Annotated in this window: 104 protein-coding genes, 2 tRNA genes and 1 riboswitch (1 of these 107 cut by a window edge); of the genes, 57 read left to right on the forward strand and 49 right to left on the reverse strand. The window is 71.5% G+C overall.

Annotated features, from left to right (window positions below):
- From K7957_RS18835 to K7957_RS18845, 3 genes are all read right to left on the reverse strand, one after another.
- Positions 1 to 1510, reverse strand: a 1510-nt coding sequence (locus tag K7957_RS18835) for a peptide chain release factor 3 (RefSeq protein WP_223014234.1), incomplete at its 3' end; no start/stop codon positions are given.
- 501 nt (positions 1511 to 2011) lie between these two features.
- Entirely contained in the window at positions 2012 to 2683 is a 672-nt protein-coding gene (locus K7957_RS18840; protein WP_223014236.1) for an RlmE family RNA methyltransferase, read from the reverse strand.
- 25 nt (positions 2684 to 2708) lie between these two features.
- Positions 2709 to 3746, reverse strand: a complete 1038-nt coding sequence (locus K7957_RS18845; RefSeq protein ID WP_183930621.1) for a Ppx/GppA phosphatase family protein — start codon at positions 3744 to 3746, stop codon at positions 2709 to 2711.
- Between the two features lie 150 nt (positions 3747 to 3896).
- Between K7957_RS18845 and K7957_RS18850 the strand changes: the two genes are divergently transcribed.
- Together K7957_RS18850 and K7957_RS18855 are read left to right on the forward strand one after the other, a co-directional pair.
- Positions 3897 to 3970: transfer RNA gene (locus K7957_RS18850), tRNA-Gln, on the forward strand.
- Positions 3971 to 4137: 167 nt separating this feature from the next.
- Complete coding sequence (locus K7957_RS18855; protein ID WP_223014238.1) at positions 4138 to 4428, forward strand: hypothetical protein; 291 nt, start codon at positions 4138 to 4140, stop codon at positions 4426 to 4428.
- Positions 4429 to 4650: 222 nt separating this feature from the next.
- Here K7957_RS18855 and K7957_RS18860 read toward each other — a convergent pair whose 3' ends face one another.
- On the reverse strand, positions 4651 to 5364 hold the full coding sequence (locus K7957_RS18860) for a hypothetical protein (RefSeq protein WP_343228471.1): 714 nt from the start codon (positions 5362 to 5364) through the stop codon (positions 4651 to 4653).
- 205 nt (positions 5365 to 5569) lie between these two features.
- On the opposite strand from K7957_RS18860, the gene K7957_RS18865 reads away from it, so the two are divergent.
- The 4 genes from K7957_RS18865 to holA are packed head-to-tail and all read left to right on the forward strand — an operon-like array spanning position 5570 to position 10066.
- Positions 5570 to 6004: a DUF3576 domain-containing protein gene (locus K7957_RS18865; protein WP_183922552.1), complete on the forward strand. Its 435-nt coding sequence runs from the start codon at positions 5570 to 5572 to the stop codon at positions 6002 to 6004.
- A 14-nt stretch (positions 6005 to 6018) separates the two neighbouring features.
- Positions 6019 to 8523, forward strand: a complete 2505-nt coding sequence (leuS, locus tag K7957_RS18870; protein ID WP_223014240.1) for a leucine--tRNA ligase — start codon at positions 6019 to 6021, stop codon at positions 8521 to 8523.
- Positions 8520 to 9056, forward strand: a complete 537-nt coding sequence (gene lptE, locus K7957_RS18875) for an LPS assembly lipoprotein LptE (RefSeq protein WP_223014243.1) — start codon at positions 8520 to 8522, stop codon at positions 9054 to 9056. Before leuS ends, lptE begins: the two co-directional genes overlap by 4 nt.
- The gene (gene holA, locus K7957_RS18880) at positions 9053 to 10066 is read left to right on the forward strand and encodes a DNA polymerase III subunit delta (RefSeq protein ID WP_223014245.1); all 1014 of its coding nucleotides are present in this window, start codon (positions 9053 to 9055) and stop codon (positions 10064 to 10066) included. The genes lptE and holA overlap by 4 nt, the downstream gene beginning before the upstream one ends.
- A 383-nt stretch (positions 10067 to 10449) precedes the next feature.
- Here holA and K7957_RS18885 read toward each other — a convergent pair whose 3' ends face one another.
- The 6 genes from K7957_RS18885 to K7957_RS18910 are packed head-to-tail and all read right to left on the reverse strand — an operon-like array spanning position 10450 to position 15982.
- A complete protein-coding gene (locus tag K7957_RS18885; protein WP_223014247.1) occupies positions 10450 to 11370 on the reverse strand; it encodes a ParB/RepB/Spo0J family partition protein in 921 nt (306 codons plus the stop codon).
- On the reverse strand, positions 11367 to 12149 hold the full coding sequence (locus tag K7957_RS18890; protein WP_223014249.1) for a ParA family protein: 783 nt from the start codon (positions 12147 to 12149) through the stop codon (positions 11367 to 11369). The genes K7957_RS18885 and K7957_RS18890 overlap by 4 nt, the downstream gene beginning before the upstream one ends.
- The gene (gene rsmG, locus K7957_RS18895; protein WP_223014251.1) at positions 12149 to 12757 is read right to left on the reverse strand and encodes a 16S rRNA (guanine(527)-N(7))-methyltransferase RsmG; all 609 of its coding nucleotides are present in this window, start codon (positions 12755 to 12757) and stop codon (positions 12149 to 12151) included. Before rsmG ends, K7957_RS18890 begins: the two co-directional genes overlap by 1 nt.
- The gene (gene mnmG, locus K7957_RS18900; RefSeq protein WP_223014253.1) at positions 12754 to 14508 is read right to left on the reverse strand and encodes a tRNA uridine-5-carboxymethylaminomethyl(34) synthesis enzyme MnmG; all 1755 of its coding nucleotides are present in this window, start codon (positions 14506 to 14508) and stop codon (positions 12754 to 12756) included. The genes rsmG and mnmG overlap by 4 nt, the downstream gene beginning before the upstream one ends.
- The gene (mnmE, locus tag K7957_RS18905) at positions 14474 to 15748 is read right to left on the reverse strand and encodes a tRNA uridine-5-carboxymethylaminomethyl(34) synthesis GTPase MnmE (protein WP_223014255.1); all 1275 of its coding nucleotides are present in this window, start codon (positions 15746 to 15748) and stop codon (positions 14474 to 14476) included. Before mnmE ends, mnmG begins: the two co-directional genes overlap by 35 nt.
- A complete protein-coding gene (locus K7957_RS18910; protein WP_223014257.1) occupies positions 15749 to 15982 on the reverse strand; it encodes a DUF6489 family protein in 234 nt (77 codons plus the stop codon). It abuts the gene before it with no gap.
- A gap of 122 nt (positions 15983 to 16104) precedes the next feature.
- Between K7957_RS18910 and K7957_RS18915 the strand changes: the two genes are divergently transcribed.
- Positions 16105 to 16797 (forward strand): dienelactone hydrolase family protein, encoded by a 693-nt coding sequence (locus tag K7957_RS18915; protein ID WP_223014259.1) that lies wholly within the window; start codon positions 16105 to 16107, stop codon positions 16795 to 16797.
- 7 nt (positions 16798 to 16804) lie between these two features.
- Here the strand turns inward: K7957_RS18915 and K7957_RS18920 are convergent, their stop codons facing one another.
- Complete coding sequence (locus K7957_RS18920; protein ID WP_223014261.1) at positions 16805 to 17329, reverse strand: thiamine phosphate synthase; 525 nt, start codon at positions 17327 to 17329, stop codon at positions 16805 to 16807.
- A gap of 22 nt (positions 17330 to 17351) precedes the next feature.
- On the opposite strand from K7957_RS18920, the gene K7957_RS18925 reads away from it, so the two are divergent.
- Together K7957_RS18925 and K7957_RS18930 are read left to right on the forward strand one after the other, a co-directional pair.
- Positions 17352 to 18032 (forward strand): YggS family pyridoxal phosphate-dependent enzyme, encoded by a 681-nt coding sequence (locus K7957_RS18925; RefSeq protein ID WP_223014263.1) that lies wholly within the window; start codon positions 17352 to 17354, stop codon positions 18030 to 18032.
- The gene (locus K7957_RS18930; RefSeq protein ID WP_223014265.1) at positions 18029 to 18748 is read left to right on the forward strand and encodes an HAD family hydrolase; all 720 of its coding nucleotides are present in this window, start codon (positions 18029 to 18031) and stop codon (positions 18746 to 18748) included. Before K7957_RS18925 ends, K7957_RS18930 begins: the two co-directional genes overlap by 4 nt.
- On the opposite strand, the gene pdeM is transcribed toward K7957_RS18930, so the two are convergent.
- Positions 18710 to 19387: a ligase-associated DNA damage response endonuclease PdeM gene (gene pdeM / locus K7957_RS18935; RefSeq protein ID WP_223014267.1), complete on the reverse strand. Its 678-nt coding sequence runs from the start codon at positions 19385 to 19387 to the stop codon at positions 18710 to 18712. The two genes, K7957_RS18930 and pdeM, sit on opposite strands and share 39 nt — an antisense overlap.
- Before the next feature lie 104 nt (positions 19388 to 19491).
- On the opposite strand from pdeM, the gene K7957_RS18940 reads away from it, so the two are divergent.
- A complete protein-coding gene (locus tag K7957_RS18940; RefSeq protein ID WP_223014269.1) occupies positions 19492 to 19980 on the forward strand; it encodes an MmcB family DNA repair protein in 489 nt (162 codons plus the stop codon).
- A 29-nt stretch (positions 19981 to 20009) separates the two neighbouring features.
- Here K7957_RS18940 and K7957_RS18945 read toward each other — a convergent pair whose 3' ends face one another.
- Positions 20010 to 20615, reverse strand: a complete 606-nt coding sequence (locus K7957_RS18945; RefSeq protein ID WP_223014271.1) for an ankyrin repeat domain-containing protein — start codon at positions 20613 to 20615, stop codon at positions 20010 to 20012.
- 82 nt (positions 20616 to 20697) lie between these two features.
- On the opposite strand from K7957_RS18945, the gene K7957_RS18950 reads away from it, so the two are divergent.
- The 3 genes from K7957_RS18950 to K7957_RS18960 are packed head-to-tail and all read left to right on the forward strand — an operon-like array spanning position 20698 to position 22443.
- The gene (locus K7957_RS18950; RefSeq protein WP_425517220.1) at positions 20698 to 21282 is read left to right on the forward strand and encodes an SCO family protein; all 585 of its coding nucleotides are present in this window, start codon (positions 20698 to 20700) and stop codon (positions 21280 to 21282) included.
- Entirely contained in the window at positions 21270 to 21713 is a 444-nt protein-coding gene (locus K7957_RS18955) for a YcgN family cysteine cluster protein (protein ID WP_223014275.1), read from the forward strand. The genes K7957_RS18950 and K7957_RS18955 overlap by 13 nt, the downstream gene beginning before the upstream one ends.
- Positions 21714 to 21720: 7 nt before the next feature.
- Positions 21721 to 22443, forward strand: a complete 723-nt coding sequence (locus K7957_RS18960; protein ID WP_343228472.1) for a M48 family metallopeptidase — start codon at positions 21721 to 21723, stop codon at positions 22441 to 22443.
- Here K7957_RS18960 and K7957_RS18965 read toward each other — a convergent pair.
- The 6 genes from K7957_RS18965 to K7957_RS18990 form a co-directional block, all read right to left on the reverse strand.
- Positions 22389 to 24590, reverse strand: coding sequence for a transglycosylase domain-containing protein (locus K7957_RS18965; protein WP_223014277.1), 2202 nt, complete (start codon positions 24588 to 24590; stop codon positions 22389 to 22391). The genes K7957_RS18960 and K7957_RS18965 overlap by 55 nt on opposite strands.
- 217 nt (positions 24591 to 24807) lie before the next feature.
- A complete protein-coding gene (locus K7957_RS18970) occupies positions 24808 to 25890 on the reverse strand; it encodes an NAD(P)/FAD-dependent oxidoreductase (protein WP_343228473.1) in 1083 nt (360 codons plus the stop codon).
- Positions 25872 to 26522 carry a methyltransferase domain-containing protein gene (locus K7957_RS18975; protein ID WP_223014281.1) on the reverse strand — a complete coding sequence of 217 codons (651 nt, stop codon included), beginning with the start codon at positions 26520 to 26522 and terminating at the stop codon, positions 25872 to 25874. Before K7957_RS18975 ends, K7957_RS18970 begins: the two co-directional genes overlap by 19 nt.
- A gap of 41 nt (positions 26523 to 26563) precedes the next feature.
- A complete protein-coding gene (locus K7957_RS18980) occupies positions 26564 to 27619 on the reverse strand; it encodes a type III polyketide synthase (protein WP_223014283.1) in 1056 nt (351 codons plus the stop codon).
- 112 nt (positions 27620 to 27731) lie between these two features.
- A tRNA-Leu gene (locus K7957_RS18985) sits at positions 27732 to 27818 on the reverse strand.
- Positions 27819 to 27910: 92 nt separating this feature from the next.
- A complete protein-coding gene (locus K7957_RS18990; RefSeq protein WP_223014285.1) occupies positions 27911 to 28714 on the reverse strand; it encodes a zinc-ribbon domain-containing protein in 804 nt (267 codons plus the stop codon).
- Between the two features lie 143 nt (positions 28715 to 28857).
- Here K7957_RS18990 and ftsE point away from each other — a divergent pair, with 143 nt between their 5' ends.
- Genes ftsE through K7957_RS19010 form a run of 4 tightly spaced genes read left to right on the forward strand, consistent with a single transcriptional unit; the run spans position 28858 to position 31656 of the window.
- Positions 28858 to 29568: a cell division ATP-binding protein FtsE gene (ftsE, locus tag K7957_RS18995; protein WP_223014476.1), complete on the forward strand. Its 711-nt coding sequence runs from the start codon at positions 28858 to 28860 to the stop codon at positions 29566 to 29568.
- The gene (locus K7957_RS19000) at positions 29565 to 30437 is read left to right on the forward strand and encodes a cell division FtsX domain-containing protein (RefSeq protein ID WP_223014287.1); all 873 of its coding nucleotides are present in this window, start codon (positions 29565 to 29567) and stop codon (positions 30435 to 30437) included. Before ftsE ends, K7957_RS19000 begins: the two co-directional genes overlap by 4 nt.
- Complete coding sequence (locus K7957_RS19005) at positions 30434 to 30973, forward strand: YdcF family protein (protein WP_223014289.1); 540 nt, start codon at positions 30434 to 30436, stop codon at positions 30971 to 30973. Before K7957_RS19000 ends, K7957_RS19005 begins: the two co-directional genes overlap by 4 nt.
- Positions 30970 to 31656 (forward strand): lysophospholipid acyltransferase family protein, encoded by a 687-nt coding sequence (locus K7957_RS19010; protein ID WP_223014290.1) that lies wholly within the window; start codon positions 30970 to 30972, stop codon positions 31654 to 31656. Before K7957_RS19005 ends, K7957_RS19010 begins: the two co-directional genes overlap by 4 nt.
- 222 nt (positions 31657 to 31878) lie before the next feature.
- Here the strand turns inward: K7957_RS19010 and K7957_RS19015 are convergent, their stop codons facing one another.
- A complete protein-coding gene (locus K7957_RS19015; RefSeq protein ID WP_223014291.1) occupies positions 31879 to 32787 on the reverse strand; it encodes a prephenate/arogenate dehydrogenase family protein in 909 nt (302 codons plus the stop codon).
- Entirely contained in the window at positions 32787 to 33935 is a 1149-nt protein-coding gene (gene hisC / locus K7957_RS19020) for a histidinol-phosphate transaminase (RefSeq protein WP_246617296.1), read from the reverse strand. The genes K7957_RS19015 and hisC overlap by 1 nt, the downstream gene beginning before the upstream one ends.
- Positions 33936 to 34613: 678 nt before the next feature.
- On the opposite strand from hisC, the gene K7957_RS19025 reads away from it, so the two are divergent.
- Positions 34614 to 35042, forward strand: a complete 429-nt coding sequence (locus tag K7957_RS19025; RefSeq protein ID WP_223014292.1) for a DUF1810 domain-containing protein — start codon at positions 34614 to 34616, stop codon at positions 35040 to 35042.
- A gap of 7 nt (positions 35043 to 35049) precedes the next feature.
- Here the strand turns inward: K7957_RS19025 and K7957_RS19030 are convergent, their stop codons facing one another.
- The 4 genes from K7957_RS19030 to K7957_RS19045 all read right to left on the reverse strand — a co-directional run bounded on the left by K7957_RS19030 (position 35050) and on the right by K7957_RS19045 (position 42238).
- Positions 35050 to 36447, reverse strand: coding sequence for an efflux transporter outer membrane subunit (locus K7957_RS19030; protein ID WP_223014293.1), 1398 nt, complete (start codon positions 36445 to 36447; stop codon positions 35050 to 35052).
- Positions 36448 to 36472: 25 nt separating this feature from the next.
- Complete coding sequence (locus K7957_RS19035; RefSeq protein WP_223014294.1) at positions 36473 to 39655, reverse strand: efflux RND transporter permease subunit; 3183 nt, start codon at positions 39653 to 39655, stop codon at positions 36473 to 36475.
- Between the two features lie 178 nt (positions 39656 to 39833).
- Complete coding sequence (locus K7957_RS19040; protein WP_223014295.1) at positions 39834 to 41090, reverse strand: efflux RND transporter periplasmic adaptor subunit; 1257 nt, start codon at positions 41088 to 41090, stop codon at positions 39834 to 39836.
- 620 nt (positions 41091 to 41710) lie between these two features.
- Complete coding sequence (locus tag K7957_RS19045; RefSeq protein ID WP_223014296.1) at positions 41711 to 42238, reverse strand: sterol desaturase family protein; 528 nt, start codon at positions 42236 to 42238, stop codon at positions 41711 to 41713.
- Between the two features lie 50 nt (positions 42239 to 42288).
- Here K7957_RS19045 and K7957_RS19050 point away from each other — a divergent pair, with 50 nt between their 5' ends.
- Positions 42289 to 43896: a lysine--tRNA ligase gene (locus K7957_RS19050; protein ID WP_223014298.1), complete on the forward strand. Its 1608-nt coding sequence runs from the start codon at positions 42289 to 42291 to the stop codon at positions 43894 to 43896.
- 194 nt (positions 43897 to 44090) lie between these two features.
- Here K7957_RS19050 and K7957_RS19055 read toward each other — a convergent pair whose 3' ends face one another.
- The 3 genes from K7957_RS19055 to hemC are packed head-to-tail and all read right to left on the reverse strand — an operon-like array spanning position 44091 to position 46533.
- On the reverse strand, positions 44091 to 44921 hold the full coding sequence (locus K7957_RS19055; RefSeq protein WP_223014300.1) for a hypothetical protein: 831 nt from the start codon (positions 44919 to 44921) through the stop codon (positions 44091 to 44093).
- A 43-nt stretch (positions 44922 to 44964) separates the two neighbouring features.
- On the reverse strand, positions 44965 to 45624 hold the full coding sequence (locus tag K7957_RS19060; RefSeq protein WP_223014302.1) for a uroporphyrinogen-III synthase: 660 nt from the start codon (positions 45622 to 45624) through the stop codon (positions 44965 to 44967).
- 6 nt (positions 45625 to 45630) lie between these two features.
- On the reverse strand, positions 45631 to 46533 hold the full coding sequence (hemC, locus tag K7957_RS19065; RefSeq protein WP_223014304.1) for a hydroxymethylbilane synthase: 903 nt from the start codon (positions 46531 to 46533) through the stop codon (positions 45631 to 45633).
- A 149-nt stretch (positions 46534 to 46682) separates the two neighbouring features.
- Here hemC and tsaD point away from each other — a divergent pair, with 149 nt between their 5' ends.
- Together tsaD and K7957_RS19075 are read left to right on the forward strand one after the other, a co-directional pair.
- Positions 46683 to 47708 carry a tRNA (adenosine(37)-N6)-threonylcarbamoyltransferase complex transferase subunit TsaD gene (tsaD, locus tag K7957_RS19070; protein ID WP_223014306.1) on the forward strand — a complete coding sequence of 342 codons (1026 nt, stop codon included), beginning with the start codon at positions 46683 to 46685 and terminating at the stop codon, positions 47706 to 47708.
- The gene (locus K7957_RS19075; RefSeq protein WP_277979672.1) at positions 47705 to 48682 is read left to right on the forward strand and encodes an NAD(P)H-dependent glycerol-3-phosphate dehydrogenase; all 978 of its coding nucleotides are present in this window, start codon (positions 47705 to 47707) and stop codon (positions 48680 to 48682) included. Before tsaD ends, K7957_RS19075 begins: the two co-directional genes overlap by 4 nt.
- 289 nt (positions 48683 to 48971) lie before the next feature.
- On the opposite strand, the gene K7957_RS19080 is transcribed toward K7957_RS19075, so the two are convergent.
- Complete coding sequence (locus tag K7957_RS19080; RefSeq protein ID WP_223014309.1) at positions 48972 to 49799, reverse strand: inositol monophosphatase family protein; 828 nt, start codon at positions 49797 to 49799, stop codon at positions 48972 to 48974.
- Positions 49800 to 49845: 46 nt separating this feature from the next.
- On the opposite strand from K7957_RS19080, the gene K7957_RS19085 reads away from it, so the two are divergent.
- The 3 genes from K7957_RS19085 (at position 49846) to K7957_RS19095 (ending at position 51965) form a co-directional block, all read left to right on the forward strand.
- Positions 49846 to 50712 carry a sterol desaturase family protein gene (locus tag K7957_RS19085; RefSeq protein ID WP_223014311.1) on the forward strand — a complete coding sequence of 289 codons (867 nt, stop codon included), beginning with the start codon at positions 49846 to 49848 and terminating at the stop codon, positions 50710 to 50712.
- Positions 50654 to 51007, forward strand: a complete 354-nt coding sequence (locus tag K7957_RS19090; protein ID WP_425517221.1) for a DUF2141 domain-containing protein — start codon at positions 50654 to 50656, stop codon at positions 51005 to 51007. Before K7957_RS19085 ends, K7957_RS19090 begins: the two co-directional genes overlap by 59 nt.
- A gap of 73 nt (positions 51008 to 51080) precedes the next feature.
- Entirely contained in the window at positions 51081 to 51965 is an 885-nt protein-coding gene (locus K7957_RS19095; RefSeq protein WP_343228474.1) for a MipA/OmpV family protein, read from the forward strand.
- Positions 51966 to 52071: 106 nt separating this feature from the next.
- Here the strand turns inward: K7957_RS19095 and K7957_RS19100 are convergent, their stop codons facing one another.
- From K7957_RS19100 to K7957_RS19110, 3 genes are all read right to left on the reverse strand, one after another.
- Complete coding sequence (locus K7957_RS19100; protein ID WP_223014313.1) at positions 52072 to 53508, reverse strand: NAD-dependent succinate-semialdehyde dehydrogenase; 1437 nt, start codon at positions 53506 to 53508, stop codon at positions 52072 to 52074.
- A 102-nt stretch (positions 53509 to 53610) separates the two neighbouring features.
- Positions 53611 to 54315 carry an anti-sigma factor gene (locus K7957_RS19105; RefSeq protein ID WP_223014315.1) on the reverse strand — a complete coding sequence of 235 codons (705 nt, stop codon included), beginning with the start codon at positions 54313 to 54315 and terminating at the stop codon, positions 53611 to 53613.
- The gene (locus tag K7957_RS19110) at positions 54305 to 54883 is read right to left on the reverse strand and encodes a sigma-70 family RNA polymerase sigma factor (RefSeq protein ID WP_425517222.1); all 579 of its coding nucleotides are present in this window, start codon (positions 54881 to 54883) and stop codon (positions 54305 to 54307) included. The genes K7957_RS19105 and K7957_RS19110 overlap by 11 nt, the downstream gene beginning before the upstream one ends.
- A gap of 132 nt (positions 54884 to 55015) precedes the next feature.
- On the opposite strand from K7957_RS19110, the gene K7957_RS19115 reads away from it, so the two are divergent.
- The 3 genes from K7957_RS19115 (at position 55016) to thiC (ending at position 59242) form a co-directional block, all read left to right on the forward strand.
- Entirely contained in the window at positions 55016 to 56038 is a 1023-nt protein-coding gene (locus K7957_RS19115; protein WP_223014317.1) for a ferritin-like domain-containing protein, read from the forward strand.
- Positions 56039 to 56096: 58 nt separating this feature from the next.
- Positions 56097 to 57113 carry a ferritin-like domain-containing protein gene (locus tag K7957_RS19120; RefSeq protein WP_223014319.1) on the forward strand — a complete coding sequence of 339 codons (1017 nt, stop codon included), beginning with the start codon at positions 56097 to 56099 and terminating at the stop codon, positions 57111 to 57113.
- A 102-nt stretch (positions 57114 to 57215) separates the two neighbouring features.
- Positions 57216 to 57326, forward strand: a riboswitch (TPP riboswitch).
- Between the two features lie 38 nt (positions 57327 to 57364).
- On the forward strand, positions 57365 to 59242 hold the full coding sequence (thiC, locus tag K7957_RS19125; protein WP_281422898.1) for a phosphomethylpyrimidine synthase ThiC: 1878 nt from the start codon (positions 57365 to 57367) through the stop codon (positions 59240 to 59242).
- A gap of 54 nt (positions 59243 to 59296) precedes the next feature.
- On the opposite strand, the gene K7957_RS19130 is transcribed toward thiC, so the two are convergent.
- The 6 genes from K7957_RS19130 to K7957_RS19155 form a co-directional block, all read right to left on the reverse strand.
- A complete protein-coding gene (locus tag K7957_RS19130; RefSeq protein WP_246617297.1) occupies positions 59297 to 59509 on the reverse strand; it encodes a type II toxin-antitoxin system RelE family toxin in 213 nt (70 codons plus the stop codon).
- A gap of 35 nt (positions 59510 to 59544) precedes the next feature.
- Entirely contained in the window at positions 59545 to 59763 is a 219-nt protein-coding gene (gene relB / locus K7957_RS19135; protein ID WP_223014322.1) for a type II toxin-antitoxin system RelB family antitoxin, read from the reverse strand.
- 56 nt (positions 59764 to 59819) lie between these two features.
- Positions 59820 to 60509 carry a uracil-DNA glycosylase gene (gene ung, locus K7957_RS19140; RefSeq protein ID WP_223014323.1) on the reverse strand — a complete coding sequence of 230 codons (690 nt, stop codon included), beginning with the start codon at positions 60507 to 60509 and terminating at the stop codon, positions 59820 to 59822.
- 1 nt (position 60510) lies between these two features.
- Entirely contained in the window at positions 60511 to 60813 is a 303-nt protein-coding gene (locus K7957_RS19145) for an alkylphosphonate utilization protein (protein ID WP_223014325.1), read from the reverse strand.
- A gap of 126 nt (positions 60814 to 60939) precedes the next feature.
- Positions 60940 to 62511 carry a bifunctional phosphoribosylaminoimidazolecarboxamide formyltransferase/IMP cyclohydrolase gene (gene purH, locus K7957_RS19150; protein ID WP_223014327.1) on the reverse strand — a complete coding sequence of 524 codons (1572 nt, stop codon included), beginning with the start codon at positions 62509 to 62511 and terminating at the stop codon, positions 60940 to 60942.
- 167 nt (positions 62512 to 62678) lie between these two features.
- Positions 62679 to 63620, reverse strand: a complete 942-nt coding sequence (locus K7957_RS19155; protein ID WP_223014329.1) for an ABC transporter ATP-binding protein — start codon at positions 63618 to 63620, stop codon at positions 62679 to 62681.
- Positions 63621 to 63719: 99 nt separating this feature from the next.
- Here K7957_RS19155 and K7957_RS19160 point away from each other — a divergent pair, with 99 nt between their 5' ends.
- Positions 63720 to 63956 carry a zinc-finger domain-containing protein gene (locus K7957_RS19160; protein ID WP_223014486.1) on the forward strand — a complete coding sequence of 79 codons (237 nt, stop codon included), beginning with the start codon at positions 63720 to 63722 and terminating at the stop codon, positions 63954 to 63956.
- A gap of 264 nt (positions 63957 to 64220) precedes the next feature.
- Complete coding sequence (tldD, locus tag K7957_RS19165; protein ID WP_223014331.1) at positions 64221 to 65636, forward strand: metalloprotease TldD; 1416 nt, start codon at positions 64221 to 64223, stop codon at positions 65634 to 65636.
- A gap of 16 nt (positions 65637 to 65652) precedes the next feature.
- Here the strand turns inward: tldD and K7957_RS19170 are convergent, their stop codons facing one another.
- Positions 65653 to 65961 carry a CcdB family protein gene (locus tag K7957_RS19170; protein WP_223014333.1) on the reverse strand — a complete coding sequence of 103 codons (309 nt, stop codon included), beginning with the start codon at positions 65959 to 65961 and terminating at the stop codon, positions 65653 to 65655.
- A complete protein-coding gene (locus K7957_RS19175; RefSeq protein WP_223014335.1) occupies positions 65961 to 66206 on the reverse strand; it encodes a type II toxin-antitoxin system CcdA family antitoxin in 246 nt (81 codons plus the stop codon). The genes K7957_RS19170 and K7957_RS19175 overlap by 1 nt, the downstream gene beginning before the upstream one ends.
- Before the next feature lie 52 nt (positions 66207 to 66258).
- Between K7957_RS19175 and K7957_RS19180 the strand changes: the two genes are divergently transcribed.
- From K7957_RS19180 to K7957_RS19220, 10 genes are all read left to right on the forward strand, one after another.
- Complete coding sequence (locus tag K7957_RS19180) at positions 66259 to 66810, forward strand: pyridoxamine 5'-phosphate oxidase family protein (protein WP_223014336.1); 552 nt, start codon at positions 66259 to 66261, stop codon at positions 66808 to 66810.
- Positions 66810 to 67010 carry a putative signal transducing protein gene (locus K7957_RS19185; protein ID WP_223014337.1) on the forward strand — a complete coding sequence of 67 codons (201 nt, stop codon included), beginning with the start codon at positions 66810 to 66812 and terminating at the stop codon, positions 67008 to 67010. Before K7957_RS19180 ends, K7957_RS19185 begins: the two co-directional genes overlap by 1 nt.
- 348 nt (positions 67011 to 67358) lie before the next feature.
- Positions 67359 to 67697: a P-II family nitrogen regulator gene (locus K7957_RS19190; protein WP_132908565.1), complete on the forward strand. Its 339-nt coding sequence runs from the start codon at positions 67359 to 67361 to the stop codon at positions 67695 to 67697.
- 11 nt (positions 67698 to 67708) lie between these two features.
- Positions 67709 to 69130 carry an ammonium transporter gene (locus tag K7957_RS19195; RefSeq protein WP_223014338.1) on the forward strand — a complete coding sequence of 474 codons (1422 nt, stop codon included), beginning with the start codon at positions 67709 to 67711 and terminating at the stop codon, positions 69128 to 69130.
- A 269-nt stretch (positions 69131 to 69399) separates the two neighbouring features.
- The gene (locus K7957_RS20630; RefSeq protein ID WP_258046665.1) at positions 69400 to 69534 is read left to right on the forward strand and encodes a hypothetical protein; all 135 of its coding nucleotides are present in this window, start codon (positions 69400 to 69402) and stop codon (positions 69532 to 69534) included.
- 357 nt (positions 69535 to 69891) lie between these two features.
- Entirely contained in the window at positions 69892 to 70845 is a 954-nt protein-coding gene (locus tag K7957_RS19200; protein ID WP_343228475.1) for a 3-keto-disaccharide hydrolase, read from the forward strand.
- Between the two features lie 203 nt (positions 70846 to 71048).
- Entirely contained in the window at positions 71049 to 72632 is a 1584-nt protein-coding gene (gene nadB / locus K7957_RS19205; RefSeq protein WP_223014340.1) for an L-aspartate oxidase, read from the forward strand.
- 132 nt (positions 72633 to 72764) lie between these two features.
- On the forward strand, positions 72765 to 73892 hold the full coding sequence (locus tag K7957_RS19210) for a serine hydrolase (RefSeq protein WP_223014342.1): 1128 nt from the start codon (positions 72765 to 72767) through the stop codon (positions 73890 to 73892).
- Between the two features lie 168 nt (positions 73893 to 74060).
- Positions 74061 to 76841, forward strand: coding sequence for a DNA polymerase I (gene polA, locus K7957_RS19215; RefSeq protein WP_223014344.1), 2781 nt, complete (start codon positions 74061 to 74063; stop codon positions 76839 to 76841).
- Positions 76842 to 77109: 268 nt separating this feature from the next.
- Positions 77110 to 78633 carry a lipopolysaccharide biosynthesis protein gene (locus K7957_RS19220; RefSeq protein ID WP_223014346.1) on the forward strand — a complete coding sequence of 508 codons (1524 nt, stop codon included), beginning with the start codon at positions 77110 to 77112 and terminating at the stop codon, positions 78631 to 78633.
- 6 nt (positions 78634 to 78639) lie between these two features.
- Here the strand turns inward: K7957_RS19220 and K7957_RS19225 are convergent, their stop codons facing one another.
- A complete protein-coding gene (locus tag K7957_RS19225; RefSeq protein ID WP_223014490.1) occupies positions 78640 to 79023 on the reverse strand; it encodes a winged helix-turn-helix transcriptional regulator in 384 nt (127 codons plus the stop codon).
- A gap of 197 nt (positions 79024 to 79220) precedes the next feature.
- Here K7957_RS19225 and K7957_RS19230 point away from each other — a divergent pair, with 197 nt between their 5' ends.
- From K7957_RS19230 to K7957_RS19245, 4 genes are all read left to right on the forward strand, one after another.
- The gene (locus tag K7957_RS19230; RefSeq protein WP_223014349.1) at positions 79221 to 81341 is read left to right on the forward strand and encodes a RelA/SpoT family protein; all 2121 of its coding nucleotides are present in this window, start codon (positions 79221 to 79223) and stop codon (positions 81339 to 81341) included.
- Between the two features lie 307 nt (positions 81342 to 81648).
- A complete protein-coding gene (locus K7957_RS19235; RefSeq protein WP_223014352.1) occupies positions 81649 to 82638 on the forward strand; it encodes a M48 family metalloprotease in 990 nt (329 codons plus the stop codon).
- 22 nt (positions 82639 to 82660) lie between these two features.
- Positions 82661 to 83737, forward strand: coding sequence for a glycosyltransferase family 2 protein (locus tag K7957_RS19240; RefSeq protein ID WP_223014354.1), 1077 nt, complete (start codon positions 82661 to 82663; stop codon positions 83735 to 83737).
- 374 nt (positions 83738 to 84111) lie between these two features.
- The gene (locus K7957_RS19245) at positions 84112 to 85278 is read left to right on the forward strand and encodes an acyltransferase family protein (protein ID WP_223014356.1); all 1167 of its coding nucleotides are present in this window, start codon (positions 84112 to 84114) and stop codon (positions 85276 to 85278) included.
- 177 nt (positions 85279 to 85455) lie between these two features.
- Here the strand turns inward: K7957_RS19245 and K7957_RS19250 are convergent, their stop codons facing one another.
- The gene (locus K7957_RS19250; protein WP_223014358.1) at positions 85456 to 87804 is read right to left on the reverse strand and encodes a penicillin acylase family protein; all 2349 of its coding nucleotides are present in this window, start codon (positions 87802 to 87804) and stop codon (positions 85456 to 85458) included.
- A 360-nt stretch (positions 87805 to 88164) separates the two neighbouring features.
- Between K7957_RS19250 and K7957_RS19255 the strand changes: the two genes are divergently transcribed.
- Together K7957_RS19255 and K7957_RS19260 are read left to right on the forward strand one after the other, a co-directional pair.
- Positions 88165 to 89055: a dienelactone hydrolase family protein gene (locus K7957_RS19255; protein WP_223014360.1), complete on the forward strand. Its 891-nt coding sequence runs from the start codon at positions 88165 to 88167 to the stop codon at positions 89053 to 89055.
- Between the two features lie 3 nt (positions 89056 to 89058).
- Positions 89059 to 89664, forward strand: a complete 606-nt coding sequence (locus tag K7957_RS19260) for a glutathione S-transferase family protein (RefSeq protein ID WP_223014362.1) — start codon at positions 89059 to 89061, stop codon at positions 89662 to 89664.
- A gap of 21 nt (positions 89665 to 89685) precedes the next feature.
- Here the strand turns inward: K7957_RS19260 and map are convergent, their stop codons facing one another.
- A complete protein-coding gene (gene map, locus K7957_RS19265; RefSeq protein WP_223014364.1) occupies positions 89686 to 90456 on the reverse strand; it encodes a type I methionyl aminopeptidase in 771 nt (256 codons plus the stop codon).
- 1 nt (position 90457) lies between these two features.
- Entirely contained in the window at positions 90458 to 90655 is a 198-nt protein-coding gene (locus tag K7957_RS19270; protein WP_223014366.1) for a ParD-like family protein, read from the reverse strand.
- A 341-nt stretch (positions 90656 to 90996) separates the two neighbouring features.
- On the opposite strand from K7957_RS19270, the gene K7957_RS19275 reads away from it, so the two are divergent.
- Positions 90997 to 91740 (forward strand): dienelactone hydrolase family protein, encoded by a 744-nt coding sequence (locus K7957_RS19275; RefSeq protein ID WP_223014369.1) that lies wholly within the window; start codon positions 90997 to 90999, stop codon positions 91738 to 91740.
- Between the two features lie 18 nt (positions 91741 to 91758).
- Here K7957_RS19275 and K7957_RS19280 read toward each other — a convergent pair whose 3' ends face one another.
- Together K7957_RS19280 and K7957_RS19285 are read right to left on the reverse strand one after the other, a co-directional pair.
- Positions 91759 to 94053 carry a putative bifunctional diguanylate cyclase/phosphodiesterase gene (locus tag K7957_RS19280; protein WP_223014371.1) on the reverse strand — a complete coding sequence of 765 codons (2295 nt, stop codon included), beginning with the start codon at positions 94051 to 94053 and terminating at the stop codon, positions 91759 to 91761.
- Positions 94054 to 94321: 268 nt separating this feature from the next.
- Positions 94322 to 95980, reverse strand: coding sequence for a ShlB/FhaC/HecB family hemolysin secretion/activation protein (locus tag K7957_RS19285; protein WP_223014373.1), 1659 nt, complete (start codon positions 95978 to 95980; stop codon positions 94322 to 94324).
- Between the two features lie 159 nt (positions 95981 to 96139).
- On the opposite strand from K7957_RS19285, the gene K7957_RS19290 reads away from it, so the two are divergent.
- From K7957_RS19290 to K7957_RS19320, 7 genes are all read left to right on the forward strand, one after another.
- The gene (locus tag K7957_RS19290; protein ID WP_223014375.1) at positions 96140 to 98104 is read left to right on the forward strand and encodes a FecR domain-containing protein; all 1965 of its coding nucleotides are present in this window, start codon (positions 96140 to 96142) and stop codon (positions 98102 to 98104) included.
- Between the two features lie 64 nt (positions 98105 to 98168).
- Complete coding sequence (locus tag K7957_RS19295; protein WP_223014377.1) at positions 98169 to 99995, forward strand: DUF885 domain-containing protein; 1827 nt, start codon at positions 98169 to 98171, stop codon at positions 99993 to 99995.
- Between the two features lie 99 nt (positions 99996 to 100094).
- Positions 100095 to 100529: a ribose 5-phosphate isomerase B gene (gene rpiB / locus K7957_RS19300; RefSeq protein WP_223014379.1), complete on the forward strand. Its 435-nt coding sequence runs from the start codon at positions 100095 to 100097 to the stop codon at positions 100527 to 100529.
- Positions 100526 to 101833 carry a serine hydroxymethyltransferase gene (gene glyA / locus K7957_RS19305; protein ID WP_223014381.1) on the forward strand — a complete coding sequence of 436 codons (1308 nt, stop codon included), beginning with the start codon at positions 100526 to 100528 and terminating at the stop codon, positions 101831 to 101833. The genes rpiB and glyA overlap by 4 nt, the downstream gene beginning before the upstream one ends.
- Positions 101834 to 101844: 11 nt before the next feature.
- The gene (locus K7957_RS19310) at positions 101845 to 102042 is read left to right on the forward strand and encodes a hypothetical protein (RefSeq protein WP_223014383.1); all 198 of its coding nucleotides are present in this window, start codon (positions 101845 to 101847) and stop codon (positions 102040 to 102042) included.
- A gap of 32 nt (positions 102043 to 102074) precedes the next feature.
- Positions 102075 to 102539, forward strand: a complete 465-nt coding sequence (gene nrdR, locus K7957_RS19315; protein ID WP_223014385.1) for a transcriptional regulator NrdR — start codon at positions 102075 to 102077, stop codon at positions 102537 to 102539.
- Between the two features lie 271 nt (positions 102540 to 102810).
- Entirely contained in the window at positions 102811 to 103875 is a 1065-nt protein-coding gene (locus K7957_RS19320) for a TrmH family RNA methyltransferase (protein ID WP_223014387.1), read from the forward strand.
- Positions 103876 to 103884: 9 nt separating this feature from the next.
- Here K7957_RS19320 and K7957_RS19325 read toward each other — a convergent pair whose 3' ends face one another.
- Together K7957_RS19325 and K7957_RS19330 are read right to left on the reverse strand one after the other, a co-directional pair.
- Positions 103885 to 104748, reverse strand: a complete 864-nt coding sequence (locus tag K7957_RS19325; RefSeq protein WP_223014389.1) for a hypothetical protein — start codon at positions 104746 to 104748, stop codon at positions 103885 to 103887.
- Between the two features lie 451 nt (positions 104749 to 105199).
- The gene (locus K7957_RS19330; protein ID WP_223014391.1) at positions 105200 to 106522 is read right to left on the reverse strand and encodes a dicarboxylate/amino acid:cation symporter; all 1323 of its coding nucleotides are present in this window, start codon (positions 106520 to 106522) and stop codon (positions 105200 to 105202) included.
- Between the two features lie 261 nt (positions 106523 to 106783).
- Between K7957_RS19330 and fumC the strand changes: the two genes are divergently transcribed.
- Positions 106784 to 108199 carry a class II fumarate hydratase gene (gene fumC / locus K7957_RS19335; RefSeq protein WP_223014393.1) on the forward strand — a complete coding sequence of 472 codons (1416 nt, stop codon included), beginning with the start codon at positions 106784 to 106786 and terminating at the stop codon, positions 108197 to 108199.
- A 60-nt stretch (positions 108200 to 108259) separates the two neighbouring features.
- Here the strand turns inward: fumC and K7957_RS19340 are convergent, their stop codons facing one another.
- Positions 108260 to 108541, reverse strand: coding sequence for an ETC complex I subunit (locus K7957_RS19340; protein WP_223014395.1), 282 nt, complete (start codon positions 108539 to 108541; stop codon positions 108260 to 108262).
- Between the two features lie 198 nt (positions 108542 to 108739).
- Here K7957_RS19340 and dnaK point away from each other — a divergent pair, with 198 nt between their 5' ends.
- The 3 genes from dnaK to era form a co-directional block, all read left to right on the forward strand.
- Positions 108740 to 110647 carry a molecular chaperone DnaK gene (gene dnaK / locus K7957_RS19345; protein WP_223014397.1) on the forward strand — a complete coding sequence of 636 codons (1908 nt, stop codon included), beginning with the start codon at positions 108740 to 108742 and terminating at the stop codon, positions 110645 to 110647.
- 137 nt (positions 110648 to 110784) lie between these two features.
- The gene (dnaJ, locus tag K7957_RS19350; protein WP_223014399.1) at positions 110785 to 111906 is read left to right on the forward strand and encodes a molecular chaperone DnaJ; all 1122 of its coding nucleotides are present in this window, start codon (positions 110785 to 110787) and stop codon (positions 111904 to 111906) included.
- Positions 111907 to 111929: 23 nt separating this feature from the next.
- A protein-coding gene (era, locus tag K7957_RS19355) for a GTPase Era (protein WP_343228477.1) crosses the window boundary here: on the forward strand, positions 111930 to 112240 show its start. It continues 607 nt past the right edge of the window; only the first 311 of its 918 coding nucleotides appear in the window; its start codon is at positions 111930 to 111932; its stop codon lies off the right edge, out of view.

Below are 112240 nucleotides of genomic sequence, written 5' to 3' on the forward strand. Positions count from 1 at the left end.
CGGCGAAGCGGACCTTGGCGTAGCGATCGGCGATATAGCCGACCTCCCACGCGCTCTTCGCCAGGAACACCGGGTTGCCGTCGCGGTCCTTCGCCATCGCGCCGCGGTTGAGGTCCATGAAGTCCTTGAGCGCGGCGGGATCTTCCGCCGAGACCCAGCGCGCGGTGTCGTAGGGCGCGGGCTCCAGCGCCGCCGCCACCTTATACTCGGCCTCGAGCCGCGACAGCAGCACCTCGAGCTGGAGCTGGCCGACCACGCCGATGATCCAGTTCGACCCGATCTCGGGATAGAAGACCTGGGTCACTCCCTCCTCGGCCATGTCGTCGAGCGCCTTGCGCAGCTGCTTGGTCTTGGTCGGGTCCTTGAGCTGGACGCGGCGCAGGATCTCGGGCGCGAAATTGGGCAGGCCGGTGAAGCGGACGTCGGCGCGCTCGCTCAGCGTGTCGCCCACGCGCAAGGTGCCGTGATTGGGGATGCCGATGATGTCGCCGGGAAAAGCCTCGTCCGCCAGTTCGCGATTCTGCGCGAAGAACAGGATCGGCGAGTGGACCGCGATCGGCTTGCCGTGCCCGGTCGGGGTCAGCTTCATGCCGCGCTTGAACGTGCCCGAGCACAGCCGCATGAAGGCGATGCGGTCGCGGTGGTTCGGGTCCATGTTGGCCTGCACCTTGAACACGAAGCCGGTGACCTCGTCATTGTCGGGCGCGACCGGCGCGGGGTCGGCCGGCTGCGCGCGCGGCGGCGGGGCGTGCTCGGCCAGCGCCGCGATCAGCTGCGCGACGCCGAAATCCTTGAGCGCCGAGCCGAAATAGACCGGGGTGAGGTCGCCGTGGCGATACGCCTCGGCGTCGAAGGCGGGATAACCGATCTGCGCCAGCTCGATCTCCTCCTGCCAGCGCTCGGACAGAGCGGGCGAGTCCTCGACCGTGCCGAGGAAGGCGCGGCTGTCGCCCTCGGGGCGGCTGATCCGGTTCGACGCGAGGTCGAGCACGCCCTCGAACTCGCCGCCCATGCCGATCGGCCAGCTCATCGGTGACACGTCGAGCGCGAGCATGTCGGCGATCTCGTCGAGCAGCTCGAACACCGGCCGGCCCTCGCGGTCGACCTTGTTGACGAAGGTGATGATCGGCACCGAGCGCAGCCGGCACACCTCGAACAGCTTGCGCGTCTGCGGCTCGATCCCCTTGGCCGCGTCGATCACCATCACCGCCGAATCGACCGCGGTGAGCGTGCGATAAGTGTCTTCCGAGAAGTCCTCGTGGCCCGGCGTGTCGAGCAGGTTGAAGGTGATGCCGTCATGCTCGAACGTCATCACCGAGGAGGTGACCGAGATGCCGCGCTGCTGCTCGATCTTCATCCAGTCCGAGCGCGCGCGACGATTCTGTCCGCGCGCCTTGACCTCGCCGGCGAGATGGATCGCGCCGCCGAAGTACAGCAGCTTCTCGGTGAGCGTGGTCTTGCCCGCGTCGGGGTGAGAGATGATCGCGAAGGTGCGGCGGGGGGAGGTCATGCGAGGGTCCGGGTCAGGCGCTCGGGGCGCGAATGTTGAGAAAGTTGAGTCGCTGGACGGTTTCGGGCGAATGTTGAGACCGGCGAGGGGGCGGATGGTGCGAATGTTGAGTCGCTGACGAAATGTGCGGCTATGGCGGGAGCGGGCGATGGAGTACCGCGGTGACGCCGATAGCAAAGCGCAGCGATGTGGGACAGGGGCGGTGAGGCCCATCCGTGCTCCGGCTCGCGAGAGAGCGTAGGATCACGCCCGACCTCAGTCACTGCGACTGTCGCTCGAGGAGGAGCACGACACTCGTCATCCCGGGCTCGGCCCGGGATCCATGTCTCCGCGCGCACCGCAGCTTCGACTCTCGCGGCCGGATGGATCCCGGCGCCAGGCCGGGATGACGGGTCGTGACCGATCGACAATGGCTTGATGCATGAGCTCGGCGCGCGGCGCTCGGTCGGCCGAGGGCGCAGGCGGCGCGCGTGAGCGTCGCCCGCCCGACCCGCGACGGCCTCACTCCGGCTCGCCGCGCCCCTTGAACCCTTGCGCCACCACGAACCACTCGACCGAACCCTTGCGGCTCGCGGGCGGCTTGGCGTGCTTCACCGCGGTGAAGTTGCGCTTCATCTCCGCCACCAGCGTCGAGTCGGCGCCGCCCGCGAACACCTTGGCGACGAACGTCCCGCCCGGGCGCAGCACGTCGATCGCGAAGGCGAGCGCCGTCTCTACCAGCGCCATCGTGCGCAGCGCGTCGGTCTGCGGGTGCCCCACGGTGTTGGCGGCCATGTCGGACAGCACCAGGTCGGGCGCGCCGCCCAGCGCCGCCATCAGCTCGCCCGGCGCGGCGTCGTCCATGAAGTCCATCTCGAAGATGGTGACGCCGTCGATCGGGTCGACCGGCAGCAGGTCGATCCCCACCACCGCGGCGCCCGGCGCCTGACGGCGGACCACCTGGCTCCACCCGCCGGGCGCGATCCCGAGGTCGACCACGCGTTTGACGCCCTTGAGCAGCCCGAAACGCTCGTCGAGCTCGATCAGCTTGTAGGCCGCGCGGCTGCGATAGCCCTCGGCCTTGGCGCGGTGGACATAGGGGTCGTTGAGCTGGCGTTCGAGCCAGCGGGTTGATTGCGCGCTGCGGTTGCGCGCGGTCTTGACGCGCTGGCGCCCCGCTCCCGTGCCCCTCACGCGTCGCTAGGTCCCATCACGTGAGTCACGCCTCGGTCTCCATCAGCCGGCGCAGGATACCCTCGCGGATGCCGCGGTCGGCGACGCCGAGCCGCTCCGCCGGCCATAGATCGAGGATCCCCTCGAGGATGGCGCAGCCCGCCACCACCAGGTCGGCGCGCTCGCGGCCGATGCAGGGGAGCTGCGCGCGCTCGCCGAGCGACATCGCCGCCAGCTCCTGGCTGATCTGGCGCATCGCCGCGGCGGGGGCGATCAGCCCGTCGACCTGCGAGCGGTCGTAGCGCTCGAGCCCGAGATGGACGCTCGCCAACGTCGTCACCGTGCCCGAGGTGCCGAGCAGCCGCGGCGGGGTCGCCGGGCGCGGCAGCCGCGCGGCGAAGGGGGCGAAGCTCTCCGCCACGAGCGCGCGCATCCGCTTGTACGCGCGCTCGCGCTCCTCGGCCGAGGCGCCGCCGCCCGCGCTCTCGGTGAGCGAGACGACGCCCCAGGGCGCGGAATGCCAGTCGCGCACCACCGGCACGGTGGTGTCGGCGTCGATCAGCACCAGCTCGGTTGAGCCGCCGCCGATGTCGAACACCAGCGCCGGGCCAGTACCGGGCTCGAGCAGGGCGTGGCAGCCGAGCACCGCGAGCCGCGCCTCCTCCTCCGCCGAGATGATGTCGAGGTGGATGCCGGTCTCGGCGCGGACTCGCGCGATGAAGTCGGTGCCGTTGCTGGCGCGGCGGCACGCCTCGGTCGCGACCGAGCGCGCCAGCGTGACGTTGCGCCGGCGCAATTTGTCGGCACAGACGCGCAGCGCGGCGATGGTACGCTCGATCGCCGCGTCGGACAGGGCGCCGTTGTGCGCCAGCCCCTCTCCGAGCCGGACGATGCGCGAGAAGGCGTCGACCACCGCGAAACCGTCGCCGTGCGGGCGCGCGATCAGCAGGCGGCAGTTGTTGGTGCCGAGGTCGAGCGCGGCATAGTGCCGCGCGCCGCCGCGCGCGGGACGCGGCTGGGGTCGGGCCGAACGGGCAGGGTCGTCTCCCTGCCGGCGCGGCAATTGGGCGGGGAAGTCCACCATTGCCGTCAGACTCTCTCATCTCTTCCGGACGCGACCCGCGCGCGACGCGCGATCACCCGGTGCTTGATGGTAACGCTACACGCTGCGACGACGAGCGGCAAGGCGGGCATTGACAGCCACCCCCGCGCCTTCTAGTTGCGCCCCCCTGATTGCCCCGTCGTCTAACGGCAAGACTACGGACTCTGACTCCGTCAATCGTGGTTCGAATCCACGCGGGGCATCCAGCTTCTCTCCCTGTCGTCGTACGAGGTGCGGACATCGCGCCGCCCGGCGGGACCCGCGTGCGCGCGGCGTGTCGGCCTGAGCGATGAACCACCGGCCGTTCGCGCGAGTTATCCGGCGACCGCCAGCACGCGTCCGGCGTGCGATCGCGGGGAAGGAAGGACTCGCCATGAAGATCAAGCAGGTCGCCGCCGCTCTGGGTGCCACGACGCTCCTCGTCGCCGCGCCGGCCCTGGCGCAGACGACGCATGAGACCAAGGTCGTTCACGACACTCGCGTCCATGACGGCACCGCCACCACGACCACCCGGGTCACCGAGACGAGCAAGCGCAAGACGCGCCAGCCGAAGAAGGTGCTGGGCGTCAAAGTCGGCCACAAGACGGAGACCACCAAGGTGGTGAAGGAGACCGCGGTGAGCTCGAACGGCGATCACAAGACGGTGGTCAAGACCAGCCACTGAGGTCGGGTGCCGGCGTCCGCCTGCGCGGCGCCGGCAGCCCGGTGGGATCGGGCGTGCCCAGGACGGTCGTCGCGCGTCGCCCGAACGGCCCGGCGTGCCACGATGCGTGGACGCTCGCTGCGGATAATCGACGGCCAGCCTTCCGCCGCTCTCCCTCGACCGCGGCGTTCGATCGTGCTCATCCCCGCCAGCGCTATGGTCGCTGCGAGAGCGACCGCATCCTCAGAAGCGGAACGCCGTCCCCACGTATACCGCCTGGCTGTCGCGACGCTCGTCGTCGATCCGGGTCAGCCGATCGCGCTCGCTCTTCAGTCGCATGCCCGCGGTCAGGTCGAGGTTGCGCGTGAGCGAGTAGCTGCCGCCGACGTCGAGCGAGTAGGACTGCGGGTCCGCGACAGCCCGGGCGGCACCCGGCAGGGCGCGGTCGCTGCTCGCGCTGACCCGACCGGTCCACTTGCTCGCCGAGTAGCTGAGCGCGACGTCCGCCGCCTCGCGCCCGCCAGGCAGCGGCCCGAGATCGACCTTGGCGAGGTCACCCGAGACGGCGAAGCGCTTCCAGCCGACCGCGACACCCAGATTGTACGCGATCGGCGCGACACCCACCGTCGTCGGCGTGGCCGAGGCGAGCCGCGCCTCGTCGCGCGCTGTCGCCGACGAGCGCGCGCGCACCGCGACGGTGACCGCGCGGTTGCCGCTGCGTGACTCGGAGGGAGTGAAACGGAAGCCGCTGGCGTCGAGCCCGCCGCGCGCGAACAGCGCCGCGAGCTTGGGATCGGCGGCCGAGGGCGTGAACGATCCCGCGAGTCGCGGCAGCCCGGCGTCGCGGCGCGCCGACTTGGGCGCCGCGTCGGGCGCGCCCAGCGCGGGGACAGCCACGATCGCGGCGACCAATGTGGCCCCCGAGACACATGCTGCGATGTGGCGACCTGCGGCCACGATCTCGTCCGTCCCCTTTATGCCCGGCGAGTCTGCACGCCGGCCTCTGGAGCGGGCGTAACAGGATTCCGTTCCGTGTCCATCGGGGCGCTGGCTCTTTTCGGAAACGCTGTTGCACTATGTCCACAATGAGGCGCGCTTGAACGGCGGGAGGGGGGCGGGTAGAGCGGGCGCGATACTCTGTTCCGCCTGAAGGACCTTGCCGATGCTCCGCCCCTCGCGCCTCGCGGTTGGCCTGTTCGCCGCCCTCGCTCTGTCCGCCTGCGGCGGCAAGGCGGCGCGCCCCGAGGGTGACCTCGCGGCCTCCAAGGTCACGACGATCGGCGTCAACAGCTATCTGTGGCGCGCCTCGCTCGACACGCTCAGCTTCATGCCGCTGCTGCAGACCGATTCCAATGGCGGCGTCATCGTCACCGACTGGTACGTCAACCCGCAGGTGCCGACCGAGCGGATGAAGGTGACCGTCTCGATCCTCGACCAGGACCTGCGCGCGGATGCCGTCCGCGTCGCCGCGCTGCGCGAGATCAGCCGCGGCGGCCAGTGGATCGCCGCCCCGGTCGAGGCCGCGACGACGCAGAAGCTGGAGGACATCATCCTCACCCGCGCGCGCGACCTGCGCCGCGGCGCGATCACGGGCTGAGGCGCGCCCACGCGATGGCGTCACGCTTCAACGCGCTCAAGGCCGACACGCACTGGCAGCAGGTGTGGGACGAGTCGCAGACCTTCGCGGCGCGCGACGATAGCCCCAAGCCGCGCAGCTACGTGCTCGAGATGTTCCCCTATCCCTCGGGGAAGATCCACATGGGGCACGTCCGCAACTATACGATGGGCGACGTGCTCGCGCGCTTCCGGCGGATGACCGGGCATGAGGTGCTCCACCCGATGGGGTGGGACGCGTTCGGCATGCCCGCCGAGAATGCGGCGATGGAGAAGAAGGTCCATCCCGGCGAGTGGACCCGCCAGAACATCGCGGCGATGAAGGCGCAACTCAGGCGGCTCGGCTTCGCGCTGGACTGGTCGCGCGAGCTCGCCACCTGCGACCCGAGCTATTACGGCCACGAACAGGCGCTGTTCCTCGACTTCTACCGCGCCGGACTGGTCTATCGCAAGGAATCAGCGGTCAACTGGGACCCGGTCGACATGACCGTGCTCGCCAACGAGCAGGTGATCGACGGGCGCGGCTGGCGTTCGGGCGCGCTGGTCGAGAAGCGCAAGCTGTCGCAATGGTTCCTGCGCATCACCCGCTTCGCCGACGAGCTGCTCGACGGCCTCGGTTCGCTCGAGCACTGGCCCGACAAGGTCCGGCTGATGCAGGAGAATTGGATCGGCAAGAGCCAGGGGCTGCAATTCCGCTTCCGCCTGAGCGACGGTGACAGCGTCGAGGTCTTCACCACGCGCCCCGACACGATCTTCGGCGCCAGCTTCGTCGCGGTCGCGGCGGACCATCCGATCGCGCAGGCGCTGGCGGCACGCGATCCCGCCGCCGCCGCCTTCATCGAGCGCTGCAAGCAGGGCGGCACCACCGCGGCCGAGCTCGAGACGCAGGAGAAGCTCGGCTACGACACCGGGCTCACCGCGGCACACCCGCTCGGCGCGGGCGACCTGCCGGTCTACATCGCGAACTTCGTGCTGATGGAATATGGCACCGGCGCGGTGTTCGGCGTGCCGGCGCACGACCAGCGCGACTTCGAGTTCGCCAGCAAATATGCGCTGCCGATCCGTCGCGTCGTCGCCGACGGCGAGCGCACCGATCCCGCCTTCGACGGCGCCGAGGCCTATACCGGGCCGGGCACGCTGGTGAACTCGCACTTTCTCGACGGCCTCGCGGTCGAGGAGGCCAAGCGGGTCGTGATCGAGCGTGCCGAGCGCGAGGGCTGGGGGCAGGGCTCGACCGTCTACCGCCTGCGCGACTGGGGCGTCAGCCGCCAGCGTTACTGGGGCACGCCGATCCCGATCATCCACTGTGGCGCCTGCGGCGAGGTGGCGGTGCCCCGCGAGCAGCTGCCGGTAGCTCTGCCCGAGGACGTCAGTTTCGACGTGCCGGGCAACCCGCTCGAGCGCCACCCGACGTGGAAGCACGTCCACTGCCCGCAGTGCGGCGGTGCGGCGCTGCGGGACACCGACACGCTCGACACCTTCGCGGATTCGTCTTGGTATTTTATCCGCTTCGCCAGCCAGCCCGAGGATCGCCCGTTCGACCGCGAACAGGCCGAGCGTTGGCTGCCGGTGGGGCAATATATCGGCGGGGTCGAGCATGCGATCCTCCACCTGCTCTATGCGCGCTTCTGGACGCGCGCGCTGCGCCACGTCGGGCTGATCGACCTGGCCGAGCCCTTCACCGGCCTGTTCACCCAGGGCATGGTGACGCACGAGACCTACAAGGCGGCGGACGGTCGCTGGCTCGCGCCCGAGGAGATCGGCGACGGGGTCGAGCTCGCCACCGGCGCGCCGGTGACGGTCGGCCGCGTCGAGAAGATGTCCAAGTCGAAGAAGAACACGGTCGACCCCGCGCCGATCGTGGATCAGTACGGCGCGGACGCGGTGCGCTGGTTCATGCTCTCCGACTCGCCGCCCGAGCGCGACCTGGAGTGGAGCGAGAACGGCATCGAGGGCGCGTGGCGCTTCGTCCAGCGGCTGTGGCGGCTGTTCGACGCGCTCGGCGAGGGTGGTGCGCCCGGCGAGGGCGCGGACGCCGCGCTCGACCGCAAGCTGCACCAGACGATCGCCGGGGTCGCCGCCGACGTCGAGGCGCTGTCGTTCAACAAGGCGGTGGCCAAGCTGTACGAGCTGGTCAACGCGATCGAGAAAGCGGCGCCCTCGGCCGCGCGTGACGCCGCGGTGCGCACGCTGGCCCAGCTGGTCGCGCCGATGGTGCCGCACATCGCGGAAGAAGCCTGGGCGCTACTCGGCGGAGCGGGGCTGGTGGCCGACGCGCCCTGGCCCATCGTGGATACCGCGCTGCTGGTCGAGGACGAGGTCACCGTCGCGATCCAGGTCAACGGCAAGCTGCGCGACACGCTGACGCTTCCCAAGGGGCTCGCGCGCGACGAGGTCGAGGCCGCGGTGCTCGCCAACGACAAGGTGGCGCGCCTGCTCGCGGGACGCGCGCCGCGCAAGGTGATCGTGGTGCCCGACCGGCTGGTCAACGTCGTCGCATGACTCGCGCGCGGCCCGGCCTCCTCCTGCCCAGCCTGATCGCACCGCTGGCGTTTTCGCTCGCGCTGTCGGGCTGTGGGCTCAGGCCGCTCTACGCGGGCGGCGCCGCCAGCCCGGTCGCGGCGACGCTCGGCAGCGTCGACGTCGCGCCGATCCAGGGCAAGTCGGGCTGGCTGATGGCCAACGCGCTGCGCGATCGGCTCGGCGCCATGGGGCAGGGGGGGAGCGCCGCCAAGTATCGACTCACCGTCCGGCTCGACGACGATATCGTCGGCCTCGGCACGCGGACCGACGATTCGATTGCGCGCGAGCGGCGGACGCTGCGCGCGCGCTACCAGCTGATCGATGCGGCGCAGGGCACGGTGGTGGTCGATGCCACCGCGGGCTCGGATGCTGGGATCGACGTGGTCGGCTCGGAATATGCCACGATCGCGGCCGAGAACACCGCGCTCGAGCGACTGTCCGATACGGTCGCGGACCAGATCGTGGCGCGCCTGGCGCTCTACGCGCGGCGGACGCAGCCGTCGGCGCCATGAAGGCGACCGAGGCGCGGCTCACTGCCGCGCTCGACCGGCCACCGGCGGATCTCCGCCTCTACCTGCTCCACGGGCCGGACGAGGCGACCGCGCAGGCGTATGCCGCGCGGCTGGGACGCGCGCTGGGTCAGGGTGCCGAGCGGGTCGACCTCGACGGTGCGACGCTGCGCGCTGATCCCGCGCGGCTGAGCGACGAGGCCGCGGCGATCTCGCTGTTCGGCGATCCCCGCTACATTCGCGTAGCCGCCGCGGGCGAGGAGGTGCTCGAGGCGGTCGCCGCGTTGCTCGGACTCGAACAGGCGGGCAATCCCGTCGTGGTGATCGCGCCGACGGTCAAGGCGACGGGCAAGCTGGTCAAGGCCGCGATCGAGTCGGATCGGGCGCTCGCCTTCGCCTGTTATCCCCCCAGTGCGCGCGACGCCGCCGCGGTGGTGGCCGAGCTCGGCCGCGCCGAGGGTCTGCGGATCACGCCGACCGCGGTGCAGCGGATCGTCCGCGCGAGCGACGGCGACCGCGCGGTGATGGCGCGAGAAGTCGAGAAGCTCGCACTGTACCTCGACGCCGCGCCGGACCGCCCTGCCGATGCCGACGAGGAGGCGCTCGACGCGATCGGCGCCGATATGGCGGAGGGGGAGATCGGCGATGTGGTGCTGGCAGCGACCGGCGGCGACGTGCCCGCACTGATCGACGGGCTGCGGCGCATGGCGGGCGCGGACAGCTCGCCGATCCCGCTGCTGCGCGCGCTGGGACGTCGGCTGCTGTCGCTCGCCGACATGCGCGCCGCCATCGACTCGGGCGAGGGGCTCGAACCGGTGATGAAGCGCCACCGCGTCTTCTGGCGCGAGGAGGCGAGCACCGCGGCCGCGCTGCGGCGCTGGCGCGTGCCGGCGCTGGCGGCGGCGCTGGCGGCGGCGCGGCGAACAGAGCGCGAGGTAATCGCCGCCGGACCGGCGGGGCGGGTGGTGATGGAGACGTTCCTGCTGCGGCTGGCGCAGCGGGCGGCGCGATAGGTGAGTGCGGGAGGTAAACCGTCCGAGACGCCGGAACGTCGCACCGTCGTGTCGCCGGCGGCGCCTTTATCCATTATCATACGCGGCGAATAGGCGGAGCCTCCGTTTTCCCCGCGCTGACCTAGCTCTTGGCGCGCACGCGTCAGAACATCATCGTCGGCATCGGTGTCGGCGCTGACTGAGCGAAGGAATACAACCGAGGGCGCGACGGAGGCATTCACGCGGAGGCGCGGACGCGCGGAGGCGCATGGGAGGAGCCGTCGCCACTTCGGCACCCCACCATTTGTGCGCTAGGGACAGACCAAGCGATCGGATATTCGCCTTCCGCGCGCGCTCCGCGCCTCCGCGCATCCGTGTCGACCAACCCGCGCGCGCGTGCCCCGTTAAATCCGCTCGCCGCTCAGCCGTTGGCACACCATGTCGAGCTGCTCGAGCGAGCTGTAGTCAAGCGTGATCGAGCCGCGCCCGTCCTCGCTGAAGGCGATATGGACCTTGAGCCCGAGCAGATCGGCGAGCTGATTCTCCAGCGCGGCGATGTCGGCGCTGCCGCCGCTCGCCGCCATCGCGCGGGCGCCCCCGGCAGAGCCGCGCGGTGCGGCACTGCTCCCACCGCGCTTGTCGCTGCTCGCGAGTTTCTCGGTCTGGCGTACCGACAGGCCTCGGTTCACCACCTGGTCGGCCAGTGCAACGGGGTCGTCGGCGCCGACCATCGCCCGCGCGTGTCCCATCGTCAGCGCGCCGGTCACGACGCGCGACTGCACCTCGTCGGGTAGGTCGAGTAGGCGGAGCAGGTTGGCGACGTGGCTGCGCGACTTGTGCACCGCCCGGGCGAGCGCGTCCTGCGTGTGGCCGAACTCGTCGATCAGCCGCTGGTAGGCGCGCGCCTCCTCGATCGCGTTGAGATCCTGACGCTGGATATTCTCCAGCAGCGCGATCTGGAGCGTCTCGCTGTCGCTGTAGTCGCGGACCACCACGGGAACTTCGTGGAGCCGAGCGCGCTGCGCCGCACGCCAGCGCCGCTCGCCCGCGACGATCTGATAGTCATGCCCGTGCGGCCGAACGATGATCGGTTGGATCACGCCGCGCTCCGCGATAGAGGCGGCGAGTTCGTCGAGCGCCGCCTCATCGAAGTGGCGACGGGGCTGGTCAGGGTGCGGCGCGATCGCGGAGACAGGGATCATCCGCACGGCGCCGCGTGCCGGCGCCTCGCCGGCGTCGCGCTCGTCCTGTGCCACGTCACCCAGCAGCGCGTTCAACCCACGCCCGAGACCACCACGTGCGCGTCGCGCTCCTGCATCACTCATGCTGCTACATTCTCCACTTGCGGCAAGCGCTGGATCAGCTCGCGTGCCAGCGCGATATAGGCTTCTGACCCGCTACAGCGGTGATCGTAGATCAGCGCGGGTAGGCCATGGCTCGGCGCCTCCGACAGTCGCACGTTCCTCGGGATCACGGTGTCGAACACCACTTTGCCGAGCACCGCACGAACGTCCGCTGACACCTGCTCGGTCAGTCTGTTGCGACGATCATACATCGTCAGGGCGACACCTAGGATCGATAGCGAGGGATTGAAGCGCGACCGGATCCGCTCGACGGTATTGAGCAGCTGGCTGAGACCCTCGAGCGCGAAGAATTCGCATTGCAGGGGCACGAGCAGGGCGTCGGCCGCGACCATCGCGTTGATCGTCAGCAGGCCGAGCGAGGGGGGGCAGTCGATCAGCACCACGTCCCAGTCGCGCTCGGCGCGATCGATCGCGCGGCGGAGCCGGTGGGTGCGATCACTCGACTCGACCAACTCGATCTCAGCACCCGAGAGGTCGACCGTTGCCGGGATCACTTGCAGATGCGGAATACCGGTCGGCACGGCGGCATCGACGAGATTTGCATCATCCAGGAGAATATCATAACTCGAGCGCTCGCGCTGAGCCTGAGCGATCCCGAGGCCAGTCGAGGCATTGCCCTGCGGGTCGAGGTCGACCAGCAACACGCGATGGCCCGAGGCGGCAAGCGCGGTCGCGATATTGATCGCGCTGGTCGTCTTGCCGACGCCGCCCTTCTGATTGGCTATAGCGATGCAGAACATCAGGCAGATACTCCGTCGGCGATGACGATGAGTGACTCAGGGTCGGTGACGCTGTGTTCCACGTGGAACATACCCTGCCAGTGCGCGCGCGCGAGATCAACGTCGGCTGCTCCCCCCCGCCCTCGCGGCAGGACCAAGCGAGTGCGTGGGCCTCGGAGATGCCCCGTGATCGTGAGCAGCTCGGCCAGCGGCGCTACAGCACGCGCGGAGATCATGTCGTAGGGCCGTGGCGGGAGTGCTTCCGCTCGTCCGCGAAAGACGATGGCATGATCGAGACCAAGCCTCGCGGCGGCCGCCTTTAAGAAATCGGCTCTGCGCGCGCGCGGTTCTACCATCGTCACCGGTACATCGCTGAGCAAGGCGATGACCATCCCGGGAAAACCAGCGCCGGTCCCGATGTCGAGCCAGTCCGTCCGCTCGGAGGCGAAGCGGAGAAGCTGTGCGGAGTCGAGTAGGTGCCGCGTCCAAATCTGATCGACGGTGGCGGGAGCGATGAGATTTTGCCGCTCATTCTCCGCGACGACCATCTCGCCGAACTGCCCGAGCCGCTCTGTCATCGTCTCTCCGAAATGCTCCGCGACCCAGGCGCGCGCCTCGTCTTCCGTCATGCGGTTTTCCGCGCGTGAAGCCAGAGGGCGGACAGGGCGGCGGGCGTCACGCCTCGGACACGCGACGCCTGGTCGAGGGTTTTGGGACGCGCCGCGCGTAGTCGCTCGATCATCTCGGTGGAAAGTCCAGGGACCGCGTGGAGCAGCTCCGGCGGGGGAACGGCAATATCGCCGTCGGTCCGCATGCGCGCCACTTCGCTCGCCTGCCGCTCTAGATAGGGAGCATAGCGTGCGTCCTCCTCGACCTCGCGGCGGATGTCGGCGTCCACGTGCTCCATCTGACCGTCTCGTGCTCGCGCGCGCATCTCCTGCCTCCGCCGGTATGACCCGCGGCGAAGTTCTCGAACCAGCTCCGCCTGCACCCCTCGGCCGGTGAGGCGGCTCTCGGCATTGTCCGGCCTGAGCGCGAGCCGATACTCAGCCCGCGCGGTCAGCATGCGGTAGGGCTCACTGACCCCTTGGAGAACGAGGTCGTCGACCATGACTCCAATATAGCCGGCGGCGCGATCGAGAAGAAAAGGATCAAGCGACAATGCATGCGCCGCCGCGTTGGCGCCCGCGACGAGTCCCTGCGCCGCGGCTTCCTCATAGCCGGTGCTGCCGTTGATCTGTCCCGCGCAGAAGAGGCCAGGTAGAACATGCAGGGCGAGGCGATGATCGAGCGAGCGAGGATCGAGATAGTCGTATTCGACGGCGTAGCCGTAGGTGATGATCTCGGTCTGCTCCAGCCCGGCGATGCTCGCGATCAATCGATCCTGCGTCTCTCGGGACAACGAGGTCGAGATGCCATTCGGATAGACGGTATGATCGTCGAGACCCTCCGGCTCCAGAAAGACTTGATGGCCGTCGCGGTCGCCGAACCGATGCACCTTATCCTCGATCGACGGACAGTAGCGCGGCCCGCCTCCGGTGATCGCTCCGGCGAATAGCGGGGAGTCGGTGAGCCCGGCCCGGATGATGTCGTGACTGAGCTCGCCTGTCCGGGTGATCGCACAGGCGAGTTGGGGAGGGGAGAGAGTCTCTCGCGGCAGGAAGGACATCTGCCATGTCTCGGCGTCACTCGGCTGACGCTCCAGCCTCGCCCAGTCGATCGTGCGTCCGTCGAGTCGGGGAGGGGTCCCGGTCTTCAGTCGCGCGATCGGCAGGCCGAGCGAGCGAAGCTGGTCACTGAGGTGCTTGCTCGGAGCCTCGTCTATTCTACCACCGTCCAGCCGCTCGGTGCCACGGAACAGCCGCCCTCCGAGGAAGGTGCCGGTGGCGAGCACCACCGCCGTCGTCTCGAACGTCGCGCCCTCTGTATGGACGCCCCGGACCCGGCCGGACCCGATATCCAGCCCCACAACCTCGTCCTCGATGACGCGGAGAGTAGGATAGGTCCGAAGCTGTGCCTGGATCGAGGAGCGATACAGCCGTCGGTCGGCTTGGATCCGCGGCCCCTGCACGGCGAGCCCCTTGGAGCGGTTGAGCATGCGGTGGTGGATAGCCGCATCGTCTGCCGCTCGCGCCATGAGACCGTCGAGAGCGTCGACCTCTCGGACGAGATGTCCCTTACCCACACCACCGATCGAAGGATTACACGACATCACCCCGATCTGATCGATCCGCTGTGTTATCAACAGGACGGCGGCGCCGCGCCGCGCGGCAGCGGCGGCCGCCTCCGTCCCGGCGTGGCCACCGCCGACGACCACAACGTCGTAGTGTTTCACGTGGAACAACTCACTTGCCAAGACAGAAGCGGCCGAACAGCGCATCAAGCATGGCCTCGGTCGCGTCCTGTCCCAATAGCCCGCCGAGCAGTTGACGTGCAACGCGCAACTGCTCCGCAGCCACGAGGAGGTCGGCTTGTTGGATCGAGTGAGCAAGGAGGTGGACCATCTGACTGACCGCCATGAGCTGCCCCTCCCTCAGCGCGATGTCTGAGGTGAGCGTCAGCGACCGCCGGCCGCGCTCGGCCAAGAGCTCCCACAGAACGTCGATCGACTCGGCACGGAAGACTGACACCTCGACGTCGCAGCCGCTCGTCTCGCCCAGATCCGCCTTGGCGCCGACCCGCATGGCACCGACCGGCGCTCGGTCAGGGTCGCCAAGCCACAGGATGATATCGGCGCGCCCGGCGAGCGTCCGAGCCCGCTCGATCCCGATCTGCTCGACCACGTCGGTCGTTCCCTCGGCGAGACCCGCCGTGTCGCAGAGCCGGTAGGGGATGCCCGCGCGCGTGACAGACGCCTCGATCACGTCGCGGGTCGTTCCCGCCAAGGGCGTGACGATCGCCGCTTCCCGACCGAGCATCGCGTTGAACAGCGATGACTTGCCCGCGTTCGGCGGCCCGGCCAGCACGACGAGGAGCCCGTCCCGCAGCCGCTCGACGGTGGGCTGCGCCACGAGAGCGGCCATCTGGTCCCGAACCAACGCGACGGCAGCGTGCCACGCGTCGTCGCGACCTGCGATGACATCCTCCTCGCCGTCATAGTCGATGCTCGCCTCGATCAACGCCGCCGCGTCGCTGAGCGCGCGCATCCAACGTGATAGCGCCGCGCCCAGTGCGCCCTCACTCGCCGCCAGAGCCGCGCGACGCTGGCTCTCGGTCTCGGCCTCGAGCAGATCAGCCAGGCCCTCGGCCTGAGTGAGATCGATCCGGCCGTTCGTCAGCGCGCGACGGGTGAACTCGCCGGGCAATGCTAGGCGCAAGCCGTCGAGGCGCGCGAGCGCGTCTGCGACCGCCGCCACTACGGCACGGCCCCCGTGCAGGTGCAACTCAACCAGGTCTTCACCCGTCGCACTGTCGGGGCCTGGGAAGACCAGGACCAGCGCCCGATCGAGGGGGGCGCCGTCGCGATCGCGCAGGGTGCGGAGGCTGGCGAAGCGCGGTGAGGGAAGTCGCCCCGTCAAGGCGGCCGCCGCCGCCATCGCCCGCGGACCGCTCACGCGCATCACGGCGATCGCGGCGGGCGGACTGCCGCTCGACACCGCGAAGATCGTCTCCGCGCCCACTCAGCCCGACTTGCCCGAGTTGGAAGCGAAGAGCTGACGCCAGAAGTCCATCCCGACGTCGCCGACCGGGGTCCAGCTGCGCATCATGGCGGCGACCGTCTCCGGGGCGACGCGGCCGTCGAGTGCCTCGCGCATGCGCGAGAGATAGAGGTCGTGTAGCGGAGTGAGGTCGGGCAGGCCCATCATCCGCCGCGCCTCCTCGGGCGTGCAGTCGAGCTCGATCGTCACCTTCATCGCCGCGGCTCCTTGAGCGCGCCCAGCGGGCGCGATAGCGTGGCGCCGCTTATGCCCGTGTTCGCCGAGCCTCCGCAACGTCCGCGGGGGAGGGGCGACGGGCGCGCAGGAGAGAGCCCCGCATGACCGCTCACGTTACCATCACCGCGCTCGACGGCGGCGACATGCCCGCCTATCGCGCCGACCCCGCCGGGACACCGCGCGGCGCGATCGTCGTGATCCAGGAGATCTTCGGCATCAACGCCGGCATCCGCCGCAAGTGCGACACGCTGGCGGAGGCGGGCTATCTCGCGGTCGCGCCCGACCTGTTCTGGCGGATCACGCCGGGGATCGAGCTCGATCCCGACATCGCGCCCGAGATGGACCGCGCCCTCTCGCTCATGGGCGAGTTCGACCAGGACGGCGGTGTCCGCGATATCGAGGCGGCGATCCGCTACGCGCGCGCCGAGAGCGGGAAGAAGGTCGGCGCCGTCGGCTACTGCCTCGGCGGGCGGCTGGCCTATATGACCGCCGCGCGCACCGACGTCGACGCGAGCGTCGGCTATTATGCGGTCGGGATCGACGGGCTGCTCGGCGAGAAGCACGCGATCGCGCGCCCGCTGCTGCTCCATATCGCCGGCGCGGACGGCTTCGTCGACGCGGCGACTCAGCGGGCGATGCACGAGGGGCTCGATGACCACCCGCGCGTCACGCTCCACGACTATGCCGGCGAGGATCACGGCTTCGCCACCGAGTTCGGCAAGCGCCGCTCCGACGTGGCCGCCGAGCTGGCGGACGAGCGCACCGCCGCCTTCTTCGCCGAGCATATCGGCTGAGGCGCGCTCAGCTGGCGGGCATGCCCCAGGCGTCAATTGCGGCATAGCCGGCGAACCCGAGCGCGCGCAGCCGGCGACGGTAGCGGCGCTCGTCGACGCCGCCGAGCGCGATCGCCGCCACCGGTAGCCCGCGCGCGATGAGCGCGGCGCGCAGCGGCCCGAGCGTGCGCGCACCAGGATGCGATCGCGTCGGGAAGATCGGCGAGACGAAAACCAGCGCCGCGCCGGCGCGCATCGCCGCGATCGCCTCGCGGCGCGAGTGGGCGGGCCATGTCACGGGCCCGCGCCCGCGCCGCGCATCTCGGCCGCGCTCGCCTCGAAGCGAGGTCGCGCCGGCGCGCACCAGCAGGAGGCGGCGCCGTCGCGCCACCGCTGCCACGCGGGCGAACAGCCGCGCGCGCTCCGCGGTGGCGGTCGCGTGATGGCGGAAGACGACCCCCCCGCCGCGGGGCAGCCGCTCGAGCGCCGGCCATAATGCTTCGCCCAGGCGCTCGTCGGTCATCAGCCAGCGGTCGGGGTGGCGGGGTGGCATCGCGGCACCTATAGCGCGGGGCATGATCCAGGACGACCTCTCCCGCGACGCCGAGGCGCGGCTCGCCGCGGTGCGCGACCGTATCGTGCGTGCCGCACGCGTGGCGAAGCGCGACCCCGCGGACGTCACGCTGATCGCGGTGTCGAAGACGCACGCGGCCGCCGCGATCCGCCCGCTGCTCGCCGCGGGGATGCGCGACTTCGGTGAGAACCGCGTCCAGGAGGCGCAGGCGAAATGGCCGGCGCTCCGGGAGGACTATCCCGACGCGCGGCTGCACCTGATCGGCCAGCTTCAGTCGAACAAGGCCGCCGACGCGGTCGCGCTGGCGGACGCGATACACTCGGTCGACCGACCGTCGTTGGTCGAGGCACTGGCGCGCGCGATCGCGGTGCAGGGGCGCGCACCCGATTGTTTCCTGCAGGTCAATATCGGCGCCGAGCCGCAGAAGGGCGGCTGCGCGATCGAGGCGTTGCCCGCGCTGCTGCGCCAGGCGCGCGACGCCGGCGTCTCGGTGGTCGGGCTGATGTGCGTCCCGCCCGCCGAAATCGAGCCCGCGCCCTATCTCGCGCTCTGCGCCAAGCTGGCGCGCGATCATGGCCTCGGGGAAGTCAGTATGGGCATGTCGGGGGACATGGAGACGGCCGTGACGCTCGGTGCCACCTATATCCGGGTCGGCTCAGCACTGTTCGGGGCGCGGGTATGAGCGCGGCGCGGCCCCTCGCGGCACTGCTGTTCGACTTCGACGGCGTGCTGATCGAGAGCGAGGCGAGCGGGAACCGCCACCTCGCCGACTATCTCACCGCTGTCGGCCATCCCACCTCGCCCGAGCAGGCGATGGCGATGTTCATGGGCCTGTCGGGCACCGACTTCACCGGCGCGGTCGAGCGCTGGATCGGACGCCCGCTGCCCGAGGACTTCCGGGCCGCGCGCCACGCCGAGGACGAACGCTGCCTCGTCGAGGGGATCACGGAGGTAGCGGGAGCGGCGGCCTTCGTGCGCTCGCTGCCCGCCGACCTGCCGCGCGCGGTGGTGTCGTCGAGCCGGGTGCGTTGGATCCGCACGCACCTCCAGCATCTCGGACTGCTCGAGGCGTTCGGCGACCATCTCTACTCGGGCGCGGAGCATGTCGCGCGCGGCAAGCCCGCGCCCGATCTCTACTGGCACGGCGCGGCGCAGCTGGGCGTGCCGATCGATCGCTGCGCGGTGATCGAGGACTCGCCCGTGGGCGCGACCGGCGCGGTGGCGAGCGGCGCCTATGTCATCGGGCTCGTCGCGGCGTCGCATTGCGGACCGGATCACGCCGAGCGGCTCCGTGCGATCGGCGTCGACGCGATCGCGCGCGACTATGACGAGGTGGCCGCGCTGCTCGCGTCGCTTCGCTCAGGCGGCGATCGGGAAGCGCAGCAGCCGGTCGGGTAAGGCGACGAGCGCCTCGGCGGGACCGCCCGCGGCGCGGCCGATCTCGGGGTGGGTCGCGTCGAGGCCGCCGGTCAGCGCGCCGAAGGCGGGGAGGATCAGCTTGTGCGGGCCCGCGATGAAGCAGCGCCGCGCCACCAGCTTGCCGCGCACGCGGACGCGCAGCTTGGGGTGAAAGTGGCCCGACAGCTCGGGCCGCGACTCGCCGCGTGCGGCCTCGTGGCGGAGCACGACGCCGTCGACCAGCGCCTCGTCGACCGCGATCCCGCCGCAGCGGTCGACATAGACGCGGTCGTGGTTGCCCGTGATCCAGGTCCAGCGCGTGGCGCCGGTGAGCCGGGTGAGCAGCGCGCGCGCGTCGGCGGGAAGGCGCTCGCATCCCTCGACGTCGTGGAAGCTGTCGCCGAGGCACCATAGTTCGGCCGGCGCGAGCGTATCGACCAGCGCGGCCAGGTCGGTCAGCGTCGCGATCGAGTCATAGGGTGGCAGCATCTGCCCGCCACGCGCGTACCAACTCGCTTTCTCGAGATGCAGGTCGGCCACGAGCAGCGCGCGCCGCGCCGGCCAGTAGAGCGCGCCCTGCGGGAGCGCACACCAATCGTGCCCGGCGAAGGCGAGTGCGGCGAACGGAACGGGAACCATCTCCCCGTCCATGCCCGAGCCAGCCGGCACGTTCAACCACTTGCGTGCGACCGCCGACGCTTCAGGGCTTTGCCAGCGTTCGCTGGATGTTCTATTAGGATGAGATGCTGACGACCCCCGAGACCTGCGTCGACTCACCCGGGCCGCTGTGTGCCGCCGACGTCGCGCGCGGGGTCACGCGGATGCTGCTGCGCCACGAACTCACCGCGATCGCGGAGGTGCCGCTCGACGGCGGGCGTCGCGCCGATCTGATGGCGCTCGACCAGCGCGGGCAGTTGGTGATCGTCGAGATCAAGGTGTCGCGGGCCGACCTGCTAGGTGACGCCAAGTGGCAGGATTATCTCGCGCATTGCGACCGTTTCTACTGGGCGGTGCCGGCCGGGTTCGACGCGGCGCCGATCGACGGTGAGGCCTTCCTGCCCGAGCGTACCGGCCTGATCGTCGCCGACCGCTACGACGCCGCGATCGTGCGCGAGGCGCGGACCGAGCCGCTGCCCGCGCACGTGCGCAAGCGCTGCACGCTCGCCTTCGCGCGCCGCGCCGCACGCCGGCTGATCGCCGCGCACGATCCGGAGGCGGTACAGGGCTTCTGAGCGGAGGCGCGGCGTCGCGCCTCCGCCGCTCACATGCGCGGCCCGGCCACCGCGCGCTGGGTCTTGGGCGGGGTCTCGTCGATCACCTTGGCGATCGCGGTCGAGCGCGGGTCGCGCTTGGCATAAGCGCGTGCCGACAGGCCGGCGAGATTGTCGGTCTGATCGGGGTTGCCACCCGCCGCCAGCACCGCGCGCACCAGGGCGAGGTCGCGGCGCTGCACCGCGCGGATCAGCGGGGTCTCGCCGCCGCCGTCGGCGAGATTTGCGTTGGCCTTGGCGTTGGCGAGGATCTGCACCATCTCGGGCTGGCCGGCCTGGACCGCGAGCATCATCGGCGTCTCGCCGTCGCGGTCGCGCAGATTGGGGTCTGCCCCCTTGGCGAGCAGGTAGCGCAGATAGGCCGAGTCGCCGCGCTTGACGACGATGTGGAGCGCGCCCTCGCCGGTGGTGACGTCGCGCGTGTTGATGATCGTCTGGCCGGGCTGGTCGAGCGTCGCGATCACCGCGTTGCCGTCGCCTTTGCGGATCGCCTCGAGGAACTTGTAGCTCTGCGACTGCTGCTGCGCCGCGGCGGGGAGGGGGAGCGTGCCGAGCGGGAGCAGCAGCGCGGCGGCGGGGAGCAGGCGGCGGATCATGGGTCGGGCGGTCTCGCGTCAGCGGAGCGGGAAAGGGTTGCGGCGGACGCTATAACGCATCACATCTGCCGCCACCATGAACATGCGTCGTCCCCTCGCCGCCGCGCTCGCGCTCGCGCTGGCCGGAACGGTCGTGGCCTGCTCGAGCGAGCCGGCCGCGACCCCGCCGCTCGCGGGCGCGCGGATCGGGGGCGCCTTCGCGCTGACCGACCAGGACGGCCGCGCCCGGACGGATCGCGACTTCGCGGGTCAGTATCGCATCGTCTATTTCGGCTATACCTTCTGCCCCGACGTCTGCCCGACCGACGTGCAGAACATCGCCGCGGGTCTGCGGCTGATCGAGAAGAGCGATCCCGCGCTGGCGGCGCGGATCACGCCGATCTTCGTCACGGTCGATCCCGCGCGCGACACGCCTGCGGCGCTCAAGCGCTTCGTCTCGGCCTTCCACCCGCGGCTCGTCGGGCTGACCGGCACGCCGGCGCAGATCGCCGCCGCGGCCAAGACATTCGGCATCTATTACGCGCGCGGCAAGGGCAATGAGGACGGCTATCTGATGGACCACAGCCGCCAGATCTACCTGTTCGACCCCCAGGGTAAGCCGCTCGCGCTGCTGCCCGAGGGGCCGCCGCAGGCGATCGCCGACGAGGTGACGACATGGGCGCGCTGACGGGTCGCTTCTGGGAGGACGTGCCGCTCGACCGGCTCGACCGAGCGCAATGGGAAGCCCTGTGCGACGGCTGCGGCAAATGCTGCCTGCACAAGCTCGAGGACGAGGACACCGGCGAGCTGGTCGCCACCAACGTCGCGTGTCGCCTGCTCGATCGCCGCAGCGGGCAATGTTCCAACTATCGCCACCGCCGCGCCTATGTGAGCGAGTGCGTGCGGCTGACGACGGGCAACGTCGACTCGATCGACTGGCTGCCCTCCACCTGCGCCTATCGCCTGCGCGCCAACGGCGAGCCGCTGCCGGCGTGGCATTACCTCGTCAGCGGCGACCGCGAAGCGGTGCACCGCGCCGGCGAGTCGGTGCGCGGCTGGACGATCAGCGAGGACGACGCGGGCGACCTCGAACATCATATCGTCGATCGCGACCTCTGACCCGGCGGTGCCCGGCGCCACGATCCCCGCGGACTCGATCGAGCTGGTCCGCAACCCGCGCGCGCGGCGCACGCGGCTCTCCTTCGATCCGACCAGCGGGCGCGTGCGGCTGACGCTGCCGCCGCGCGCCTCCGCCGCCAAGGCGCTGGCCTGGGCGGTCGGGCAGCGCGCCTGGCTCGACGCGCAGCGCGCGCTCCTGCCGCGGCCGCGCCCGTTGGTGCCCGGCGCGACGCTCGCGGTCGACGACGCGGCGCTGACGATCGCGTGGCGCGCCGGGGCGCCGCGGCTGCCGCGAGTCGAGGGCGACCTGCTCGTCGTCGGCGGGCCGGCGGAGATGGTCGCGCGTCGCGTGGGGGCCTGGCTGCGGCGCGCGGCGCTGGCGCTGCTGGAAGAGGATACCGCGCATTACGCCGCGCGCGCCGGCGTGACGGTCAGCGCGGTGAGCGTCGGCGACCCGCGGGGGCGCTGGGGCAGCTGCGCGCACCACGGCGCGATCCGCTACAGCTGGCGACTGGTGCTGGCACCTCGCGCGGTGCGCCGCGCCACCGCCGCGCACGAGGTGGCGCACCGGGTCCATATGGATCACTCACCGCGCTTCCACGCGCTGGTGGCCGAGCTGTACGGCCGCGACCCCGCGCCCGAGCGCGCCTGGCTACGCGCCAACGGCGCCGCGCTTCACTGGTACGGGCGGTCGCCCGACGGGTCGCCGGAGGCGGCGCGCGGCGGCTGACCGCGCGGCGCGGCGCGGTCGCGCCCCTGGTCACGGCCCTGATCACGCTGGGGCCGGCCGGTGACCCGGTCGAGCCAGTCCTGGTCGAGCCGCTGCGCCGGCGCCTGCGGCGGGGCGTCGCGCGGGTCGGCGCCGTCCTCCTGCCCAGCATCGTCGTCGCGCGCGCGCGGCACCGCCTGCACCACCGGCCGCTCGGGGCCGAACACCGGCGCCTGCGGCTCGGCCGCCGCCCCCGGATCGATCGCGAAGCCGTCGTCGCCGACGAAGCTGCTGTTGTCGGGCGCGCCGTAGTAGCTCTCGGCGTCGGGCTCTAGCTGCGCCTCGGGCAGTGTCACCTGCGTGTCGAACTGCTCGATCGGCCGGCTCGCCACCGCCTGACGCATGAACTGCGCGAAGGCGCGCGCGGGCGCGGTGCCGCCGTGCAGTCCGCCGACCGGCTTGGCATCGTCGCGCCCCATCCACACGCCGGTGGTCAGCCCCGAGGAGAAGCCGAGGAACCAGCCGTCCTTGCTGCTGGTGGTGGTGCCGGTCTTGCCCGCCACCGGGCGGCCGATCTGCGCGGCGCGGCCGGTGCCGGTGTTGACCGTGGTCTGGAGCAGGTCGATCATCCCCGCCGCGACGTTGGGCGCGACCAGCACGTGGCTGCGATCAACCTCGTGGCGGTAGATCTCCTCGCCCTCGGCGGTCACGCGCGTGATCCCGAACGGGGTCACCGCCACGCCCTTGTTGCCGACGCTGGCGAAGGCGCGCGTCATGTCGATCACGCGCACCTCGGAGGTGCCGAGCACCATCGAGGGATGCGTGTTGACCGCGGTGGTGATGCCGAAGCGCCGCGCCATGTCGGCCACCGTCTGGAACCCGACCGCATAGCCCAGCTTGGCAGCGATCGTGTTGAGCGAGAAGGCGAAGGCGGTGCGCAGCGTGACCTCGCCCGAGAAGCGGCGCGAGTCGTTGCGCGGGCTCCAGCCGTCGATCGTGACCGGCTCGTCGACCTCGCGGTCCTCGGGCGTGCGCCCGGCCTCGAGCGCGGAGAGATAGACGAACAGCTTGAACGCCGAGCCGGGCTGGCGCTGCGCCTTGGTGGCGCGATTGTAGTTGGAGGTGACATAGTCGGTGCCCCCCACCATCGCGCGCACCGAGCCGTCGCGGTCGAGCGCGACCAGCGCGCCCTGCGTGCCCGCGGGGGCGTTGGCGCGCACCGCCTCGTCGGCGGCGCGCTGCATCGCGGGGTCGAGCGTGGTCCAGACCTCGAGCGGCTTCTCGGTCTCGTCGATCAGCAGCTCGAGCTGCGGCAGCGCCCAGTCGGTGAAGTAGCGCACGCTGTTCTGCCGCGGCGCGGGCGCGAGGCGGACGTCGTTGGGATCGGCGGCGGCGGCCTGGCTCGGCGTGATGAAGCCGTTGCGCACCATCTGCTGGATCACCACCCCGGCGCGGCCGACCGCGGCCTCGGCGTCGGCGGTGGGAGAGTAATTGGACGGTGCCTTGACCAGCCCCGCGATCACCGCCGCCTCGGTGAGACTCAGCTGGCTCGCGCCATGGCCGAAGAACTTCCGGCTCGCCGCGTCGATGCCGTAGGCGCCGCCGCCGTAATAGACCTTGTTGAGGTACAGCTCGAGGATCTGGTCCTTGCTGAACTTGCGCTCGAGCGCGAGCGCCAGGATGGCCTCACGGAACTTGCGGCCGAACTTCTTCTGGTTGTTGAGGAAGACATTGCGCGCGAGCTGCTGGGTGATGGTCGAGCCGCCCTGCACCCAGTGGCCGCGCTCGTAGCGTACCCCGACCGAGCGAACGATCCCGATCGGGTCGACGCCGAGATGGCTGCGGAAACGGCGGTCCTCCACCGCGATCGTCGCGTCGCGCATCACCTCGGGGATACGGTCGTAGCTCAGCCACTGGCCGTAGCTCGGCCCGAGCGAGACCAGCACGCTGCCGTCGGCGGCGTGGACGCGCACCATCTGGCCGTTGGGCGAGGATTTGAGCGACTCGAAACTCGGCAGCTGCGCGCGCGCGATATAGACCGCCACCACCAGCGCGCCGACCGCGAGCACGGCGAGCGCGAGCAGCGTCTTGAGCGCGAGGCCCAGCCGCCGCCGCCACGGGGAGCGCGCCGGGCGCGAGCGGGAGGTGCGGGAGGGGGCGCGGGCCATGGCGTCGGCCCTGGCGGATAGTGGCTTGAGCCAGGCTTAACAAGCGGATTGGCGCGCGATTAACTCGCCGCGGTGATCGCGGCTGCCGTTGGTCGGGCACCGCGGCGAGTTAATCGACCTCCCGGGTCCGTGCTCCCGCGAACGCAGGAGCCCAGGGCCGAGGGCGGGTGCGTTGTCACCCCGGACTCCCGCGGGCGCGGGAGACCGAGGCTGAGGCTTACCTGTCTCCGATCCGCGTCCAGTGCGCCAGCATCTCCAGCATCCCGGCGCGCGCGAGCGGCGCCAGCAGCGGCGCGGCGAGCAGCGGATGCTCCGCGACCGCGCGCACCGCCGCCGCGACCGCTAGCGGGGGCCCGGCGCGGCGGGCGAAACGCGCCTGCCACGATCCCGCTGCCGACGCGCCGCCGTCGCGCCACGCCGCGGCCGCGCTGATGCCGCTCGCGAGCGCGATCCCCATGCCTTCGCCGGCGAGCGACGGGATCACCGCGGCCTGGTCACCGAGCCGGAACAGACCCTCGTCGCTCGACCTCGCGCGCCAGCCATAGGGCACATTGGCGACGGCCTCGATCGCGCCGTCCGCCGCGTCGCCGAGCCGCTCGCCCAGCGCCGGCGCCTCGGCCGCGAGCGTCTCGAGCAGGCGCGCGGGCGTGCCCGCCGCATTAAGCCGCGAGCGCCGTAGCGCGAGACAGACATTGGTGCTGCCGTCCTCCTGCCGCACCACGCCGGCATAGCCGCCGCGGAAGAGGTGGAGCTCGACCGCGTCGCCGACGAGCCGCGCCAGCGCGGGCGAGTCGGCGCGGCGCGTGCGCAGGCCCAGCGCCGGATCCGCCAAGGGTACCGGCCGCGCTCTGCCGCGCACGTCGTGCTTGCCGCTCGCGAGGAACAAAGCGTCGCTCTTCAGCAGCGTGCCGTCGGCGGTGCGCACCGCGCCGTCCTCGATCGCGCGTGCCGCGACGCCGCGCTCCACCCCCGCGCCCGCCGTCGTCGCGCGCGCGAGCAGCAGCGAGTCGAGCCGGTGACGCGAGACGCCGCGCGCGGGCGCGGGCAGCGGCGCCTCCACCACGCGCCCCGCGGCGAACAGGCGCACGCGCCGCACCACCGCGGCGCCGAGCGCGTCCGGATCGACTCCGAGCCGCTCCACCGTCGCCAGCGTCCGCCAGCTGAGAAAGCCGCCGCACAGCGCGTCACCGGTCTCGCGCGTGCGCTCGATCACCAGCGCGCGTGTGCCCTCCTGCGCCAGCGCGATCGCCGCGGCCGCGCCCGCGGGGCCGCCGCCGAGGATCAGCGGCGCTCGACGCACAGCCGGAACGGGAAGGCGCGATAGACCCGCGCGTCGCGCACGCCCGCGGCTTCGAGCAGCGGTGGCCATTCGTCGGGGCGGTAGCTGCGCGCGATCGAGACATGGCCGTCGTGGCGCACGATCGGGTGCCAGCCGAAGCCCCGCGCGAGCAGCGGCCAGGCGCCATAGGCCAAGGTGTGGCGATGGAGATCGTTGACCAGCCAGCCGACGCGGGCGTGCCGCTCCATCCAGGCGAGGAAGGCGACCAGCTCGTCGCGCGCCATATGGTGGGCGACGAGGCTGGAGATGACGAGGTCCCACGGCTCGTCGCCGAGCGCGCGATAGTCGCCTACGCGCCAATCGACGATGAGCCCCGCCGGGCTGTGCGCCAGCGCGGCGGCGCGGCTCCGCTCATTCTGGTCGACGCCGACGAGCTCGAAGGCGACGCCGCGCCGCTCGCCCCAGCGCGCGATCCGTCGCAGCATGTCGCCGTCGCCGTAGCCGACGTCGAGCAGGCGGTAGCGTTCGCCCGGCCGGCAGGTGCGACGTAGGAAAGCGAGGGTAGGGCGCGCTGCGAGGGTGACGACGTTGACGCGGGCGAGATCGGCCACGACCGCGGCGTAGGTCTCGCGCGCGAGGTCGTCGGCGTCCATCAGCTCGTCCGCGATGCGCCGTTCGCGGAGGGAAGGCGCCTTCACGGCGCGGTGCGGAAGGCGATCCCCTCCGCCGCCATGCCCGGCCCGAAGGCGAGCGCCACGCCATGCCGCACCGGCGCGCCGCGCAGCACGCGCGCGAGCACGAAGAGCAACGTCGCCGACGACATGTTGCCGCAGTCGCGCAGCACCGCGCGCGACTCGGCGAGCGCCTCCGGCGGCAGCGCCAGCGCCTGTTCGACCGAGTCGAGGATCGAGCGCCCGCCGGCATGGACCGCCCAGCGATCCACCGCCGCGCCGCCGGTGAGCGACTCGACCAAAGTGGAGTCGCGTAGCGCGCCACTGAGGCGGCCGGGTACCTCGCCTGAAAGATGCATCGCGAAGCCGCGGTCGGTGATGTCCCAGCGGATCAGCGAGTCCGATTCCTCCAGCGCGGCGCTGAACGGCCGCTCGAGTGCGAGCCCGACCGCGGCGGCGGTGACCAGAGCGGCGGCGGCGCCGTCGCCGAACTGGAGCATGGCGAGCAGCGCCTCGAGGTCGTCGCTGGCCTGGAGGTGGAGCGTCGACAGCTCGACCGTGATGACGAGCACCCGCGCGGCCGGCTCGGAGCGGACGATATGGCGCGCGGTGCGCAGCGCCACCACCGCGGCGTAGCAGCCCATGAAGCCGATCAGCGTGCGCTCCACCGCCGCCGACAGCCCGAGCCGCCGCGCGATGATCTGGTCGACGCCCGGCGCGACGAAGCCGGTGCAGCTCGCCACGACGAGATGCGTGATGTCGTCGAGCCCGACCTGCTCGGCCAGTGCGGCGACCGCGGCGAGTGCCAGCGCGGGCGCCGCCGCCGCGTACAATGCCATGCGCGCACCGGTGCCGGGCAGCGGCTCGGCGGCGTAGAAGCCGCCCGACGCCACCGGCGAGCCCGCGTCCTCGGGCAGCACCGACCAGCGATGCGCGATACCGGCGCGCGCCGTCATCCGCTCGAACAGCCGCGCGGGGCGCTCGGGCAGGCGGTCACGCGCCCAGTCGACGAAGGCGGTGTGGATATCATGCGTCGGCGTCGCGGTGCCGATCGCCTGCAGATACGCGATACATGTCATGCGCGAGGCATAACGCCTGGGAAGGGCGCTCGGCGCCGACGTAGGGCTGATCCCGCCTGAGACGATCCGCGCGGGCCAGACGGCCCGCGGATCCCGCGCCTAGGCGGGAAGGTGGTGCGGTCGAGAAGACTCGAACTTCCACGTCCTTTCGGACACAACGACCTCAACGTTGCGCGTCTACCAATTCCGCCACGACCGCACGTGATGTCCGCCGGGGCAGGCCCGGCGGCTGGCAGGAGCGGGCCCCTAGCAAAGCCCTTGGAGGCTGGCAACACGCTTTCGTCGTCCTGCTCAGCTTTCCTCGCCGACGAAGCTGAGATCGAGCCGCTTCGACGTGGCGGGAACGTCCACCTGCGCCGAGTTGAAGTCGAGCGCGCCGTTGGGCAGCAGCGTGCGCTGCTGCGGCGTGATCGTCCAGCTGAACACGATCTTGCCCTGCGCGTCGCGCAGGTCGGCGCGGATGTCGGGGACGCGCTGACGCGTCGGCGAAGGGTTGGTGATCTGCCCGCTGACCGCGAACAGCTCCGAGCCGTTGGCCATCTTGCGGCGCTCGATCGGGTGATCGACGATGCGCAGCGGCAGCTCGGCGGGGCCGATCGAGAGGCCGACCTGCTGGGCGAGCCCGGGCGCGGTGGTCCACAAAATCACCGCCACGGCCGCGAGCATCAGCAGCCCGGCGGCGAGGCTGGCGATGGTGCGCATCCGCGCGGTGTTGCGCTCGGGACGGAACGGCGGCCGGTGCGCGAAGGCGTCATAGCCGGCCGCGACCGCGGAGGGCTCGGGATCGGCCTCGACCAGCGCGGGCGCGATCAGCGGCGGCGGTTCGGGCGCCGGGGCGGGCGGCGTCGTCGCGATCGGCTCGGGAACGCGAGGGACGGGCGCTGCGGCCGGCTCGGGCGAGTAGGGGGCCGGTGCGGGGGCGCGGGCTGCCGGTGCCTCCTCTTCCTCCTCGAACTCGTCGACGAGCGGCTCGTCCCGCGGCTCCTGGTACCAGCTGTGGCGACAATTGGCGCAGCGCACGGTGCGGCCGGTCGCGCCGACCGTGCCGTCCGGCACCTGATAGCGCGCGCGACATTCGGGACATTCGATGATCATGGCGGGCCACCGGCAGGAACTGATCGCGATTCTAAGCACGTGGGAGCCACCTGAGGCAAGCGGCCCGTCGCCTGCTTGATGCGCGCGGGCACGCGTGCGATGGCGGCACGGCGATGCGCAGGCGAGAGGTGGTGAGCGGCCGGGTGGCGGGGATCGTCCAGTTCGAGCATGTCGGGCTGCGCTATGGCCAGGGCGAGGAGGTGCTGCGCGACATCAGCTTCGCGCTCGCGCCCGGCGAATTCTATTTTCTCACCGGCGCGAGCGGGGCGGGCAAGACCTCACTGCTGAGCCTGCTCTACCTCGCGCAGCGCCCCAGCCGCGGCATCATCCGGCTGTTCGGTGAGGACGTGGTGACGCTGCCGCGCGCGCGCATGCCCGGCTTCCGCCGCCGCGTCGGGGTGGTCTACCAGGACTTTCGCCTCGTGCCGCACCTCAGCGTGGCCGACAATGTCGCGCTGCCGCTGCGCATCGCCGCGGCCGACGAGGCCGACGTCGCGGAGGCGGTGCGCGAGATGCTCGCCTGGGTCGGCCTGTCGCACCGCGCCGCGGCGCTGCCCGCGACGCTGTCGGGCGGCGAGCAGCAGCGAGTCGCGATCGCGCGCGCGGTGGTGGCGCGGCCCGAGCTGCTGCTCGCCGACGAGCCCACCGGCAACGTCGACGAGGAAATGGCCGAGCGGCTGATGCAATTGTTCGCCTCTCTCAACGGGCTCGGCACCACCGTCGTGGTGGCGACGCACGATCCGCAGCTACTTCGGCGCGTGACGGCGGCGCAGATGATGCGGCTGGCGGACGGGCGGCTGCTCGACCCGACGGGCGCGCTGCGCTTCCCGCCGGCGCGCGTGAGCATGGCATGAGCGCGGCGACCGCCCGCGTGCTCGATCCGGCGCGCGCCGGACGCGCGATGGTGGGCGTGCTCGCGATCATGCTGTTCCTGACGTTGCTCGCCGCGGCGGCGGGGATCGCCGCGGGACGCGGCGCGGCGGCGCTGGGGGCGCGGCTGAGCGCGCGCGCGACGGTGCAGCTCACCGACGCCGACCCCGCCGCGCGCGCGGCGGCGGCGGCGCGCGCGCTGGCGGCGCTCCGGTCGTCGCCCGCGGTGGCGCGCGCGCGCGCGGTCCCGCGCGCCGAGCTGGCGAACCTCGTGGCGCCGTGGCTCGGCAGCGCGGCGGACGACCCCGACCTGCCGATGCCCGCGCTGATCGATCTCGAGCTCGCGCCGGGCGAGGACGCGCTCGCGTCGGCACGGGCGGTGCTGGCCCGTGTCGCACCCGAGGCCGTGATCGACTCGCACGGGGCCGCGGTGGCGCCGCTGGCGCGGCTGCTCCGGCTCGCGTCGCTACTCGCGGCCGCGGTGGCGGTGCTGATGGTGGCCGCCAGCGCCGCGGTGGTGGTACTCGCCGCGCGGGCCGGGCTGGAGGCGCACCGTACCACGATCGCGGTCATGCACGGGCTCGGCGCGACCGACACCCAGGTGGCGGGTCTGTTCCAGCGGCGCGTCGCGCGCGATGCCGCGACCGCCGCACTGGTCGCGACCGCCGCCGCCGCCCTGACGGCGGGGCTGCTGGTCGGGCCGTTCGCCATCGAGATCGGCGCGTCGGGCGACAACGTCGCGCTCGGCGCGCGGGGTTGGGGCGTGCTCGCGGCGTTGCCGCTCGTCTTCGTCGGCTTCGCCGCCCTGGTGGCGCGCCATACCGTTGCCCACGCGCTGGCGCGGACGCTGTGATCAAACGGCTCGTCGCGCTCGCGCTGCTCGGCTGGGCGCTGGGCTTCGCGCTCTTCATGCTGGCATTGCCGGGCACCCCCGACGCGAGCCTGCGTACCGACGCGATCGTGGTCCCGACCGGCGCGGCGGGGCGGATCGCGCGCGGGCTCGACCTGCTCGAGCAGCGGCGCGCGCGACGCATGCTGGTGACCGGCACCGCGCCGGGGGTGACTCGCGCCGATCTCGCGCGGGTCAGCGGTCACGCCGCCACCTTCGCCTGCTGCGTGGACCTGGGCGCCGAGGCGGTCGACACGCGCGGCAACGCCGAGGAGACCGCCGCCTGGGTCAAGGCGCACGGCTATCGCTCGATCCGGCTGGTCACCTCCGACTGGCACGCGCGCCGCGCGGCGCTCGAGCTCGCCGCCGCGCTGGGCAAGACAGTGAGCGTCGCGGTCGAGGGCGTGCCGAGCGAGCCGACGCTGGCGCAGGCGCTCAACGAGTATAACAAGCTGCTGCTGCGCGCGGTGGTGCTGGGGTGGGAGCGGGTGAGACGGTGAACGCGCTGAGATCGTGGCTCTTCCGGCTGGTGTTCTACGCCGGCTCGGTGCCGATCGTGCTGGTGGTGCCGATCGTCGCGCTGTTCGGGCAGCGCGCGATGGTGCCCTACGCGCATGTCTGGTCCTATTATCATCGCTGGGCGGCGGCGACCTTCCTGGGCGTGCGCACGCGCTTCGAGGGCGTGCTACCGGAGGGGCCGGTGCTCTACGCCGCCAAGCACGAGGCGATGTACGAGACGGTGGAGCTGCAACCGCTGCTGCGCGGCCCGGCGGTGGTGCTCAAGCGCGAGCTGTGGAACATCCCCTTCTGGGGCTGGGCGACGCGGGTCTATGGCGGGATCCCGGTCGATCGCGACGCGTCGGCGGCGGCGCTGCGCCAGCTGGTGCACGACGCCAAGGTGGCGCGCGAGGCGCGGCGATCGGTGGTCGTCTATCCCGAGGGCACGCGCGTGCCGCACGGCGAGCGACCGCCGCTGCGCTCGGGGTTCGCGGGGCTGTACAAGGCGCTGGGCTATCCGGTGGTGCCGATCGCGCTCGACAGCGGGCGGCTGGGGCTGCGCCGCGGCACGGTGACGCCGGGCGAGGTGACGATCCGGCTGGGCGAGCCGATCCCGCCGGGACTGCCGCGGCGCGAGATCGAGGCGCGCGTGCACGCCGCGATCAACGCGCTGAATGCGGGATAGGAACATCGTGCTCCTGCAGAAGCAGGAGCCCAGGGTCGCGAGCGAGCCGCGCGGGGCACCGGATGGAAACGAGGTCGGAAGCCGAACCTCATTATCGGCGTCATCCTGAGCTCGTCTCAGGATGCACCGTGCCGCCCATCCCGGCGGCGCGGCGCTTGCTGCCCGATGGATACGGAAACGAGTTCGGCATGACGGCAGTGGGGGGGGGGGGAGGTGGTGCCCTCAGTCGTGCCGGCGGCCGAAGTCGGCGGCGGCGTCGTCCTGGCCCTGGTCGACGATCGAGCGGCGGATCGCGCGCGTCCGCGCGAAGCGGTCGTGCAGCGCGTCGCCGTCGCCCCAGCGGATCGCGCGCTGCAGTTGGCTCAGGTCCTCGCTGAAGCGCTGAAGCATCTCCAGCACCGCCTCCTTGTTGGCGAGGAAGACGTCGCGCCACATCACCGGATCGGACGCGGCGATGCGGGTGAAGTCGCGGAAGCCGCCGGCGGAGAATTTGATCACCTCCGACTCGGTCACCTGACCGAGGTCGTCCGCGGTGCCGACGATCGTGTAGGCGATCAGATGGGGCAGGTGGCTCGTCACCGCCAGCACGCGGTCGTGGTGGTCGGGCGCCATCCGCTCGACGTCGGCGCCGAGCCGGTGCCAGAATTCCTCGACCCGCGCCACCGCGAGCGGGTCGCTCTCCGCCAGCGGCGTGACGATGCACCAGCGGCCGCGGAACAAGGAGGCGAAGCCCGCCTCGGGGCCGCTCTGCTCGGTCCCCGCCACCGGGTGCGCGGGCACGACGCGCTCGGGCGGCAGCACCGCGGCGAGCGCCTGCGCCACCGCGGTCTTGCAGCTGCCGACGTCGCTGACGATCGCGTCGGCGGGCAGCTCCTCGGCGATCTCGGCGGCGACCGCGGCCATCGCCCCGACCGGCACGCACAGGATGACGAGGTCCGCGTCGGTCACCGCCGCGGCGGCGCTGTCGGCGACGTCGTCGACCAGCTCGATCCGCCGCGCGGTCTCGCGCACCGCGGCGCTGGCGTCGTGCCCGGTCAGTCGCACCGTCGGCAGATACTGGCGCACCGCGCGCGCCACCGACGAGCCGATCAGCCCGAGCCCGATGACGGCGACGCGGCTGAACGGCAGCATCAGCCGCGCTCGATCCCGGCGTCGGCCGGCTCGGCGTGCTTCGGCGCCGCGCCGCGCTCGACCAGCGCCCGCAGCGCCGCCGCGACCCCGCGCGTCTCGTCCTCGGTGCCGATGGTGATGCGCAGGCCCTGCGCGAGCCCCTGGCCGGGCAGCCAGCGGACGATATAGCCCGCGTCCATCAGCCCCTTGTAGGCGGTCTCGGCGGTCAGCGCGCCGTCGAACACGACGAGCACGAAATTCGCCTCGCTCGGGATCGCGCGCAGACCGGCGTTGCCCAGCTTGGCGATCTCGTCGGCGAACCAGGCGCGCCAGGCCGCGTTGTGCGCCCGAGTATGCTCGACGAAACCGCGGTCCTCGATCGCGGCGACCGCGGCGCGCTGGCCGCCGATGGTGATGTTGAACGGCAGCCGGATGCGATGCAGCGCCTCGACGATGTCGGCATGGGCGTAGCCCCAGCCGATCCGCTCCGCCGCGAGCCCGTGGATCTTGGAGAAGGTGCGCGTCACCAGCACGTTGCGCGCCGTGGCGGCGAGCGCGAGCCCGCCGTCGTCGTCCTGGTCGGCGAGATATTCGGCATAGGCCTGGTCGAGCACCAGCAGCACCGTCGGCGGCAGCGCGGCGTGTAGCCGTGCGATCTCGGCGCGCGGCGCGAAGGTGCCGGTCGGGTTGTTCGGGTTGGCGACATAGACGACGCGCGTGCGCTCGCTGACGCGGGCGAGGATCGAGTCGACGTCGGTGGCATAGTCGCGGTCGGGCGCGATCACCGGGGTGGCGCCGACCCGCCGCGCCGCGATCTCATATACCGCGAAGCCGTAGCGGACGAAGATCACCTCGTCGCCAGCGCCAGCGAAGGCGCCCGCGGCGAGGTGGAGGATCTCGTCCGAGCCGTTGCCGTAGATGATCCGCGCCGGGTCGAGCCCGAAGCGCGCCGCGATCGCCTCGCGCACGATCGCGCCGCTGGCGTCCGGGTAGCGCTCGAGCGAGTCAGCCGCGGAGGCGAAGGCGGCGCGCGCCGCGGGCGAGGTGCCGAGCGGGTTCTCGTTCGAGCTGAGCTTGGCGACCTTGCGCCCGTCGTCGGTGGTGGAGCGCCCCGGGATATAGGGGGCGATATCCATGATCCAGGGCTTGGGTCGGGGCGCGTCACTCATGCCGACCGGGTAGCGGCTCCGCGCGCGCGGGGGAAGAGGGGGGCCAGTCGTGCCCACGCGTGCGCTCCGCGCTGCGATGCCCGCGCTTGAACGATGCCGTTCTCCGGCGATGCGCGAAGATGACCGCACCTGCGCGTCCGGCGCCCCTCGTCAGCGCGGCGCCGGCCTTCCGGCGGCGCGATCTCTCAGGACCTCGCGAGGGCGCCGCCGGGGAAGGCGCTCGACCGACAACGTCCCCGCCAACCTTCGGCTGAACGCGCCGCCCTGGGTTAGTGAAATTCGCCAAGTACCGCCCATTACAATCGTAGAACCGCGGAGTCCCGCCAATTTCCGGACTTGGCACGCCCCCTGCAAAGTGGCTGGCATCGACCGGGTGATCCGGCCGACACCCACCAGGGAGACCTATCATGACCGCTCGTTTCGCCGATCTCGCCCGCCCGCTCGCCACCGTCGTCGCCGCTCTCACCGTCGCCGCGATGATGGTCGGCGCCGCCGTCCCCGTCCTGCCGATCGCCTGAGCGGAGCCGTGACGATGACCCGCCTGCCCTCGCTGCCGCACGCGCTGCTGCTCACCGCCGCCGGCTTCGCCACCACCGCGCTGCTGATCTACGTCGACGTCGCGAGTGCCGTGATCGCCTGATCACGGCACCGCGCCGCGCGGCACGCGTTGCCCACGGCATGGACCGCGACGCTACCACCCCGACGCTCGACCGCTTCGTCGCCGCGCAGGCGACCAGCTACGCCACCGCGCTCGCCGAGCTTCGCGCCGGCGTTAAGCGGAGTCACTGGATGTGGTACATCTTTCCCCAGATCGCCGGCCTCGGCCACAGCGACATGGCGCGGCGCTACGCGATCCGCGACCTCGCCGAGGCGCGCGCCTATCTCGCGCACCCGCTGCTCGGCGCGCGCTACGCCGACAGCGCCGCGGCGCTGCTGGCGCACCGTGGCAGCGACGCCACCGCGATCATGGGCGGGATCGACTCGATCAAGCTGCGCTCGTCGCTGACCCTGTTCGATCGGGCGGGCGCGCCCGCGACGGTGCGCGAGACGCTCGACGCCTTCTTCGACTCACCCGATCCCGCGACGCTGCGGCTGCTCGAGCGCTGATCCCGCCTCAGGCAGCGCTCCAGCGCCCGCCGAGCGCGCGGAACAGGTCGACCTGCGCGTCGGCGACCAGCTGGTCCTGCAGCGCCAGCGCGGCCTGGGCGTCGGCGAGCGTGCGCTCGGCGTCGAGCTGCGACAGGCTGTCGATCTGCCCCTCGCGGCGCTGCGCGCGCGTGATCCGTGCGGCGCGGTCGGCCTGGCCCAAAGCCTGCTGGAGCGCGGCGCGGCGCTCGAGCGAGCGCGCGTAATTGGAGAGCGCCGTCTCGGTCTCGCCCAGCGCGGTCAGCACCGTGCCGTCGAAGGTCGCGAGCGCGGCGCGCGTGTCGGCCTCGGCGCCGGCGACGCGCGCGCGCGCCTTGCCCGGGTTGACCGCCCAGTTGAGCAGCGGCCCGATCAGGAAGTTGAGCGGCCCCGCGCCGAACAGGTTGCCGAAGCCGGTGCTGGTCTGCCCGACCGATCCGCCCAGCGTGATCCGCGGGTAGAGGTCGGCGGTGGCGACCCCGATCCGGGCGGTGGCGGCGGCGAGGCGGCGCTCGGCGGCGCGCACGTCGGGGCGGCGCGCGAGCAGTGCCGCGCCGTCGCCGACGGGGATGGCCTGCTCGATCCGCAGCGCGGTGGCGCGCTCGCCCGCCACGGGGGGCAGCTCCTGCGGGCTGCGCCCGGTCAGCGTCGCGAGCCGGAACAAAGCCGCCTGGCGCTCGGCGACGAGCGAGGGGATGTCGGCGCGGCGCTGATCGCGCAGCGCGGCGATCCGCGCGGTGTCGAGCGGGGTGGTCAGCCCCGCCTCGGTGCGGCGCTCGGTGGTGCCGACCTGGCGGTCGAGCAGGGCGACGATCCGCTCCGCCACCGCGATCCGCGCCGCCGCGGCGGCGGCGTCGGCGTAGGCGCGGGTGGTGTCCGCCACCACCGCGACCCGCACCGCGTCCGCGTCGGCGGCGGCCGCCGCGACGTCGCCGCGCGCCGCCTCGACCCCGCGCGAGACGCGGCCGAACAGGTCGACCTCGTAGGAGACGTCGAGCCCGCCGTCGATCAGCCAGGTCTCGCCACTCACCCCGGGCGGGCGCTGCGCCTGCGAGAAGCGGTTGTAGGTGCCGCTGGCGCCGAGCGTCGCCTGCGGGGTGCGATCGTTGCGGACCTCGCGCAGCGACGCGCGCGCGCGCTCGAGCCGCGCGGTGGCGACCCGCACGTCGGTGTTGGCGGCGAGCGCCGCCTCGACCAGTCCGTTCAGCACGGGGTCGTCGTACAGCCGCCACCAGTGATCGTCGGGGGCGGCGGCGAGCGTCGGACCGCCGGCGCCGAGGAAGGGGGCGGCCGCGCCCGCGGCGGTGGCGGGGGCACGATAGTCGGGGCCGGCGGCGCAGGCGGCGAGCGCCAGCGTGGCGGTGGCGGCGAGCCAATGCTTGATCATCGTCTCTCTCGTTTCCGTACAGGAGTCACTCGGCGGGCTGGAGCGCGGCGTCGTCGTCGCGGTGTCCGGGCCGGCGGCGGGCGAGCCGCGCGCCGAGCGCGCGGCACACCACGTAGAAGGTCGGCGTGAAGATCAGCCCGAAGCCGGTCACCCCGATCATCCCGAAGAACACGGCGGTGCCGAGCGCCTGACGCAGCTCGGCGCCCGCGCCGGTCGCGATCAGCAGCGGCACCGTGCCGAGGATGAAGGCGAAGCTGGTCATCAGGATCGGTCGCAGCCGCACCTGCGCTGCCTGCACGGCGGCCTCGACCGGAGTGAGGCCGTCGCGCTCCTCCGCCTGCTTGGCGAACTCGACCACCAGGATCGCGTTCTTGGCCGCGAGCGCGATCAGCACGACCAGCCCGATCTGCGTCAGCACGTTATTGTCCATGCCCCGCAGGTTCACCCCCGCCATCGCGGCGAGCAGGCACATCGGCACGATCAGCACGATCGAGAGCGGCAGCAGCAGGCTCTCATACTGCGCGGCGAGCACCAGGAAGACGAAGACCACCGCCAGCGCGAAGACGATCCCGGCGGTATTGCCCGCCGCCTTCTGCTGGAAGGCGATGCCGGTCCACTCGGCGCCATAGCCCGAGGGGAGCGTGTCGTGCGCCAGCTTCTCCATCGTCACCAGCGAGCGGCCCGAGGAATAGCCCGGCGCGGTGTCGCCGTCGACCTCGACCGCGGGGTAGAGGTTGTAGCGCGTCACGCGGTACGGGCCGGTGCGGTCCTGGAAGGTCGCGACCGAGCCGATCGGCACCATCGCGCCCGAGGCCGAGCGGGTCTTGAGGTTGGCGATGTCCGCCGGGGTCGATCGGAACGGCGCGTCGGCCTGGGCGGTGACGCGGTAGGTGCGACCGATCAGGTTGAAGTCGTTCACGAACGCGCTGCCGAGATAGACCTGGAGCGCCTCGAACACGCGCGCCGGGGGCACGCCGAGCAGGTCCGACTTGGCGCGATCGACGTCGGCGAAGATGCGCGGCGTGGCGGTGTTGAAGAAGGTGTAGACCTGCGCCAGCCCCTCGGTCTGGTTGGCGGCGCCGATCAGCTTGCCCGCCTCCGCGCCGAGCGCCTGGTAGCCCGCGCCCTGCCGGTCCTGCACCATCAGGCGATAGCCGCCCGCGGAGCCGATGCCCTGGATCAGCGGCGGAGGCACGACGAGGATGCGCGCCTCGTCGATGTCGCCGGTCACCTCGCGCGTCTTCTGCATGATGCCGGCGAAGGTGACGCCCAGTCTCTCGCGCTCGGCGAAGGACTGGAGCGGGACGTAGGCCGCGGCGGTGTTGGGCGCGAGCGTCTGCGACGGGCCGTCGAAGCCCGCGAGCATGACGACGCCCTTCACGCCGGCGAGCGGCAGGATGCGCTTGGCGACCTTCTGCACCACCGCGTCGGTGCGCTCCACCGACGCGCCCGCGGGCAGCTGCACCACGGTGAGGAAATAGCCCTGGTCCTGCGCCGGGATGAAGCCGGTCGGCGTGGCCCAGAACAAGGCGACGGTCGCGGCGATGAGGCCGGCGTAGACCGCCATCATCCGCCTGGGCGCGCGCACCAGCCTGGCGGTGAGCTTGGCGTAGCCGAGGCTCAGCCGCTCGAACGCGCGGTTGAACGAGTCGCCGGCCGCGCGCAGCGCGCGGGTGACGCGATTGCCCGAGTCGTGCGCCTCGTGCGGGCGCAGCAGCAGCGCGGCGAGCGCGGGCGACAGCGTCAGCGACACCACCAGCGAGATCACCGTGGCGGTCGCGATCGTCACCGCGAACTGCTGGTAGAAAGCGCCCGACAGGCCGGTGAGGAACAGCGTCGGCACGAACACCGCGCACAGCACCAGCACGATCGCGACCAGCGCGCCCGACACCTCGTCCATCGACACCTTGGCCGCCTCGAGCGGGGAGAGCCCCTCGGCGAGGTTGCGCTCGACGTTCTCGACCACGACGATCGCGTCGTCGACGACGATGCCGATCGCCAGCACCAGTCCGAACAGCGACAGCGTGTTGAGCGAGTAGCCGACCGCGGCGAGCACCGCGAAGGTGCCGACCAGCGAGACCGGGATGGCGACGATCGGGATGATCGCGGCGCGCCACTTCTGGAGGAACACCAGGATGACGAGCACGACGAGCACCACCGCCTCGAACAGGGTGTGGATCACCGCGTCGACCGACTGGGCGATGAACTCGGTGGGGTTGTAGATCACGCGATACTCCAGCCCCTTGGGGAAGGACTTGGACATCGCCTCCATCTCGGCGGTCACTTTCTCCGCGGCGGCGAGCGCGTTCGAGCCGGGGCGCTGGAACACCGCCGCGATGACGGTCGGCTGGCCCGAGAGATAGGTGTTCGAATTATAGTCCTGCGCGCCGAGCTCTACGCGCGCGACGTCGCGCACGCGCACCTGGCGGCCGCTGCCGTCGGTGCGGATCACCACGTCGGCGAACTGGTTGGGGTCGACCAGCCGGCCCTGGGTCTCGACGTTGAGCTGGAAGGCGTTGCCGTTGCCGTAGGGCGGCTGCCCGAGCGAGCCCGCCGCGACCTGGACGTTCTGCGCGCGCAGCGCCGCGACGATGTCGCCGGCGGTGAGGTCGAGCGCGGCGGCGCGGCCCGGATCGATCCACACGCGCATCGCATAGTCGCGGCTGCCGAACAGGCGGACGTCGCCGACGCCGTCGATGCGGGCGAGACGGTCGCGCACCTGGGTCAGCGCGTAGTTGGAGATATAGCCGCGATCGAGCGACTTGTCGGGCGAGATCAGGTTGACGACCATGAGGAAGTCGGGGCTGGTCTTGCGCGTCACCACGCCGAGCCGCTGCACCTCCTCGGGCAGCCGCGGCACCGCCACGGCGACGCGGTTCTGGACGAGCACCTGCGCGGCGTCGAGGTTGGTGCCGATCTTGAAGGTGACGGTGATCGTCAGGTTGCCGTCGCCGGTCGACTGGCTCGACTGGTACAGCATGTCGTCGACGCCGTTGATCTCCTGCTCGATCGGCGCGGCGACGGTCTCCGCCACGGTCTCGGCCGAGGCGCCGGGATAGGTGGCGCTGACCGTCACCGTGGGCGGCACGATGTCGGGATATTGCGCGACGGGGAGCCCCCAGTAAGCGATCGCGCCGACGATGGTGATGATCACCGCGATGACGCCGGCGAAGATCGGGCGGGTGATGAAGAAGCGCGAGAGGCGCATGGCAGGCTCCCCGGATGCGAGGATGGATGGGGGCCGCTGAGGGGCGGCGGATGGGGTCGTCTGGTCGGGTCGCCCTCACCCTTCCCACCCGGCTGCGCCGGGCGGGCCCCTTTCCTCTCCCGGCGGGAGAGGGAGGAAGGCACGAAGCGCCGAGAGGGTGAGGGTGAGTTGTCTTACGCTATGACGTGAACGTCGCCTCGCCGGTGATCGGCGCCGCGCCCGGCGGCGCGTCGCCGCCGCTCGCCGGCGCGATCGTGCCCGCGCGGACCTGCACCTTGGTGCCCGGCATCGCCATCTGCGTGCCGCTGATCACCACGCGATCGCTCGGCGAGAGCCCGCTGCGCACGATCCGCAGCCCGGCGAGCACCGGGCCGAGCGTCACCGGCTTGACCGCGACGGTACCGTCAGGAGCAACGGTCAGCAGCGTCTTGCGCGCCTGGTCGGTCTGCACCGCGGCATCGGGCACGAGCAGCGCGCGCGTCGTCGCACCCGACGCGAGCCGCATGTTGCCGAACATGCCCGGCGTCAGGAACTGGTCCGGGTTGCGCAGCACCGCGCGACTGCGGATCGTGCCCGAGCGCGAGTCGAGGCCGTTGTCGGTGAAGTCGAGCCGGCCGTGCCAGCGATAGTCGCCCTCGTCCTGCAGCCGCACGTCGACGTCGGGCGCCGAGACCCCCGCGGCGCGCGCGCGCTTGTTCTTGAGGAACAGCGCCTCCGAGCCGTCGAAGGCGAAGTAGATCGGGTCGAGCGCGTTGATCGTGGTCAGCAAGGTGCCGCTCGTGTCCCCGCCGGCGACGAGGTTGCCCGGATCGATCCGCCGGTCCGACACGCGGCCCGCGATCGGCGCGCGCACCTGGGTGAACTCCATGTCGAGCGAGCGCGCGCGGACCCGCGCCTCGGCCGCGGCGAGCTGCGCGCTCGCGGCGCGGACGCGCGCGTTGAGCTGGTCGAGCTCGCCCTTGGAGACCGCATCCTCGGCGACGAGGCGGCCGGCGCGGTCGAGGTTCGCGCGCGCGAGCAGCAGGTCGCTGCGCGCGGTGGCGACACCCGCCTGCGCCTCGGCGAGCGCGGCGGCGAAGGGGCGCTGGTCGATCGTGAAGAGCAATTGCCCCGCGCGGACGGTGGCGCCGTCGGTGAAATGCACCGCGCTGATCGCGCCCGAGACGCGCGGGCGCACCTCGACCGAGCGGCTCGGCTCGAAGCGGCCGACGTAATCGTCCCACTCGGCGACGGTGCGCTGGAGCGGCGGCGCGACGGTGACGGTGGGGGCCGGCGGCGCCGCGACCGCGGGCTGCTCGCGGTGGAGCAGCGTGGCGGCGCCGATCACCGCGACGAGCGGGACGCCGATCCAGGCGGCACGCCGGGCGGTGCTGGGGCGCGACGTGGGGGCGGTCTCGACCGAGTCGGCCGGGTCGATGATGGTATGCATGTTCATGCGCGCGTCTCCTCGACGGCGTGAGGACGAACCGGGCAGGCGCGATCGGCCATGAAGACGAATCCTGTGCGATGGGCGGCCGACCGCGTTCCGGCGCGCGGGTATGCGGCGCGTCGGGCGAGGACGGACGTGTCCGGTCGCTCGGGCGAGAGCCCGGCGAGCGGCTCGGGAAAGATCGGTACGCGACGCCGTCCCCGTATCAGGGCGCGGCACACTCGATTCTGGAAAGAGGATCCATGGCGGCTCCGTCGATCGCACGGGAGCACGCGGCCTCCGTCGTTTCGATACCGTCTGGTATAGAAAGCGCCCTGACGTGGGTCAACCGGCTTTTTTGTACCGCGCGGTAGTTTTCGTTGTCGAGACCCTAGGTGCGGCTTGTGAACGCGATCGTTTGCGCCGGAGCGAGCAGCAGAGGTCGTAGCGGCATTTACCTCATCCTCTCTCTGACAGGGGATCGTTGGTGATGGTGGCCACCCTCACAACCGTCGTCATCCCGCTCCTGAGCCGGGAACCATGGTCTCGCAACAGCAGCGGCTCAGGCGTTCGCGGCACGATGGATCCCGGCTCAAGGCCGGGATGACGAGCCTATTGAATGATCCTCTCGCGGAGGAGACACCGCATCACGCCTGCTGGTCGACGGGAGCCGGCTCCGCCCCGGTCGAGCGCCGCACCCCGGCGCGGCCGCGGCGCTTGAGCTCGGCCTTGAGTGCCTCGGGCCGGGGCGCGACGAGGAAGCCGAAGCTCACCGTGCCGTGCTTGGTCTCGACCACGTGGTGGAGCCGATGCGCCTGGATGATCCGTTTCATGTACGCCGACCTGGGCAAGTAGCGCGTCGGCAGCCTTTTATGCACGATCACGTCGTGGAAGCCGAAGTAGATCGCGCCGTAGGCGGCGATCCCCGCGCCGATCCAGGTGAAGCCCGGCCACCAGCCGAGCTGCACTCCGCCCAGGATCATCACGAACGACGGCACCGCGAAGATCGCGGCATAGAGGTCGTTGAGTTCCCAGTTGCCGGGGCGGGCGCGATGGTGGCTGGCGTGCAGGAACCAGCCCGGCCCGTGCATCACCCAGCGGTGCATCACGTACGCGAACCCCTCCATCAGCGCGACGGTGACGAGGAACAGGAGAAGGGCGGCCCACCAGGACATGCGCGACGATATAGCCATGGCGCGCGCGTCTCGCTACGTCGCAGCGCACCATGACCGACGATCTTCGCCCAGACGAGCTCACGTCCGCCGCCCTCGAGTCCAAGGCCTGGCCGTACGAGGAGGCGCGCAAGCTGCTCAAGCGCTGGCCCGACGGCAAGCCAGGCGGCGAGGCGATCCTGTTCGAGACGGGCTACGGCCCCTCGGGGCTGCCGCACATCGGCACCTTCAATGAAGTGCTGCGCACGACGATGGTGCGCAACGCCTTTCACGCGCTCTCCGACCAGAAGACGCGGCTGATCGCGTTCAGCGACGACATGGACGGGCTGCGCAAGGTGCCCGACAACGTGCCCAACGGCGCGATGCTGGCCGAGCATCTCGGCAAACCGCTGACTCGCATTCCCGACCCCTTCGGCAAGTTCGACAGCTTCGCCGCGCACAACAACGCGATGCTGCGGCAATTCCTCGACCGCTTCGGGTTCGGGTATGAGTTCGTCTCCTCGACCGATTATTACACCGGCGGCCGTTTCGACGAGGCACTGAAGGGCGTGCTGCGCCACTATCAGGGCATCATGGACGTGATGCTGCCGACGCTCCGCGCCGAGCGCCGCGCCACCTATTCGCCCGTGCTGCCGGTCAGCCCGACCAGCGGCGTGGTGCTGCAGGTGCCGGTCGAGGTAGTCGACGCCGCCGCGGGGACGATCGCCTTCACAGACGAGAACGGCGAGCGGATCGTCCAGTCGGCGCTGGGCGGGCTCGCCAAGCTGCAATGGAAGGTCGACTGGGCGATGCGCTGGGTCGCGCTCGGGGTCGATTACGAGATGTCGGGCAAGGACCTGATCGACTCGGTGGTGCAATCGTCCAAGATCGCGCGCGTGCTCGGCGGGCGCCCGCCCGAGGGCTTCAACTATGAGATGTTCCTCGACGAGAAGGGCGAGAAGATCTCCAAGTCGAAGGGCAACGGGCTCAGCCTCGACCAGTGGCTCACTTATGGCCCGGAGGAGAGCCTCGCCTTCTTCGCCTATCGCGAGCCCAAGAAGGCCAAGGCGCTGCACTTCGGCGTGATCCCGCGCGCGGTCGACGATTACTGGCAGTTCCGCGGCAATTACCCCACGCAGCCGATCGCGCAGCGGCTCGGCAACCCGGTGCACCACATCCACGACGGGAAGGTGCCCGAGGAGACGCTGCCGATCACCTTCGGGCTGCTGCTCAACCTCGTCGGCGTGATGGGGGGCGACGCGACACGCGAGCAGGTGTGGGGCTATCTCGCCAATTACGTGCCCGACGCCTCACCCGCGACCTATCCCGCGCTCGACCGGCTGATCGGCCATGCGCTGGCCTATGCGCGCGACTTCGTGGCGCCGACGCTCCACCGCCGCGCGCCGATCGGGGTCGAGGTGCCCGCGCTCGAGCGGCTCGACGCCGAGCTCGCCGCGCTGCCGGAGGGGGCGAGCGCGGAGGACGTGCAGAACATCGTCTATGAGATCGGCAAGGCCTCGTTCGGCGAGGCGGGCGGCTTCGCCGAGCTGCGCGATTGGTTCAGGGCGCTGTACGAGACGCTGCTCGGCACCAGCCAGGGGCCGCGGATGGGCAGCTTCATCGCGCTGTATGGCGTGGAGAACAGCCGCCGGCTGATCGCCGAGGCTCTGGCGCAGGGGTGACGCTGACGGGGCACGCCCTTCTTCGATCCGCCCCACCCGCTGCCCCATCGCGATCGCGCAGCTGATCCGTGCTCCGGCGCAAGCCGGAGCCCAGGGCCACGAGGGTGAGGCTTGTGGCTCCCGGGCTCCTGCGTGCGCAGGAGCACGCGTAGACGGTAAACTGTGTCGGCTCAGCGCGAACGACCGCTAGCCTACTACCCTGCCGGCGCCGCCTCCGCGCGGGCGATGCCCGCCGCCGCGGTCGCCGCGCCCGTGATCGCCGCCGACTCGAGCGTGTCGAGCGCGGCGCGCGCGGCGACGTAGCGGCGGGCCGCCGCGATCCAGTTGCTCGCCTCGGCCGCGCCGGGCAGCCGCTCGACCTCGGCCAGCGCTGTCTCGACATTGCCCGTGCCGAGCTGGCGCCGCGCGCGCGCCAGCCGGTCGGACGGCAGCGGCGAGGGCGTGCCGGCGCGGTGGATCACCACCAGGCCGCGCAGCTCGCCGCCGATCCCGGCCCACCAGTCGCTCTTCTGGGCGAGCAGCGTCGGCGCGGCGGCGCTGAGCCCCTCGCGCAGGTCCTCCAGCGTCACCGGCGCGCGCGAGTCGCGGATCACGCCGTTGACCTCGCGGGGGAAGGCCGCGCCGAAGCGGCGGCGCAGCTCGCCCTCGAGATAGCCGAGTCCGACGCCGCGATCGAGCGCGCGCCGCGCCGCGAAGGTGATCAGGATCGCTTCGGCGCGCCCGGCGTTGCTCGCCGCCTGCGCGCTCTCGCCGTCGATCCGCGCCGCGCGCGCCTCCAGGTTGGCGAGCTGCGCGGCGAGCGCGGCCTCGCGCAGCGCCAGGGTCGAGACGTCGGGCATGATCGGCGTCGGCGCAGCGGTCGGTGCCGCGGCGGGGCTGGCGGAACGGCCGAACAGGCCGGGCGCGTTGCGCGAGGCATAGGCCATCAGCGCCAGCCCGACCGCGAAGGCGATCACCGCGATCACCAGCACCGGCCCCATCCGCGATCGCTGCGCGCCCTGCGCCGTGTCCATCCCGTCGCTCACTCGCGCTTCCTCGCCGCCGAGCATCCTTATCCCCGCGCGCGCGTCACGGGTCAATCGCGAGCCCGGCGGCGCATTCCACCAGCGCGAGGTCGGTCGGCGCGCGCGCCGCCGCGGCCGCCCGCCAGCCATCGCCCGCCGCGGCGAGCACCGCCTCGCTCAGCGCGGCGAGCCGCACCCGCTCGCGCGGCAGCGCGGCGGCGAGCGCGGCGAAGCGCTCCGCCGCGCGCGGCGAGTGGAGCAGTACCACCGCGTCGAGCGCGGCGGCCAGCGCCTCGGGTGGTGGCGTCACCGCGACGCTGGCGTAGACCGTCGCCGCGGGTAGCGCGAGCTTGCCGGCGCGGTCGCGCCCCGCGAGATGTAGCAGCCGCGGATAGGCCCGCGCCTGCGCCACCGCGTCGGCGGCGTCGCGGCTGCCCACCAGCACCACCGTCAGCCCCGCCGCGCGGGCGGCACGCGCGGTCGCCGCGCCCACCGCCACCACGGGCAGCGACGCGAGTCGTGCCAGCCCGGCGCCGGCGTGCCGCACCGCGTTGGCGCTGGTGATCAGCAGCGCGTCATAGGCGCGTGGATCGGGCACCGACCAGGCGCGCGGCTCGACCCGGAACAGCGGCAGCGCGCGCGCCTCGATCCCGGCGGCGGCGAGCGCGGCGCGGGTGTGCGCGTTGCCCGGTTCGGGGCGGAGCACCAGCGCGGCGCGCGGCATCGCCGCTCAGCCGAACAGCGCGCGGATAGCGGGCGGCGCGCGCTCGAGCAGCTCGGCGGCGAGCCGCGCGCCCAGCGCCACCGGATCGTCGCCGCGCGCCTCGCCCGCGACATGCTCGGCCCCGTCGGGGCTGAGCAGCTCGGCGCGCAGGCGCAGCGTGTCACCGTCGTACACCGCCAGCGCGGCGACGGGCGAGTGGCAGTCGGCGGCGAGCGCGGCGAGCAGCGCGCGCTCGGCGTCGACCGCGCGGTGCGTCGCGGCGTCGTCGATCGCGGCGACCGCGTCATGGGCGGGCCCCTCGTTACGGGTCTCGACGCCCACCGCACCCTGTGCCGGGGCGGGCAGCATCTGGTCGAGCGGTATCGCGACGCCGGTGTCATGGCGCCCGAGCCGCTCCAGCCCCGCCGCCGCGAGCAGCGTCGAGTCGACCTCGCCCGCGGCGAGCTTCCCCAGCCTCGTGTCGACGTTGCCGCGGAACAGCACCGGGCGGAGATCGGGGCGGAGGCGGCGCAGCTGCGCAGCGCGGCGCGGGCTGCTCGTGCCCACCGACGCCCCATCGGGCAAGGCGGCGATGCTGGGAGCACCGATCAGCCGGTCGCGCACGTCCGCGCGCGGCAGCATCGCCGCGACCGCGATCGCGGCGGGGCGCAAAGTCTCGACGTCTTTCATCGAGTGGACGCAGGCGTCCACCTCGCCCGCCAGCAGCGCGCGGTCGAGCTCGCGCGTCCACAGGGCCTTGCCGCCGATCTCGGCGAGCGCGCGGTCCTGCACGCGGTCGCCGGTGGTGCGGATCACCACGATCTCGATCGAGTCCCAGCCGTGCGCCGCGCGCAGCGCGTCGCGCACCATCCCCGCCTGGGTGAGCGCCAGCGGTGAGCCGCGGGTGCCGAGCTTGAAGACATGGGACAAGGGGGCGGTGATCCGGACGGCGGCTTCGAAGAAGCGGTCGTTAGAGGAACCCGGGCCGGCTTCACAAGCGGGTCGCGACGAGCGGCGGCATCCGCTTCCTTCCACAACCCACCTTCGACAAGGGCGCGCGCAGCCGCTAGAGCGCGCGCATGCTGATCCTCGGGCTCGAATCCTCGTGCGACGAGACCGCCGCCGCGCTCGTCACCGGCGACCGCCGGGTGCTGGCGCATCGCCTCGCCGGGCAGGAGGCGGCGCACCGCCCGTTCGGCGGCGTGGTCCCCGAGATCGCGGCGCGCGCGCACGTCGAGGCGCTCGAACCGCTGGTCGCCGCCGCGCTCGCCGACGCGGGCGTGACGCTGGCCGACGTCGACGCGGTCGCGGCCACGGCGGGACCGGGGCTGATCGGCGGCGTGATGGTCGGGCTCGTCACCGGCAAGGCGCTGGCGCATGCCGCGGGCAAGCCGCTGGTCGCGGTCAACCATCTCGAGGGCCACGCGCTGAGCCCGCGGCTCGCCGACGCCGATCTCGCCTTCCCCTATCTGCTGCTGCTCGTCTCGGGCGGTCACTGCCAGCTGCTGCTGGTCGAGGGCGTCGCGCGCTATCGCCGACTGGCCACCACGATCGACGACGCCGCGGGCGAGGCGTTCGACAAGACCGCCAAGATCCTCGGGCTCGGCTTCCCGGGAGGTCCCGCGGTGGAGGCGGCGGCGCGGACCGGTGACCCGCGGGCGGTCCCGCTGCCGCGACCGCTCAGGGGCTCGGCCGAGCCGCATTTCTCCTTCGCCGGGCTGAAGGCGGCGGTGGCGCGGATGGCGCCGCTCCACCCCGCGGCGGACGTGGCGGCGAGCTTCCAGGCGGCGGTGGTCGACTGCCTCGTCGATCGCACGCGCCGCGCGATCGGCCGCGCCGCGGACGCCACCGCTCTGGTGGTCGCGGGCGGGGTCGCCGCCAACGGTGCGGTGCGCGCGGCGCTGGAGGATCTCGCCGGCGAGCGCGGGATGCGCTTCGTCGCGCCGCCGGCGTGGCTGTGCACCGACAATGCCGCGATGATCGCCTGGGCGGGCGCCGAGCGCCTGGCCGCCGGGCTGACCGATCCGCTCGACGTCGCCGCGCGCGCGCGCTGGCCGCTCGATCCCGACGCCGAGAAGGTGCGCGGCGCGGGGGTGAAGGCGTGAGCGCGATCGGCGTGATCGGCGCGGGTGCCTGGGGCACCGCGCTGGCGCAGGTGGCGGCGAGCAACGGCCATGACGTGCGACTGTGGGCGCGCGACGCCGCGCTGGTCGCGGCGATCAACGCTGGCCATGAGAACGCCGGCTACCTGCCCGGCGCGGCGCTGTCGCCACTCATCCGCGCGACCACCGATCTCGCCTGGGTCGCCGAGGCGGAGGTCAATCTGATGGTCACGCCGGCGCAGGCGATGCGCACGGTGCTCGCGGCGCTGCCGGCGAACGCGCAGCCGCTGGTGGTCTGTTCGAAGGGGATCGAGGCGGGCAGCCACCTGCTGATGAGCGAGGTCGCCGCGGCCGAGCACCCGCGCTCGCCGGTGCTGGTGCTGTCGGGCCCGACCTTCGCGCACGAGGTCGCGCGCGGCCTGCCCACCGCGGTGACGCTGGCGTCCGTGGACGCCGGCGTGCGCGCGCGAATCGCCGAGCTGATCGCCGCGCCGCACTTCCGCCCCTATGCCAGCGCCGACGTGATCGGTGCCGAGATCGGCGGCGCGGTGAAGAACGTGCTCGCGATCGCCTGCGGCGTCGTCGAGGGCGCGGGGCTGGGGCAGAACGCGCGCGCGGCGCTGATCGCGCGCGGCTTCGCCGAGATGACGCGCTTCGGCCTGGCCAAGGGCGCGCGCGCCGAGACGCTGGCGGGCCTGTCGGGGCTGGGCGACCTCGTGCTGACCTGCTCCTCGACCGCCTCGCGCAACTTCTCGCTCGGCGCGGGGATCGGCCGCGGCGAGGCGGCGGGGGCGCTGCTGGCCGAGCGCCGCACCGTCGCGGAGGGCGCCTATACCGCGCCGGTGCTGCGCGAGGCGGCGGCAGCCGCGGGCGTGGAGATGCCGATCACCGCGGCGGTGTGTGCGCTGCTCGACGGCGCGCCGGTGCGCGCGGTGATCGACGCGCTGCTGGCGCGGCCGCTGCGCGACGAGGGGTGAGGGGCGCGCGGTAACTTCTTCCGAATAGCGAGGGTGCGGCGACGTCGCCGATCGATCCTCCGCTGCGAGGGAGGTGGCAGGCCGCAGGCCTGACGGAGGGGTGATCCGGCCGACGAGTGTCGCTGGACTCACGACCGGCGGTACCCCCCCGTCGCGCTGCGCGCGCCAGTGCGGGCGAGATGGTGTCCCCCGGACACCATCTTGGCTTGCCGGGGACAAGCCAAAGCCCGCACTCCTCTCAGGGGAGGATTATTGGAAGGTCGCTCCATCCTGGCCCGTGCACGCCGCTCTAGTGGTCGTGCCCGTGCTCGTGCCCATGCCCCTGCACCCCATGCAGCGCCTCGAGCACGTCGTCGGCGCGGGCGGGGTCGCCGATCGCGAGCACGTGGCCCGCGCTGGCGCTCGTGAGCGGGTCGCCGTTCCAGTCGCACATCCGCCCGCCCGCGCCCTCCACCACCGGCACCAGCGCGGCGAAGTCGTAGAGCTGCAGCCCCGACTCGCACACCACGTCGAGGTGCCCGCTCGCCAGCAGCCCGTAATTGTAGCAGTCGCCGCCATAGACCGGCCCCTGCCGCGGCGCGCCGCCGCTCGCCGCCGCGACCAGCGCCATGTAATGCGGCACGTCGCCCTCGGCGAAGAGGTGCGGGCTGGTGGTGGCGACGATCGCGCCCTCCAGCGCGGCGCAGGCGCGGGCGTGCGCCGGCGCGCCGTTGAGCAGCGTCGGCCGGCCGGTGACGCCGATCCAGCGCTCGCGCTGCACCGGCTGGTCGATGATGCCGAGGACCGGCCAGCCGTCCTCCACCAGCGCGATCAACGTGCCGAAGATCGCGCGCCCGGCGGTGAAGCTGCGCGTGCCGTCGATCGGGTCGAGCACCCACTGCCGCCCGGTGACACCCTCCTTGGTGCCGTGCTCCTCCCCGACGATGCCGTCGCCGGAGCGCTCGGCGTCCAGCAGGCGGCGCATCGCCTCCTCCGCCTCGCGGTCGGCGTTGGTGACGGGCGAGCGGTCGGCCTTCAGCTCCAGCCCGGCCGGCTGGCGGAAATAGGGGCGGATCACCGCGCCGGCGGCGTCGGCGAGGCGGTGGGCGAGCGCGATGTCATCGGGGCGGACGGGCATGGCCCTGCCTATCGCGCGCGGCGGCGCTAGGCTAGAAGCCTCGGCCATGGACGCGATCGTGGCTATCTCACTGTCGGCGCTGGCGATGACGATCATCGTCGGGGTGCGCTACCTGCTCGCCAGCGGCGGCTTCGCGCTGGCGACTCGGTGGCGCCACCGCGACCTCTACGCCGGGCTCGACCCGCAGATCCGCCGCGAGATCGGCTGGAGCCTCGCCTCTGCCGCGATCTACGGCGTGCCCGCGGGCGTGCTCGCCTGGGGGTGGCAGGCGCACGGCTGGACCCGGGTCTACGAGGACGTCCACGCCTATCCGCTCTGGTACCTGCCCGTCTCGGTGCTGCTGTACCTCGTCGCGCACGACGCCTGGTTCTACTGGACGCACCGCTGGATGCACCGCCCGCGCGTGTTCAAGCTGGCGCACGCGGTCCACCACGCCAGCCGCCCGCCGACCGCCTGGGCGGCGATGGCGTTCCATCCGATCGAGGCGGTGAGCGGGGCTGTTGCCATTCCGCTACTGGTCCTCGTGATTCCGATCCATGTCGCCGCGCTCGGACTGGTGCTGACGATCATGACGGTTATGGGAGTAACCAACCATATGGGCTGGGAGATCTTCCCGAAGTTCATGTGGAGGGGGCGCCTCGGCGGCTGGCTCATCACGGCCAGTCATCATCAGCGGCATCATGAGCGGTACGGGTGCAATTATGGTCTCTACTTCCGCTTCTGGGACCGTCTCTGCGGGACGGACGACGGGCTCGGCGATTTCGCGCGGTCGCACCAGCAGGCGCGCGCGCGCGCTGCTCGCGGCGCTGGTGGCGGCGCCGCTGGTGAGCGCGGCGCCGGTGGGCTCGCTCGACGTGTCGATCGCGCAGATGCGCTCGGCCAAGGGCATGATCCGCGTGTGCCTCACCGCTGACCCGGCGAACTTCCCGCGCTGCGTCGACGACCGCGACGCGGTGACCCGCTCGATCCCCGCCGGACAGCACAGCCTGCGCTTCGCCGCGCTGCCGCGCGGCGACTATGCGGTGGCGGTGATCCACGACGAGAACGGCAACGCCAAGCTCGACACGTTCGCGGGCATCCCGAAGGAAGGCTTCGGCTTCTCGAACAATCCCGCGATCCGATTCGGACCGCCGCGCTTCAAGGCGGCGCGCTTCACGCTGGCGAGTGATGCAGAAGCGCAACAGGTGAAGATGCACTACATCCTCTGACGATCCGGTGCGGGAGCGAATCTGATTCCAATCAGTTACGCGCCCGACATCAGAACATCAGGGGTTTCACATCGTGCGCGTCCTCTCTCACGCGGTCCTCGTCGCCGTGCTCGCCGGCGGCGGGCTGCTCGCCGCGCCGGCGGCGTTCGCCCAGGCGCAGAGCGTACCGGCCGAGCCCAACCCGACCCCCGACCCGGGCGTGGTCGGCGACACCGTCACGGTGGCGGTCGCGGGCGCCTATCTGCCCGATTATGAGGGGTCGAACGACTATCGCCTCGTGCCCGGCCCGGCCGCGATCGGCTCGTTCCACAATTTCTCCTTCTCGCTTCTGGGCAATCGCGCCTCGGTCGACCTCATCCCCAACCCGAGCGGGCCGAGCTGGGATATCCAGGCGGGGCCGATCGGCGTGGTCAACTTCAACCGCAGCAACGACAAGTCGATCGACGACGCGCGTGTCCGCGCGCTCGGCGAGCGCGATACCGCGATCGAACTCGGCGGCTATGTCGGGCTGGGCAAGACCGGCGTGCTCACCAGCCCATACGACAAGCTCTCGGCCTCGCTGAGCTATCGCCACGACGTCAGCGGCGTGCATCGCAGCGGTATCTGGAGCCCATCGGTCAATTATTTCACCCCGCTCAGCCTCAAGGCCGGCGTGGGTCTGTTCGCCTCGGCCGAGAAGGTCGAGCGCGGCTTCGCGCGGACCTACTTCGACGTGGACGCGGCCCAGTCGGTGGGGAGCGGCCTGCCGCAGTATCGCACCCGCGGCGGGTGGAAGCATTACACCGTCGGGATCGCCGGCACCTACTCGCTCACCGGCAATCTGCTGCACGGCTGGAAGGCGATCGGCGGCGTGACCTACAAGCGAATGCTCAACGACTTCGGCGACACGCCGGTGGTGTCGGTGGCGGGCTCGCGCAACCAGTGGCTCGCCGCACTGGGGATCGGCTACACCTTCTAAGGGTCGACGTGCTCCTGCGAACGCAGGAGCCCGGAGTCGCAGGCGTCAACCTGCGACGCTGGGCGCCGGCCTTCGCGGGAGCACGCGGACCGCGGTGGCCACGCGCTCAGGCGATATGCACCGCCTTGGTAACCAAGTGCGCCGCGATGCCCTCGGGCCCGTCCTCCGAGCCGAAGCCGCTGTCCTTGACGCCGCCGAATGGCGCGTCGCCCCAGCTCAGCCGGACGGTGTTGATCGCGACCATGCCGGCCTCGATCTCGTCGCCGAGCCGGTTCTGCAGGCGGCCGTTCTCGGTGAAGCAATAGGCGCCCAGGCCATAGGGCAGGCGGTTGGCCTCGGCGATCGCGTCGTCGGCGCCGGCGAACGATCCGATCAGCGCCACCGGCCCGAACGGTTCCTCATTCATCGCGCTGCTCGACAGCGGCACGTCGGCCAGCACCGTCGGGGTGAAGAAGAAGCCCTCGCCCTCGCCGCGCGCACCGCCGGTCATCAGCCTGGCGCCGGCGCCGACCGCCTGCTCGACCAGCCCGGCGATCGCCTCGGGACGGCGCGGGTTGGCCATCGGGCCCATCTGCGTGGACTTGTCGAGCCCGTCGCCGAGCCTCAGCTTCTTCGTCCGCTCGGCGAAGCCCTGCGCGAATCGCTCGTAGATGCCCTGTTGGACGTGGAAGCGAGTCGGCGCCACGCAGACCTGGCCGGCGTTGCGGAACTTGTGCGCCACCAGCGTGTCGAGCGTGCGCTCCAGGTCGCAATCGTCGAACACCAGCACCGGGCCGTGCCCGCCCAGCTCCATCGTGCTCTTCATCACCGTGTCGGCGGCGAGCTTGAGCAGGTGCTTGCCCACCGGCACCGAGCCGGTGAAGCTCAGCTTGCGCGTCACCGGCGAGGCGAGCAGGTGGCGTGACACCGCGTCGGGCACGCCGAAGACGAGCTGCGCGACGTCGCCGGGCAGCCCCGCGTCCTGGAAGCAGCGCAGGATCGCCACCGCCGCGCCGGGGGTCTCCTCGCTCGGCTTGAGGATCACCGAGCAGCCCGCCGCGATCGCGGGCGACAGCTTGCGCACCGGGTTCATCACCGGGAAGTTCCACGCGCAGAAGGCCGCGACCGGGCCGACCGGCTGGTGCAGCACCAGCGAGCGCGTGCCGCTCGGGCGCGGCAGCACGCGGCCGTAAACGCGCACCGCCTCGCCGGCGTGGAAGTCGAGCAGCGCGGCGGTGGCGAGCACCTCGCCCTTGGCCTCGGCGAAGGGCTTGCCCTCCTCCAATGTGGCGAGCCGCGCGAGCGAGTCGGCACGCTCGCGCACCAAGGCGGCGGTGCGCGCCAGCACCGCGGCGCGCTCCTGCGGCGCGGTGGCACGCCACGCGCGGAAGCCGCGCTCGGCCGCCTCGAGCGCACGGTCGAGGTCGGCCGCGGTGGCGAGCGGGACGTGGCCGACCGCCTGGCCGTCCGCGGGGTTGAGCACCTCCTGCGTGTCGCGCCCGGCAGTGATCCACTCGCCCGCGATATAGAGGCCTAGCGGGGTATCGTAGGGGGAGTCGGTCATGGTCGCTTCCGTCCGCGTGAGGGGAGGCGCGCGGTATAGCGCCGCGGCGCGCGCGGGTCAGGCCGACTCGTCGGGGTCGCGGCTCGGCCCGACGCCTCCCGCTCAGGCCTCCGCCAGCGCGCCCGCGGCCACCACCGGCCCGGTCGGCGCCGGATCCGGCGACCCGCCGGGCGGCTCGATCGACACCGCCAGCGTGGTGCCGGCGCGGAGCAGCGCGCGCCGCGTCTGCGCGACCACCAGTCGGGTCGGGCGACCCGCCTCGAGCAGCCCGAGCGCGACGGGTGCGCCGCCCTCGGCGATCGCCCAGAGCTCGGCGCTGCGCCCGCGCGGCACGGTCGCGGCGGCGATCCGCACCTCGCCGCTCGCGCGATCGACCGCGGCCGCGAGCGGCGCGCGGCCGGGTGCCTCGGCACCCGCGGGCACGACGAGCGCGGCGAGCAGCGGGGCGGGGGCCGGTCGCGCCGGCACCGGGACGGGCGTCGGCGGGGGCGCGCGCAGCGGGCCCACCACCAGCGCGAGCACCGCGGCGGCGAGCCCGGCGAGCGCGACCGCGCCCCAGCGGCGCCAGCCCGCGCGCGGCGCGGCACCGGGCGTGTCGATGGCGGCGAGCACGCGCGCCTCCAGCTCGGCGGGCGGAGTCACCGCGGGGAAAGCCAGCGCGAGCGGCGCCAGCCAATCCTCCCAGCGTGCCACCTCGGCGGCGAAGGCGCGATCGCCCGCCAGCCGCGCGCGCGCCGCGACCAGCTCGGCGCCGTCGAGCACGCCGAGCGCCAGCTCGGCGGCGAGGGCCTGGTCGTCAGGCGTCATCGGACAAACACTCGCGGAGCCGCAGCAGCGCGCGGCGGATCAGGCTCTTCATCGTCCCCAGCGGCGTGCCGTCGCGCGCCGCCAGTTCGGCGTAGGTGACGCCGTCGTAGAAAGCGGTGCGCACCGCGTCGCGCGGCCGTGGCTCGAGCGCGTCGAGACAGTCGGCGATCCGCGCGCGCTCCTCCTCCGCGAGCAGCTCGGCGTCGGCGCGCGGCGCCGGGTCGACGGGTTCGGCCATGCTGCCCGGCTCGGCCAGCGGCGCCGTGGCGTGCTGGCGACGACGCCAGTCGATCGCGCGGTGGCGCGCGATCGTCGCCAGCCAGGTGATCGGGCTCGCCCGTCCCGGCTCATAGCCGCCCGCGCGGCGCCACACTTGCACGTACACGTCCTGCAACACGTCCTCCGCGGCCTGTCGCTCGCCGCAGATACGCAGGCAGATGCCGAACAGCTTCGCCGAGGTGAGTCGATAAAGCCGCTGGAAGGCGTCGCGATCCTCCATGGCCACGGCCAGCAGCACGCGCACCAGCTCGGCGCGCCGCGCCGCGGCGTCGGGAGGCGCCGCGGTCACGACTTGGCAGCGCCCGAATATTCCGCCACTCGCTGCATCCTTCGCGTCGCTCCGTCGTATCTGCGGTAACCTGACGTCAGTTGGGAAGTGTGGCAAGCACGGCGCGTCGGGACAACTAGGAAAGGGCCTGTCATGCCGGATCATGCGCCGTTGATGGAGACGCTCGAGGCGCGCGCGCGCCGCCGCGAGTCGCGCCGTGACTTCTTCACCCAGGTCGCCGGCGCCGCCGCGATCGGCGCCACCGCCTTCGCCGGGTCGGCGCAGGCGCAGACCTCGCCCAGCCCGACGCCGACCGCCACCTTCACCGAGGCGGACGTGCTCACCTTCGCGCTCAATCTCGAGTATCTCGAGGCGAACTTCTACTCCTTCGCGGCGACCGGCGCGGCACTCGCCGCGGCCGACACCAGCGGCAGCGTCGGCACGGCGGGCACCGCCACGGGCGGCCGCGCGGTGAGCTTCCAGGACCCGCTGGTGGCGCAATATGCGCGCGAGATCGCGGCCGACGAGCTGGCCCACGTGCGTTTCCTGCGCAGTCAGTTCAGCGACACCACCCGCGCGGCGCAGCCCGCGATCGACCTCAGCGTCAGCGCCACCAGCGCGTTCAGCGTCGCCGCGCGCGCGGCGGGGCTGATCCAGGCGGGCCAGAGCTTCGATCCCTACGCCTCGGACGAGAACTTCCTGCTCGGTGCGTTCATCTTCGAGGACGTGGGCGTCACCGCCTATAAGGGCGCCGCGCCGCTGATCAGCAACAAGGTGTTCGTCGAGGCCGCCGCGGGGATCCTGGCGGTCGAGGCCTATCACGCCGCGATCATCCGCTCGGTGCTATACCGCAAGGGACTGGCGACGCCGTCGCTCCAACTGATCGAGGCGACCACCGCCATCTCCAACGCGCGCGACACGCTCGACGGCAGCACCGCCACCACCGACGCGGTGCGCGGCATCGCCGCCGACGACGACCAGGGCATCGCCTCGACCACGACGAGCGACGGCACGGTCTCGAACATCGTGCCGCTCAACGAGAACGGCATCGCCTACAGCCGCTCGGCCGGGCAGACGCTCAACATCGTCTACCTCAACCCTGCGGCGGTGAGCAGCGGCGGCTTCTTCCCCGCCGGCGTCAACGGCAACATCAAGACGAGCGCGGCATCGGGCTGAGGCGCGTGAGTGCCCCCGACCGCCTTTCCCGCATCGCCCTGACAGAGGGACCGTCATCATGATCAAGGATTCCGTCTTCGCCGCGCTCGAGCTCGCCAACGAGCGGCGCGCCGAGCGCCGCCGCTTCCTCAAGCTCGCCGGCGCCGGTGCCGCCGCCGCCGGCGGCCTCGGCCTGCTGTCCGCCTGCGGCAGCGACAACAACGACGATACGCCGACCCCGACGCCGTCGCCCACGCCGACCGCCACGGCCAGCGGCGTTGCGACCGACGTGGGCATCCTCCAGCTCGCGCTCAACCTCGAATATCTCGAGGCGCAATTCTACTCGATCGCGGCGTTCGGCCGGCGGCTGCCCGACGCAAGCCTGACCGGCGCGGTCGGCACGCGCGGCGACGTCACCGGCGGCCGCCAGGTGACCTTCTCCGACCCGGTGATCGCCTCCTACGCACGCGAGATCGCGGGCGACGAGATCGCGCACGTCACCGCTTTGCGCGCGGTGCTCACCGCGGCGGGGTCGACGCTGGTGATCGCGCAGCCAGCGATCAACATCGACGGCGGGGCGACAGGGGCCTTCACCGCCGCGGCCCGCGCGGCCGGGCTGGTCGACAAGACCAGCGGCACGTTCGACCCTTATGAGAGCGACCAGAACTTCCTGCTCGCCGCCTTCCTGTTCGAGGACGTCGGCGTCTCCGCCTACAAGGGGGCGTCGCCGCTGATCACCAGCGCCACCTATCTGGAAGCGGCCGCGGGCATCCTCGCGGCGGAGGCGTACCACGCGGGGCTGATCCGCACCGAGCTCTTCGCGCGCGGCGAGACCGCGCGTGCGGCGGCCAACGCCATCGCCGCGGCGCGTGACTCGCTCGACGGGAGCGCGACGCTCGACGCCGGGATCGCCAACAGCGACGGCACCGCCAATCTGGTGCCGGCCGATTCGAACGCGATCGCCTACAGCCGCTCGTCGACTCAGGTGCACAACATCGCCTATTTGCGCACCACCGCAGGCGTCGGCGGCGGCTTCTTCCCGGCGGGCACCAACAACTCGATCGAGGCGCTGCGCACGTCGGGCGCGACCGCCTGATTCGACCGGCTCCGCGCGCCGCGGCGCCGATAAGCACGACCGAGGGCCGCGTCCGCCAGCCGGACGCGGCCCTTTGCTTGTCGGTTCGACCCCGCTATGGTGCCGCCTTCCCCGGGGGACCGCCGACGCCGCGGTTGAGAGGAGGGTTGCAGCCCTCGACCCGCCGAACCTGATCCGGTTGACACCGGCGTAGGGAGTGGAGCGGCATCCCCGGATCACCGTCTTCCCCCGCGACCACGAGGAGAAGACGCATGGCCGACGTCCCCGCCCGCACCGAGATCCCCCTCGCGGGCAGCATCGGTGTCACCACCGGCCCGATCCGCGGCTCGCGCAAGATCCATGTCGGCCCGCTCGGCGTGGCGATGCGGCAGATCCAGCTCGAACCCGGCTGCGGCGAGCCGCCGCTCAACGTCTACGACACCTCGGGCCCCTACACCGACCCGGCCGCGGCGATCGACATCATGGCGGGCCTGCCCGCGCGCCGCACCGGCTGGATCGAGGCGCGGGGCGACGTCGAGCGCTATGACGCACGCGAGCTGCGCCCCGAGGACAACGGCCAGCTCGGGCCGGACCGGTCGGGCGGCGTCCAGCCCTTCCCGAACGTCAACACGCGCCCGCTGCGCGCCAAAGCCGGCGCCAACGTCAGCCAGATGCATTACGCGCGCCGCGGCATCATCACGCCCGAGATGGAATATGTCGCCACGCGCGAGAATCTCGGGCGCGCGATGCTGGCCGCGTACGTCCGCGACGGCGAGGACTTCGGCGCCGCCATCCCCGACTATGTCACCCCCGAGTTCGTCCGCGACGAGGTGGCGCGCGGGCGCGCGATCATCCCCTCGAACATCAACCATCCCGAGAGCGAGCCGATGGCGATCGGGCGCAACTTCCTCGTCAAGATCAACGCCAACATCGGCAACAGCGCGGTGGCGTCGAACGTCGCGAGCGAGGTCGACAAACTGGTCTGGTCGATCCGCTGGGGCGCGGACACGGTGATGGACCTCTCCACCGGGCGCAACATCCACGACACGCGCGAGTGGATCATCCGCAACTCGCCGGTGCCGATCGGCACGGTGCCGATCTACCAGGCGCTGGAGAAGGTCGGCGGCGTCGCCGAGGAGCTGACCTGGGAGATCTTCCGCGACACGCTGATCGAGCAGGCCGAGCAGGGCGTCGACTATTTCACCATCCACGCCGGGGTGCGGCTGCCGTACATCCCGATGACCGCCAGGCGAGTCACCGGGATCGTCTCGCGCGGCGGCTCGATCATGGCGAAATGGTGCCTCTCGCACCACAAGGAGTCGTTCCTTTACGAGCGGTTCGACGAGATCACCGAGATCATGAAGGCGTATGACATCGCCTACTCGCTCGGCGACGGCCTGCGCCCCGGCAGCATCGCCGACGCCAACGACGAGGCGCAGTTCGCCGAGCTCTACACGCTGGGCGAGCTGACCAAGCGCGCCTGGGCGCAGGACGTGCAGGTGATGATCGAGGGCCCCGGCCACGTGCCGATGCACAAGATCAAGCAGAACATGGACAAGCAGCTCGAGGCGTGCGGCGAGGCACCCTTCTACACGCTCGGGCCGCTCACCACCGATATCGCGCCGGGCTACGACCATATCACCTCTGGCATCGGCGCGGCGATGATCGGCTGGTACGGCACCGCGATGCTCTGCTACGTCACCCCCAAGGAGCATCTGGGGCTCCCCGACCGCGACGACGTCAAGGTCGGCGTGGTGACCTACAAGCTGGCGGCGCACGCCGCCGACCTCGCCAAGGGCCACCCGGCAGCGAAGATGCGCGACGACGCGCTGTCGCGCGCGCGCTTCGAGTTCCGCTGGCGCGATCAGTTCAACCTGTCGCTCGATCCCGACACCGCCGAGTCGTACCACGACCAGACGCTGCCCGCCGAGGGCGCGAAGACCGCGCATTTCTGCTCGATGTGCGGGCCGAAATTCTGCTCGATGAAGATCACGCAGGAGGTTCGCGACTTCGCCGCCAAGCAGAACGCGCCGGTGGCGAGCTTCGTCGCGGCGGAGGACGCCGAGGCGGGCATGGCGGCGATGAGCGAGCGGTTCAAGGAGACGGGCGGGGAGGTGTACGTCGGCGCCGGTGGGCGCGAGCACGACTGACCACGCTGGTGGCGGATCGGGTGATCGGTCCGCCACTCTTCGATCGTCGATGACTTAGCGGTACGCGTCCCGACGGTGCGCTACTCGCGCGACGAGGATCAGAAGCCTCGTGTCCTCGATCCGGGCGATCACGCGATAGTCCCCGATGCGCCAACGCCAGAGCGCCGACAGGCTACCGACCAGGGGCGCGCCGAGGGATCGCGGATCATCCAGAGCCGCGATCCTGCTGGCCAGCGTGTCGAGAATGCGCTTCGCCTCGGCGGCCAAGTCGACGCAGCTCCTTGGCCGCGTCAGGAACGAACTCAATCGTCCACGGCAAATTCGGTTCTCAGTACGGCAAGAGAGATCGCTTCTCCGCCTCGGTGAGCCCGTAATCGTCGCTCGGCGAGCTGCCCATCCTCCCAGTCGTCGAGGTGCGCGAGGATGGCCTCGAGCGCGAACGCATCTTTGCTACGGCCCGTTTGAGAGCTCAACTCGTCGAGCCGGCGCTCAGTCTGCGCGTCGATCTGCACCGATAGCATGATCGTTCCTCCTGTCTTTCCGTATAGAGGCCTGACCGAGCGCTTCCGAGTCGCGGTCAACCCGCCCACGCCACCCGCCCCCGACCCCGCGCCTCCAGGAACGCGTTCGCCTGGCTGAACGGTCGCGCGCCGAACCAGCCCTTGTAGGCCGACAGCGGTGAGGGATGCGGCGCGCACAGCACGAGGTGGCGTCCCGCCGCGTCGACCTCCCGCACCAGCCCCGCCTTGGCCTGCGCGTGCGCGCCCCATAGCAGGAACACCACCGGCTCCTCCTTCGCCGCGACCGCGCGGATCACCGCGTCGGTGAAGGCTTCCCAGCCGCGCCCGCGGTGCGAGGCGGCGCGACCGCTCTCCACGGACAGCACCGTGTTGAGCAGCAGCACCCCCTGCCGCGCCCAATGCTCCAGCGAGCCGTCACGCGGCGGCGCGGCGCCAAGGTCGCTCGCCAGCTCCTTGTAGATGTTGACGAGACTCGGCGGCGGCTTGATCCCGGGCGGCACCGAGAAGGCCAGGCCATGCGCCTGGCCCGGCCCATGATAGGGGTCCTGCCCGAGGATCACGACGCGCACCGCGGAGAGCGGCGTCAGCTCCAGCGCGCGGAAGCGGGCCGCCGCGGGCGGGAAGATCGCCTTGCCCGTCGCCGCCTCGTCGCGCAGGAACGTCTGGAGCGCCGCCATCGTCGGGCAGACCAGCGCCGCGGCGAGCGGTGCCGCCCAGCTGGGATCGAGGCGCGGTGGCCAGCTCATCTCAGCGCTTGCGGACGAACTCGGCGCGCAGCACCAGCCCCCTTATGCCGTCGAACTTGCAGTCGATCTCCTGCGCGTCGCCGGTCAGCCGGATCGACTTGATCAGCGTGCCGCGCTTGAGCGTCTGGCCCGCGCCCTTCACGTCGAGGTCCTTGATCAGCGTCACCTGGTCGCCGTCCGCCAGCAGGTTGCCGACCGAGTCGCGCACCTCCACCGTCGCCGCGGCGGCCAGCTTCTCCGCCAGCGCGGCGGCGCTGACCCACTCGCCGCTGTCCTCGTCGTACACGTATTCGTCGTCGCTCATGCTCGGTCCCTAACCCCTTCGTGCTCCTGCCGAAGCAGGAGCCCAGAGCCACAAGCGTCGCGCTCCGCGACACTGGGTTCCTGCGTCCGCAGGAACACGCGCGCGCTAGCACGCGTGCCGCTCCCCTCAGTGGCGGAAGTGGCGCATCCCGGTGAACACCATCGCCAGCCCGGCGGCGTCGGCGGCGGCGATCACCTCCTCGTCGCGGATCGAGCCGCCCGGCTGGATCACCGCGGTGGCACCCGCCTCGACCGCCGCCAGCAGCCCGTCGGCGAAGGGGAAGAAGGCGTCGGACGCGACCGCCGAGCCGATCGTGCGCGGGCTCGCCCAGCCCGCCTTGTCGGCGGCGTCCTTCGCCTTCCACGCCGCGATCCGCGCCGATTCGAGCCGGTTCATCTGCCCCGCGCCGACGCCCGCGGTGGCACCGTCCTTGGCATAGACGATCGCGTTGGACTTGACGTGCTTGGCCACCGTCCAGGCGAACAGGCAGTCGGCGAGCTCCTGCTCGCTCGGCTGGCGCTTGGTCACCACCTGGAGGTCGGCGCGCGCCACCGCGCCGCCGTCGCGCGACTGGACCAGCCAGCCGCCCGCGATCGACTTGGCGGTGAGCCCGTCACGGCGCGGATCCGGCAGTGCGCCGGTGAGCAGCAGCCGCAGGTTCTTCTTGGCGGCGAACAAAGCCAGCGCCTCGTCGTCGGCGTCGGGCGCGACCACCACCTCGGTGAAGATGCCCGTGATCGCCTCGGCGGTGGCGCGGTCGAGCGCGCGGTTGACCGCGATGATGCCGCCGAACGCGCTCACCGTGTCGCAGGCGAAGGCGGCCTGATACGCCTCGGCCAGCGTCGCGGCGGTGGCGACGCCGCACGGGTTGGCGTGCTTGACGATGACGCAGGTCGGCGCCGCCTCGTGGAACTCGGCGACCAGCTCCAGCGCCGCGTCCGCGTCGTTGTAATTGTTGTAGCTCAGCGCCTTGCCCTGGACCTGCCGGGCCTGGCCGATGCCCGCGACGCCGTCGGACGACGCGTAGAAGGCGGCCCGCTGGTGCGGGTTCTCGCCGTAGCGCAGCGCCTCGCCGGCGCGGCGCAGCGTCAGCGGCAGCGTGGCGGGGAAGGTCTCGCCCTGGTCGGTCCCCGCGAACCAGCGCGCGATCGCGCCGTCATAGCCGGCGGTGAGCGCATAGGCCTTGGCGGCGAGCCGCTTGCGCTCGGCCAGGTCGGTCTCGCCGCGCGCCACCAGCGCGTAGTCGGCGGGGTCGGTGACGATCGCGACATAGAGGTGGTTCTTCGCCGCGGAGCGCACCATCGACGGGCCGCCGATGTCGATATTCTCGACCACCTCGTCGCGTGCCGCGCCCTTGGCGACGGTCTGCTCGAACGGGTAGAGGTTGACGACGACGAGATCGATCGCGCCGATGTCATGCTCGCGCATCGCCCCTGCGTGCGCCGCGTCGTCGCGCACCGCGAGCAGGCCGCCGTGGACCTTGGGATGGAGCGTCTTGACGCGGCCGTCCATCATCTCGGGGAAGCCGGTCAGGTCGCTGATGTCGCGTACCTCGAGCCCGGCGTCGCGCAGCGCCTTGGCGGTCCCGCCGGTCGAGACCAGCTCCACCCCCTTGTCGGCGAGTGCGATGGCGAGGTCGACGATGCCGCTCTTGTCCGAGACGGACAGGAGCGCGCGGCGGATCGGGATGATGCTCATGCGCGCGCGCTTACGCGGGCGCGCGCGGTGGCTCAAGCGTCCGTTCGGGGGCCGGGGCTGTGTGGTCGCCGAACGCCTTCCCGTGCTCCCGCGCACGCGGGAGCCCAGAGCAACAAGGGGCAACGCGAGTGGTACTGGGCTCCTGCGTTCGCAGGAGCACGCCCCGCTCAGCGCCCGCTCGCCGCGCGCGTCAGGTTGAGGAACACGTCCTCCAGGTCGGGCTCCTTGGTCGAGACGTCGACGATGCCATAGCCACCGGCCTGGACCGCGCCCAGCACCTCGCCCGCGTTGACCCGGTCCTTGGCGTAGGTGATCTCGAGCGTGCGCGTGCCCTTGAGCGCGATCTTCCCGAAACAGGCGTTCTCGGGCACCACCGCGACGTCGCGGTCGACCGTGACCGCGACCACCTTCTCCTGCGCTTTCCCGACCAGCTCGGCGGTGGGCTCGTTGGCGATCACGCGGCCGCCGCTGATGATCGCGATGCGATCGCACAGCTCCTCGGCCTCCTCGAGATAGTGCGTCGTCAGCACCACCGTCACGCCCGCCTCGTTGAGGCCGCGCACATAGGTCCATAGCTGCTGGCGCAGCTCGATGTCCACGCCCGCGGTCGGCTCGTCGAGCACCAGCACCGGCGGGGCGTGGACCATCGCCTTGGCCACCATCAGCCGCCGCTTCATGCCGCCCGACAGCGTGCGGGCATAGGCATCGGCCTTGTCCTCGAGGTGGACCGCGCGCAGCAGCTCCATCGAGCGCCGCTCCTTCTTGGGTACGCCGTACAACCCGGCCTGGATCTCGAGCGTCTCGACGGGGGTGAAGAAGGGGTCGAACAGGATCTCCTGGTTGACGATCCCGATCGAGGCCTTGGCGTTGCGCGGGTGCGCGTCGATGTCGAAGCCCCAGATCTCGGCGCTGCCGCTGGTCTTGTTGACCAGTCCGGCGAGGATGTTGATCAGCGTCGACTTGCCCGCGCCGTTGGGGCCGAGCAGGCCGAAGATCGAGCCGCGCGGCACCTCGAAGCTGACCCCGTCGAGCGCGCGCTTGCCCGGCGCGCCGCCGACGCCCGCATAGGTCTTGCACAGGTCCCGGATGGCGATGGCGGCGTCGGTCATGCGCGCGGAGGTAGGCGCGCGCGCGGGGCTTGCCAATCCTGCATGGCGCGGACGCGGCGGGATTGTCTCGGGCGGCGGCGCTTGCTAATCGCCTCGGCCATGCTGCCGCCGCCCGAACTCGTCCGCGTCTCGCAACCCCGCGTCGCCTGCGACGGCGCGAGCGACATCCCCGGCGGCGCCGCGCTGGGCCATCCGCGCGTGTGGCTCCAGGTCGACGAGCACGGTTATGTCGACTGCGGCTATTGCGACCGACGCTTCGTGCTGATCGGCGGCCCGGCCGACGGCGCCGACCATAGCCAGCTGCCCGACATCTCGGAAGGTGCGAGCCCGCAGTAAGGCGCGCGCGATACGGAAGAGTTTCGATCAGAGCGCTCGCTCGATCCTCCTCTGTAAGGGGAGGTGGCACGCCGACGGCGTGACGGAGGGGTGTCGCGCGTGCTGAATCGAGCGCCCTTTGCCGGCGGCGATACCCCTCCGTCAGCGCCACGCGCTGCCACCTCCCCTGCAGGGGAGGATCGATCTAGCCCGAACGTCACCTCCAAGCAGCAACCCCTTGCCTGACGAGTGGCGCGCGGCCACCCGCGACCCTATCTTGATGCGATGACCGACCCGCGCTCCTTTCTCTACCGCGACTCGCTCGACCCCGACGCGGCACTGCGGCTCACCGCCGCCGCGCTCGACCGCGCCGACGACGGCGAGCTCTATCTCCAGTACCGCCGCGCCGAGGCGTTCGGCTTCGACGACGGCCGGCTCAAGACCGCGAGCTACGACACGCACGCGGGCTTCGGGCTGCGCGCGGTCTCGGGCGAGATGACCGCCTTCGCGCATGCCAACGAGCTCAGCGCCGCCGCGATCGAGCGCGCCGCCGCGACGATGCGGCTGATCGACCCCTCGGCGCAGCCGCGCGCCGCGGCGCCCGCGCGCACCAACCAGCGCCGCTACACCGACGCCGACCCGCTCGACCTCGTGCCCTTCGCCGACAAGGTCGCGCTCTGCCAGGCGATCGACGCCGCCGCGCGCGCGCGCGACCCGCGCGTGGCGCAGGTCTCGGTCGGGCTGTCCGGGACGTGGAGCGTGGTCGAGATCGTTCGCCCCGACGGCTTCGTCGCCACCGACGTGCGCCCGCTGGTGCGGCTCAACGTGTCGATCGTCGCCGAGCAGAACGGCCGCCGCGAGACCGGCAGCTTCGGGCTGGGCGGTCGCTACCTCTACGACTCGTTGTTCGAGCCCGCGACCTGGCATCGTGCGATCGAGGAGGCGCTCGCGCAGGCTTTGGTCAACCTCGAGTCGGTCGCCGCGCCCGCGGGCGAGATGACCGTGCTGCTCGGCGCGGGCTGGCCCGGCATCCTGCTCCACGAGGCGATCGGCCACGGGCTGGAGGGCGACTTCAATCGCAAGGGCACCAGCGCCTTCTCGGGGCGGATCGGCGAGCGGGTCGCCGCGCCGGGCGTGACGATCGTCGACGACGGCGCCATCCAGGATCGCCGCGGCAGCCTCACCATCGACGACGAGGGCACGCCCACGCGCGAGACGCTGCTGATCGAGGACGGCATCCTGCGCGGCTATATGCAGGACCGGCTCAACGCGCGGCTGATGGGGGTGGCGCCTACGGGCAACGGCCGGCGCGAGAGCTTCGCGCACGCGCCGATGCCGCGCATGACCAACACCTTCATGAAGGCGGGGCAGGACGATCCCGCCGAGCTGCTGTCGCGGGTGAAGCGCGGCATCTTCGCCAAGTCGTTCGGCGGCGGGCAGGTCGACATCGTCTCGGGCAAGTTCGTCTTCTCCTGTACCGAGGCCTATCTGGTCGAGGACGGGCGGATCGGCGCGCCGATCAAGGGCGCGACGCTGATCGGCGACGGGCCGAGCGTGCTGACCAAGGTCCAGGGCATCGGCACCGACTTCGCGCTCGACGAGGGCGTCGGCATGTGCGGCAAGGGCGGGCAGAGCGTCCCCGCGGGCGTCGGCCAGCCCTCGCTGCTGATCGGCGGGCTGACGGTGGGCGGGACGGCGTGAGCGGTCGCGCGCGGCGCTAGAAGCCGGAGATCAGCATGTCGAGCGCGGCGCTGATCTCATAATCGTGCGCCGCCAACGACGTGCGGCGTGACCGCAGCTCCATGGTGGGTATGGCGGCGGCAAGATGTGTGAGCATCGTGTACGAGTGGCCGTCGATCTGGAAGCGCGGGTTGAGCCGGCGATCCGGGCGCCCGCGTGCCGTCTCGTCACCCGGGTCGTCGCTGAGCGGCACGACGAAGCGGCTGTTGAGCCCGCTCAGCACGTTGGTCTGGCAATCGAGGACGAGCCCGCCATGCGTCGTCACGTAGACGTCGAACTTGGCCATCAGAACAGGCGATAGCGTTCCAGCGGCAGGCCGTTCTCCTCGACCCACTTGTTGTTCGCCTCCATCCACTCGCGATTGTCCTCGCGCCACTGACGGTTGCGCTCCGCCTGTGCAGCCTCTCTGATCGCCGCCTCGGCCACCTGCGACAGGTTGATCCCCGCCTCGCGCGCGGCGGCGACGACGCCGGTGTCGATCGTCATGTTGACCGATCGGCGCTTGCCCGAGGCGATGCGATCATGCTTCATGCGCGTAGATTATGCGCATGCCGCAGGCGCGTCAAACCGGAGCCAGACTGCCATGGCCGAGTTCTTCCCCACCCTCACCGACGCGCATCGCGCCTTCGTCGCGCGCCAGCCGGTGTTCTTCGTCGCGACGGCCGCGGAGGGTGCGCGGATCAATCTCAGCCCCAAGGGCATGGATACGTTCCGCGTGCTGAACGACACGACGGTCGCCTATCTCGACGTCGCCGGCTCGGGCAACGAGACCAACGCGCACCTGCTCGCCGATGGGCGCATCACGATCATGTTCTGCGCCTTCGACAATCCCGCTCTGATCTTCCGCATCTATGGCCGCGGGCGCGCGGTGCTGCCGCAGGACGCCGAGTGGGGCGACCTTGCCCCCCATTTCACGCTGCTGCCCGGCACCCGGCAGATCTTCGTCGTCGCGGTGGAGCAGGTGCAGACGTCGTGCGGCTGGGGCGTGCCGCACATGGCGTTCGAGCAGGAGCGCGCGACGCTTAACAAATATCACGCCGCCAACCCCGACTCGGCGCGCTTCGCCAAATATGCGGTGCGGACCGCGAGCATCGACGGGCTGCCGGTGCGCAATCCCACCGTGGTGCCCGCCTGATGGCGCTGGTGGAGCTCGGCCGTTACGACCGCAACCTCGCCAACATCCTGGTCAGCCGGCTCAGGTACGAGGGGATCGACGCGCTCGCGTTCGACGGCGGCGCCTCGATCGCCGACGGTAGCTGGCTGCTGATCCCGGTGCGCGTCATGGTCGATGAGGGTGATCTCGATGCCGCGCGCGCCGTAGCGGAGGGTGCCTGATTTTCGGGCAGTCTCGCGGCGCTGCACAAAAGTTTAACAGTGGTTAACGGGAAATGGGAAGTGAGCGGCCGAGCCAACCTCATGTCCTGCTCTCCCGAACTCTCTGCGCCTCGCACAGATCGTCATCCCGGCTAAAGCGGGGATCCAGAGGCGCTAACGCCGGAAAATCCAGCCGCTACATTGGCGTATATGGATCCCCCGCGTCGCGGGGATGACGAAGGGTGGCGAAAGGGCGCGACAGCCTGAACGGGCTTCGTCATCGACCGATTTCCTCCCGAAGCACCCGCTTCGATCAACTGGCACGCACCTTGCGAAGCGTCTTCCCGGGTAGACGCAAAAGGGGGCGCGATGAAGCTGGTCATAGCGATCATCAAGCCGTTCAAGCTCGACGAGGTGAGGGAAGCGCTCACCGGCGTCGGCGTGGCGGGGATGACGGTGTCCGAGGTGAAGGGGTTCGGTCGGCAGAAGGGCCAGACCGAGATCTACCGCGGCGCCGAGTACAGCACCAACATGGTGCCCAAGATCAAGATCGAGATCGTCTGCGGCAGCGACATCGCCGACCGCGTGGTCGAGGCGATCCAGGCCGCGGCCAACACCGGGGCGATCGGCGACGGCAAGATCTTCGTGCTCGACGTCGGCCAGGCGGTGCGGATCCGCACCGGCGAGACCGACGACAGCGCGCTGTGAGGGGGGACGGGATGAGACTTTCACGCAAGATCGCCGCCGCGGGGGCGGTGGCGACGATCGCGGCGCTGGCCGCCGTGCCCGCGCTGGCGCAGGCCGCCGGGCCGGTGCGCGCGCCCAACGCCGAGCAGATGGCGACGATGGTCAACAAGGGTGACACCACCTGGATGATGATCTCGGCCGTCCTGGTGCTGATGATGTCGGTGCCCGGCCTCGCGCTGTTCTACGGCGGGCTGGTGCGCACCAAGAACATGCTCAGCGTGCTGATGCAGGTGCTGATGATCGTCTGCGTCGCCAGCCTGGTCTGGGTCAGTTGGGGCTACAGCCTCGCCTTCACCGGCGGCAACGCCTTCGTCGGCGGGCTCTCCAAGGCGTTCCTCGCGGGCGTCGGCCCCGGCTCCGCCGCGGCGACCTTCAGCAACAACGTCTATATCCCCGAATATGCCTTCATCTGCTTCCAGATGACCTTCGCCTGCATCACGCCGGCGCTGATCGTCGGCGCCTTCGCCGAGCGGGTGAAGTTCACCCCGCTGCTGATCTTCGTCGTGCTGTGGCTGACGATCGTCTATTTCCCGATGGCGCACATGGTGTGGTACTGGGCCGGCCCGGACTTCCTCGCCGACGCGCCGACCGACGCGGGCCTGCTCTACGGCTGGGGCGCGCTCGACTTCGCGGGCGGCACGGTGGTCCACATCAACGCGGGCATCGCCGGGCTGGTCGGCTGCCTCATCATCGGCAAGCGTCACGGCTACAAGAGCGAGCCGATGCCGCCGCACTCGCTGACGATGACGATGATCGGCGCCTCCCTGCTGTGGGTCGGCTGGTTCGGCTTCAACGCGGGTTCGAACCTCGAGGCCAACGGCGCCGCCGCGCTCGCCTTCATCAACACCTTTGTCGCCACCGCGGGGGCCGCGGTCGCCTGGGCGGTGATCGAGCAGGTGGTGCACAAGAAGCCTTCGCTGCTCGGCGGCGTGTCGGGTGCGGTCGCGGGGCTGGTCGCGATCACCCCGGCGGCGGGCTTCGCCGCGCCGATGACCTCGATCCTCCTCGGCATGGTGGCGAGCGTGGTGTGCTTCTTCTTCGTCACCACCGTGAAGAACAAGCTCGGCTATGACGACACGCTCGACGTGTTCGGCATCCACTGCGTCGGCGGGATCATCGGCGCGATCGGGACCGGCATCGTCGCGGCGCCGTCGCTCGGCGGGCAGGGCTGGATCGACTATACCCAGTTTCCCTCGGTCGCGGGCAGCTATGATATCGCCGGGCAGGTCTGGACCCAGATCAAGGCGGTGGTGCTGACGCTGGTGCTGTCGGGCGGCGTCTCGGCGGTGCTGTTCCTCGGGCTCAAGGCCACGATGGGGCTGCGTCCGTCGCTCGAGGTCGAGAGCGAAGGCCTCGACATCAACGAGCACGGCGAGCGCGCCTACAATTACTGACGAGATCGCGGGCGGCGCCTCAGGCCGCCGCCCGCCCACGATGTTCCTCCTGCGGACGCTCCTCGGCCCGGTATGGCGACATACCGGGCCTTTTTTTGCGTTCTGAGCAGGCCTGTTCCTGCCGTCGTAGAAGCATGATGAGCATCGCTATGCTGCACCCATGCTGCGCCGCAGGATGGTCAAGGCCGCGGTGAATCGCTATCTACGGAGGCGAGAGCCGGGCGACCCCGGGAATCGTGGCCCCGGCTCCGCAGAGGAGAGGATGTGCCATGACGACGATCAAACATGTCGGCGAGCAGGGCGCGGTGGTCGTCGGGGCGGCGGCCGCCTTCACCGCCGCCGTCTATCTCGCGCAATTCGCCGCCGACGCGGTAGTGTTCCTGGGCGAGTGGGTGTTGCGCTGAGGGTCGAAACGGTTGGTCGTCGCGAGGCGTCGAGGCTTCGTTGACGGCGTCGCGGACGGCTGTGGTGCTGCCCCACCTCCCCTCCGACCTTCATCGCCCGCACCTTCCACTTTCGTCATCCCCGCGGAGGCGGGGATCCAGACGCGCAGGTCCTGGCAGAAGTCGAGACGTCAGCGTGTAGGGATCCCCACCTTCGCGGGGGGATGACGGGTGGGGGAAGGCGGCCCGGCCCGCTCGGCGTCGCCGTCAGAGCCTTCCAACCCCACCCCCTTCCGGGAACGTTCCCACCGCCCATTGTTCTCGCGGCGTGCGCCTGCGATACCTCCGGGCAAACGACGCCACGGGAGGGGAAACAGCGTGCGACCGATCTTGATAGGGCTCGCCGCCGCGGCGCTGTCCGCTCCCGCCACCGCGCAGGCACCCGCCACCCCCGCACAGCTGGCGCAGGCGCGGGCGATCGTCGGCGACACCGTCGCGCGCCCGCAGACGCTCGTCCTCGCCGACGTGCCCCGCGCCACGGGCAAAGCGCGCGCGCTGCTCAACGGTCGCGACCTCGACGGCTGGCACCCGTGGCTGGGCTATCCCGACCCGTCGGTGACCTATCGCGACCGGCCCGGCGCCACGCCGATCGGCACGACGCGCGACACCGCGGGCGACTTCGCGGTGCGCCGGATCGACGGCCGTCCAGCGCTCTGGGTCAAGGGCGAGACCTGGGGGGCGCTCGTCCACGAGGCCGACCTGCGCGACTATCACCTGCGGCTGCACTATCGCTGGGGTGCACGGCGCTGGGCGCCGCGGCTCGGCCAGCCGCCCAACAACGGCCTGCTCTACCACACCCATGGCGCGCCGGGCGCGGTGTTCGGCACGTGGCAGCCCTCGGTCGAGTTCGAGATCATGCAGGGCTCGACCGGCATGGCGGTCGCGGTCGGGCGCGACGTGCGCCTGCGCACCACCGCCGCGCTCGACCCGTCGCTCGCCTCGCCACCGGTGCGCTACCGGAAGGACGGGCGGACGGTCGAGATCGTCAACGGCACGCTGATCTGGAACGTCGAGAACGCGCGCGACGCGGAGAAGCCGGCGGGGCAGTGGAACACGCTCGACCTATACGTGCTCGGCGACCGCGCGGTCCACGTCGTCAACGGCGTGCCGGTGATGGTGGTGGAGGGGCTGGCGACCGTCGACGCCGCGGGGAAGCGGACGCCGCTGACGCATGGGAGCGTGCAGCTCCAGTCGGAGGGGGCGGAGACCTGGTTCCGCGACATCACGGTCGAGCCGATCGACCGGCTGCCGCGGGTCGTGGTGAAGGAGTGAGGGCCTATAACTCCTTCCCGGCACGGGGAGGAATGGAGCAGCAACTCGCGCTGTCCTAAATGGCCGCAGCTGTGCCACATGAGCGTCATGCCCCGTCCAGAGCCCGACCGCCACCCGCGCCCCGCCCGCCGCCGATCCAAGGTTCACACCCCGCGCGACACGCGCCAGCGACTCAACATTCGCAACATTCGCGGGCCAAGCGCATGACGCAGGGCGATGTCCTGATCGTCGGGTCGGGCGCCGCCGGCCTCACCGCGGCGCTCAACCTGGCCGACCGCTTCACGGTCACCGTTCTCGCCAAGGGCGCGCTCAACGAGGGCAGCACCGCCTGGGCGCAGGGCGGGATCGCCGCGGTGCTCGAGCCCGGCGACACGTTCGAGCACCATGTCGAGGACACGATGGTCGCGGGCGCCGGGCTCAACGACCGCGCGATCGTCGAGTTCGTGGTCGAGCGCGCCCCCGCCGCGATCGAGCGGCTGCGCGCGCTCGGCGTGCCCTTCGCCGAGGAGGGGGGCGCGCTCCACCTGACGCGCGAGGGCGGCCACTCGCACCGCCGCATCGTCCACGTCGCCGACGCGACCGGCTGGGCGGTGCAGGAGGCGCTGCAGCGCGCCGCCGAGGCGCATCCCAATATCACGCTCGTCCCCGACCAGGTCGCGATCGACCTCGCCACCAGCCGCCACGAGGAACGCTACTCGGGCGCGGGCAACGTCTGGGGCGTCTACGCGATCGACCGGCGCACCGGCGCGGTCGAGGTGCACACCGCGCGCGCGACGATCCTGGCGACGGGCGGGGCGGGGCGGACCTACCTCTTCTCCACCGCGCCGCGCGGCGCCACCGGGGACGGGATCGCGATGGCGTGGCGCGCCGGCGCGCGCGTCGCCAACATGGAATTCATGCAGTTCCACCCCACCTGCCTGTACCATCTCGAGGTCAAGAACTTCCTGATCACCGAGGCGGTACGCGGCGAGGGCGGGCATCTGATCAATCCCACCACCGGGCGGCGCTTCATGCCGTGGTACGACGACCGGCTCGAGCTCGCCCCGCGCGACGTCGTCGCGCGCGCGATCGACGCCGAGATCAAGCGCTACGGCCTCGACTTCGTCCACCTCGACATCAGCCACATGCCCGCCGCGTTCGTGCGCGCGCATTTCCCCAACATCCATGAGAAGCTGCTCGGGCTGGGTATCGACATGACCACGCAGCCGATCCCGGTGGTGCCCGCGCAGCATTACACCTGCGGCGGGATCGTGGTGGACCGCGACGGCCGCACCGACCTGCCCGGCCTCTACGCCGCGGGCGAGTGTACGCAGTCGGGGCTGCACGGCGCCAACCGGCTCGCCTCCAACTCGCTGCTCGAATGCTTCGTCTTCGGGGAGGCGGCGGCGCAGCATATCGCGCAGCATTGGGACGCGCTGCCGCCGCCCCCCGCGGTGCGCGCCTGGGACGAGAGCCGCGTCACCGACTCCGACGAGGAGGTGGTGATCAAGCAGAACTGGACCGAGATCCGCCGCTTCATGTGGAATTACGTCGGGATCGTCCGCACCACCAAGCGGCTCGAGCGCGCGCAGCACCGCATCGACCTGCTGCGCAGCGAGGTGGAGGATTATTACGGCCATTTCCGCGTCACCCCCGACCTGATCGAGCTGCGCAACCTGCTCCAGGTGGCCGAGCTGATCGTCCGCTCGGCGCTGCACCGGCACGAGAGCCGCGGGCTGCACTTCACGCTCGACTGGCCCGAGACGCTCGATCAGCCCGCCGACACCGTGCTGGTGCCGCGCGCCTGAGCCGTGGAGCGGGCACGCCCCACCGTTCGTCGCGCCGCGGCCAAGGATCGTCGCAGCGGCGAGTCGCAGCACTTTGTGTCCGCGCCATTATTGTCCACAGGCGTGAGTCAAGCGGGGTTGGTGGCGGCGGACATGGGTAGTAAGACATTCGGGCGTCGGGCCGCGATCATCGCCTGGTCGCTGCTGATCGCCGGCTGCGGCGCGGGCGCGGGCTCCGCGCTCATCCCCGCGGCACCGCCCAAGCCGCTCGTGTCGATCCCGGTGCCGCTCGCCGCGGTGCCGCCGCCCCCGCCGCCGCGTCGCTCGGCCGCGCCGCGCGCGCTCCAGGCGCGCGTCGAGCAGCTCATCCGGAACTTCCCGGGCAAGGCGGGCGCGGCGATCGTCGCGGTCGACGAGGACTGGGTGGTGCAGCAGGGCGGCGACCTCAGCCTGCCGCAGCAGAGCGTCAGCAAGACCTGGGTGGCGATGACCGTGCTGTCGCAGCGCGACGAGGGCCGGCTCACGCTCGACGACCCGGTGCTGGTCACGCGCGACGATCTCACGCTCTTCCATCAGCCGATCGCCGGGCTGGTCGGCGCCGACGGCTATCGCACGACGGTCGGCGGGCTGCTCACCCGCGCGCTGACGCAGAGCGACAATACCGCCAACGACCGGCTGCTCACGGCGGTCGGTGGCCCCGCGGCGGTACGGCGCTTCATCGCCCGGCACCAGCTCGGCGCGATCAAGTTCGGCCCGGGCGAGCGGCTGCTCCAGAGCGGCACCGCGGGGCTGACGTGGACCCAGTCGATGGCGCTGGGACGCGGCTTCGAGGCGGCGCGCGCGCGGCTCGACCCGGCGGTGCGACGCGCCGCCCTGCAGCGCTACATCGACAACCCGCCGGACGGCGCCGCGCCGGTGGCGATCGCGGGCGCGCTGGCGCGGCTGGCGCGCGGCGAGCTGCTGAGCGAGACCTCGACGCGGATCCTGCTCGACACGATGGCGGCCTCGCGCACCGGTCACGCCCGGCTGCGCGCCGCCACGCCGCCTGGCTGGAAGGTGGCGCACAAGACCGGCACGGGGCAGGATTTCGGCGCGCGCAACGCGGGCTTCAACGACGTGGGCCTGCTCACCGCGCCCGACGGGCGGCGCTACGCGATCGCGGTGATGATCGGCGACACCGCCGCGCCGATGCGGATGCGCCAGCAGCTGATCCAGAATGTCTGCGCCGCGCTCACCGGCGCGCAACCGCGCGCGGCGGGCGGGGACGAGGACGGGACGTGAGGCGGCTGGCAGTAGAACGCTGAGAGAACCCGCGGTCTGCCGTCATCCCGGGTTTGACCCGGGATGACGGCAGAGTGGATGATTCGGCTCCGGGTTGCTGCCGCGCTTGCGCCGTGTCCCTCCACAACCCCGGTTTCCCACAAGGCCAATCCGGTTTAGGGCAGCGCGATGCCGCACCTCTATCTCGTCGACGGATCGGGCTACATCTTCCGCGCCTACCATCGGTTGCCGCCGCTGACCAACAAGCACGGCGAGCCCGTCGGTGCGGTCTATGGCTATACCACCATGTTGTGGAAGCTCGCCGACGAGCTGCACAAGGCCGACGGGCCGACGCACATGGCAGTGATCCTCGACAAGAGCTCGTCCACCTTCCGCAACGAGCTGTACGACCAGTATAAGGCGCATCGCCCGGCGCCGCCCGAGGACCTCGTCCCGCAGTTCCCGATGATCCGCGACGCCACGCGCGCCTTCTCGCTGCCGTGCATCGAGGAACAGGGCTGGGAGGCGGACGACCTGATCGCCAGCTACACCAAGGCCGCGCTGGCGCAGGGTTGGCAGGTGACCATCGTCAGCTCCGACAAGGATCTGATGCAGCTGATGACCGACCCGTCGGTCGACATGCTCGACACGATGAACAATCGCCGGCTCGGCCCCGAGGCGGTGGTGGAGAAGTTCGGCGTCGGCCCCGACAAGCTCGGCGACGTGCTCGCGCTGATGGGGGACAGCGTCGACAACGTCCCCGGCGTCCCCGGGGTCGGGCCCAAGACCGCGGCCAAGCTGATCGTCGAGCACGGCGACGTCGAGGCGGTGCTCGCCGCCGCGCCGGAGATGAAGAAGGGCAAGCTGCGCGACAATCTGATCGAGCACGCCGCGGCGGCGCGGATGAGCCGCAGACTGGTCGAGCTGGCCTGCGACGTGCCGCTGCCCGACACGCTCGACTCGCTCGCGCTGCCCGCGGAGGGCATCCCGCAGGCACCGCTGCGGGCCTTCCTCGAGCATCACGGCTTCCGCTCGCTGCTCACCCGGCTCGGCGAGGTCGCCGAGGCGACCCAGCCCGAGACCGTCGGCGTCCCCGCCGAGGACGACGAGCCCGCCTGCGACCACGACGGCTACGAGACCGTGGTCGACGAGGGCGCGCTCGATCGCTGGATCCAGGTCGCGCGACACCAGGGTTGGGTCGCGATCGACACCGAGACCACCGCCAAGGACCCGATGCTGGCCGAGCTGGTCGGGGTCAGCCTCGCGCTCGCCCCCAACCTCGCCTGCTACGTCCCGCTCGGCCATGGCGGGAGCGACATGTTCGCGGAGAAGCCGGCGCAGCTCGACCGCGACCTCGCGCTGGCGCAGCTCAAGCCGCTGCTCGAGGACCCGAGCGTGCTCAAGATCGGGCACAATCTCAAGTATGACCTGATCGTGCTCGAGCGCGCCTATGCGGCGCAGGGCGGGGTCGCGCTCGCGCCCTATGACGACACGATCGTGATGAGCTTCGACCTCGACGCCGGGCGCCACGGCCATGGCATGGACGAGCTCGCCGCGACGCACCTGTCGCACAGCTGCATCGCCTACAAGGACGTGGTCGGCACGGGCAAGAAGGCGCTCGGCTTCCACGAGGTCGATCTCAAGGCGGCGACGCGCTACGCCGCGGAGGACGCCGATGTCACGCTGCGGCTGTGGCGGCGGTTCAAGCCGCGGCTGCCGATCGAGGGGTCGACGCGCGTCTACGAGATGGTCGACCGCCCTCTGGTGGCGGTGATCGCGCGGATGGAGCGCCACGGCATCAAGGTCGAGCGCGCGCGGCTGGCGCAGCTGTCCGACGAGTTCTCGACGCAGATCGCGGGCCTGGAGACGCAGGTCCATGCGCTGGCGGGCGGCCCCTTCACGATCGGCAGTCCCAAGCAGCTCGGCGACGTGCTGTTCGAACGGATGGGGCTCAAGGGCGGGCGCAAGGGCAAGAGCGGGGTCTATTCCACCGACGTCACCGAGCTGGAGCGGCTGGCCGCCGACAAGGACTCACCCGGCGCGGAGATCGCCGCGCGCGTGCTCGACTGGCGCCAGCTGACCAAGCTCAAGAACACCTACACCGACTCGCTGCAGGAGCAGATCCACCCCGACACCGGCCGCGTCCACACTAGCTACTCGCTGACCGGGGCGCAGACCGGGCGGCTGTCGTCGACCGATCCCAATCTCCAGAACATCCCGATCCGCACCGAGACCGGGCGCCAGATCCGCGACGCCTTCGTCGCCGACGCGGGCAACGTGATCCTCGCCGCCGATTACTCGCAGATCGAGCTGCGCCTCGCCGCGCACATGGCCGACGTGCCGCAGCTCAAGGAAGCGTTCGCGCGCGGCGACGACATCCACAGCCTCACCGCGCAGGAGCTGTTCGGCGAGGTGACGCGCGACACGCGCGCCTCCGCCAAGACGATCAACTTCGCGATCCTCTACGGCATCTCGCGCTGGGGGCTGGCGGGGCGGCTCGACATCTCCGCCGACGAGGCACAGGCGATGATCGACCGCTATTTCGAGCGCTTCCCCGGCATCAACCGCTATATCGCCGAGACGCTGACGCAGGTGCGCGAGCGCGGCTACACCACGACCCTTTTCGGGCGGAAGACGCATTTCCCGCGCATCCGCAGCAAGGTGCAGCACGAGCGCCAGGGTGCCGAGCGCGCCGCGATCAACGCGCCGATCCAGGGCACCAGCGCCGACATCATCAAGCGCGCGATGGCGCGGATGGAGCCGGCGCTGGCGGCGGCCGGGCTGGGGCATGTGCGCATGCTGCTCCAGGTGCACGACGAGCTCGTGTTCGAGCTGCCCGAGGGCGACGTCGAGGCGGCGCGCCCGGTGATCGAGCGCGTGATGGCGACCGCGGCCGAGCCCGCGGTGACGCTCGACGTGCCGCTGGGCGTGGAGATCGGCGTCGGCGCGAGCTGGGGGGCGGCGCATTGAGGGAGCGTGCGGCGCGTTCTAGATCCTCCCCGGGACGGGGAGGGGGCGTGGTGGAGGGGGACTTCCGCTTACGGCCCGGTTCGTGCGCGGATAGCCCCCTCCACCAGCCTTCGGCTGTCGTGCAGGTGGAATTGCCCCCGGCAATTCCAGCCATATCCGGGGGACATGGCGACCCGCACGACCCTCCCCGCGCGCGGGGAGGATCGCTAACGTCCGAGCCCGCGCTCCAGCGCCCGCAGCCGGCCCCGCACACCCGGCTTCGCGCCGCATGACCGCGGCCGACCAGCCCGACGACATCGCCGCGCTCGCCAAGGGCGGGCGCACCAACGTCGCGGGGTTCATCCTCAAGCTCGGCGCGCGCATCCCCTTCCTGTTCATCGCGGGTCATCTCTACGGCGCGGCGCTGGTGGGGCGGTTCGCGATCGCGGTGGTGGTGGTCGAGCTCGCCGCTTTGGTGGCGACGCTGGGGCTCAAGCGCGGACTGGCACAGGCGCTGTCGTCGGCGGAGCGGCCGCACAATCATGTCGTGTTCGACGCGCTCGCGCTCGCGCTGGTCGCGAGCCTGATCGCCAGCGCGGTCCTGTTCGCCTTTCCCCAGGCGATGTACCCCAACTCGGCGATCGGCGGCCTCGACCGGCTGTTCCCGCTGATCATCCTCGCGCCCGCGCTGAGCGACGTCAGCCTCGCCGCGCTGGCCTATCGCCACGACGTCAAGGCGAGCGTCACCGCGCGCGCGATCGTCGAGCCGTGGACGCTGTCGATCTTCGCCTTCCTCTTCTCCTTCTTCACGCTCAAGGACGGGCTGGTGCTCGCCTATGTCGCCTCGATGGTGGCGGCGCTGACCGCGAGCCTCGTGCCGCTGCTGCGCAGCTACGGCGTGCCGAGCGGCTGGTCGCCGCACCTCAGCGTGCTGTGGCAGATGGCGCGCGCCAACACGCCGCTGGCCGGCGCCGACGCGCTCGAATGGGGCAGCCGCAACGTCGACCGGCTCATCCTGGGCACGCTGTTCGCGCCCAACGTCGTCGGCATCTATTACATGGCGCAGCAGGTCGCCTCGCTGCCGCAGCGGCTCAAGACCAGCTTCGACCCGATCCTCGGGCCGGTGGTGACGCGCAGCATCGCGCGCGGCGACCTCGGTGCGATCGCGCGCCAGGTCCGCCAGGTGGCGTTCTGGATCATCGCCGCGCAGCTCGCGCTGGCACTCACTGCCTCGATCCCGCGCAAGGCGGTGATGGCCACGATCGGACCGCAGTTCACCAGCGGCGCCGCGGCGATGGTGTTCCTGCTCTTCGCCGAGGTGGCGGCCTCGACCGGCGCGGTCGCCGAATCGGCGTTGGTGTATCTGGCGCGGCACCGCAACCTGCTGATCTCCGCGACGATGCTGGTGATCCAGATCGCGCTGTCCTTCGCCTTCATCCTGCTGATCCGGAACGCCGGCTATGGCATCACCGAGCAGGCCGCGGGCGCGCCGGTGGCGCTGCTGCTGGTGCTGCTGCTCACCTCTTTCGTGAAGGCGCGCGTGCTCGGGCGGCTGCTCGGCGCGCCGGTATCGCCGATGCGCTGGCCCTTGCTGTGGGCGGCGCTGGCGGGGGGCGCGGTCGGGGGTGCGTTCACGCTGCTGCCGCCCGGCTGGCGCTGGTTGCAGGTGTCGGTCGGCGTGCCGGCGACGATGGCGGCCTATCTGTTCGTGATCTGGCGCTACGCCTTCGGTCCCGAGGATCGCGCCCTGTTCAGCAAGATGCCGACCGCCGAGGAGGCCACATTGCCCAACGAGGGCAGCTTCATCCGCTAGATCCCGCTACTCCACCAGCGCCCAGTGGAGCTCGCCCTGACCGAGCGCGCGCCCGTCGTGGCTCAGCACGGCGACGGGGCGGATCGGGCGGCCGTCGCGCACGTCGACCAGCACCGGCGCGGCGGGGCAGCCGGTCTCCCAGCGCTCGCCCCATTGCCGCAGTGCCACCATCGTCGGCAGCAGCGCCCAGCCCTTGTCGGTGAGGCGGTAGACCACCTTGCGCCGGTCCTCGGGTACCGCGCCGCGTTCCATGATGCCGTGTGCGACGAAGCGCGCCAGCCGGTTGGCGAGGATGTTGCGTGCGATCCCCAGCTCCTGCTGGAACTCCTCGAAATGCTGCAAGCCGTTGAAGGCGGCGCGCAGGATCAGGAAGGCCCAGCGCTCGCCCATCGCCTCCAGCGCGGCGGGCAGGCTGCATTCGGTCAGATTCTCGCGCAAACGCCGCTGTTCCACACGCCACTCCGTCGCGCCATGCTAACCCGGCGACCGGGCCAGCGATAGCCGCGGTGGGATCTGAGCAACACGACGACGCGTTTTTTTCGGCATCGTTGTTGCATTGTCACCGTGGATGTAAGCACATTGGATAGGTGCTGAGGCAATATGAACTGATCGATCGCGTACTTGCCTATGATCCCGAGGCGGACGAGGCGATGTTGAACCGCGCCTATGTCTTCTCGGTCAAAGCGCACGGCACGCAGAAGCGCGCCAGCGGCGACCCTTATTTCAGCCATCCGATCGAGGTCGCCGGCATCCTCACCGAACTGCGGCTGGACGACGAGACGATCGCCACCGCGATCCTGCACGACACGGTCGAGGACACGGTCGCGACCCCGGAGGAGATCGAGCGGATCTTCGGCGGCAACGTCGCGCGGCTGGTCGACGGCGTCACCAAGCTCAGCAAGATCGAGGCGCAGACCGAGAACGAGCGCGCCGCCGAGAACCTGCGCAAGTTCCTGCTGGCGATGTCGGGCGACATTCGCGTGCTGCTGGTGAAGCTGGCCGACCGGCTGCACAACATGCGCACGCTCCACTTCATCGCGAAGCCGGAGAAGCGCCGCCGCATCGCCAAGGAGACGATGGACATCTACGCCCCGCTCGCGGAGCGTATCGGCATGTACGAGTTCATGAAGGAGATGCAGACGCTCGCCTTCGAACAGCTCGAGCCCGAGGCCTATCAGTCGATCACCAAAAGGCTCGAGCAGCTCAAGGAAGGCTCGGGCGGCGACCGCATCGCCAAGATCGGATCGGGGCTCAAGCTGCTGCTCGGCCGCGCCGGGGTGGAGGCGCAGGTGTCGGGGCGCGAGAAGCATCCCTATTCGATCTGGCGCAAGATGCAGGAGCGCCACATCAGCTTCGAGCAGCTGTCCGACATCATGGCGTTCCGCGCGATCGTGCCGACCGAGGAGGATTGCTACCGCGCGCTCGGCATCATCCACCGCCGCTGGCCGATGGTGCCCGGGCGGTTCAAGGACTATATCTCGACGCCCAAGCGCAACGGCTATCGCTCGCTCCACACCAGCGTGATCCACGCCGAGAACCGCCGCATCGAGATCCAGCTTCGCACCCCCGCGATGCACGCCGAGGCCGAGTTCGGGCTGGCGGCGCATTGGGCGTACAAGCAGGCGGTCGACGGCGCCGCGGCGCTGCGCCCCGACTCGCAGCAGGACTGGATCAAGGATCTGGTCGAGATCCTCGACACCGCGGCGACGCCCGAGGAGCTGCTCGAGCACACCCGCATCGCGATGTACCAGGATCGCATCTTCGCGTTCACGCCCAAGGGCGAGCTGATCCAGCTGCCCAAGGGCGCGACGCCGATCGACTTCGCCTACGCGGTCCACACCGATCTCGGCGACCAGGCGGTCGGCGCCAAGATCAACGGCCGCGTCGTGCCGCTCTCGACGGTGATCGAGAACGGCGACCAGGTGCAGGTGCTGCGCTCCAAGGCGCAGACACCGCAGCCTGCCTGGCTCAAGGTGGCGATCACCGCCAAGGCGCTCGCCGCGATCCGCCGCCACCTGCGCAACACCGAGCGCGAGCAGACGATCACGCTCGGCCGCAAGCTGTACGACGACATCGTCCAGCGCCTTCCCGCCGCTCTGGCCGAGAGTGCGCGGGACGAGGCGCTCAAGCGGCTCAAGCTGCCCGACGAGGCCGCGCTGCTACAGCAGATCGCGCGGCGCCACCTGTCGGACGCGCAGGTGATGGAGGCGCTCATGCCGGGCTCGGCCGGTGCCGACGTCGCTCAGGCGCCGCCGCAGTCGAGCGCGATCTCGATCGACGGACTCGCGCCCGGCGTCGCCTATGAGCTGGCGGAATGCTGTCATCCGGTGCCCGGCGACCGAATCATCGGGCTGCGCCGGCCCGACGCCTCGATCGAGGTGCACGCGATCGACTGCGACGTGCTCGCCGACCTCGCCGAGCGCTCCGAGGACGAGACCGACTGGATCGACGTGCAATGGGGCGACGCCACCGAGGGCGCCACCGCGCGCATCTCGGTCGAGGTGCGCAACGAGCCCGGCGCGCTCGGCATGCTCGCCACGATCATCGGGCAGCACAAGGCCAACATCATCAACCTGCGACTCGATAACCGCGACGCGCGCTTCCACACCAATCTGATCGACGTCGAGGTGCACGACGCGCACCAGCTGATGCGGCTGCTCGCCGCGCTCCGCGCCGCCGAGGCGGTGAACGCGGCGGAGCGGGTGTGAGGGAGCGTCGACGAGACGGCTCGGGCGCTACCCCTTCTTGCCGCCATCCTGAACTCGTTTCAGGATCCACCGCGCCGCATCATCCGGGGCCGGAGCGTGTGCGGAAGGGTGGATCCTGAGACAAGGTCAGGATGACGCTGCGAAAACCTGTGAGCGAGTGGCGCAGAGGCCTTAGACGGGGCTGCCGGCCACTCGGTGCGAAAGCGACGCGCCCCACCATCTCCCCAGATCGGTTCACCCGCCCGGTGCCTGCCCCCGCTGCAACCGCACGCCGGCTGTGGCATTGATGCCGACGGGAGGACCAGCCATGTACCGACAGCTCTTGCTCGCCGCCGCGCTGGTGGCCGCGACGCCCGCGACCGCGCAGTCGATCTCGTCGCAGGACCGCGCCACGGGTGCGCAGGCCGACCCGCAGCTCGTCAAGGAGTTCGGCGGCCGCTACAGCGGATCGCAGGTCGCGCTGGTCGAGCGCGTCGGGCGGCGCGTCGCGGTCCAGTCGGGCCTGTCCAACGCACAGGGCGACTTCACCATCACCTTGCTCGACTCGCCGGTCGAGAACGCCTTCGCCATCCCCGGCGGCTATGTCTATGTCACCCGCCAGCTGCTCGCGCTGATGAACTCGGAGGCCGAGCTCGCCTCGGTGCTGGGGCACGAGGTGGGGCATGTCGCGGCGCGCCACAGCGCCTCGCGCAACCGCACCGCGACGATCGGCGGCGTGCTCGCCGGCGTCGTCGGCGCGGTGGCGGGCAACGGTGCGGCGGGGCAGCTCGCCAGCACGGTCGCGCGCGGCGGCGCGCAACTCTACACGCTGCGCTACGGCCGCGAGCAGGAATATGCCGCGGACGCGCTGGGCGTGCGCTACATCACCGCCGCCGGCTACGACCCCTATGCCGCGGCCGACATGCTCGCCGCGCTGGACGCCGAGACCGGTCTCCAGTCAGCGGCGGCGGGGCGAAGCGGCCAGCAGCTGCCGAGCTGGGCCTCCACCCATCCCAACGGCGCCGATCGAGTCCGCCGCGCCGCGCAGCTCGCGCAGCAGACGGGCAAGCCCTTCGTCGATCCGCCACCCGAGGACACCGGCTTCCTGCGCGCGCTCGACGGATTGGCCTATGACGCGAAGGGCTCGGGCAAGCGGATCCGGGTCCGCACCGTCAAAGCCGGCGACACGGTCGACACGTTCGTGCGCCAGATGGCCTATGACACGCTCCAGCGCGAGCGCTTCCTGACGCTCAACGCGCTCGACGACGACGTCAAGCTCACGCCCGGCAGGCTGGTAAAGGTCGTGACGAAGGAGTGACGGTAAGCTATGGCGGGGACCCATGTTCCCGCCCGCGCCCCCGCCCGCGATCACGCCGCCGGCCGCCGCTGTCTCCGATCTCCCGCCCCCGCGCGCGACAGCGCGGTCCCGCCCCGCGCTGTCGGTGGTGGTGCCCTGCTACAACGAGGAGGTGACGCTGCCGCTGCTCCACGCGCGCGTGTCCGCGGCGGCGCGCGCGGCGGTGGGCGACGATCATGAGATCGTGCTGGTCAACGACGGCTCGCGCGATGGCAGCTGGGCGGCGATGCAGCGGCTCGCCGCGGCCGATCCGCGCGTGGTGGCGATCAACCTGTCGCGCAACCACGGCCACCAGCTGGCCCTGACCGCCGGGCTGGACCTCTGCGCCGGCGAGCAGATCCTGATCATCGACGCCGACCTGCAGGACCCGCCCGAACTGCTCGCCGACATGCGCATCGTGATGGCGCGGGACGGCGCCGACGTGGTCTATGCGGTGCGGCGCAAGCGCGAGGGCGAGACCTTCTTCAAGAAGGCGACCGCGGCGGCCTTCTACCGCGTGCTCGACCGCGTCACCGACACGCCCATCCCGCTCGACACGGGTGACTTCCGGCTGATGACGCGGCGCGCGCTCGACGCGCTTCTGTCGCTGCCCGAGCAGGCGCGCTTCATCCGCGGCATGGTCGCCTGGGTCGGCTTCCGCCAGGTGCCGTTCGCCTATGACCGCGCCGAGCGTCACGCCGGCGAGACCAACTATCCGCTCGCCAAGATGATGCGGCTGGCGCTGGACGCGGTGACCGGATTCTCCACCGCGCCGCTGCGCTGGGCGAGCCATCTCTCGGTGATGCTGGCGGGCTGCTCGCTGCTGCTGCTGGTCTACATCGGCTACGGTTATTTCAGCGGCGAGCGCGTGCAGGGCTGGACCTCGACCATGTTGGTGGTGGTGGTGCTGTCGGCGATCCAGATGTTCGTGCTGGGGATGATCGGCGAGTATCTCGGCCGGCTCTACATCGAGGCGAAGCGCCGCCCGTTGTACCTGATCGCCGACGTCGCGGGCACGCCGGGAAGCCGGGCCACGCTCGGCTTCCAGGCGGCGTCGCCGGGCGAGCGGGTCGAGGGGTGAGGCGCGCGACCGGGTGCTGCCCGGCACCGGGGCGCTGCCATTTTCCGATGAGAACGTCTCATCGCCTGCGCCGAGATCGGGCGGCGTCGGACCGGCGTGTCGTCGCCTCGGCGACGGTCGGTCACGGCGCCAGGTTGGAGCGGTCGTCGAACGAGGCGGCCCGGTAGCAGTTGCGGCACAGCGCCGATGCGCCCCGCTGATCCGCCGCCCTGCTCCGACGATCGGCACGGTCGGCGACAGGAAGCCGGCACCACCCGGACGGCCACGACGCGGTCCGAACAGAAGCCGGCGTGGGGCGCCGCAGCGCGTGCCGAAGCCTGCCAAGACAAGCCTCCACCTCGCGTCGGCGCGGCGTTGATGCTAGGCGCGCCGCGATGCAGCGGCACTATGGCCTCGACTGGCTCCGCATCGGCGCCTTCGCGATCCTCATCCTCTACCATGTCGGGATGGTGTTCGTGCCGTGGGACTTTCACGCCAAGCTGCCGGGCGCCTGGTGGGTGGCGGTGCCGATGATGGCGTCCAACCCGTGGCGGCTGGCGCTGCTGTTCCTCGTCTCGGGCTATGCCAGCCGCGCGCTGATGATCCGCAACAAGAGGCCGTGGCGGTTCGCGCGGCAGCGCTCGCTGCGGCTGCTGGTGCCGCTGGCCTTCGGCGTGGCGGTGATCGTCCCGGTCCAGCCCTGGGTCGAGCTCGGCGAGAAGCTCGGCTATCCGCACGGCTTCCTGCACTTCTACTGGCACGATTACTGGCGCTTCACGATGCTCGGGCCGGTCGTGCTGCCGACCTGGAACCATCTGTGGTTCGTCGGTTATCTCTGGATCTACACGCTCGTGCTAGCGCTCGCCGCCGGGCTGCTGCCCCCTGCCGTCACCGCGGCGGTGCAGCGCGGGTTCGCCTGGGTGATGCGCGGTCCCGCGCTGCTGGGGGTGCCGATCGCCTGGATGGTGCTGGTCAACTTCGTGCTGTTCCCGGGCGCGCGCGAGACCCACGCGCTGGTCGACGATTGGGTCGCGCACGCCAGCTATTTCCCGGCCTTCCTGTTCGGCTACGCGCTCGCCTGCGCCCCGGCCACGCTCGCCGCCTTCGTGCGCCAGTGGAGGTTAGCGGCAGCGCTCGCGCTGGCCGCCTACGCGCTCGTCGCCGCGATCGAGATCCGCTGGCCCGGCAACACCATGCCCGCGCCCTGGGGCAACGTCTTCTCGATCGCGCGCGCGGTCGAGGGCTGGAGCGCGGTGACGGCGCTGATCGGCTATGCCGACTCGCACTGGAACCGCGACCAGCGCTGGCGCCCGATGCTGACCGAGGCGGTGTTCCCCTTCTACATCGTTCACCAGTCTATCATCGTGCTCGGCGCCGACGCGCTGCGGCCGCTGGCGCTACCGGGCTGGGCCGCCTTCGCGCTGCTGGTCGCGGCGACGGTGGCGGGCTGCTGGGCCTTCTACCTGATCGGTCGCGCGATCGGGCCACTGCGCCCGCTGATCGGGTTGCGCCGCCACGCCTCGCGCCGCACCCATGTCGACCCGCGCCCCGCTCTGCTGTGAGCCCGTTCGGCAGCCGCGCGGCGAATCGCGCCGCAGCCCGCCCCCGGCGTCGCGGCCCGGGTCGATCGCCGTGACATCCGCGGCATCGCTGGCGCGGAGATCGCCCGCGAACCGCCACGTCGGACAGCACCAGCGCCGGCGCCGCGCCGTTCAGCAGGAGCGCCGGCGACGTCGGCCTCATCCCGGCGCCGCCGGCAGCAGCGTTCTCCGCGTGGCGGCCTGCGCGTCGACCGCGACGCGCCCGAACAGCATCGGCAGCATCCGCCCGGCGACCCAGGGTGCGTACTGGTCGCGATGGTGCGGCGAGGTCGGCGCGGTCGACTGGCCGGGCAGGTTGAGCATCAGCGAGCGGTCCCAATCCCCGACGTCGATCACCTGGAGATAGCTTGCCCCGCCGCGGGTGCCCCAGTCCGGCCCGTCGCCGAGCCAGCGCGCCATGACGGTATAGTTGTCTCCCCCCGAGCCGCCGCCCTCGATCGGCGGGAAGGCGGCGGCGATCGCCGGGAGGCGCGACAGCGGGTGGCGGATCGTCACGCGGTGAAGCCGGTCCCAGCGCCACGTTCGCGGATCCGGCCCCATCAGCACCGTGGCGCGGTCCCAGGCGCTCGTCAGCGCGGCGGCGAGCAACGCGTCGCGCGCCGCGAGCGGGTTCGCGCCGACCCGCCGGTCGGGGCGCGCGAGCAGGTCGAGCAGCACCGAGGACGCGATCTCCGTGACGAGGTGGCGCGCGCGCTCGGGCACGATCGCGGCGAGCACGCGCTGGCCGACTTCGCGCCACAGGATCTCGAACAGCGCCGCCGCGGCACTGTCTCCGTCGACGCGCGCGTCCCAGCCGCGCAGCAGCGCCGCGGCAGGCGACCCACCCGCGGGCAGCAGCGCGGTCAGCTGTCGCGCCGGCGCGGAGAGCGTGTCGTGCTGGAGCGCGACGCTGTCGGCGAGCGTGTGGCGCGGCGGCGCGGCGAGCACCGCCGCGATCCGCTGGTAGCGATAGGGCTCGCGGAAGGAGTGCGCGGGCACGCGGTCGCGCGGCCAGCCGGCGGGCAGATTGTCCTGGTTGGCGGAAGCGAACCAGCCCGCGGGCGGGTTGTAGACGCTCGGCAGCACGCGATGGTCGCGATAGCCGGTCCAGTCGTAGCGTCCGTCGCCGGGCACCGGCAGCAGCCCGTCGCCGCGCCGGCGCTGCGGCACGAAGCCGATCACCTGCCAGCCGTGATTCCCCGCCACGTCGGCGTAGTGGAAGTTGGTCGGCGCGGGATGCAGCGCGAACGCCTCCTTCAGCCCCTGCCAGTCGCGCGCGAGATTGATCGCGATCATCGCGAAGGCGCCGCTCGCGCCCGGCTGCATCGCGATCGAGGCCAGCGCGGTGGCGCGGCGCTTCGCCGGATCGTGGCTCACCACCGGGCCGTGGACGGAGTGACGCAGCGTCGCGCGGTGGGGCGCGGCGTCCTTGACCGGTATCGCGGCCGCGCGCGTGTCGAACGCCTTCCACCCGCCGGCGTGGCGGTAGCGCTCGGGGTCGCTCGGGTGGAGCTCTAGGACGAACAGATCCTCTTGGTCGATGTGGAAGTTGGTGCGGCCGAAGGCGAAGCGGTCGGTATGGCCCTGCATGATCCCGGGCAGGCCGGGCGCCCCGCCGCCGATCACGTCGAGCCCCGGCGCGCTGAGATGCGCGACGTGGCGCGGGCCGAAGCCGCCCAGCCCGAGGTGCGGGTCGTTGGCCAGGATCGCGCGGCCGGTGGCGCTGCGCGACGGCGCGACCGTCCAGGCGTTGCTGCCCGCGTTGGCGGCGTCGACCCGCTCGCCGCGCGTCGGCGTGTCGGCGCCGAAGGGCAGGCCGCCGAGGTTGAGCGCCGCGAGGTCATCGTCGCCCACCGCGGCGACGTCGAGTCCCTCGGGCACGCGCAGCACCGCGGCGGGGCGGAGCGGCGCCATCACCTCGTCGAGCGCGAGCAGCCCGAGCGCGGCGAGCTGGGCGCGCCGCAGCTCGTCGTCGGTGTTGCCCGCCGCGGCGCCGCGCGCGAGCACGAGGTCGCGGACGTCCCAGCGCAGCGGGCTCACGCCGAGGATGCGGTATTCCGGCGGCAGCAGCGTCGGGTCGGCGGTCACCTCGGCGAGGCGGGCATTGATCCCGGCGACATAGGCGCGCGCGCAGGCGAGCACCGCGGCGGGGACACGCGCCAGCTCGGCGGCGAGGTCGCCGCGATAGTGGAACAGCCGTGCTGTCGCGTCGTGCGGCGCGAAGTCGGCGCCGAAGGCTTCGGCGAGCCGGCCGAGGGCGCGGCGGTGCGCGAGGTCGATCTGGAACAGCCGGTCGCGCGCGACGACATAGCCCTGTCCAAAGAAGGCGTCGGGGATGGTCTGCGCGCGGATATGCGGCACCCCGTAGACGTCGTCGACGATCTCGACCGGCGCGGTGACACCGGCGACGCGGGGCGACGCGGGCGCGGTCTGCGCCCGCGCGCGCCACGTCTGGGCGAGTGTGAGTGTCGCAGCGCTGCCGAGCAGGAAGGAGCGACGGTCGAGCATGGGATCTCCCTGCCGTGCCGGCGGGCGGCGGGCGGCGGGGCGACGCTACACGCGCTGGCGAGGAGGCGCGAGCGGCGATCGGTGGCGGAGCATGGGGCGCGGCTATGGCGCGCCCGGGTGTGCTGGCGCGGCAGACCTCCGCGACCTGCCGGGTAACCCACCGCGGGTGGGAACTCAGGGGTGTCTCGCGCCGCACGTCATCGTCGTACCCTGACAGCACCTGGATCGGCCCGCGCGGAGGCACCCTCCGCCGCGGCATCAGGAGGCAGACGCGCTGAACCGGGGCCAGTCGCGCATGGCCCCGCCGCCGTCGTCCCGCTAGGCTCCCGCCCGAGAAGCGACGAATCACGGGAGCGGGCGATGGACCGGAACGACCCTGAACTGCGCGACGCCGCGGTGCGGCTCTACGACGACTTCACGCACGAACATCGCGACCGCCGCACCTTGCTGCGGCAGATGACCGCGCTTGCAGGCTCGGCCGCGGCGGCGGAGGCGCTGATCCTCGGCATCGCCGCCAGCCCCGCGCGCGCGGCGCAGATCGATCCCTCGGACAAGCGACTCAGCACGCGCAAGAGCGGTTTCACGCTCCCCGGTGGCGGCAGCATCACCGGCTATGTCGCCGCGCCGCGCGCGGCCGCGGGCAAGCTCGGCGCGGTGATGGTGATCCACGAGAACCGGGGTCTGCAGCCGCATATCGAGGATGTCGCGCGACGCGTCGCGCTCGCGGGCTTCTTCGCCTTCGCGCCCGACTTCCTGTCGAGCGCGGGCGGCACGCCGGCGGACGAGGACAAGGCGCGCGAGCTGATCGGCCGGCTCGACTATGACGCCACCATCGCCACCGCGGTGGCGGTGGTGAAGCAGCTGGGCCGCCGCGCCAACGGAAACGGCAAGGTCGGCACCGTCGGCTTCTGCTGGGGCGGCGCGCTGGTCGACCGGGTCGCGCTCGCCGCGGGTCCGGCGCTGGCCGCGGGGGTGAGCTACTACGGTCCCGCCCCCGATTCCGGCGAAGCGGCCAGGCTCCAAGTGCCGCTGCTGCTCCATTATGCCGGCAAGGACACGCGCGTGGCCCAGACCGCCGAGCCCTGGGTCGCTGCGCTGCGCGCCGCCGACAAGCCGTTCGAGGCCTTCACCTACCCGGGGGTCGACCACGCCTTCAACAACGACACCTCGGCGGAGCGCTACAACAAACAGGCCGCCGACCTCGCCTGGCAGCGCACCACCACCTTCCTCCACCAGCATCTGGACGCCTGATCGATGACGCTCACCTTCTTCACCCACCCGCGGTCGCGCAGCCGCAGCGCGCGCTGGATGCTCGAGGAGATCGGCGTGCCCTATGAGTCGGTGGTGATCGACTTCGACCGGAAGCCCGCCGCGCTGCTCGAGGCCAACCCGCTCGGCAAGGTGCCGGTGATCGTCCACGACGGCCAGGTGGTGAGCGAGGCCGCGGCGATCTGCGCCTATCTCGCCGAGGCCTTCCCCGCGGCCGGGCTGGCACCGCGCGGCGGCGAGCGCGCGGCTTACTATCGCTGTCTGTTCTTCACCTCGGGGCCGCTCGAGGCGGCGATGGTCGACAAGGCATTGGGCGTGCAGGTGCCGCCCGATCGCGAGGGGATGGTGGGCTATGCCAGCTTCGCGCGCGCCGTCGATGCCTTCGAGCGCGCGCTGGAGGGCCGCGACTATGTCGCGGGCGACCGCTTCACCGCGGCGGACGTGTTCGTCGGCAGCGCGGTCGGCTTCTTCACCGGTTTCGGCCTGCTCGAACCGCGCGAGACCTTCATGGCCTATCTCGACCGTGTCCGCGCCCGCCCGGCCTGGCAGCGCGCCAACGACATCGACGACGCGCTGCTGAAGGGGAAATGACGGCCTGGGCTGTCCGTCGACTCAGCCGAGCGCAGCGCCCTCGGCGCGCTGCAACGTCAGCACCTCGACGCCGGTGGCGTTCACCGCCACGGTATGCTCGAACTGCGCCGAGAGCTTGCCGTCCTGGGTCACCACCGTCCAGCCGTCGTCGCGCGTGTCGACGCGGCGGCTGCCCTGGTTGAGCATCGGCTCGACCGTGAAGACCATCCCCTCCCGCAGCACCGGGCCGGTGCCGGAACGGCCGAAGTTGAGCACCTGCGGTTCCTCGTGCATCTCGCGCCCGATGCCGTGGCCGCAGAACTCGCGCACCACGGCATAGCCGTGCTTCTTGGCGTGGCGCTCGATCGCGGCGCCGATGTCGCCCAGCCGCGCGCCCGGGCGGACCGCGCCGATGCCCTTCCACATCGCCGCCTGCGCCACCTGCACCAGCCGCCGTGCCGCGGGCGCCACCGCGCCGACGGCGTAGGTCTTGCTGGAGTCGGCGATAAAGCCGTTCTTCTCCAGCGTGATGTCGAAGTTGACGATGTCGCCGTCCCCGATGATCTCGGCGGCATCGGGGACGCCGTGGCACACCACTTCGTTGCGCGAGGAGTTGAGCACGTGCTGGAAGCCGTACTGCCCCTTGCTCGCGGGGCGCGCCTGCAGGTCGACCGTGATGTAGCGCTCGACCAGGTCGTTGACCGCGAGCGTCGACAGGCCGGCGAGCGGCTGGTGGTCGAGCATCTCGAACACCGCGGCGAGCAGTCGGCCGGACTCCCGCATCAGCGCCAATTCGTCGGGCGTCTTGACCATCTCAGGCGGCGACCGCGCGCAGCCGCGCCGACTCATATTGGCGGCGCACGATCTCGTTGAAGCTGAGCGTCGGGTTGGCCTCGGCGAGCATGCCGATCGTCATCCAGAACTCGGCCTGCGCGTTGATCGAGCGGCACATCACCGCGCTCGCGCGGCGGGCCTCGGCGTGCAGCTCGTCGTCGATCTTGACGATGCCCATCGGCGTGACCCTCACACGGGTGAATATACGAACCGTTTATGGAGCATAGTGTCGGCTGGCAAGAGGAGAGGGCTTGAGGCTCCCGCGCGCCCTCTCCCATCATCCCCGCGAAAGCGGGGATCCATAGAGGCTGACGCCGCGATCCCTCGGAGGACCAGCGCGTCTGGATCGCCGCCTCGGCGGGGATGACGGAGTTTAGTGGCGGGTGAACGCGAGTCTCGGCCGCGCCGCGTGACCCTCCTCTCCTACCTGCCCGAACCGGCCGTTCTCCACCGTCACCCCGCCTTGCCCCACCGCCGCCACGCTGCCACAGCGACGCGCCACAGCGAGGGACAGCGACCATGATCGTGCGCAGCGACGAAGTTGAGGACGTGGCGGTGCCCGGCGCCGGCGCGATGCGCACCCACCTGTTCCGCCCCGCGATCGACGGGCGCTTCCCCGGCGTGCTGTTCTTCTCCGAGATCTACCAGGTAACCGCGCCGATCCGCCGGCTCGCGACGCTTCTGGCGGGCAACGGCTATGTCGTCTCGGTGCCCGAGGTCTACCACGAGTACGAACCCGCCGGCACGGTGCTGGCCTATGACCAGCCCGGCACCGATCGCGGCAATGCGCTCAAGTTCACCAAGCCGGTCGCGCGATACGACGCCGACTCGCGCGCCGCGCTCACCGCGCTGGCGGCGCACCCGGCGTGCGACGGGCGGCTCGCCACCTTCGGGGTCTGTCTCGGCGGGCACCTCGCCTATCGCGCCGCACTCGACCCGCGGGTGGGCGCCGCCGCCTGTTTCTACGCCACCGACATCCACTCGGGCACGCTGGGCGAGGGCCGCGCCGACGACAGCCTGGCGCGCATGGACTCGCTCCAGGCCGAGGCGATGTTCGTCTGGGGCCGGCAGGACCCGCACGTGCCGTTTGCGGGGCGCGAGACGATCCGCGCGCGGCTGGAGGCGGTGGGCGCGCGCTACGAGTGGCACGAGGTCAACGCGCCGCACGCCTTCCTGCGCGACGAGGGGCCGCGCTACGACCCGGCGCTGTTCCTCCAGAGCGTGGCGTGGACGCTCGCGCTGTACCGCCGCGCACTGGGATAGCGGGTCGCGTCGGCCTACTCACGCCGCGGCGCGCTGCTCCAGCGTCGCGACGAAGGCGCCGGCCGCCATCGGCCGCCCGATCAGATAGCCCTGCACCAGGTCGCAGCCGGCGTCGCGCAGCATCGCGAGGCAGCCGGGCTCCTCGATCCCCTCCGCGACCACCTTGAGCCCGAGACCGTGCGCGAGGTCGATCGTCGAGCGCACCATCAGCGCGTCCGCCGGTTTGAGATGCGCGTGCTGGACGAAGCTGCGGTCGATCTTGAGCTCGGACAGCGGCAGCTCGCGCAGATAGGTCAGCGTCGACTGGCCGGTGCCGTAATCGTCCATCGAGATCGCCACGCCCTTGGCGCGGAAGTGGCGCAGCTGCGCGGCGGCACGCTCGGGGTCGGCGAGCGTGGCCGATTCGGTCACCTCGAAGATCAGCCGGTCGGCCGGCACCGCGCCCGAGTCGAGCAGCGTGTCGACCGCGGCGCTGAACGCCGGCTCGGCGATCAGCATCGCGGAGAGATTGATCGCGACCGAGACGTCATGCCCGCGCGCGCGCCACTCGGCGAGGTCCGCGACCGCGCGCGCGAGCACGTGGAGCGTCAGCGCGCCGATGCGATCCGCCTGTTCGGCGAGCGGGATGAACAGGTCGGGCCGGATCATCCCGCGCACCGGGTGGCGCCAGCGCACCAGCGCTTCGGCGCTGGCGACCCGATCGGTCGCGAGCGCGAGCTTGGGCTGGTAATGCACCTCGATCTCGCCGTTGGCGATCGCCTGGTCGAGCTCGCCCATCAGCACCAGCCGCCGCTCCAGCGCCTCGGCGTCGACGTGCGCGTGGCGCCAGAAGGCGCCCGCCGCGGCGGCGGCGTCGGCGGCGCGGGTGGCGCTCACCAGCCGGTCGTGGATCGTGCCCTCGCTCGCCGAGACGCCGAGATGCACCGCGGCGTCGGCGCGGCGGCCGAGGATCTCGACCGGCTCGGTCAGCGTCCCGCGCAGCGCCGCCACCAGCGCCTCGACGTCGTCACCCGGCGCGTCGACCGCGAGCAGCCGCTCGCCGACGCGGTAGACGGTCGCGCCCACCGTCGCGCCCAGCCGGTCGGCGACTCGCAGCAGAAGGTCGTGTCCCGCGCGCTCGCCCAGCAATGTGATGAGCGCGTCGGCGTTGCCGAGCGACGCCACCAGCAGCGGCACCGGCGCGGCGCCGTCCCTGTCGTGCAGCAGGGCGTAGCGATTGGGCAGGCCGGTGTCCTCGTCGACGCGGCGCTGGCGCTCGAAGCGCCGCGCGAGGTCGAGCCCGACTCGCGCCAGCCCGGCCGCGACCACCAGTACCAGCGCGGGGGCGAGCGGGAACACCGCCTGCCATGCGACCTGCGCCCACACCGCGAGCGCGAACAGGACCAGCGGAGCCACCACCGCCAGCGCCGCCGCAACCGCGCCGCGCCGCGCCCACAGCAGCGGGGCGGCGAGCAGCAGCGCCACGAGTAGCGGCAGCGCGCTGCTGCGCTCGCCCGGCACGCCCGCGAGCAGCGTCTCGGCGGCGAGCGCCTGCACCACCACGCCGGGGATCACGCCCCAGTGCGGCGTGGCGTAGCGGTCCCCCATCTCGATCGCGGTGGCCCCGATCAGCACGTCGCGCCCGCGCACCGCGGCCGCGTCGAAGCGACCGTCGCGCACCGCGACGAAGCTCAGCCGCGGCAGCCGCGTCGGGTCGATCCCGCCGTCGATCGGGAAGAAGGTGTCGGCCGCGCCCGAGCGATGCGCGATCAGCGCGGAGAGCGTCGGCCGTGGCGTGCCCGCGGTGACGGTGCCGAAGGGCGCGCGGCGGACGATGCCGTCCGCGTCGGGCTGCATGCTGACCGAGGCGAGCGCGGCGCCGGCGCGCAGCGCGGGCAGCGGCAGCGAGTCGATCGTGCGGCGGTCGCCCAGGCGCGCGCGCTGCGCGAAGGTGGGCAGCGCGATCAGGCCGGGCGCGCGCGCGATCGCCCGCGCCAGCGCGGCGTCACCCGCGCCGGGACCGGCCGAGGAGAAGTCGACGTCGAAGGTGATCGAGGCGGCACCCGCGGCGCGCAGCCGGTCGACCGCGCGCGCATAATGGTCGCGCGACCAGGGCCACTCGCGGATCGCGGCGACGCTCGCGGCGTCCATCTCGACGACCACCACCTGCCCGCTCGGCGCGCGCACCCAGGCGGCGGCGCGCGGTGGGTCGAGCAGCCGGTCGACCCGCTCGCCCAGCCCGCTCAGTGCGGTGAGCAGCGCGAGCGCGAGCGCGCCGGCGAGGGCGAGCCCGCGGCGGTGGCGCAGCAGGGCGCGGAGGCGGCGGCTCAGCATGCGGCGGCCGTCCGGGGATCGGCGGCGGCGGTGAGGCTGACGCCCCCGTCGCTGCCGGCAGTCGGGGTGCGCGCCTCTCTGCTCCATGCGTCGCCCCGGCGAAGGCCGGGGCCCAGTTGGGCGAACCGCCGTGGCTTTCCCGCGACGTCCCCCAACTGGACCCCGGCGTCCGCCGGGCAGGCACGTAAGAGGATCGGGGATCCGGCGATCGCAGCGGGCTCGCACACCAGCGGTATACGACGTGCCACCTCTCCCACGCCGCGCCGCATCAGAACACCCGCGACAGCCGCAGCGAGATGCGCGGCCGGCGATTGCCGGTGTCGAACCGGTCGGCGTTGAGCGGGAAGGCGACCTCGACCATGCCGTCGAGCCGCCCCGCGCCGGCGCGCACGCCCAGGCCGGTCGAGGCGAGCGTGCCGCCGCCGAAGCCGTCGCGCAGGTTGGTGACGCGGCCCCCGTCGACGAAGGCGTAGCCCTGCGCGCGGTCGATCACGCCGGGCAGCACGCGCCCCGCGTCGGCGCGGAGCTCGGCCGAGGCCATCGCGCCCTGGTCACCGGTGCGCTCGGCATAGTCATAGCCGCGCGCGAAACCGGGGCCGCCGAGCCCGATCTCGGCGGTGGCGAGGAGCGGGCGCGAGGCGAGCTGCGCCGCGCCCGCCAGTACCGCGCTGAACGGCCCGCCGAGCCGGCGCGTATAGTCCATCTGCCACGTCGCCAGCACGAAGCGCGCGTCGCCGTCGGCGCGCGACAGCAGCGCGTCGCCGGCGTGACTCACCCCGGCGAGCGGCAGCCCGATCACGCCGGCGAGCTCGCCGCGCAGCGTGCCGCCGGCGACGCTCGCCTGGCCGTTGAGCGAGGCGGTCGCGGTGGCGAGGCGGTCGCGCCGCAGCCGCGCGCCCCGGAGCGTCTGGGTCACCGTCACCGCGCGCAGCTCGGCAGTGCCCCACAGGCTGCGTGCGCGGGTGCGCACCAGTGCGCGCGTGTAGCTCACCGACAGGTCGCCGCTGCGCCCCACCACGTCGAGCGGCGCCAGCGCCGCGCCGGGGTTGGAGCGCGCGATCGAGCCCGCCACCGCCAGCACCGACCCGACCGAGTCGACCGGTGCGGCGTAGCGCGCGCGCAGGAAGGCGAACTCGCTCGGCTCGAACGGGGTCTGCGCCACGATCAGCGCGAGCTCGTCGCCGTCGCCCGCGAGCCCCCGCAGGCTCGCGAGCAGGGTGGAGCGCACGGGGCCGACCTCGGCGCTGCCGCGATTGTCGATCTGCGCGTAGGCGCTGGCGCGGTCGCTCGCGATCGTCACCAGCAGGATCCCGAACCCGTCCTGGCGGACGTAGCGGGTGTCGCTCACGCGCACGCCGGGGACGTCGCCGACCAGCAGCAGCGCGCGCTCGAGCATCTTCTGCGTCACCGCGCCGCGCCCGGTGAGCGCGTGGACCAGCAGCGTGTCGGCGGCCTCGCTGCGCGCGCCGATCACGCGCACCGCGTCGATCCGGCCGAGCTCCACCTCCACCGCGAGCACCCCGTCCGCCATCGGCTGCGTCGCGACCGAGGCGGTGGCGAAGGGATAGCCGCGCGCGCGCACCGCGCCCGCCACCTGTCCCGCGAGCGTCGCCAGCGCGGCGCGGTCGAGCGCGCGGCCGATCACCTGGGTCACCGCGGCGGCATAGGCCGAGTCGGGCACGCCCTCGGCGCCGCGCACGCGCACCGCGCGGACGGGCGGGGTCAGCGCCGCGCCCGCGGCGGCGCGGCTGGCGGCGTCGACCTCGGTCGGCCGCGCGTGCTCGGGCTGCTCGAGCGAGGGGCGCGGCAGCGCGCGCGCCGCGATCGTCGGGTCGGCGCGGTCGAGCGCGGTCTGTGCCGCCGCCGGCGTGAGCGCCAGCGCGGCACTGCCCAGCAGCGTCAGACGGATCGTGGAAGTAGCTCGCATGCGGACGCCCCTGTTGTCGCGACGCGGCCTAGGCGGGGGCGGGTTCCGATTTGGTTACTTCGATCGCGGCATTTCATTAACCACCCGCTCTAAGTTGTTCGCAACGCTCTCCTTCTACTCGGCTGAATCGGTTCGCCTGGCGGGCCAAGGGAGATTCACATGCGTAAGCCGATCCTGGCGCTGCTCGCCGCCTCCACTGCTGGTCTGGCTCTGCCCGCGGCCGCCGGGCCGGTCGGCTGGCGAATCAGCGAGGCGATGGGCGACGTGCAGGTGACGCGCTCGGGCGTGTCGAAGGTCGCCACGCGCGGCAGCGCGATCGCGGCGGGGGACACCGTGACGACTGCCAAGGGCGCGCGCGCGGTGCTGGTGCGCGGCACCGAGTTCATGCTGGTCGCGCCGGGCTCGCGGCTGACGCTGCCCGCCGCGACCGAGACCAAGGGGATGACTCGGATCGTCGAGGAGTTCGGCGACGTCGTCTTCATGATCAAGAAGAAGATAACGCCGCATTTCGAGGTGCAGACGCCGTACCTCGCCGCGGTGGTGAAGGGGACGACCTTCAGCGTCAGCGTCGGCGGCGCGGGCAGCGCGTTGCAGGTGATCGAGGGCGCGGTCGAGGTCGCCACCAGCGACGGGGGCGCGCACGACCTGCTCACCCCGGGCGCGGTGGCGCAGGTCGGCGCCGACGACCGCTTCCGCATGGCGATCGAGCGCGACGGCGTACGTCGCGTGATCGAGTCGCCGGCGCGGCCGAAGGAGGCGCCGGTGCCCGCGCTCGCGGTCGCGGTGGAGACCGCCGCGGCACCCGAGCCGGCTCCCGCCCCCGCTCCCGCGACGGCCGGCGAGGCGGCGCCGGCGTCGCTCGCCGCCGCTACCCCCGCGGTCGCGACGGAGCCGGCGGTGGCGAGCGCCGCGCCGGCGGCCGCGGCGCCGACGGTGATCGCGGTGAGCGAGACGGTCTATGCCGCGCCGGTCGCGCTGGCGGACACCACCGGCGGGCTCGTCCAGGGCACCACCGCGGCGGCGGGCGGCGCCAGCGCGGCGCTCGCGGCAGTGGCGAGCGCGACTCGCACCGCGGCCGAGGCCTCGACCACGACGGTCAAGGCGGTCGAGGTCGCCACCGAGATCGCGGCGGCGCGCACCGAGCAGGCGGTGGCCAGCGCGGCGGCCGAGAGGAGCGCGGCCCAGGCTACCGCCTCGGCGGCGGCCAAGGCGGCGGCCGAGCAGGCCGCGACCGCGGCAGCGCAGCAGGCCCAGGCGACCCAGGCGGCGGCCGCAGCCTCCTCGCTGGCGGCGGCGCAGGCGGGTGCCGAGCAGGAGCAGGCCGCGGCGGCGCGCGTGGCGGCGATGGCGCAGGCCGAGGCGAGCGCCAAGGCCGCCCAGGACGCGCTCGCGGCGCAGCAGCAGCTCGCCGCGAGCCAGGCGTCCGAGGCGGAGGCGCAGGCGCGCGCCGCGGCCGAGGCGGCCGCGGCGAGCGCCGCGCAGGCCCAGGCGGAGGCCAATGCCGCGACGATGGCGCAGGCGGCGGAGGCGGCGCGCCAGGCGGCCGCGGCGGCGGAGTCAGCCGCCGAGGCGCAGCAGGGCGCTGATCCGGCCGCGCGCGCGGTGGCGGCGCAGGCGGTCGCGGCGGCACAGGCACAGGCCGCGCAGGCCCAGTCGGCCGCTCAGGCGGCGTCGCAGGGAGCGAGCAACGCCGCCGTCGCGGCGGCGCGGGCTGCGGGTGACAAGGCGGCGCGCGACGCCGCCAAGGCGCTGACCGACGCCGCTGTGCAGAAGGCGGCGCAGGATGCGGCGAAGGCCGCCGAGCAGGCCCAGAAGGCAGCCGACCAGGCTGCCAAGGCCGCCGCCGACAAGGCCGCCAAGGATGCCGAGAAGGCCGCCAAGGACGCCGACAAGGCCGCGAAGGATCAGGAGAAAACGCTGAAGGAAGCCGCCGATCAGGCCGCCAAGGCCGCGGCCGACGCCGCCAAGGAGCAGGAGAAGACTGCCAAGGACGCGCAGAAGGCCGCCGACGACGCTGCCAAGGCGGCGCAGAAGGCGGCGGACGATGCCGCCAAGAAGCCGCTTCCCGGCCCGCTCGATCCGATCAAGCAGGTGGTCGACCTGTTTCTGCCGAAGAAGCCCTGACGGTCGGCCATTGCACCCTCGCCGGGCGCGCGACATGAAGGCGCGTCGCACCGGGAGAGAGTGAATGCGTCTGAACGCCGCGCTGTTGTTGACGTCGACCCTCGCGCTGGTCGCCGCCGCGCCCGCGCCGCAGGCCGCCCCGCCCGCGGCGCCCGCGGCCGCGACCCAGGCGGTCGACCGCGCGCTGCTCGCCTTCCTCGACCAGGCGTTCGACGAACAGCTCGCGCTCAGCCCCGAGGGCCAGACCCAGCTCGGGCTGAAGACCGGCGAGGACCGGCTCGACGACTACACCGACGCCGCGCAGGTGCGCGCGCGCGACCTCGCCGAGCGCCAGCTCGCCGAGCTGCACCGGCGCTTTCGTCCCGAGCAGCTCGGCGAGTCGGCGCGGGTGAGCTACCGCCTGTTCGAGGAGCAGGTGGCGCGCGACCGCGCCTCGTTCCGCTTTCGCCAGCTGCGCTTCCCGGTCTCGACCAACGGCAGCCCGGCGGGCGCGATCCCGGTGCTGTTGATCAACAACCACCGCGTCGATACCGTCGCCGACGCGCGCGCCTACATCGCGCGGCTGCGCGACACCGAGCGCGTGATGCGCGAGGTCGCCGCGACGATGCGCGCGCAGGCGGCCAAGGGGATCATCCCCAACCAGGTCAATTTCGCCCCGGCGCGCGCGGACGCGCTCAAGGTCGTCACCGGCGCGCCGTTCGACGCCGGCCCCGACTCCACGCTGCTCGCCGACTTCCGCAAGAAGGTTACCGCGCTCGATGCCCCGGCCGCGACCAAGGCGCAGCTGCTCGCCGACACCACCGCCGCGCTCAAGGGCCCGTTCCGCCAGGGCTATGCCGTGCTGATCGCGGCGCTGGACGAGATCGCGCCCAGGGCGACGGGCAATTACGGCGCGTGGCACCTGCCGGACGGCGCGGCCTATTACGCCGACCGATTGCGCGAATCGACCACCACCGATCTCAGCGCCGAGCAGATCCACCAGCTCGGGCTCCAGCAGGTGGCGGCGATCCGCGGCGAGATGGAGGCCGTCAAGCGCCAGGTCGGCTTCACCGGCACGCTGGAGCAGTTCTTCGACAAGGTCCGCACCGACCCGTCGCTCAAATATCCCAACACCGCGGCAGGCCGCGAGCAGTATCTCGGCGACGCGCGCGCGGTGATCGCGGGGGTGATGGCGGCGGCGCCGGGCTACTTCCGCGTGCTCCCCAAGGCGCCGCTGGAGGTGCGCGCGGTCGAGAAGTGGCGCGAGGGAACCGCCTCCACCGCTTTCTACAACCCGCCCTCGGCGGACGGCACGCGGCCGGGCATCTATTACGTCAATCTGGTCGACATGAACCAGACGCAGAAGGTGCAGGTCGACGGTATCGCCGCGCACGAGGGAGCGCCGGGGCACCATTTCCAGATCGCGCGCCAGCAGGAGCTGGCCGACCTGCCCAAGTTCCGCAAGTTCGGCGGCTACGGCGCCTATATGGAGGGCTGGGGGCTCTATTCGGAGCGGCTGGCCGACGAGATGGGCGTGTACAAGACGCCATACGATCGCTTCGGCATGCTGTCGCTGCAGGTGTGGCGCGCGATCCGGCTGGTGCTCGACACCGGCATCCATTCCAAGAGATGGACGCGCGATCAGGCGATCGCCTATTTCCGCGCCAACAGCTCGGTGTCGGACACCGACATCGCGCGCGAGGTCGACCGTTATTTCAACTGGCCGGGGCAGGCGACCAGCTACATGGTCGGCGAGCTCAAGATCGCCGAGCTGCGCGCGCGCGCCGAGCGCGAACTCGGGCCGAGGTTCGACATCCGCGACTTCCACGAGGCGGTACTGAGCCAGGGTGCGCTGCCGCTCGGCGTGTTGGAGGAGCAGGTCGCCCGCTATATCGCGGCGAAGAAGGGGTAAGCGGCCGGGCGCCCCATTCGCGCTTGACTGCGCCGCGGCCCGGAGGCACCCGGCGGGGATCGCGGGCGACCGTCCGCCCGCGCCCGGAGGAGTGAGCCCGTGCGAGTCGCCATCGCCACTGACCATGCCGGCTTCGCGCTCAAGCAGGAGCTCAGGGCCTGGCTCAACGAGCAGGGCCACGCCGTCATCGATCTCGGCACCGACGGTACCGCCAGCGTCGACTATCCCGACTACGGCCGCATCCTCGCCGAGGCGCTCGCCTCGGGCCGGGCCGAGCGCGGCATCGCTCTGTGCGGGTCGGGCATCGGCATCATGATCGCGGCCAACCGCAACCCGGCCGTGCGCTGCGCCTTGGTGTCGGAACCTTACTCCGCCGCGCTCGCGCGCAGCCACAATGACGCCAACGCGATCGCGCTCGGCGCGCGGCTGGTCGGCCTCGACATGGCCAAGCAATGCGTCGCCACCTTCCTCGCGACCGATTTCCTCGGCGGGCGCCACGCCGCCCGCGTCGACATGCTCAAGGAGCCCGTATGAGCACCAACCCCGCCCACCAGCTCAGCACTGCGCCCGACGGCTTCTTCGACCGCGGCCTCGCCGAGGCCGATCCCGCGGTGTTCGCCGGGGTCGAGCATGAGCTGACCCGCGAACAGACCCAGATCGAGCTGATCGCGAGCGAGAATATCGTCAGCCGCGCGGTGCTCGAGGCGCAGGGCTCGGTGTTCACCAACAAATACGCGGAAGGCTATCCGGGCAAGCGCTATTACCAGGGCTGCCACCCGTCGGACGAGGTCGAGCAGCTCGCGATCGATCGCGCCAAGCAGCTGTTCGGCTGCGGCTTCGTCAACGTCCAGCCGCACTCGGGGGCGCAGGCCAACGGCGCGGTGATGCTCGCGCTGGCCAAGCCGGGCGACACCATCCTGGGGCTCAGCCTCGACGCCGGCGGCCATCTCACCCATGGCGCGCGCGCGGCGTTGAGCGGCAAGTGGTTCAACGCGGTGCAGTACGGCGTCGACGCACAGACGCATCTGATCGACTATGACGCGGTCGAGCGGCTCGCCGCCGAGCATAAGCCGCGCGTCATCATCGCTGGCGGCTCGGCCTATCCCCGCCACATCGATTTCGCGCGCTTCCGCGCGATCGCCGACCAGGTCGGCGCGACCTTCATGGTCGACATGGCGCATTTCGCCGGGCTGGTCGCGGGCGGGGTGCACCCGACCCCGTTCGGCCACGCGCATGTCGTCACCACCACCACGCACAAGACGCTGCGCGGCCCGCGCGGCGGCATGATCCTCACCGACGACGAGGCCATCGCCAAGAAGATCAACTCGGCGGTGTTCCCGGGGCTGCAGGGCGGCCCGCTGATGCACGTCATCGCCGCCAAGGCGGTGGCGTTCGGCGAGGCGCTGCGCCCCGAGTTCCGCGGCTATGCCGCCGCGGTGGTGGAGAATGCCAAGGTGCTGGCGGCGACGCTCAAGGAGCGCGGCGCCGACCTCGTCTCGGGCGGCACCGACACGCACCTGGCGCTGGTCGACCTCAGCCCGCTGGGCGTCACCGGCCGCGACGCCGACGAGGCGCTGGAGCGCGCGGGTATCACCTGCAACAAGAACGGCATCCCCAACGATCCTTTGCCACCGGTCAAGACCAGCGGCATCCGCGTCGGCTCGCCCGCGGGCACGACTCGCGGCTTCGGCACGGGCGAGTTCCGCGAGATCGGCAACATGGTCGCCGACGTGCTCGACGGCCTCGCGCAGAAGGGCGAGGCGGGGGACCCGCAGGTCGAGGCGAGCGTTCGGGACCGCGTGCGTGCGCTGTGCGCGCGCTTCCCGATCTACCAATAGGAGGTTCGCCGATGGCGTCGATCGACGAGAAGGCCCGCGAGGTGCAGAGCAACGTCAAGGGCACGCCCGGTCTGGGCAAGAGCATGGCCAAGTGGAGCGCGCTGGGCGCGGTGGTGGCGATCCCGGTGCCGATCGTCGGGCCGGTGTTCGGCGCGATCGCGGGTGCCGTCTATGCGTATCGCAAGGGCACCAAGAACCGCGGCCTGTGAGGGTCGGGTCGTCGGACGGGTGAAGGACTGAGATGCGCTGCCCGTTCTGCGGCCATGACGCGAGCCAGGTGAAGGACAGCCGCCCCACCGACGACGGGGCGGCGATCCGACGCCGGCGCCAGTGCGAGGGCTGCGCCGCGCGCTTCACCACCTTCGAGCGGATCCAGCTGCGCGAGCTGACCGTGGTCAAGAGCGAGCACCGCCGCGAGCCGTTCGACCGCGAGAAATTGCTCCGCTCTATCGCGATCGCGGCGCGCAAGCGCCCGGTCGAGTCGATCCAGCTCGAGAAACTGGTGAGCGGGATCCAGCGCCAGCTCGAGACCAGCGGCGAGGCCGAGGTCTCGGCCAAGCGCATCGGCGAGATGGTGATGGAGGGGCTCAAGGGGCTCGACTCGGTCGCCTATATCCGCTTCGCCAGCGTCTACCGCGACTTCAGCGAGGCACGCGACTTCGAGGAGTTCGCCGGCAGCGTCGAGGAGGCGGGGCGCGAGGGGTGAGTGGATCGGCCATCGATCCGTTTCGCTGGGGGCCGAGCGAACTTAGGCCTGGAACCGCGGTCGCTGCCAGGGACGCACTGCCAAGTGCTTCGAGACGCCGCTTCGACGAGCTGAGCGGCTCCTCAGCACGAGCGGATCTCATCGAAGAAGGTCGCCAAAACCTCCGTTCGCGCTGAGGAGAGGCTGAGCTTGCCGAAGCCTCGTCTCGAAGCGCCTCACCGCGAACGCCACCGCGCTTGCCTGAGCCCTGCGCCGGCCACATAGCGCGGCGATGAGCTTTTTCGCCTACCTGCTCCGCTGTGCCGACGGCAGCTACTACGCGGGCCACACCGACGACCTTGAGGGCCGCATCGCCCAGCATCAGACGGGCGAGCTGCCGAGCTGCACGCGGGAGCGACGCCCCGTCACACTGGTCTGGTCCCAAGACTTCCCGGGCCGCGACGAAGCGCTCGCCGCCGAACAGCAGATCAAAGGTTGGTCGCGTGCCAAGAAGGAGGCGCTCATCGCGGGGGACTGGCAGTCGATCCGTCGACTGGGACGGCGGTCAGTCCTTCGAGACGAGGCTTCGACAGGTTCAGCCTCCCCTCAGGGCGAACGGTGGCATGGCGCGCCGTCGCCCGCCCCGCCGCCCGTCATCGTCCTCGTCCGCCCGCAGCTCGGCGAGAATATCGGCAAGGCCGCGCGCGCCATGCTCAATTTCGGGCTGACCGAGCTGCGCCTGGTCGCGCCGCGCGACGGCTGGCCCAATCCCCAGGCCGGCCCCGCCGCCTCGGGTGCCGACGTCGTGCTCGAGCGGGCGCTCGTGTATGACAGCGTCGCCGAGGCGGTCGCCGACTGCGCCGACGTCTATGCCACGACGGTGCGCAAGCGCGGGGTCACCAAGCCCGTCGTCACCCCCGAGGCCGCCGCCCGCGCGATCCACGCCGGCGCGGGCCGGTCGGCGATCCTGTTCGGCCCGGAGCGATCGGGGCTTGAGACCGACGACGTCGCGGTGGCGCGAACGATCGTCACCGTCCCGATCAACCCCGCATTCGGCAGCCTCAACCTGGCACAGGCAGTGATCCTGGTCGCCTATGAATGGTCGAAAGGCGAGGCGCTCGCCAGCCCGCCCGAGACCGAGCTCGCCCCGCCCGCGCCGCAGCAGGAGCTGGACGGCATGATCGCGCAGCTCGACGCGCTGCTCGACGAGGCGGGCTATTTCTTCCCGCTCGATCGCGCGCCCGCGACGCGGCGCATGCTGCGGACGATGCTGACCAAGCCTGGCTGGAACAGCCAGGAGGTCCGCACGATGCGCGGCGTGCTCTCCGCGTTGGCGCCGCGCCCGCCGCGCGGCTGAACGCTCCGCTTAGTCGATCCGCGGGCTCTCCGGTCGCCCGCTCAGATAGGCCGAGGCGGGCACGTGGAAGGGGAAGCCCGCCGCGGCGACTCGGTTGAGGATCAGCTGCATCGAGCCGTGACGCGCCTCGCACGCCATCGCGCTGGCACGCTCGAGCCAGGCGGGATCGACCAAGGTGCCCGAGCGCGTGCGCATCAGCGGCCCGCTCGGCCCCGTCATCGCGGCGATGCGGCGGCGCACCGTGGTGTCGGGCAGGGACAGCGCGCGCGCGATCGCCGCGACTCGGACCGCGTGGCTCTGGCGGAAGGTCGCGCCGCTCTCTCCGCGTGCCGCCAGCGTGCCGCCCTCGGCGGCGAAGCGCTGCGTGTTGGCATGGAGGATCGCGGAGAAGATCGCGGTGTCGACCGCCTCGGGGAAGAGATTACGATTCTGATCGACCAGCGCGAGCACGAGGTCGAGCACCGCGCAGACGCCGTCGATCTCGGTGAAGTGGCCGACCGAGCGCATCGCCGGCAGCTCGATCGCGCCCGCCGCGACGGCATCGGCCACGAAGCGGACGAAACAATCGTGGGCGTAGTGCAACTTCGCCCTGATGAAGCGGCTACGCCAGAAGCGCGGCGAGATCGTGACACCGGCGTCGATCCGGTGACACAGCCCCGAATCAATCAGTGCGGCGATGTGACGCCGCACCGTCTCGAACGGCCGCCCCAGCGACAAGGCGGCCGAGTGGATCGAGATCGCGCCGTCGCGCTCGGGCTTGGTCAGCGCGGTGCGCATCAGCAGCGCCAGGACGAGGAAGCGATCGACGTTGCCGCGCAGCGGCCGCAACACCGCGACATTGATGCCCGTGTGCAGCTCGGCGATCAATCGCACCCGCTGGTGGATGGGCAGCGATAATCGAACGCTGGTATGAGCCGGCGAGATGTCTGCCTGACGTCGCGCGGCTGTCGCATAGTTCGGCACCGTGCAGGTCCTTTCACTTCCAGTAACCATCGCCGTCAAGACAATCATTCTCAGAATAAGACAAACGGCCGCCGACGATCCCCAATGGTTGCGTGAACTCCCCGTTCAGCCCGCGCCACCCGCCGACTCCGCGATGCCTTTTTCAGCGGAATGAGTACATTATACGGTAGAAGACGATGATCGCACAGGTGCCGTTTACCCGAAATGGTTGGTAGATGATCTTTCCGTCACATAGCATTCAGCTTGTGAGGGCGCCTGCGGTAACGTTGCGAGAATGCGCCTCACCTTGTTTGTGCGCCATTTCATATCCCGCTGTCTGATCGGAAGCAGTATGATGGTTGATAACCATCAGCGCTCACGATCACGTCGCCGGATGGGCGAGGACGGCCGCGTGCGCCGTCTCACCGCGCAGCGCCGCGTCGAGTCGCGCCCGGTCGAGCTTGTTCTCCCACCGCGCCACCACGATCGCCGCGACCGCGTTGCCGACGAAGTTGGTCAGGCTGCGGCACTCGCTCATGAAGCGATCGACGCCGAGGATCAGTGCCATGCCCGCGACCGGCACCGTCGGCACGATCGACAGCGTCGCGGCCAGCGTGATGAAGCCCGCGCCGGTCACCCCCGCCGCACCCTTGGACGAGAGCATCGCCACCGCGAGCAGCAGCAGCTGCTGGCCGAGCGTGAGGTCGACGTTGCACGCCTGCGCGATGAACAGAGCGGCCAAGGTCATGTAGATGTTGGTGCCGTCGAGGTTGAACGAATAGCCCGTCGGCACGACCAGCCCGACGACGCCGCGATCGCACCCCGCCGCCTCCAGCTTGGTCAGCAGCCCCGGCAGCGCCGGCTCGGACGAGGAGGTGCCGAGCACCAGCAGCAGTTCGCCCTTGAGGTAGGCGATCAGCCGCAGGATCGAGAAGCCGTGCAGCCGCGCCACCACGCCCAGCACGCCGAACACGAAGATCAGTGAGGTGGCGTAGAAGGTCAGCACCAGCCCGCCGAGGTTGACCAGGCTGCCCGCGCCATATTTGCCGACGGTGAAGGCGATCGCGCCGAACGCGCCGATCGGCGCCGCGCGCATCAGGATCGCGACGACCTTGAAGACGACGAGGTTGAGCCGCTCGACCAGCTCGAGCACCGGCCGCGCCGGCTCGCCGACCAGGCTGATCGACACGCCGAACAGGATCGCCACCAGCAGCACCTGCAGGATATTGTCCTGCGCGAGCGCGGAGACGAGCGTCGTCGGGATGATCGCGAGCAGGAAGCCGATCAGCGAGGTCTCGTGCGCCTTGGCGGCATAGTCCTTCACCGCGCCGGTATCGAGCGTGGCGGGATCGACGTTCATGCCCGCGCCGGGCTGGACGACATTGGCCACGATCAGCCCGACGATCAGCGCCAGCGTCGAGAAGAACAGGAAGTAGCCGAACGCCTTGAGCGCGATCCGCCCGGCCGAGCGGAGCTCGCTCAACCCCGCGATGCCGCTCACCAGGGTGAGGAAGATCACCGGCGCGATCACCATCTTCACCAGCTTGATGAAGGCATCGCCCAGCGGCTTGAGCGCGGCGCCGAGCGTCGGGTGGAAATGGCCGAGCAGCGCGCCGGCGACGATCGCGATCAGCACCTGGACGTAGAGATGCTGGTAGAAGGGACGCGGCGCGGCGGGCGGCGCGGCGGCGGGGATGACGGTCATGGGCCTCTCCTGCGTCCGGCGGTCGGACGTCGTGTCATCCTAGGATACGCGCGTCCGCCGATCGCGCCAGCACCGCCGCCGCACCCCCCGAAAGTCGCGGAAATGCTGGGCAGCCACGCTCGCGCGGACGCCGTCGCGGTGACCCGGCGTGCGGATTTCCGCCGCGCCACCGACTGGTCCGTGCCGAAGTTCGCGCGCCGCGGCGGGTCGGCGCGGTCGCGGCCGCGCGCAACGTCGCGCGCGCCGACGAGTTGTCCCGTCATGACCGATGCCCGCACCGAGCCCGCCGCCACGCGCACCGAGACCGACTCGATCGGCGCGATCGAGGTCCCCGCCACCTCTTACTGGGGCGCGCAGACCGAGCGCAGCCTCGAGAACTTTCCGTTCGGCGCGCGCGAGCGGATGCCGATCGAGATCGTCCGCGCGCTCGCCCTGGTGAAGCAGGCGGCGGCGCGCGTGAACCGCCGCCACGGGCTCGCCGCCGAGAAGGCGGACGCGATCGAGGCGGCGGCGCAGGAGATCGCGCAGGGGCTGCTCGACGACCAGTTCCCGCTGGTGATCTGGCAGACCGGCAGCGGGACGCAGAGCAACATGAACGTCAACGAGGTGATCGCCGGCCGCGCCAATGAGATCCTCACCGGCCAGCGCGGCGGCAAGGCGCCGGTCCACCCCAATGACGACGTGAATCGCGGTCAGTCGTCCAACGACAGCTTCCCCACCGCGCTCCACGTCGCCTGCTCGCTCGCGGTGCGCCGGCGCCTGATCCCTGCGGTCGAGCGGCTGCACGCCTCGCTCGACGCGCGCGCGCGCGAGTGGGCCGGGCTGGTGAAGATCGGCCGCACCCACCTTCAGGACGCCACGCCGCTGACGCTGGGCGATGAATTTTCCGGCTACGCGCATCAGCTGCACCGATGCCTGCGGCGGATCGAGCCCGCGGTGGAGCAGGGCACCGACCGGCTCGCACAGGGCGGGACGGCGGTCGGCACCGGGCTCAACGCGCCTGCCAAGTTCGCGCGCGACGTCGCGGCCGAGCTCGCCGCGATCACCGGCGTGGCGTTCGCGCCGGCGGAGAATTTCTTCGAGGCGCTGGCGAGCAACGACCCGCTCGTCCACCTGTCGGGCGCGCTCAACACGCTGGCGGTGGCGTGCACCAAGATCGCCAACGACATCCGCCTGCTCGGCTCAGGGCCGCGCAGTGGCCTCGGTGAGCTCGACCTGCCCGCCAACGAGCCGGGCAGCTCGATCATGCCGGGCAAGGTCAACCCGACCCAGTGCGAGATGCTGACGATGGTGGCGGCGCAGGTGATGGGCAACCACGTCGCGGTCACCGTGGGCGGCGCGCAGGGGCATCTCGAGCTCAACGTCTTCAAGCCGATGCTGGGCGCCGCGGTGCTGCGCTCGATCGACCTGCTGGCGACCGGGTGCGAGAGCTTCGCGCTGCGCTGCGTCGACGGGCTGCGCGCCAACGAGGCGCGGATCGGCGAGCTGGTCGAGCGCTCGCTGATGCTGGTGACCGCGCTCGCGCCCGAGATCGGCTATGACAATGCCGCCAAGATCGCCAAGCACGCGCACGAGCGCGGGCAGACACTGCGCGAGGCCGGGCTGGAACTGGGGCTGGTGGACGAGGCGACGTTCGACCGGGTGGTACGGCCGGAGGCGATGCTGGGGGAGCGGTGAGGGCTGTGCCCGATCCTCCCCGCTCGCCGGGAGGATTGAGGGCGCCGTCAGCCCCCGATCCTACCGGAAATTGTCCGCGTAGCTCTGTAGCTTGAGCGTCTTTGTCGGGGTCGGGATCACGGTGTAGCGCAACCCCTGCTGCTCGGCATACGCCACTGCCGCCTCGCATGTCGGGAAGCCCAGCTTGATCTGGTCGCGCGTGTCGCCGCTGCCGGCCCAGCCGGTGAGCGCATCGGCCTTCTTGGGCTCGCCGGGCTCGAATTCGAGCTGCCAGTGATCGGTGCGGGCCCTACCCGACTGCATGGCGTTCTTCGGGCGCTGGTAGATGCGAGCGGTCTGCATGATCGGGTCTCCCTACGTGACACGCGCGAGTCAGGCAATCGTTCCCCGTCCCTCCGTCACAGCGCCCGCCGCACCGCCGCCGCAATCTTGCGGGGCGCGACCGCGCACCTATATCCGGCTTCGTCATCGCGGTTGCGCTGCCGTAACGGGGCGTCGCCGCAACATCACACGTCAACGCAGGGGCTAGGCAAAGCACTCATGGCAAAAGTTATCGGGATCGACCTCGGCACCACCAACTCGTGCGTGGCCGTCATGGAAGGCGGCAAGGCCAAGGTCATCGAGAATGCGGAGGGCGCGCGCACCACGCCGTCGATCGTCGCCTTCGCCAAGGACGGCGAGCGGCTGATCGGCCAGCCCGCCAAGCGCCAGGCCGTCACCAATGGCGACAACACGATCTTCGCGGTGAAGCGCCTGATCGGCCGCCGCTTCGACGATCCCGTCACCAAGAAGGACACCGAGCTGGTCCCGTACAAGATCGTGCGCGGCCCGAACGGTGACGCGTGGGTCAGCGCCGGCGGCAAGGAATACAGCCCGTCGCAGATCAGCGCCTACACGCTGCAGAAGATGAAGGAGACCGCCGAGTCGTATCTCGGCGAGACGGTCACGCAGGCGGTGATCACCGTACCGGCGTACTTCAACGACGCCCAGCGCCAGGCGACCAAGGACGCCGGCCAGATCGCGGGTCTCGAGGTGCTGCGCATCATCAACGAGCCGACCGCGGCGGCGCTGGCCTACGGCCTCGACAAGCAGGACGGCAAGACGATCGCGGTCTATGACCTCGGCGGCGGCACGTTCGACGTCTCGGTGCTCGAGATCGGCGACGGCGTGTTCGAGGTGAAGGCCACCAACGGCGACACCTTCCTCGGCGGCGAGGACTTCGACAACAAGATCGTCGACTATCTCGCGCAGGGCTTCCAGAAGGACGAGGGCATCGACCTCACCAAGGACAAGCTCGCGCTCCAGCGCCTCAAGGAGGCCGCGGAGAAGGCGAAGATCGAGCTGTCGTCGGCGCAGTCGACCGAGGTCAACCTGCCCTTCATCACCGCCGACCAGAACGGTCCGAAGCACCTGGTCAAGACGATCACCCGCGCCGACCTGGAGCGGCTGGTCGAGGACCTGATCAAGCGCACGCTCGACCCGTGCAAGAAGGCGCTGGCCGACGCGGGCGTCTCCGCCAACGAGATCAGCGAGGTGGTGCTGGTCGGCGGCATGACGCGCATGCCGCGCGTGCGCGAGATCGTGAAGCAGTTCTTCGGCAAGGACCCGCACACCGGCGTGAACCCCGACGAGGTGGTCGCGATGGGCGCGGCGATCCAGGCGGGCGTGCTGCAGGGCGACGTCAAGGACGTGCTGCTGCTCGACGTGACCCCGCTGTCGCTCGGTATCGAGACGCTGGGCGGCGTGTTCACGCGCATGATCGATCGCAACACCACGATCCCGACCAAGAAAACCCAGGTCTATTCGACCGCCGACGACAACCAGCAGGCGGTGACGATCCGGGTGTTCCAGGGCGAGCGCGAGATGGCGGCGGACAACAAGCTGCTCGGCCAGTTCGACCTGGTCGGCATCCCGCCGGCGCCGCGCGGCGTGCCGCAGATCGAGGTGACGTTCGACATCGACGCCAACGGCATCGTCAACGTCTCGGCCAAGGACAAGGGCACCGGCAAGGAGACCCAGATCCGCATCCAGGCCTCGGGCGGTCTCTCCGACGCCGACATCGACCAGATGGTGCGCGACGCCGAGTCGTTCGCCGAGGAGGACAAGAAGCGCCGCGCCGCGGCCGAGGCGAAGAACAATGCCGAGTCGCTGATCCACACCACCGAGCGCCAGCTCGCCGACAATGGCGACAAGGTCGACGAGTCGCTCCGCGGTGAGATCCAGGGCGCGATCGACGCCGCGAAGAAGGCGGTCGAGTCGAACGATCCCGAGCAGATGAACGAGAAGAGCCAGGCGCTCGCGCAGGTCGCGATGAAGCTCGGCCAGGCGATCTACGAGAAGCAGGCGCAGAGCGAGGCCGCGCCGCAGGGCGAGACCGCGCAGGCCGACGCGCCCAAGGACGACGTGGTCGACGCCGAATTCTCGGAAGTCGACGATCACAAGGCGTGATCCGCGCCGGAGTGAACTGACATGAACCTCTCCCGTCATGCCGGCGCGGGCCGGTATCCAGCGCCGCAGACGAGACCGCGCGCGGCACTGGACCCCGGCCTGGGCCGGGGTGACGGCGACGGGCGCGGGGGCGCTGCATGACCGAGATCGACTATTACGAGCTGCTCGAATGCGAGCGGACCGCGGACGCGGCGACGATCAAATCGTCGTATCGCAAGCTCGCGATGAAATACCATCCGGACAAGAACGCCGGGTGCAAGGACAGCGAGGCCAAGTTCAAGGCGGTCAGCGAGGCCTATGACTGCCTCAAGGATCCGCAGAAGCGCGCGGCCTATGATCGCTTCGGCCACGCCGCCTTCAGGAACGGCGGCGGCGGCGGTGGCGGCGGCGCGCAGGACTTCTCCGGCTTCTCCGATATCTTCGAGAGCGTGTTCGGCGAGTTCATGGGCGGCCAGCGCGGCGGCGGGCGGCAGGTGCGCCGCGGGGCCGACCTGCGCTACGACATGGAGATCACGCTGGAGGAGGCGTATCACGGCAAGGAGACGGAGATCACCGTCGACATCTCCGCCGCATGCGACAGCTGCCACGGCACCGGCTCCAAGCCGGGCACCCATGCGCACACCTGTCAGCACTGCCACGGGCACGGCAAGGTGCGCGCGCAGCAGGGCTTCTTCGTGGTCGAGCGGGCCTGCCCCTTGTGCCACGGCTCGGGCGAGGTGATCACCGACCCGTGCGGCGACTGCCGCGGTGAGGGGCGCGTCGAGAAGACCAAGACGCTGTCGGTCAACGTGCCCCCGGGCGTCGACGAGGGCACGCGCGTGCGGCTCACGGGCGAGGGCGAGGCGGGGGCGCGCGGCGCGCCGCCGGGCGATCTCTACATCTTCCTGCATGTGAAGCGGCACTTGATCTTCGAGCGCGAGGGGACGACGCTGTTCGCGCGCGCGCCGATCAGCTTCACCACCGCGGCGCTGGGCGGGACGATGTCGATCCCGGGGCTCGACGGCAGGCGCCACGAGGTCAAGATTCCCGCGGGGATCCAGTCCGGCAAGCAGCTGCGCCAGCGCGGCGCGGGCATGCCCGTGCTGCAGGGGCGCGGCACCGGCGACCTGGTGATCCAGGTCGAGGTGGAGACCCCGACCAAGCTCAGCACGCGGCAGCGCGCGCTGCTGGAGGAGTTCCGCGAGACCGAGACGGGTGACGAATGCCCGCAGAGCCAGGGCTTCTTCTCGCGGCTCAAGAACGCGTTCGCGGGCGAGTGAGCGGCGTGGACGAGAACGCGCCGGTGGCTCAACATTCGCAACATTCGCCCGCGACGCGCTGCGGCCTGGTCGCGGTGGTGGGCGCGCCTAACGCGGGAAAGTCGACGCTGGTCAATGCCTTGGTCGGGCAGAAGGTGGCGATCGTCAGCCCCAAGGCGCAGACCACGCGCGCGCGGCTGATGGGTGTGGCGCTCGAGGGCGAGACGCAGCTGCTGCTGGTCGACACGCCCGGCATCTTCGCGCCGCGCCGCCGGCTCGACCGCGCGATGGTGGCGGCGGCCTGGGGCGGGGCCGAGGGCGCGGACGTGATCGCCCTGGTCGTCGACGGCAAGGG

Source organism: Sphingomonas yunnanensis (genome assembly GCF_019898765.1).
GTDB classification, from domain to species: Bacteria; Pseudomonadota; Alphaproteobacteria; order Sphingomonadales; family Sphingomonadaceae; genus Sphingomonas; species Sphingomonas yunnanensis.

What these genes read in the sequence shown, in the direction of transcription:
- polA (WP_223014344.1), top strand. Translation starts at nt 74,061, where the DNA reads ATGCCGCACCTCTATCTCGTCGACGGATCGGGCTACATCTTCCGCGCC.
- ung (WP_223014323.1), bottom strand. Translation starts at nt 60,509, where the DNA reads ATGAGCTGGCCACCGCGCCTCGATCCCAGCTGGGCGGCACCGCTCGCC.
- K7957_RS19060 (WP_223014302.1), bottom strand. Translation starts at nt 45,624, where the DNA reads ATGCCGCGCGCCGCGCTGGTGCTCCGCCCCGAACCGGGCAACGCGCAC.
- K7957_RS18920 (WP_223014261.1), bottom strand. Translation starts at nt 17,329, where the DNA reads ATGCCACCCCGCCACCCCGACCGCTGGCTGATGACCGACGAGCGCCTG.
- tldD (WP_223014331.1), top strand. Translation starts at nt 64,221, where the DNA reads ATGACCGACCCGCGCTCCTTTCTCTACCGCGACTCGCTCGACCCCGAC.
- K7957_RS19295 (WP_223014377.1), top strand. Translation starts at nt 98,169, where the DNA reads ATGCGTCTGAACGCCGCGCTGTTGTTGACGTCGACCCTCGCGCTGGTC.
- K7957_RS19210 (WP_223014342.1), top strand. Translation starts at nt 72,765, where the DNA reads ATGGGTAGTAAGACATTCGGGCGTCGGGCCGCGATCATCGCCTGGTCG.
- K7957_RS19270 (WP_223014366.1), bottom strand. Translation starts at nt 90,655, where the DNA reads ATGGGCATCGTCAAGATCGACGACGAGCTGCACGCCGAGGCCCGCCGC.
- K7957_RS19080 (WP_223014309.1), bottom strand. Translation starts at nt 49,799, where the DNA reads ATGCCCGTCCGCCCCGATGACATCGCGCTCGCCCACCGCCTCGCCGAC.
- K7957_RS19025 (WP_223014292.1), top strand. Translation starts at nt 34,614, where the DNA reads ATGGACCGCGACGCTACCACCCCGACGCTCGACCGCTTCGTCGCCGCG.
- K7957_RS18930 (WP_223014265.1), top strand. Translation starts at nt 18,029, where the DNA reads ATGAGCGCGGCGCGGCCCCTCGCGGCACTGCTGTTCGACTTCGACGGC.
- K7957_RS18955 (WP_223014275.1), top strand. Translation starts at nt 21,270, where the DNA reads ATGGGCGCGCTGACGGGTCGCTTCTGGGAGGACGTGCCGCTCGACCGG.
- K7957_RS19225 (WP_223014490.1), bottom strand. Translation starts at nt 79,023, where the DNA reads ATGGGCGAGCGCTGGGCCTTCCTGATCCTGCGCGCCGCCTTCAACGGC.
- K7957_RS19255 (WP_223014360.1), top strand. Translation starts at nt 88,165, where the DNA reads ATGGACCGGAACGACCCTGAACTGCGCGACGCCGCGGTGCGGCTCTAC.
- K7957_RS18845 (WP_183930621.1), bottom strand. Translation starts at nt 3,746, where the DNA reads ATGGTGGACTTCCCCGCCCAATTGCCGCGCCGGCAGGGAGACGACCCT.
- K7957_RS19120 (WP_223014319.1), top strand. Translation starts at nt 56,097, where the DNA reads ATGATCAAGGATTCCGTCTTCGCCGCGCTCGAGCTCGCCAACGAGCGG.
- K7957_RS18990 (WP_223014285.1), bottom strand. Translation starts at nt 28,714, where the DNA reads ATGATCATCGAATGTCCCGAATGTCGCGCGCGCTATCAGGTGCCGGAC.
- K7957_RS18910 (WP_223014257.1), bottom strand. Translation starts at nt 15,982, where the DNA reads ATGAAGGTGACGATCGAGCTCGACTGCACGCCCGAGGAGGCGCGGCGG.
- K7957_RS19280 (WP_223014371.1), bottom strand. Translation starts at nt 94,053, where the DNA reads ATGCTGAGCCGCCGCCTCCGCGCCCTGCTGCGCCACCGCCGCGGGCTC.
- K7957_RS19015 (WP_223014291.1), bottom strand. Translation starts at nt 32,787, where the DNA reads ATGCTGCCGTTCAGCCGCGTCGCCGTCATCGGGCTCGGGCTGATCGGC.
- K7957_RS19195 (WP_223014338.1), top strand. Translation starts at nt 67,709, where the DNA reads ATGAGACTTTCACGCAAGATCGCCGCCGCGGGGGCGGTGGCGACGATC.
- K7957_RS19145 (WP_223014325.1), bottom strand. Translation starts at nt 60,813, where the DNA reads ATGAGCGACGACGAATACGTGTACGACGAGGACAGCGGCGAGTGGGTC.
- K7957_RS19285 (WP_223014373.1), bottom strand. Translation starts at nt 95,980, where the DNA reads ATGCGAGCTACTTCCACGATCCGTCTGACGCTGCTGGGCAGTGCCGCG.
- K7957_RS19320 (WP_223014387.1), top strand. Translation starts at nt 102,811, where the DNA reads ATGAGCTTTTTCGCCTACCTGCTCCGCTGTGCCGACGGCAGCTACTAC.
- K7957_RS18975 (WP_223014281.1), bottom strand. Translation starts at nt 26,522, where the DNA reads ATGGACGCCGACGACCTCGCGCGCGAGACCTACGCCGCGGTCGTGGCC.
- K7957_RS19155 (WP_223014329.1), bottom strand. Translation starts at nt 63,620, where the DNA reads ATGACCGACGCCGCCATCGCCATCCGGGACCTGTGCAAGACCTATGCG.
- K7957_RS18885 (WP_223014247.1), bottom strand. Translation starts at nt 11,370, where the DNA reads ATGAGTGATGCAGGAGCGCGACGCGCACGTGGTGGTCTCGGGCGTGGG.
- tsaD (WP_223014306.1), top strand. Translation starts at nt 46,683, where the DNA reads ATGCTGATCCTCGGGCTCGAATCCTCGTGCGACGAGACCGCCGCCGCG.
- hisC (WP_246617296.1), bottom strand. Translation starts at nt 33,935, where the DNA reads ATGAGTGACGCGCCCCGACCCAAGCCCTGGATCATGGATATCGCCCCC.
- K7957_RS18890 (WP_223014249.1), bottom strand. Translation starts at nt 12,149, where the DNA reads ATGTTCTGCATCGCTATAGCCAATCAGAAGGGCGGCGTCGGCAAGACG.
- glyA (WP_223014381.1), top strand. Translation starts at nt 100,526, where the DNA reads ATGAGCACCAACCCCGCCCACCAGCTCAGCACTGCGCCCGACGGCTTC.
- K7957_RS19045 (WP_223014296.1), bottom strand. Translation starts at nt 42,238, where the DNA reads ATGTCCTGGTGGGCCGCCCTTCTCCTGTTCCTCGTCACCGTCGCGCTG.
- nadB (WP_223014340.1), top strand. Translation starts at nt 71,049, where the DNA reads ATGACGCAGGGCGATGTCCTGATCGTCGGGTCGGGCGCCGCCGGCCTC.
- K7957_RS19310 (WP_223014383.1), top strand. Translation starts at nt 101,845, where the DNA reads ATGGCGTCGATCGACGAGAAGGCCCGCGAGGTGCAGAGCAACGTCAAG.
- mnmG (WP_223014253.1), bottom strand. Translation starts at nt 14,508, where the DNA reads ATGCGCTGTTCGGCCGCTTCTGTCTTGGCAAGTGAGTTGTTCCACGTG.
- K7957_RS19050 (WP_223014298.1), top strand. Translation starts at nt 42,289, where the DNA reads ATGACCGACGATCTTCGCCCAGACGAGCTCACGTCCGCCGCCCTCGAG.
- K7957_RS19235 (WP_223014352.1), top strand. Translation starts at nt 81,649, where the DNA reads ATGTACCGACAGCTCTTGCTCGCCGCCGCGCTGGTGGCCGCGACGCCC.
- K7957_RS19160 (WP_223014486.1), top strand. Translation starts at nt 63,720, where the DNA reads ATGCTGCCGCCGCCCGAACTCGTCCGCGTCTCGCAACCCCGCGTCGCC.
- K7957_RS18940 (WP_223014269.1), top strand. Translation starts at nt 19,492, where the DNA reads ATGCTGACGACCCCCGAGACCTGCGTCGACTCACCCGGGCCGCTGTGT.
- K7957_RS19180 (WP_223014336.1), top strand. Translation starts at nt 66,259, where the DNA reads ATGGCCGAGTTCTTCCCCACCCTCACCGACGCGCATCGCGCCTTCGTC.
- K7957_RS19040 (WP_223014295.1), bottom strand. Translation starts at nt 41,090, where the DNA reads ATGAACATGCATACCATCATCGACCCGGCCGACTCGGTCGAGACCGCC.
- K7957_RS18965 (WP_223014277.1), bottom strand. Translation starts at nt 24,590, where the DNA reads ATGGCCCGCGCCCCCTCCCGCACCTCCCGCTCGCGCCCGGCGCGCTCC.
- K7957_RS19340 (WP_223014395.1), bottom strand. Translation starts at nt 108,541, where the DNA reads ATGCAGACCGCTCGCATCTACCAGCGCCCGAAGAACGCCATGCAGTCG.
- K7957_RS19275 (WP_223014369.1), top strand. Translation starts at nt 90,997, where the DNA reads ATGATCGTGCGCAGCGACGAAGTTGAGGACGTGGCGGTGCCCGGCGCC.
- K7957_RS19220 (WP_223014346.1), top strand. Translation starts at nt 77,110, where the DNA reads ATGACCGCGGCCGACCAGCCCGACGACATCGCCGCGCTCGCCAAGGGC.
- K7957_RS19190 (WP_132908565.1), top strand. Translation starts at nt 67,359, where the DNA reads ATGAAGCTGGTCATAGCGATCATCAAGCCGTTCAAGCTCGACGAGGTG.
- relB (WP_223014322.1), bottom strand. Translation starts at nt 59,763, where the DNA reads ATGCTATCGGTGCAGATCGACGCGCAGACTGAGCGCCGGCTCGACGAG.
- K7957_RS18980 (WP_223014283.1), bottom strand. Translation starts at nt 27,619, where the DNA reads ATGACATGTATCGCGTATCTGCAGGCGATCGGCACCGCGACGCCGACG.
- K7957_RS19290 (WP_223014375.1), top strand. Translation starts at nt 96,140, where the DNA reads ATGCGTAAGCCGATCCTGGCGCTGCTCGCCGCCTCCACTGCTGGTCTG.
- K7957_RS19115 (WP_223014317.1), top strand. Translation starts at nt 55,016, where the DNA reads ATGCCGGATCATGCGCCGTTGATGGAGACGCTCGAGGCGCGCGCGCGC.
- K7957_RS19000 (WP_223014287.1), top strand. Translation starts at nt 29,565, where the DNA reads ATGAGCGCGGCGACCGCCCGCGTGCTCGATCCGGCGCGCGCCGGACGC.
- lptE (WP_223014243.1), top strand. Translation starts at nt 8,520, where the DNA reads ATGACTCGCGCGCGGCCCGGCCTCCTCCTGCCCAGCCTGATCGCACCG.
- holA (WP_223014245.1), top strand. Translation starts at nt 9,053, where the DNA reads ATGAAGGCGACCGAGGCGCGGCTCACTGCCGCGCTCGACCGGCCACCG.
- K7957_RS18865 (WP_183922552.1), top strand. Translation starts at nt 5,570, where the DNA reads ATGCTCCGCCCCTCGCGCCTCGCGGTTGGCCTGTTCGCCGCCCTCGCT.
- K7957_RS19035 (WP_223014294.1), bottom strand. Translation starts at nt 39,655, where the DNA reads ATGCGCCTCTCGCGCTTCTTCATCACCCGCCCGATCTTCGCCGGCGTC.
- nrdR (WP_223014385.1), top strand. Translation starts at nt 102,075, where the DNA reads ATGCGCTGCCCGTTCTGCGGCCATGACGCGAGCCAGGTGAAGGACAGC.
- map (WP_223014364.1), bottom strand. Translation starts at nt 90,456, where the DNA reads ATGGTCAAGACGCCCGACGAATTGGCGCTGATGCGGGAGTCCGGCCGA.
- K7957_RS19175 (WP_223014335.1), bottom strand. Translation starts at nt 66,206, where the DNA reads ATGAAGCATGATCGCATCGCCTCGGGCAAGCGCCGATCGGTCAACATG.
- leuS (WP_223014240.1), top strand. Translation starts at nt 6,019, where the DNA reads ATGGCGTCACGCTTCAACGCGCTCAAGGCCGACACGCACTGGCAGCAG.
- rsmG (WP_223014251.1), bottom strand. Translation starts at nt 12,757, where the DNA reads ATGACGGAAGACGAGGCGCGCGCCTGGGTCGCGGAGCATTTCGGAGAG.
- dnaJ (WP_223014399.1), top strand. Translation starts at nt 110,785, where the DNA reads ATGACCGAGATCGACTATTACGAGCTGCTCGAATGCGAGCGGACCGCG.
- K7957_RS20630 (WP_258046665.1), top strand. Translation starts at nt 69,400, where the DNA reads ATGACGACGATCAAACATGTCGGCGAGCAGGGCGCGGTGGTCGTCGGG.
- K7957_RS19100 (WP_223014313.1), bottom strand. Translation starts at nt 53,508, where the DNA reads ATGACCGACTCCCCCTACGATACCCCGCTAGGCCTCTATATCGCGGGC.
- K7957_RS18855 (WP_223014238.1), top strand. Translation starts at nt 4,138, where the DNA reads ATGAAGATCAAGCAGGTCGCCGCCGCTCTGGGTGCCACGACGCTCCTC.
- K7957_RS18950 (WP_425517220.1), top strand. Translation starts at nt 20,698, where the DNA reads ATGCGTCGTCCCCTCGCCGCCGCGCTCGCGCTCGCGCTGGCCGGAACG.
- K7957_RS19240 (WP_223014354.1), top strand. Translation starts at nt 82,661, where the DNA reads ATGTTCCCGCCCGCGCCCCCGCCCGCGATCACGCCGCCGGCCGCCGCT.
- dnaK (WP_223014397.1), top strand. Translation starts at nt 108,740, where the DNA reads ATGGCAAAAGTTATCGGGATCGACCTCGGCACCACCAACTCGTGCGTG.
- K7957_RS19030 (WP_223014293.1), bottom strand. Translation starts at nt 36,447, where the DNA reads ATGATCAAGCATTGGCTCGCCGCCACCGCCACGCTGGCGCTCGCCGCC.
- K7957_RS18925 (WP_223014263.1), top strand. Translation starts at nt 17,352, where the DNA reads ATGATCCAGGACGACCTCTCCCGCGACGCCGAGGCGCGGCTCGCCGCG.
- K7957_RS19085 (WP_223014311.1), top strand. Translation starts at nt 49,846, where the DNA reads ATGGACGCGATCGTGGCTATCTCACTGTCGGCGCTGGCGATGACGATC.
- fumC (WP_223014393.1), top strand. Translation starts at nt 106,784, where the DNA reads ATGACCGATGCCCGCACCGAGCCCGCCGCCACGCGCACCGAGACCGAC.
- K7957_RS18915 (WP_223014259.1), top strand. Translation starts at nt 16,105, where the DNA reads ATGACCGCTCACGTTACCATCACCGCGCTCGACGGCGGCGACATGCCC.
- K7957_RS19260 (WP_223014362.1), top strand. Translation starts at nt 89,059, where the DNA reads ATGACGCTCACCTTCTTCACCCACCCGCGGTCGCGCAGCCGCAGCGCG.
- K7957_RS19185 (WP_223014337.1), top strand. Translation starts at nt 66,810, where the DNA reads ATGGCGCTGGTGGAGCTCGGCCGTTACGACCGCAACCTCGCCAACATC.
- K7957_RS18945 (WP_223014271.1), bottom strand. Translation starts at nt 20,615, where the DNA reads ATGATCCGCCGCCTGCTCCCCGCCGCCGCGCTGCTGCTCCCGCTCGGC.
- K7957_RS19250 (WP_223014358.1), bottom strand. Translation starts at nt 87,804, where the DNA reads ATGCTCGACCGTCGCTCCTTCCTGCTCGGCAGCGCTGCGACACTCACA.
- purH (WP_223014327.1), bottom strand. Translation starts at nt 62,511, where the DNA reads ATGAGCATCATCCCGATCCGCCGCGCGCTCCTGTCCGTCTCGGACAAG.
- thiC (WP_281422898.1), top strand. Translation starts at nt 57,365, where the DNA reads ATGGCCGACGTCCCCGCCCGCACCGAGATCCCCCTCGCGGGCAGCATC.
- K7957_RS19245 (WP_223014356.1), top strand. Translation starts at nt 84,112, where the DNA reads ATGCAGCGGCACTATGGCCTCGACTGGCTCCGCATCGGCGCCTTCGCG.
- pdeM (WP_223014267.1), bottom strand. Translation starts at nt 19,387, where the DNA reads ATGGTTCCCGTTCCGTTCGCCGCACTCGCCTTCGCCGGGCACGATTGG.
- K7957_RS19170 (WP_223014333.1), bottom strand. Translation starts at nt 65,961, where the DNA reads ATGGCCAAGTTCGACGTCTACGTGACGACGCATGGCGGGCTCGTCCTC.
- K7957_RS19105 (WP_223014315.1), bottom strand. Translation starts at nt 54,315, where the DNA reads ATGACGCCTGACGACCAGGCCCTCGCCGCCGAGCTGGCGCTCGGCGTG.
- K7957_RS19330 (WP_223014391.1), bottom strand. Translation starts at nt 106,522, where the DNA reads ATGACCGTCATCCCCGCCGCCGCGCCGCCCGCCGCGCCGCGTCCCTTC.